Here is a 90,813-nt window from a genome sequence, read left to right as displayed (position 1 = left end):
AAGTGGTGTGAGCCATTAAGCTAACTTGTACTAATTACCCGTGAGGCTTAACCATACAACGCCAAACGCGTTTTATGTGATAGTGAAACACGCGAAGAAGTTAATATAACTAAAGTAGATATTACTTAGAAAGACTTAAAAAATATTATCAGATATTTTCCAAATTCAAGAGGTGACTCTTAGCGCATAGCGTTAAAGTTGAGGCACCTTGCGCAAAGAAAATGGTAGCACTACGTGCTTGTCATTGATTCTTTGCACCTAATTTGCTTGGTGACAATAGCGTTTTGGACCCACCTGATTCCATGCCGAACTCAGTAGTGAAACGAAACAGCGCCGATGATAGTGTAGCATTTGCTATGTGAAAGTAGGACATTACCAGGCTTCAAATTGTAGAAAGCCCGAATCTAACGATTCGGGCTTTTTTACGTCTGCAGAAAAGTGAAATATGCGCAATTAATGCACACACATCAAGACCTATCACGTAGGGCGGGCGAGCGCAGCGATTCCTGACGCTAAAATCACAACAAAATCCCTCAATATCTTAGTCGGCCAATACAGTAGCATTTGCTACGTGACTCTCCACCGCTGAAGGTATCATGACATCACACAAGCATTAAGTTGTAGAGCTCCCGAAACTAACGAGCTGGGCTTTTTACATTTTTAGAAAAGTGATTCAGGTAATCCGCTATGGCGAAGCGTCTCTCAATGAATAATCTACTTAATTTAACGAGTTAAAGTGGCATCGCCGATGCGAGTGTCGTCTTTCACTGTGACTTCCTAACGCTGAGGGTACTATTGCACTGTACAAAGCTTCAAATTAAAGAAAGTCCTAACCTAAATAGTCGTTTTTTTTGCATATATAGAATGTAAAAATATGAGTGAATAATATCAATTCAAATATATAAGCAGATTGGTATTATATAAAAAGTATGAGATCCTCATAAATCAAAGTTATTTTAAATTAATGGTATGAGTTAATGATTACTCGTTAACAAACCTCTGACTTAACTTGTTTATGGAGGCAATGAATACTAATATAATTTCATGACCTTATAACTAAAATTTATTGAGTTAGTTGTTTTAAAATTACTACCAATAATGATTGTGAGCTGTAACTAGATGCCCTATGAAACATTTTTAGATGACTCTACTTCGCTAGTTGAATTTACACGTATTTACTTAGCTATTTTTTATACTTTTGTTGCGGGGTTTTATACATTTAGAATTATTTATAAAAATAGAGACACACCATCAGGCGTTATTTATCCCGGAGATAAGTTTTGTACTAGTTGGTGGAACCATATGGTTTTTAAGTTTTTCAGGGCTGCTATTTGGTTTATATGTGTAATTAGAGTGTTTGTACCTGAGTTAGATAGCTACCTTGGGTTATTCCCAATTCTCAATGGCTGGCCAGGTGTATTATTTGGCGATATTTTATTGAGTGCAGGTTTTATTTTGACGATGTTTGTACATTTTCATATGGCAGCACTTTGGCGTTCAGGAATTGATCCTAAGGGGCCGCATGAGCTTAAAACATCAGGACTATATGAATACTCTAGGAATCCGATGTATTTAGGTGTTGTAGCTGCACAGGTGGGTTTCTTTTTAGCCTTACCTAGTATATTTAGTTTGACCTGTTTGGTTATTGGTTTTATAGCTATATATAGACAGACGTTAGTTGAAGAAGCTCATTTAGCTCATCGCTTTTCAACACAATATAAAGAGTATAAGCAACTAGTCCCTCGCTGGTTATAGCTTGGGATTAAGCTTTGAATATATGAATTTTAATTGAAGAGTTAGTGGGTGCTCTGTGTTGAATTGCTAAAATCCAGCAAGATGGACATAAATCAGATCACTTCTTTTTGTTTTATACCAATTCGCTTAATTAAGTGATCTATTTTGAGGATGGAAAAACGTGTTGATAGCTAGGCAAAAAATTTGCTATTTAGTTGTTCTAAATGAGAATTTTTTAACACAGGTAGCGACACATTTAGCCCCGCAAAATGATTAAGTATTATTGCGGATCGGTATTATATACTTTTCTATAAACTCTTGTTTAGTAATTGCCTTTGAAAAAATGTAGCCTTGAATATAATCGCAAGCAAGCAGCTTTAATAGGTCATACTGCTTTTGTGTTTCAACACCTTCCGCTACCACCATTACATCTAGGTTATGAGCCATAGTGATAATAGCCTTCACAAGAGCAATACTATTATCGTTTGATTCAATATCGCTTATAAATGAACGATCTATTTTTAAAATATCTATATCTAAGCGCTGTAAATACGCCAAAGAAGAATAACCAACACCAAAGTCGTCAATCGCTATGTCTATATTAATAGTGCTTAAGCGTTTTAATTGTCGCTGTATTGACGAATCTGGATCCATTAAGGTATTTTCAGTGACTTCAATTAAAATAGTGTTGGCGGGTAGTTGGTACTTTTTACTTGCAACAATCCATTCATCTACCCAGCAACCAGCGCGGTCAATTTCAAGAGGTGATGTATTTACACTGACTTGAATTGGCTTTTCACTTAAAACATTGAATTGGACGGTATCTTGAATTGCTTGAGATTTTACCCATTGGCCTATGTCGTTTATTAATCCGTTTTTTTCAGCGATAGGTATAAATTCGTTTGGCCCTATTAGGCCTCGTTCAGGGTGGTTCCAACGAATAAGGGCTTCAGCTTTTGGTACTGATTTCCCATCAATTGAAAATATAGGTTGGTAATATAATTCAAATTGTTTTTTTACAATTGCAGTGCGTATCTCTTCTATCAGGCGACGCTTTTCTGTGGCTTTTTCTTCGATAGCATAGGAGAAAAACTCATAGCGATTCCGCCCTTTATTTTTAGATAAATACATCGCTTGATCAGCACGTCTAACGAGCTCTTCTACTGTTAAACCATCAGTAGGGAAAAATGTTAAACCTATGCTTGCGGTAACATAGACTGTTTCTTTTTTTATTTTAATGCTCTGCATTAAACTACTTTTTACAGCTTTGGCAATTTTTGATGCTTCATCAGGGCTACTTACACCCTCTAAAATTAATGTAAATTCGTCTCCACCTAAGCGTGCTACTGTATCTTTTGTTGTTATACAGCTTTGCAGCCTCGTTGCTACCTGATGTAATAATAAATCACCGTAGTCATGCCCAAGGCTGTCGTTTACTTCTTTAAAACCATCTAAATCTATAAATATAAGTACGAATTTCATTCCTTCAACGCTTACTAAGCTTTGTAGTTTCTCGTAAAAATACCGTCTATTTGGTAAATCGGTTAACCCGTCTTGGTAAGCATATTGTTGCAACTGAATATTTGCATTTTCAAGTTCATTAGTACGAAGCCTAACTTGGTTTTCTAATGAACTTTCTCTTTGCTCAATGTTGTATAACATATCGTTAAAACAAGATGTTAACTGTCCTACTTCATCTTGTGATAGTTGTTCTGCGCGTAAACTATAGTCATGTGATGTGGTTATTTTACTGGCTGTTTGTGCTAAATATAAAATTGGGTTTAAAAATTTACGTCTTAATAAAAGCGACAAAATAAGACTAACCGCAAAGGTAAATACCATCAGGATCATTATAAACTTGGTATAAAAAGTGATTCTTTCTTTAATATAGCTGTCGTTAGCACGTATCTTTAATACACCATAATTATACATATCAAGTTGAAGTAAAGTATTAACTTCAATGCTTTGTTCTATTTCTTCATTTTCGGCTTGAGCAATAACAAGTTGTTCACCAGTCATACTCGTTACCATTATACTAATAACATCTGAGCGTATAAGTATTGGGTTTATAAGCTCTTGTACCGCATCTATATCATTAAACATAAGTGCAGTAGTTATATTGGGTGAAAGCATTTTAGACAGCGACCCTAAGCTTTCTATTTGTTCCTCTTTAGCGCTGCTGATCTCATAAGCACTAAATACAATTGTCACTATTGCGGTAGATACAAGTGCGACACTCATTAAGATAAATAATAATTTTTTGCTCATTGTATTTAATGCAAATAGTTTTTTCATTGCATTACCTATCTACAACGCGTGCAAGTCGTAGTACTTTTGAACTCATAGTAATGCCTGCATCTTTAAGCTGTTGTGGTGCAATTTCAAAGCGAATTTTACCACTGGAAAGAAAGAATCTGATATGGCCGCCATTTTCAATAAATGAGTCTGTTTCACCAATGACCATAATATTTTTTAGATCTAAAGGAGTTATGTTTTGCCACTGAGCAAATGTATCTGAGGTGATAAATAGCATATTACACGCAGATGTTGTGACTTCATCAAGAGTGACTAATTTATTATGCAAAGGTAATTTTTTTATAGTGCGATTTTTTAGAGCGGTGTTAGCCACATCAATAAAGTATTTATCAGGGCTACAAATAGTAAATTGATCAAGGGGTTCTAAATGAGAATCCCAGTGTCCAAAACGTGCAAAGTTATACAAGAAGCCTGCTTTTAGCATGTATTCTTTTTCAACAGCGTCAACGCTGGTACTTAAAAGTACCAAGGCTATTAAGCTTCTGTGAATTAGACTTCTTAATTTAATCATCTAATTAGCTTAGAAATTTGCTGAAATTGTAAACGTAATACATTCATCAATATAGTTTGGTAATGTATAGGTTTCGCGCGTATTACTGTACTCAATATGTGAACCTGAAAATAGGTTTTTACCCGAAACTGCAGTAGACCACACAGGAGTAGCCTGCCAATTCCAACTAATATCTAGCGTTGTGTAATTATCAGTATTATATGCATTTGAGTTTACTGCTCGTAATGTCGCAAACACATTATGGTTGGTTAAAAAAGAATAATCGGCTTTTGCAAATAACTGCCTGTTTTTAGAGTCATACCCGATAGCGGGCTCTACTCTAGGAGGTAAATCGTAGTTATAATCGGTGTAACTATAACCAAACTCAGTATTGAGATTATCAATTGGTTGCCATGATACTACTAAGTCGAACCCTTTAGTGGTTGTGTCTGCTACAGATGCAAAGTCTAAATCTATACGAGTCATTGTTAGTGCTTGAAATACTTCTGGAATTTTCCCTGCTAGAAATAAATTAAGTATAGGAGTGAATTGTTCAGCATGCGTATTCATATCAATAACCGCTACGTTTTTAGCATCGGTATAATAAGTAGAAAGATCTAATGACCAATCGTTAGCAGTAAAACGGTAGCCTAATTCATAAGATAGATAGTTTTCTGATTTAACTTTGTCATTACCATTTAGGTAGGTTGCAATCCGGTAGTCGTCTATTTGGTCAAAGCCTGAACTTAAACCGGTAAGATCTTTAATTTCTGTACCATTAACTTTAAAGTTGTCGTTAAACTCAATTAATGTTGGTGTACGGACACTTCGCGATATTGCGCCCCAAGTAAGGTGGTTATCTACTGGTTTGTATATAAGTCTTGCTGATGGTTGATTTTCCCAGCCAGTTAAATCGTTATGATCAAGCTTAGTACCAATAATAAAGTCGAGAGTGTCAGGAGTCACATTGTATTGAGCTTGAACAAGTGCACCATATTGTTTGAGGCTATCAAAGTTTTTATCGCTATCTAAAAATACACTTTCTGCGAAAGAGATAGAGTTATACCGGTAGTTCAACCCCCAATCTAACTGTAGAGATTGATATATAAAGTTCATTTGATAATCAATATCTATCGATTCAAAGTCTTCTTTAATATAATTTTGAGAGCCATTTTGTTTAAGCCAAGAAATTTGTAGCATTTGATTGGCATCTGGCGACATTCTGTTTTCAAGGCGCGCCATTATGCGCGAGTCTGTTCGCTTTAAATCATCTGAAAATGAAATGTTTTCGTTGGTTTCATCGACAACACCTCGGTAGTTTTGGCCAAGTGTGGAATGAGTTACATCACCCTGAAGTAGCGCAGACCACTCATCATTAGGGGTAAAGTCAGCTCTAAAACCTAAAGAGTTTTGTTTGGTTGTGTCATTAGGGGGAAGTGAGATCCCTTTTTTTGATTCATTAGCATCTTTTAAGTGCCCATACACACGGTAGCTGCCTATGTTACTTATATCACCACCGTAGCGAAGATTAGCATCAACATTTATTTGATTACCAGTTGTTACACTTGCGTATCCACCGCGAGTATCAATACTATTTTTAGTAATGATATTAATAACGCCATTATTTGCGTTACTTCCCCAAAGTAATCCGCCTTGTCCGCGTATAACTTCAATACGTTCAATATCGTACAAAGGAACGTTGAGTGTTTCCCAATAAACAGCGGCAAACTTTGGGGTATATAAGCTTTGTCCGTCAATCATAACCAATAATTTGCTTGAAAAGCGAGAGGCAATGCCTCTTGAGGAAATAGCCCATTGATTGTTATCGAGCTGACGAACAATTAAACCCGGCACCATTTTTAGTGCTTCAGGTACTGATGTAGCACCAGATTTAGTAATTTGTTCTTTACTTAATACATAAATAGATGAAGCGGTATCAAATGCTGATTGTGCTCTTTTCATCGCAGAAGTTGCTTGCACATCCATACCCATTAAAGCATCAAGATCGAGGTCTTCATCTTCAAACGGCTCAGCCATTACAAGAGGGCACACAAAAAGTAATGGCCAAAATAAACGTTGTGATATTTTCACCCAAAAATCTCCTGCGCAATCAAAAAATCAAAAACAATGACTGTTTTTGTAATACATGTGATATCACACAATATTAACATACATTAACAGCGTAAAAGTATAAATGCGATTAAATCAAAACAACTAATTTTGTAGTAGTTAAAAAATTTAACTTTGGCCAATAAAACAGTAAAATTTAAAAAAATAAAGTAGATAAATTTTATACAATTACATTTATTAAAGAGTCAAAAAATAGAAGTTACTGAGAGTTATATGATTATATACTATTTAAAATTTAGTCTATTTTTGAAGGACTTCAAAGTATTTTGCGCTTATTGATTATTTAACTTTGCATTTCATGCTTTTACAAGGGCACTATTAATTATACGTGCACGATTAATCTAACTTTGTATTAACTATTATTGTAGTTTCAATTACCTTTGCTTTTATTAAAGGTATATAGAATACTTAAATTCGCTTGGTTTTGCTTTGAAGGCACCAAAGTATGGAAAAAAATGAATTAATTAATGTAGAAGAAGTACTCAATTTAATGCTTGATGCCGTATGCGTGGTAGATAAACAAGGCACATTTGTTTTTGTAAGCGCAGCATTTGAGCAAATATTTGGTTATACGGCCGATGAAGTTGTTGGCACAAAAATGATTAATTACGTTTACGAAGGTGATCATTATAAAACGCATAATGCCGTAACTTCGCTGTTGTCTGGCGAAATGGTGAACCCTCGCTTTGAAAACCGTTGGATGAGAAAAGATGGTCAAGTAGTTCATATACTATGGTCTGTTCGTTGGTCAGAGCAACATCAAGTAAGAATTGCTGTCGCGCACGATATAACTGAACGTAAAGTAATGGAAGATCAACTCCATTATATGGCACGGCACGATGTGTTAACTGGCCTACCAAATCGATCTTTATTGATGAATCGATTAGAAAAAGTAATTATTAGTGCAACTACAAACAACACGTTTTTTTCTTTACTGTTTATAGACATAAATGGCTTTAAAGCAGTAAACGATACTCACGGACACGAAATTGGCGATAAGCTTTTATGCGCTATAGCTAAAAGGCTTTCAGCGTCAGTAAGGCATTACGACACAGTAGGGCGTTTAGGCGGAGACGAATTTTTAATTATTTTAGATAACTTAAGTTCTAGCCACGAAACCGTCAGAATAAAAAATAAAGTCCTCACTGAGTTTAAAGCCGTCTTTAAGTTAGATGACGTATTACTAAATATTTCACCCAGTATAGGGATTGCAAACTACCCCGAACATGGCCAAACAGATCACGAACTCATAAAGTATGCTGATCAAGCTATGTACAAAAATAAGCAACGAGGCTTAGATAACGTAACCTATTTACCTCAATAACTAAGCTGAACTATCACCTTAGGTTAAACAATTATCACAGCGCCCTTGACTACAATGCCTTACTTGCCGACATATTTTTAATATCGGTTTGCCAGTGCTGCGCTAAAAAATCTATAAATGCTCTTACAACAGTTTGTTGGTAGTTCCTTGATAAATAGGCTGCCCACAAATTATGTCCAGATGATAATGAAGGCGATTACCGTATCGGCAGTAATACATTTTTTGCTAATGATGCAGGCGAAAGCAAGGTATAGGTCACTGATTATGCAACCGCAATGGTTGATGAAGCGCAAAATGCAGCGCACGTAAATCAGCATATTGGTATTGCCTACTAATATGGTTACTAATCAAAAGCGTTTGATTATTTAGATATAACAATACTGGCTCACAAGGTTAAAATAATTTAATCTGAGCGTATTAATTCTTATTAAATTATTTGCCTTATGAGCCTTCTTTTTTCTCTTGCGTTAGCAAGCCTTCCCGCTTTACCAGAGCCAGTTGCTAATAATGCTGTGGCTAAAGTTACAGTACAAAACCAAACCTATTTTTTAAGCTTTATGGGGCTGGGGGGCGATAAACAATACTCGTCCGTACATAACAAAGTGTGGGCGCTTAAAGTTGGCGATTCACAGTGGCAATCTAAAACTGGTGTGCCTTCAAGCTTGCCATTAAAAGGGCGCTTAGCAAGCACCGCAGTCGGCTTAGGCGAGTACGCCTATGTGTTTGGCGGCTATACGGTAGCAGAGGATCATACTGAAGTTTCAAGCCCCGACGTATATAAGTACGACGTAATAAAAGATACCTACACTCATCTTGCGAGCATGCCAGTACCCGTAGACGATAGCGTCGCGCTGAGCTACAAAGCGCGTTACATTTATCTAATTAGCGGTTGGCATAACGACGGCAACGTAAACTTAGTGCAAGTATACGACACGCAAAATAATACATGGCAACAAGCCTCGCCATTTTTAGGTGAGCCTGTATTTGGCCAAGCCGCTGCTATTAGTGCTAACACCATTGTTATTTGTGATGGCGTTAAAACACAAGCTAATCCTTATTCGCGTCGCTCGTTTGCAGGTGTAGCACAGTGCTTAAAAGGCACAATAGATTCAACTAACCCACAAAAAATAGATTGGCGTACCTTGCCACATCCAACGGGCACTGCTCACTACCGAATGGCAGCCACCAGCTATAATGGTAATATTTATATGATGGCAGGCTCTAATAACCCATACAACTACAGCGCAATAGGTTACGACGGCAAACCTGCACCTGCAAGTGACCATGTTTGGCGCTTTAGTATCGAAAAAAACGAATGGCAGATTTTATCCCCTGTTGAAGTAAAGAGCATGGATCATCGTGGTTTACTTGAGCACAGTGGGGTTTTATATCGAATTGGCGGCATTGATAACAGTCAGCAAGTAAGCGCTAACGTACTCGGTTACGAGGCGCCAAAGTGAATACCCTTTACATTACCGGAGCGGGAGTCAGCGCTGCCAGTGGTATTCCCACCTTTAGAGGGGAGGATGGTTATTGGACCATTGGCAGTAAAAATTATACGCCTATGGAAATGGCAACACGCGCAATGTACCAAAACGCCCCAAAAGAGTTTTTAGCATGGTATTACCATCGCTTTGCAACGTATCGTAACCATGGCCCAAACGACGTACACCATTGGCTAAGTGACAAAAACCTAATTACTCAAAACATAGATGGGCTTGATGGCAAAGCGGGTAACAAAAATTACATAGCTATACACGGCAGGCTTGATCAAATGACCTTATTTCATGAGCAAGGGGAGCCAGTCACGCCACTTGCCACCCCGTGGGATAGCGTAGACGAAAGCCGCCTGCAAGAGTCTCTTTTTGAGCTATTTAATATTCAACACCAAACGCCTGAACTAAACCATTCATTTAAGCCCTTTGTTTTATTATTTGACGAATACTACACCGAGCTTTACAGAATAACAGAAGCACAACAGCGTATGATCAACGCCGATAAAATTGTATTTATGGGCACCTCGTTTAGCGTTAATATTACGCAAATGGCAATTGAAATAGCCCGAAATTACGACATTCCTGTTGAAGTGGTTGACCCTGAGCCTGCACATATTTTGCACGCTAACGTCACATATAAAAAAATGAATGCATTAGATTACATTCAATCTAATTAAGAAGTGCTATATTTTAAAGGGATTGATAATGTTTTCTTAAATATTACAATCTCTTTATATAATATTAACGAGTCAAAAATGTTATTATTATCCTGATTATAATAATACTAAAGAGATCTGAATGAGCGACTTAACTGCAATAGCAAACTTGTCCATTTTACTTGTAGAGCCTTCAGAGGTTCAGCAAAAAATAATAATAAAATCGCTTTTAGAAAGTGGTGTAAAACAAGTTGAAACTGCATCTACACAAACACAAGCGCTTAGCTTATTAGCAAGTTATCACCCTGATCTAGTTATAAGCTCTATGTATTTATCTGACGGGACAGCCGACTCACTATTGCAAGAAATAAGATCAAACCTTATCACCGAGCATCAACCTTTTATGCTTATATCGAGCGAGCGTAATAAAAAATACCTTGAGCAATTACGCCAATCAGGTGTGCTGGCTATTTTGCCTAAGCCTTTTAGCGCAAAAGCCATTACCCGGGCACTCAAAGCAACCCTCGATATTATAAGCGAAGAAGAAGTCGAACTTGATCATTTTGACGTAACGTTGCTGCGAGTTTTAGTGGTAGACGACAGCCGCTTTGCGCGTAAACACATAATACGCGTACTTGCGGGTATGGGAATACCTGCACCAATAGAAGCTGAAAACGGTAAAGAAGCTATTGAGCACTTAAATAACCAATCGTTTGACTTAATTGTAACCGACTACAATATGCCAGAAATGGACGGACGAGAACTAACAGAAGCCGTTAGAAGCTCAAATAGTTACTCACATATTCCTATTTTAATGGTGAGCTCAGAGGCAAACGAAACGCACCTAGCAAATATAGCTCAAGCGGGAGTTGATGCTATTTGTGATAAACCGTTTGAACCGGCCACAGTGCGAGAATTATTGTTTAAAATAATGTCTTAAAAGTAAGTACAAGCGTAGGACGGTGATTATTTGGCCTACGCTCATCTTTAAAATACATTTACTATTACAGTTTTCCTAATCTATAAATGAGTAATGCAGTTTTTTTAATGTTTTTATCAAGGCTGGTTAAATCGGCTGTTTCGTTTTTAGTATGCGCGCCGTTGCCCATCAAGCCTAAACCATCAAGTGCCATATCAACATGGTTTGCGGCAAACGAAATATCAGCAGCACCTGCATTGCGAGGGTTGGCGGCTACTACTTTGTTGAAGCCTAAATCGTGGCTTGCGTCGCTGTATAATTCTAATAGCTTTTTATTGCCATCAGTTAATGCCATTGGCGGGTAACCGTCTTCAAAAATAAGCTCTGCTTTACTGCCATTTAAACTGTTGCTAGCAATGAGTTGCATTGACCTTTTTGCGTTTTCGAATTGCTTTGGCGAAAGTGCGCGTAAATCACCTGCTACATGCACGGTTTGTGCTATTACATTACTTTTACCAAACGTCGTTGCTGACGAATTAGCACTGTCGTAGTCGGCATTTGTACCACCTACAATAAGCCCTGGGTTAAATGTTAAATTAGGTTGCGTGGCAAGTTGCTCTCTAAAATCATTTAAAATGCGTGATGCTTCGTAAATAGCGCCATAACCAACGCTTTCGCTAAATATTTGTGACGAATGCGCTGCATTTGCCGCTACGTTTAGCGTCCAGCCGGTATAGCCACGGCGCGCCGCCATAGCTGTTTTTATATTGTTATCGCCATTTTCATAACCAAGCGCTACGTCAGCCCAAATTGCTGCATCAACAATAGCTTGTTTAGATAAGCTAAGTGGGCGACCGCTGCTTTCTTCATCGCCAGTCAATAATACTTTTATGCTTACATTTTCGAGTAAATTAAGGGCTTGTAAGCTTTTAAGTGCGGTAATTATTATCGTGTTACCGCCTTTCATATCGGCAACGCCTGGGCCACTGGCTGTATCGGCATCAAGTTGTTTGTAGGTAGTAAAGTTATCGTTTTTGGCAAATACCGTATCTAGATGGCCGATCATCAGTATTTTTATTGCATCGGGGTTTTTACTTTCATGTGTTGCCAGTACATGCCCTGCGCGGTTAAACGCACTGCCATCCAGCCATTCTACTTTAAAACCAATGGCCTTAAGTTGCTCGCTTGTAAGCGCACCTACTTTTTTTACACCTTCAATATTGAGCGAACCGCTATTAATATTTACGGCTTGCTCTATTTCTTTAAGTGCTTGGGGAATGTTTTTATCGACCTGTTTTACTATTTCACGCTCATTTTTATCAAGCGCAGCATGGCTTGTAAGCGGTAAGGTACTCGCAAGGGTAAAAATAAGTGCATGGCTAAATTTTAAAAATGACATAACAGCATAATAAGTGAGAAATAAGAGTATTTAATATGAAGTAAAAATACAGAGGATTCAATAGGAGTAGATTGTGATTTTTAACTGATTTTATAAGTAATAACGAGTTACAAGTATAAGGGTTATAGGGTGAACGCGTTATTGGTTTAAACACAGGTATTTAAATATAACCACTTAACTATAACCACTTAACTAATAATCAAGCTGTGCAACTAAACAGCAATTTGCCTGATATTACTGACCTCCATCATTTGGGGTTTTTGCTGCATTTAGAAAAGTTGAGACTGAACTAACTGTTTACAAATACTTATTTTATAGCTAGGGTAAAACCATTGTAATATAAGGATATTTATCGTTTTTTAGGTGACAAATGTCGTAGACTAAATTGTAAGATTTATAGGTATAAACAATGAGTAACTTAGTTGTATTAATAACGGGTGCTAATAGGGGAATCGGTTTCGAATTAGCCAAACAATACCTTATAAATGGATGGACAGTAATTGCTACCTGTAGAAATCTAGAAACGGCGGTTGGTCTAGTTTCATTGAAAGATAAGTTTCCAAATAAATTGTCTATTGAACTAATGGATATCACTTGCCCTGAAAAAATTAAGACGTTGGCAAGTAAACTTAATGAGGAAAATATTAAATTAGATTTAATAGTAAATAATGCGGGATATTTGGATCGAGAAAACACAAGTATCCATACTATTAATTACGCTAATGCTGAAATGTGTTTTAAGGTGAATTCACTTGGACCACTATATTTAACTCATTGCTTTTTACCTTTAATAAATAAAAAACGCTTATGTAAGATAGCCGTTATTTCTTCTGCTATGGGATCTTTGTCGCTAGAACAAAGTGTGGATTGGTATGGTTATCGAATGTCTAAAGCCGCTGCCAATATGCTAGTAGTGAACTTATCACAAGAACTTGTTAATGATAATGTGGCTGTGGTAGCTGTTCACCCCGGTTGGGTTCAAACCGATATGGGTGGCTCTACAGCAAGTGAAAATGTTGTAGACTCGGCTCTTGGGATTATGAACGTTATTCTGAATTTATCTATTGATAATACGGGAAAGCTTTATAGTTTTAATGGTGATGAGTTACCGTTCTAATAAATATAACAACACGCTATGAGGTGGATAACTAGTAAAATCAGCTATTAATTGCAAATTTTAAAACTGCTGAGCCTCTTCGTTTTAAGGCTATTAAATACGTCAATTCATCGTAGGGTGTTAACGCGGTTTAAGATCCATAACCCATTCATGCAACACTCTAGGTATGTAAGTGAGAAATAAGAGTATTTAATATGGAGTAAAAATACACAGGATTCAATAAAAGTGGATTGTGATTTTTAACTACTTTTATAAGTAATAACGAGTTACAAGTTTAAGGGTTATGGGGTGTACGCGTTATTGGTTTAAACACAGATATTTAAAATATAACCTTTTAACTAATAATCAAGCTGTATAACTAAACAACGATTTGTCTGATATTACTGATCTCCACCATTTTGGGGTTTTGCTACATTTAGAAAAGGTAAGGCGAATCTAACTAACTGTTTACAGTTGTTTATTTTATAGCTAGGATAAAGTCATTGTAATATAAAGACATTTGTCGGTTTGTAAAACGACAAATGTCGTAGACTAAATTGTTATGTGACTTAATCGGAGTTCAGAGACTTGCTTGATATTCCTAAACGTATAGAAGTAATTCAATCTCTATTACGAGAAAATACAAAAGAAAGTTTAACTTACGCTGCTCTTGAAGGAAGGTTAACAATTGAGTATTTATGCTATGAACGCTTTAAGCTTTCGTATTCATACCTTTCTATTGAAGATCTTAAAAACTGGCAACCAAAACATGTTGTACAACAGGTGTCCGAAGAGATTAATGAAAGTATTAACAAAGGCTTTACGTTATCTATATCAACTGAACCGCTAAGTGGAAAATCACCTATTAATAAAGAAGAATACGAATCAATTAACTACACTCCAATTGGTAGCCAATCTGCAATAAATTTGAATAAGTTACACAGTTTTTGGCACGGGCTTTCAAATGTAGCCCTTCACATACCTGTCCCGACTATTGACTCAGGTGATATCAGTATTTACGGAGACAAGGATAAAATAAGAAAGAAAATAACAGATTTTCTTTCTTATTTGTCAGAATTAAAAGATGGAAATTTACTAATGGGTGGTTCATTAGGAAAAGAGTTTTCTTTCAACTGTTGCGCTTGCGAAACTTTAATTAAAAAACCAGTTAAGCTGCTAACGTCTCAAGTCGTTGCAAACTGCATTAACCCAAAGTGTAATGAAAGTTATCTTATTGAACCTGAAAAAAACAATGATCATGAAATCACACGACGCATTATTAAGTTTTCATGCCTAGATTGTAAAAAGGATCTAGACATACCTTTAAACGTATTTAAAGATCTTAAATTTGAGCAACAATTGAATATATGTTGTGGGGAATGTCAATCATCTCAAACAGTGATTATGAGACCTTTAGTTAAAGGTGGTTCAGGTTAACAGTCACATAACAAGAGTTTTCAAGTCGGACAAATTACAGTTGGCTTTTTGTTCGTGCCTCACTTATTTTAGCCAACAGCTATTTGCCGCTTAAAACGGCGTTGAGGCTGTAGAATTACTCTTTTTTAAGAAAAACAACTTGTTTTATGGGTTCCAAACGCACTACCTAATGCTATAAAAGCGCTTAGAGTTAATTACAGGAACTCGTTTTTTAATTGAATTTGGCTGTTGGAGTTATTCTACAGTCTCGTTATGTGTTTCAGGAGTATGGTGATTTCAATGGATAATGATGACGTAAAAATGGTAGAGGCGAAGATAGAATTAGAACGTATTTCTGACCTTCAAAAGTATAAAGAAGAATTTGATAAGCTTGGTTCAAATGATTGGAGACTTAAAGATTTTCTCTCTATTATTGCGCCATTTGGCTTACTACTGATTGCAAATAGTTTCTTCACAATTGAAGCTGAGTTATTTCAAATAATGTGTGTTATTTTCTTTGCTTCGTCTTTTGTACAAGGCATGGTTACGGCTGAAAGTAAAAAGACAAATCGCAGAATGGATTTGCTGCTGAAAATCCTCAAACAAGATCAGAGTAAAAACACATAACAAGTGACTATGGTGTCAATTCCTAATTTCAAACATTATAGCCAACTTTAATTTTCCGCTTATATAAGCGTTAGCTTTCGAGGCGACCATGGATGATGAATTAGATTTCGGCAGATGGGAATCAGCAGTTGGAAAGTTAGTAATGTCTTTATCTCGTATTGAGGGTGAATTACTTCTTAAGTACGAGCAAAAGCTTTCAAGAACTAAATATTTCAAAGCAGAGTTTAAAGAACGTCTAAACAAAGTCGAAGAGTTATACAACAGCGAATGTGGTGAAAACCAATATGCTTCGGGTTTGTTTGAGCAAATCAGATTAGATACTAAGTTTAGAAATTTAGTCGCTCACAATCCAATATTCGCCGATATGTCGGGTGAATATTTAGTTTTTAAAATTACCGCGGCTAACAATAAAAGTATTAATCTTAATCTGGCTGAGCTTGAAGAAAAGTCTCAACGTATATTTAATACTTGCATTGATTTTTCCTATTTAATAAGAGTCTGGGCTAAAAACGAAAGCTAACATGCAAATTAATCAGGACAAATAACAGTTGGTTTTTGCTCCTGCGTCGCTTATTTTAACCAACTTATATTTGCACATTATTTGGGCGTTAGCTTTACAACGAGGATGTAAGCGTGATTCAACAAGATAATTTAATTGAGTTTTATAAGTCGCATTCAGATTTTGCCGAGTATACATATGATTGTGATGCAACAGAATTTATCGATAATGAAACAGATATAGATTGGAAAACTGATAAGGCAACTCGCACTTATAAGTTTAAAAGTTTTTATCTAAATTATAATAATTTCTCGTATTATCCTTCCTACCCTTATCAGGTCTTATCAATCTCTGATAAATCATACTTAATGTATGAAGTTGAGGAAGAGGAAGGTATTTTTATTTGGGTTTGCTATACCGAGCCTAAATATAGAAATAATGGTTACATGTCCAAATTGTTAAAGCATTTGACAGATATATACCCTGATATGAAAATAACTATCCATACTTTTAATCAAAGTTTACGTAATTCTAGTAGTAAAGTAGGTATAGAGTTGTTTCCAGGGTAAAGCTAACAAGCCTTTAAACACCCATTGCCTTCGCCCTATTTTACTTGCGAACATCTACCTATATTTAACGCAAGCAACCATCAGGTTTGACACCATTAGCATTAAACCTGACAGTCAAACTCTACCAATTAACGTTTTAATTAGTCGGCATTAAATAAATTTCGCGTACGCTGTTGCGCTGGTTTGCTTCAATAGCAAACAGTACGGCGTCGGCTACATCTTGCGGGTCGAGTTTGTCGGGTTTAGCTTCATCAAAAAACGGGGTGTTTACCATCCCTGGTGCTATGGTTGTGCAGCGGCCGCTCCACTCGCTCATTTCCTCAGCTAAGTTTTGTCCAAAGCCATAAGCAAACCATTTAGTTGCACCGTAAATAGAGCCGCCAATTGGCTTACGGCCAGCGGCAGAGCTGGTTAATATAAAGTGACCTTTGTTTTGGCGTAAATGCGGCAGTGTTAGTTTAGCAGTCCACAGTAGGGCTTTAATGTTTATATCGATCATGGTTGACCACTCATCGGGGTCACCTTTTTCGGTGCCTGCGGTTGAAACACCCATACCCGCGTTAGCAAAGGCTACATCTAATCGGCCAAACTTTTCAATGCCTTTGGTAACTACGTTTTCAAGCGCGGTAAAGTCGGTTGCATCTGCGGCTACGCTCAGTGCGTTATCTGATCCTAGCTCGGCAACAAGTTGGTTAAGTTGCTCTTCTCTACGGGCGGTTAATATAACTTTATGACCGTTGTTTACTAAGGTTTTTGCCGTTGCTTCACCAATGCCACTAGAAGCGCCGGTTATGAGTACTATTTTTTCTTTTGCCATAGGTAACCTCTTTAATGAACGTTAAAAACTTAAAATCACCATAACAATAAACGATTAACCTACATTGAATAGCCGCTATAAATTAGCGATAAATAGCTGTGTTTTGTACTTTAATCATCATGTTTTTTAAGCCGTTATTAAAATTGAAATAAGTGATTAAAAAAGATAGGTTTAAATTTTTTATTCTATATACTCGCGCCACTTCTTTTGAAGTCGGTTTTATTAGATTTAACCATTATTTTGCTGAGTTTCAGCCACATTTATCGGAACAAACATGAAAGATAAACTCTTAGCGTTTTGGCAAAGCCATTCAGAAACAATCATCACTTTAGGTTACAAGGTGATTTTAGCGTTGGTGATTTTAGTTGCGAGTGCCTTAATTGCACGCTCGGTTAAAAAAGCGATTAAAAACTCTAAATCCCCGTTAAAAAGAGTGGATAGTACGCTGCTTCCTCTTTTATCGAGTATTGCTGGTTATTTAGTTTATATAATTGGGGGTCTATTTATTTTAGATATTTTTGGCGTAAACACGGCCAGTTTAATTGCGCTAATGGGTGCTGCTGGTTTAGCGATTGGTTTAGCCCTTAAAAATACGCTGAGCAATATTGCTGCGGGTATTATGCTGCTAATACTCAGACCTTTTAAAATAGGCGACTTTGTTGATGCCAGTGGCACGCTTGGTACTGTGAATGAAATAAACCTGTTTACCACTATTTTTAAAACCACCGACGGTCTTTATATAGCATCGCCTAACGGCAAAGTATGGGGTGGCAATATTAAAAACTTTACCCGTAATGGCAAAAGACGAATGGATATAGTGGTGGGTATTTCGTATGCCGACTCTATTGACGTTGGCTTAAATGTACTTAAAGAATTAGCCGCATCAGAGAGCCGATTACTCGCAGAGCCTGCACCTAAAGTAATGGTGACATCAATAGGCGAAAGCGCAGTAAACATTCAGTTACGTGCGTGGGCTGTTAATGGTGATTATTGGCAAACCGTGTGGGATTTAAATAAGCGTGTTAAAGAAGCTATTGAAGGCGCTGGGCTGAGTATTCCATTTCCGCAGCGTACGCTGCATATATCTGAGTCTATGGCGTCGGCAATAACTGTTAACAAAGATGCTTAAATATGTATTAACATAAACATAAGCACAAATAAAAATAGCGAGCCTTGGCTCGCTATTTTTATATTAGCCGTAGTATTAGCCTTTGTGTTAACTGAGGTATTAACCTTCTAGTTGAAAGTCGTACACTGAGCCTAAATTAAGTAGTTGTGTGAGCTCATCAAGTGCTTGGTAGCTTTCGGTGAGTAGGGCTGAGTCTGCAAAGTCACTTGCGCCTAATTTGTCGCGGTAGTTACGTTTTGCCCAGTCACACAGTTGTGTGTATTTAGTATCAGTTAAAATAACCTCTGGGTTTACTGCAGCAAGTTCTTGCTCGTTAAGGGCTACACGTAAACGCAAACAAGCAGGGCCGCCGCCATTTTGCATACTTTGGCGTAAATCAAAAAACTGTACTTGGTTTACGGGGTTATCAGCCATAATCATTTCTTCAATGTAGGCGTTAACCGCGACGTTGCGTTTACATTCTTGTGGTGCAACTAACAGCATTGAACCATCTTCAAGGCTCACAAGCTGGCTATTAAATAAGTAACTACTTACAGCGTCGGTAATGCTTACTTTATCGGTAGGTACTTCAATAATGTAAAATTCTTTATTGCCCACATACGCTTCGCGAATATCTTGAAGTGCCAAAGCTTGGTTTAAAAATGCTTGCTGGTGGCACAGTAATACGTTGGCGTTACCTACTGCAATTACATCGTTATGAAAAACGCCTTGGTCTATTACGTCTGGATTTTGCTGTAGTAAAATTTGGCTTGAATCTTTTAAGTTATGTAAACGGCAAATTGCTTCTGAGGCTTCGAGTGTTTGCCTTGCAGGAAATTTAGCTGGTTTTGGTAATTGGCTGTTAAACGCGCTGGCACCAAATACAAACATTTCAAGGCCTTGCTCGCCGTGGCTGTCACAAAAACGAGTATGGTTTGCTGCACCTTCGTCGCCAAAAAAGCCTTGGTCTGGTAAATGGGTATGGTGCGCAAAGTATTTGTCGTTGTTAAACATCGCTTTTAATAAGCGTGTAGTGGTTGCAGGCTCTAATGAACGATGAAACTTATTATTTAAATTAGCTGAAGTAAAATGTACTTTGCCATCGGTTGTATCTGGAGATGGCGATACCGTAGCGGCATTGGCTGTCCACATTGCTGATGCTGAATAACACGCGCGTAATAAAATAGGATCTGCTTTAAATGCTTTATGAATTACTTGTGCATCGTTACCGGTAAAGCCTAAGCGGCGCAGTACGTTTAAGTCGGGGCGCGCATGAGGGGCAAATACACCTTGAGTTAGGCCTTTGTCGTGCATGGCTTTCATTTTTTCAAGGCCTTGAAGCACTGCCTCTTGAGGATTTGAAAAGCTTGCTGCGTTATTTAACGAGGCAACATTACCATACGATAAACCAGCGTAGTTGTGAGTAGGGCCAACTAAGCCATCAAAATTAACTTCCAAAGCGTGCATACACGTTCCAACTAAAAATTTTCAATAGGGTGCAACAATACAACGCAATAGGGTTGCTTGCAAAGTTATAAACGCAGTGTTTTTACTAATTTTTTGATGTTTTTATATGTGTGATTTTTTGCAGGGAGCTTCGTTTTTATATTAGGTGGCTAATAAGTAATTAAATAAGGTTTATTCATAAATTTCATAGTGTGCAAAAGCTTAGCCTAAAGTAGGTTTATACATTTAAGCTTTATGCCAAGCCTTTACACAATACGATGCTACTTAACATAGGCGCGTTCTTTATCAGCGGTAGTGTGGGTATTTGTTGGATCATTAACTTGCCAAACGCTAATGTCTAAACGCCATAAAAGGTAAAGGGTATGGTATAAATTGAACATAGTTTTTCCTTGGTATTTTCACTGAACACATCAGTTTATAGGAAGAAGTATGCCAACATTAACTTGAATATTTTATGAATAGAAATCAGGTGTTTAGTATTTAAGTGTAAATACATACTTAAGGATTAGCACCAAAGAGGTGAAGTATTACTAAAAGATGCACCAGTATGGTGTGTTTTTAACAAAAAGCCCTGCAACTATTAGGTCACTTAAATGTGCAAGGCTTTTTTAAAAATGTACTCACTTAAAAAGTAAATTAACGGCCTACTTTTCCTTTGACTAAAGGCTCGAACGACATTACTTTAAACTTACCGTGGCTTTGATTTTTGCCATTATTAAGTACAGGCGAATTATGTAAATCGTCAACGGTAAAGTATATTTTATGATCGGCTCCGTAGCTAAAACCATCAGGCCAGCTAAGACGTTCGTCTTTAAATAATACTTCGTAGTCGCCAGTGGGTTTAACTACGCCAATTGCGCCATTGGTTATGTCGGTTACATATACGTTACCGCCGCCATCAACAATAATACCGTCTGAAATTGGTTTAGTGCCGTAACGCGTAACTTTGTCTTCAAGTGCTTTAGCCCAAAGGCTCTCGTTATTTATATCGCTGGTGGCAATGCGGTAAACCGACGTGCCCGACATAGATCCAAAGTAAAGCCAGTCTTCGTTAGGGTCAAGCGTAATAGGGTTTACACCTAAACGGGCAGGTTGTCCGCCAAGGCTCATTGTGCGCCCATCAATAACCATATCTATATTTTCGGCTGTGGTGTAATGGCTATCTTGTAATACTCTGCGTGCGACACCTGTTTTAAGGTTAACCGTAATAATAGCGGCTTGGCTGCCTTGGGCTGTGTCGGCAATGTATACAACGCCATGCTTATTATCGATGACTAAATCGTTTAAAAACGAGGTGTCGGTAATAGTAGGTTTAGCCAGATAAATAATTTTATGCAGTTGCTCTTTGTTTGTATCCCAGCCTACTAAGCGCCCAGCGTGATCGGGCCCTGAAGTGTCGAGCATCCATAACACACCATCACTTGATACGTTTATGCCAAGTACATCGTAAAAACCTTTACCGTTATTGTACGCGTATGCCCATTCTTCATTAGGGTAGGGCTTAGTTGTACCATCGCTTAAAAGCTCCATAATTTTTTGCTTTTGGCCAAAAAAGCCATGCACAGATAAAAACTTTCTGCCCGATGGGGTAATAGCAATGTTGCCCGGTGGGTGCTGCGCATCAAAAGTGGCTACTGTTTTTAAATCAGCATTTTGGTTAGCAGTATTAGCAGATACGGCGTTGCTACCTAAAAGTGCCGTGCTACACGCCGCAGCTAATAGTAATTTTTTAATATGAGTCATTTTTAAAACCTTTTAAAACACGTTTATTGTTTAAAAATTAAGAGCCTAATCGGCTAAGTCGTTTACTACTAAATCGAGCAGTTGCATCAACTGCTTCGCTTGTGTTGCATCTACACTATCAAATTTACATAAAATATTTTTAGGAATATCGGCTGCTTTTAACTTAATTGATTGACCATGTTGGGTGAGTTGGACCAAGCGTTTGCGTTTGTCGTGCTCATCTTTAATAACAGCAAGTAATGATTTCTCGGTCATTTTTTTGAGTATTTGGGTCATTGCACCGCCATCTATTGCGGTTTTATCTATTAGCTCTGCAATTGTTATTTCGTCTTGCTCCCACAGGGCCATCATTACGACGTATTGTGGGTAAGTTAAATTTAGCGCGTTTAAAGGCTTGCGATACGCACGCGCAATGCTGTTAGATGCCATGTATAAACGATGGCATAACTGATTTTTTAACTTTAATTGCTCAAACGACATAACGTTACCCTTTATTTCGATACATGCTATTTTAATTTGCATGCAAAGTATTTGCAATCTCTAATTACTTGTTCTATTATTTTGCATGCAAACTAAATTAATTACTAAACTTAGGAGTTCATTATGAATGTATTACAAAACGTAGCTTACACAGCAAAAGCAACTGCAACTGGCGGCCGCGAAGGCGTAGCTAAATCTGATGATGGTCGTTTAGATGTAAAACTATCAACACCTAAAGGTTTGGGCGGCGATGACGGACAAGGCACTAACCCAGAGCAATTATTTGCAGCAGGTTATGCAGCGTGTTTTATTGGCGCACTTAAGTTTGTTGCAGGTAGTGAAAAAATAGATTTACCAAGCGACACGCATATCAACTCACAAGTGTCTATTGGCGCGATTGAAGGCGGTTTTGGTATTTCTGTAAAACTAGCTGTATCACTAGGTGATATGGATAAAGCTGCAGCGCAGGAGCTTGTAGATAAAGCGCACCAAGTATGTCCGTATTCAAACGCAACACGTGGCAACATTGAAGTAGAGCTTTCAGTTATTTAATAACTAAATAAAAAAGTTATAAAAGCACACACCGACAATTAGTCGTTGTGTGCTTTTTTGCGTTTTAAAGTAAAATTGCTTTAATATGTAAAAATTCATATATTCACTATTTCATATATTGCATTTTTGTTTTATTGTATGTGCACTAACACAGCGAGGACAATATGGAACAATTCAACCCACTTCAATTTTATAAATGCCTAGCGGACGATACGCGTTTAAAAGCAATGCTGCTAATTAGCCATCAAGAAGAGCTATGTGTATGCGAACTGGTTTCTGCACTTGAGTTAAGCCAACCTAAAGTGTCTCGCCATTTAGCGCAGTTAAGACAATGCGGATTGCTGAGCGACCGTAAACAAAACCAATGGGTTTATTACAGTATTAATAAAGCCCTGCCAGAGTGGGCTAAAAATGTATTAACGCAAACGCTTACTGCTAATCCTTCATTTTATGAAAACGATTTAACGCGCTTAAATGTTATGGGTAACCGCCCTGAACGTATTACTAACTGCTGTAACTAACTTATTAAAGGTATTTAATTATGACTATTAAAATAGGTATTAACGGTTTTGGTCGTATGGGGCGTTTAACACTGCGTGCAGCAGTTGATTGGCCAGAAATAGAGTTTATTAAAGTAAATGATGTAGCGGGCGATGCCAAAACCCACGCCCATTTAATTGAGTTTGACTCGGTACACGGGCGCTTAGCGCAACAGGTTTCTAGTGACGATAATAGTTTTTGTGTAGGTAGGCACACGATTGCGGTAACCAATAATAAAACCATAAATGAAACGGATTGGTCAGATTGCGATGTCGTAATAGAGGCCAGCGGTAAAATGAAAACCACCGAGCTGTTAAATCAATACTTAGCGCAAGGTGTTAAGCGCGTTGTAGTAACGGCTCCTGTAAAAGAAGACGGTATTTTAAATATAGTAATGGGTGTAAACGATGATCTATATAACCCAAGTGAGCATAAAATTGTTACTGCCGCTTCTTGCACAACTAACTGTTTAGCGCCAATAGTAAAAGTACTGCAAGAAAAAGTAGGTATTAAGCACGGCTCAATGACCACTATTCACGACATTACTAATACCCAAACTATTATTGATGCCCCTCATAAAGATTTACGCCGTGCGCGTTCGTGTGGTACTAGTTTAATTCCTACTACAACCGGTAGTGCAACGGCTATTACGCATATTTTCCCTGAGCTCAAAGGTAAATTGAACGGCCATGCTGTGCGTGTACCTCTTACTAATGCATCTATTACTGATTGTGTTTTTGAGCTAGAGCGAGGTGTTACACAAGATGAGGTAAACGCTTGGTTTAAAAACGCTGCAAATAACGAGCTAAAAGACATTTTAGGTTACGAAGAAAGGCCGCTTGTATCCATAGATTACAAAACAGATCCACGCAGCTGCACCATAGATGCGCTTTCAACAATGGTAATTAACAACACTCAACTTAAATTATACGCTTGGTACGATAACGAGTGGGGTTATGCAAACCGTACCGCTGAACTAATGCTTAAAGTTGCACAAAGTGATGTGGTTTAATCTCGTTTAAAAAGGTTTAACGTTATGTTTGCGCAATTGGCTAAATTACCGAGTTCTATAAAACAATATTTAATAATTACCGGTAATTACTGGGCATTTACTTTAACTGATGGTGCACTGCGCATGCTGGTGGTGCTGTATTTTCATCAGTTGGGTTATGGCGCATTTGCAATAGCCATGTTGTTTTTGTTTTATGAAATATTTGGGGTGATCACTAATTTAGTAGGTGGTTGGCTTGGAGCGCATTTAGGGTTGAACAAAACCATGAATGTAGGGCTTGGGCTACAACTTGTAGCTTTAGCCATGCTTTGCGTGCCTGGAGATTGGTTAACCGTTGCTTATGTTATGGCAGCGCAAGCATTGAGTGGCATAGCTAAAGACTTAAATAAAATGAGCGCAAAAAGCGCCATTAAGTATTTAGTGCCACAAGGCGATGCTGGGCAAAGCCAATTATATAAATGGGTTGCCATACTTACAGGCTCTAAAAATGCGTTAAAAGGAGTAGGCTTTTTTTTAGGCGGCTTATTACTTACCGTATTTGGTTTTGTGGGGGCATTAATAAGCCTAATTGCTTTACTCAGTGTTGCATGGGCTATTAGCTTAGTGTTTCTAGAAGGCGATATTGGTAAAGCTAAAAATAAACCTAAGTTTAAAGAATTATTTTCTAAATCGCGGGCAATCAACTTACTTAGTGCAGCGCGTTTATGCTTATTTGCGGCGCGCGATGTATGGTTTGTGGTTGCATTGCCGGTTTACTTAGCCGCTCAGTTTAACTGGGATCACTGGTGGGTAAGCGGCTTTATGGCTTTGTGGGTAATTGCTTATGGATTGGTGCAGTCGCAAGCACCGCGTATAACAGGGCAAAGTGATTCAAACTCACATTCAGTCAAAAAAGCATATTGGTGGGTTGCTCTATTAAGTGGCGTAACTGGCATTTTAGCGTTGTTGATGCAATTTGATGTAGCGGTACATTTTACGCTTGTAATCGGCTTACTTATTTTTGGTGGTGTATTTGCTGTAAATTCATCGCTGCATAGTTACTTAATAGTAAGTTTTGCTAAAAACGATGGGGTATCACTCGACGTTGGCTTTTACTACATGGCTAACGCGATAGGGCGTTTGCTTGGTACGGTGCTTTCTGGCTGGGTTTTTCAAGTATATGGGCTTAGTGCGTGTTTATGGGTAAGTGTATGTTTATTAATTGCAGCCTCAATTACAACGGCACGTTTAGCTAAACTTTAAAAAACTCAACGTATTGTATTAAATTCAATTTGTTTAACGATATTCATAGCTTCATTGATTAGATCTACTAAACTGTATCAGTAGTTTTAATTTAAAGGGTGTGATGAATGCGAGAAATATCGCTAGCAAAAAAATTACTGTGGCTTACTGTCGGAAGTATATTTATTACCGTATTGGTGCTTTCGAGCATTTTATGGTGGCAGTTATCTGCAAGTAATGAAGAGCTTGCAAGCAAGTCAGAAAATTATATTGTTGCTGAAGTAGAAGAGAAGTTAAATGCGAATGCCGCAATATATGGTGAAAAAATAGCGGGCTTTATTAACGAAGCTTATCGAGTACCATACTCTTTAGCCGCTTTATTAGGTGATACCGCAAAAAGCGAAACCCTTAGCCGCGATACGGTAGTAAGTATAAATCGCTCTATTTTAGAACAAAACACATTACTCTCATCTATCTACTCTCAGTTTGAACCAAACGCGTTTGACGGGCAAGATTCGAGCTTTAACAAGGGCTATAAACACTCTGTTGATGGCGATGGTACCTTAGAAGTTTATATAACACGTGATCCAAGTGGGGCTATTGAGCAGCAAAAAGTAGCTAATGCTGCCGATAAATATATAACCTCTTTAAACGAATTTGGTATTCGCGAAGCGCATTGGTACTTATGTGCAAAAGACACGCTTAAGCCTTGTATTATGGAACCGTACTTATACGAAATTCCATCAGGCGATTCAGTAATGCTAACTTCGTTAACCGTGCCTATTTTAAAATCGGGTCAGTTTATTGGTTTAGCGGGTGTTGATTTAACGCTACCTACTTTTCAAATAATGACTGAGGAGCTTTCTAAGCAGCTTTATAATGGCCAAGCCAAAGTAACCGTGCTTAGCGATATTGGGTTAGTTGTAGGGAGCAGCCATTATAAATCTAAATTAGGACGCCCATTTAAAGAAGCCGTGAGTTCTGACTTGTTTAAAGAGCTTGAAAAATTTAAGGGCCAAAAAGGCATATTTAAAACATCGTCTGAGTACTTAGTTAATTACCCTATAAATATAAAGCTAGCTAACACAGACTGGTCTTTAATTATTGAAGTACCAAGTAACTTAGCTTTAGCTGGCCCTAATGCTTTATCGCAAGATATGACTGACACAGCAAACGACTTAGGCGCAATGATTTTAATTACAGGTGCTGTAATTGCAGTAATCGCGTTTATCATTATGAAAATTGTTATTGGTAGCGTGGTTGCACCGCTTCAGCAAATTCAACAACGTGTAGATAACCTTGCAAGCTCAGAAGGCGATTTAACGCATACACTCCATGTTGAAACCCACGCAGAGCTCATTGCTTTAGCGGGAGGCTTTAATGCCTTTTTATCAAAGTTACGTATTTTAATTACAGAACTTAAAGATGTGTCTGATCAAACTAAGCAACAAGGTGAAATAGCGCAGCATATAGCTATTGATACAAAGCATAATGTGCAATCGCAATTTCACGAAATTGAAAGTGTGGTAACGGCTATGAACGAAATGAGCGCAACAGCACTCGAAGTCGCCAGAGCATCAGAGCAATCAGCCCAGCAAGCCGATGAAATAAATAGTTTGGTAGTAAGCAGTGAGTCGAGCTTATCGTCAGCGATGACACAAGTTAAAACGATGTCTGAAGAAATTAAAGAAGCTAACCAAGCAGTTGAAAAAGTTGCTTCGCGTAGTAAAGACATTACGCAAATATTAGATGTAATTCGTACTATTTCAGAACAAACAAACTTACTTGCACTTAACGCAGCCATTGAAGCTGCGCGCGCTGGTGAGCATGGGCGAGGCTTTGCCGTTGTTGCTGATGAAGTACGTGCACTTGCTTCTAAAACGCGTTCATCAACAGATGACATAAGCCAGTTAATTGATAGTTTATTATCTGAAGTAGGTAACGCATCTACCGTTATTGAAAAAGGCGTAGTACGTGCACAAAATGCCGTTGATGAAACATCTGTAGCTTTTGATGCTCTGCACAGTGTTGTAGTTAAAGTTGATGAAATAACCAATCAAATTACACATATTGCCACCGCTGCCGAAGAGCAAAGCTTAGTGACTGAAGAAATAAACCGTAATTTAACGCTTATATCTGATGCCGCATCGCAACTTGCTGACTTATCTACACAAGCAGGGGATAGCAGCGAAGCGCTTAATGCACTTGTTGCCCAGCAAGATAATGAGCTAAATAAACTTAAAACGTAACTTATAAATTAAGTTTTAAGCACAAAAAAATGGCCAGTTAATACTGGCCATTTTTATTTAGTAAAATAAGTATAACTTGTTGAGAATGCGCGATAACTGCTATTTATAACTTTTTAATCAACATAAACATTTGGTTGATCATTGGCTCAGCAAATTGCTCTACATTAGGACGATTAAAATAACCGCGTAAACCTGTAAATTGCACCTGAAAAAAGCGCGCATATTCAACAGCGGTCAACGTATTACTTAACTCACCTTTGTTTATTGCTTGTGTAAACAACTGCGTTAAATAAGCTTCAAATTGAGCTGTTAAATCTAAGCTTAACTCGTATAGGTTTGAGTCTTTTTCTGCAAACTCGCTGTTTGCTTTAACCAGCATACAAATAGCGCTTGGGCTGCAATCTTTTGTTTTAATTACCACGTTTTCAACAAACGCACGTAATCCACCAAGTACTGTATCGGCACTTGATAAAAACCCCTCTATTTGGGTTTTCATTTGTACTGTGTAATCTTTCAGCGATTCGCAGTATAGACCTTCTTTAGAGCCAAACGCAGAGTAAATACTACCGGGGCGCATATTAACGGCTTCTTGTAAGTCACGCGTTGAGGTTGCATGAAAACCTTTTTGCCAAAATAGCTGGCTAGCAACGCGAACTACATTATCGCGTTCAAATTTAACCTTATTAGCCATATCATTCTCAATCAATTTGAACATTTGCTCAATTTTAACTTGAACAGTCGCTCAAAATCAAATACTATGTGTCTCGAAGTTACTTAAAACTATTAATTATTAGGAGCTAACCATGGCCGAATTTACTTTATACACTCAAGAAAACGCACCAGAAGAAGCAAAACCGTTACTAGCTGATTCAGTAGCAGCATTTGGTATGCTTCCTAACTTACATGCAGTAATGGCTGAAGCACCAACATTACTTAAAGGTTACCAAGTACTGCATGAGCTTTTTCAAAAAACATCATTCAATGCAGAAGAACTAACAGTAGTATGGCAATCAATTAACGTTGAGCACGCATGTCATTACTGTGTTCCTGCACACAGTGGTATTGCAGCGGCAATGAAAGTTGACCAAGGTGTTGTTGATGCACTTGTAAACAAAACACCACTTGAAAACCCTAAGCTAGAAACTCTTCGTGAAACTACACTTGCAATGACACGTGAACGTGGCGTGATCAGCGATGAGCAAATCGAAAAATTCTTTGCAGCAGGTTACGGCAAGCAACAATTACTTGAAATTATTGTAGGCTTGTCTCAAAAAGTAATGAGCAACTACACTAATCACCTTGCTGATACACCAGTAGACGCTGCATTTAAAAAATACGTAAAATAAATACGGTTTTATAAATGACAAAAGGCAGCCTAGGCTGCCTTTTTTGTGTTTATAAATCGCGGCTATTTAAATTTTACCGTTTTTGTACTGCGTGTATAAATACGTTGTTCGGGCTTTGTCCACTCACCTTTTTTTAAATAAGAGGTCGATACAAGAAACTTATCGTCTTTTAGTTCACTCATCGATTTAACCTTTGTAATACCATCTTGGCTACCAGTTACATTTTCATAGGCTACAAATTGAGTAGGGCTGAGTACTTTCATAGTGCCTTTTGTGTAAAATCCAGCGGTAGTGAAATAGTAAAATACCAAAGACTCTTTTGTACTGTCGTAAAAAATCATCGACTCGCCGCCATACTCACCTTCATTAATAGAGTGCTTGGTATGTATCGCTTTACCGTTTAAAGCACGCTCCCAACGGCCAACATCTTGTGTTTTTTTAGCACCTTCAGGTACTTCAAAGTCAGCCTGCCAAGTACCTAAATAGGGCTTAAATACGGCAAGTTCTTTATCAAGGTTGGTGGATGTATCGGATGCATAGCTACTAAATGTTAATAAGCATAAGACTAAGAATATCGCTTTAAAATATGTCATAATTTGGCTCTTGTTTTTGTAATACCAATGCCAAGTATAGGTGATAATTAATTGATAAAGAAAATATTAATCACGTTCTCATTGCTTTATTTAGCTGCCATTTGGTTAGCTTACCCGCTGCAATACTTACCTGTTTATATACCAATATATGTACCTGGTTATATAAGTGTATTAAGTGCTATAACTTTTTTAATGTACGCATGGGATAAGCGACAAGCTAAGCGTTCTTCACATACAAAAGTAAACCGCACGCCAGAGCGTACATTGCAACTACTTGCATTATTTGGAGGATGGCCGGGAGCATTACTTGCTCAACAATTACTTCGTCATAAATCGCAAAAGCGACGTTTTATTATTGTGTTGTGGTTATGTATTTTAATTAATGTAGGATGCAGTATTGTCGCTATTTATTTTCCAGATTTATTGTTAGGTTAAAGTATAAATAGGAAAAGGACTTTTTATGACCAATACAAGATCGGCTGGCGTGACTTTAACGCTTATTTTATTTTTATTAATACCAATGCAAGGATGTGCAGACATGTTTGGGTTCTTTAATAAACAAGACGTTACGTTGTCGTTGCCTGTAAAAGGCAGACTATTAAATAATGGTGAACCCCAACAGGGCGTTAAAGTAACAAGAGAGCTGATTTACGGTGATACTTATATTGATGAAGCCATAAGTGATAACAATGGTTACTTTTATTTCGATAATAAAACAATACGCAGTTCAAAACCTTCAAGCATGTTTTTTAATAGCTCTTTGCTACAGAGTATTTATATTGAAAACAAAAAAGATGAAGATTCAATCTTGTGGTATACCACAATACAGTTCACCGAAGAGCAAGCACTGCTGTCTGATATATTAAATAACTTTGAATGCGAACTTAGTGAAGAGGCTAGAACGTACGATATACCGATAAAAAATACGGGTCAATTTTATACAGTTTATACGCGTTGTAATACCAATTCGCTTAATTAAGTGGTCTATTTTAAGGGCGGAAAAACGTGTTGATAGCTAGGCAAAAAATTCGCTATTTAGTTGTTCTAAATGAGAGTTTTTTAACGCAGGTAGCGACACGTTTAGCCCCGCAAAATGATTAAGTATTATTGCGGATTGGTATAAGTTATAGAAATTAGTGAGAAGTTTGATAAAGCCACTAATGTTCATCTATTAGTGGCTTTAATATGACGATTAACGTTTTAACTGTGCTTCTTTTTGGTTTAGTAAACGAATTATAGGGTTTTGCTCTAATATTTTACTTTTCAAAATATAACCAATAATTAGTCCAGCTATAAAGCCACCAATATGCGCACCATAATCAATGCCATCAGGGCCTGTTACTGCACCAAAAATGTTAAATCCTAACCAAATAGCAAAAAACCATACCGCAGAAAGTTTCTTCTGATAAATTACAAACATAAAAGTAAGGCTTGCGTGTCTAAACCATATTAAGTACATGCCAAATAAACCGGCTATGGCGCCACTTGCACCCACGCCTGGTATATTCGACATTGGACTTACAATGTAGCTTGCAAACGAAGCGAGTAGTCCACAGGCTAAATACCATAACAAAAAGCGTTTATGGCCTAAAACATCTTCTAGGTTATCGCCAACTATATATAAAAAGTACATATTGCCGAATAAATGCATTATAGAGCCATGTAAAAATACGCAAGTTAATACAGTCCATAGCTCATTACCTTTGCTTAAATCTGCAGGTGTCATAGCAAAGTTATCAATAACATAGCTAAATGAGCTTGGATTTAAAAAATAAAGTGCAAAAATCAATGTATTTAAAACAATAAGGCCGCGAGTAACCCAAGGGGTTTTTTGTGGTTTAATATTATATTCAACAGGCATTTGCGTTAAAAATTGGAACAGGTAGGTTTTCCAGCTTACTTTTTGATTTAGCTCGCCTAAACTCGCTTTTATTTCAGGGCTTTTTTCTACACTTTCAAGCTCATCTTTATCAATCCATGTGCCATCGCAGTGTCTACAAACATCAATTTCGGTATGAAAAGCTTCAAGTAAATGAAAACGTTCTAAACTTTTTTTACAATCAGGACAGTCAAGCTCAGAAATTCCTAATGGTTCACCAAAGTGAGTTTCAAATTTATCTCCTTCAGGACCGTCATTTATCTCTGAAATCATCCTGTTTACTTCATTTTTTTCGAACCATAAACCGCCACACTCACGGCAAATATCTATTTCTTCACCTTGATAATTGGTTGCTTCTAATGGATGGTCTTTACAATGAGGGCAGTTCTTAGTTAGCATTTTCAAGTTCCTTTAACGAACCAACAGAAATGTCATTCTGCTGTAATTCCATTTTTAATTGTTTAGCGCTATTTTTTAATGCTGGTAGTGTTTGAGTTTTAATTAAGTCTGTTATTTTTGTTAATTCGATAGAGGCTTGCTTAGCAGACATTTTGCGATTTATTGCGGCATTAATGATAAAATCGGCTCGAGAATAAAACCGACGTATTCTAGTTAAAAACTCACTCGGTGTTTCAAGCGTAGTAGGAGAAAATTGCATGGTTTTCCATATGTACTGCTCAAGTGTTGGTTTAAAAAACTCCATCTCTGATGTTGGAGGGCTCTTCGCTAAGCGTTCTGCATACTCAGCTACCGTGTTTGCATTATCATTAACTTCGTCATAAAGTGATGTACGTAAATAGTAATTATCTTCCATTTTACTAAATGAATCAAACTTAAGCGCTTGTTCTAAACCGCTTTGAGCCGCCAGAAAAACACCAAATACAGTAGAAATAACCATAAAAAATTGATTTAACCAAAAACCAGTGCTTTTTAGTTCTTTATGATCGACCGTTTTAAGGACTTGAGTGAATTTTTGAGTAACTATAGGTGGCTTTGTATTGTTTTCTGGGGTGTGATTAGTTGGTTCCAATAGCTTATTCCTTAAATTTTTGCTTCCTTTTTAGGCACGCAAGAATACTTAAAAATTAGCCAGTTAGCAATACCGCTTCTTATATTGAAGATGTTTTCACATATATACCAGCATATACAAATAGCCATCCGGTAGGTTTTTACTTAGCTTAAATACCTAATAAAGCGAGTATTTAAGCTAAGGCCGAACTATTTTAAACTTTAAATTGTTTGATTAAGTCATCTAGCGAGTCGGCTAAACGAGAAAGTTCATGGCTCGACATATTAGTTTGTGTAGCGCCAGAGGCTACTTCGGCAGCAACGTCGCGTATTACTAGCAAGTTTTTATCAATTTCACGAGATACATTTGCTTGTTCGTGAGCAGAAGATGCAATTGTCGCATTTTGACTGTTTATATGTGCAACAGCAGTTGTTATCTCTATTAAAGCTTTGCCTGCTAACTGTGATATATCTAAGCTTTTTTGTGCTTTGTCATGGCTGCTTTGTACTGAAATTACTGTGTTTTTAGTTCCACTTTGAACTGACTGAATCATTAGCTCTATTTCTTTTGTTGATTCACTTGTTCTATGGGCTAATGCACGAACACCATCCGCTACAACAGCAAAGCCTCGGCCATAACTACCTGCTCTTGCTGCTTCAATAGCGGCATTGACTGCCAGTAGATTCGTTTGATCGGTTACATCTCTGATCACATCAAGCACAGATCCTATTTTATTGACCTCTGTGGCTAAGTTTTTGATACCGTCTTGAGTTTTATCTATTTCACTAAGAAGAGCGGTAATAGTAGTTACTGTATCTTCTACTTGTTTTAAGCCAGCTAGCGCTTGTTCATTTGCTGAGTCTGACTCACGAGAGGTGTCGGCTGAGCTTTGCGCAACATGTTCAGCTGAAACTGTTAACTCGGTAACTGCGGAAATAGCTTGCTCTAACTGCTCATTTTGCGAAATGATACCTTGCGTTGATTGCTCAGTAACAACACTTAGCTCTTCTGATGTAGAGACTAAGTTATGAGATGAGTCTTGAATTTTATTAATGGTATTTCTGAGCGTTTGTTGCATCTGACTCAGTGCTATAATCATGCTTGTGGTTTCATCATTCCCTTCATCGCTAATTGGTTGGGTTAAATCGCCTCGAGCTATGGACTGCGCTAAATGTAAAACGTTGCGCATAGGCTTTATAATACTTCTGGTAAACGACCAAGCAAAAAACCAAACTAAAATAATGGCGACAATTAATGTGATCCAAGCAAAAAAAACGGATTGGTCAAAAACGTGCTGTGCTTTAATTTTACCATCACGAATATTTGCTTGCTGACTTTCTACAATACTATTAATGGCTTGCGTTACGCCATCACGAACCTCCTTCATCTCATTCTCTTGAAGGCTTTGAACGCCTTGTAAGTTATTTTCAGTTAATAATTTAATTTGCTGATTTTGTAGAGATAAAAATTTATAAATATCAGATTCAATCACTTCTAATTGGTGTTTTTCATTTTTAGTATTAAGCAGTGGTGTCATTTTTTTTATATTATCGAGTAACGTGCGTTTTGTATTATCGAAAATTTGTTTGTATGAAAATTGATTCGCTTCAGTTGCATTAATTACATTGCTATTTTGCAACCTTAAATTATAAAAGTCAGAAAGGATAATAAGAGAGGTTTCAAGTGCTGGCACGTTAGTTTCTGCAATAGTATTAATCTCGGAATTTAATAGGTTAAGTCTAAATATTGAAACTAAGCCAACAATAATAACTAATAACCCTATAAAGCTAAAGGCGAGCGCCGAGCGCAGTCGGATTGATATTTTTCTAAGCATGTATAAAACCCAAATAAAAGTGAATAATTTCGAAATATAGAATTATAGATAGGGATATATTAAATATTCATTAATATAAAAGGCGTTTCTATTATTTAAGTTTTATTATAAATTGTTTTCTATTTATAGAAATAGAGTTTTTTCTTAAAACTCTAAGTATCTGTTATTTAAATTTATTTATCATAATTTTTGGAGGTAAGTTGTTTTTTTACTATTTTTTATTATCTTTTTTAAAAATTAACTCCTGCACAAAAGAGGATTAAATGTATTAGTTAAAGTAATAGTTACATATGTAGTTTTGGGAGCTACAAAAAACCATTAAATAGATACACTTTTAGTCTAGAGCGTGTTGAACTTTGCGGGCTGAAATTCGTTCAATCTAGAGGGATTTAATTGCGGCGCAAGATTTTTAACCTAGTGGGCTCGGTTACTTTACTGGCTTACATTCCTGTAAGAATAAGTAAACCGGGGCAAAGCTTCCGCGACCTGCACTCGTTTAAATCCATGTAGGCAACAAAGAGTCAATAGTCCCTAGCAAGAACCCAAAGGGCAGCGCATTTTTGTCATTTATCCTGCGTTATCGCCTATTTATTGTGAGCACCAAACTCTATAGGCTCTGTCTTGCCTAAATATCAAATAGTCTGCTGTAAATTTAACCACCAAAGGTTAACGCGCCTTAGTTAAAGTTATTTCATGATCTAAGTATTTGGCTGGGGTGGTAAACTGTGATGTTATAAAAAGATATTTTAATTAGCTTTTTTCACTTAGGTTTTGCTACAAAATACTGTTGTAGCTCAATTCTTTTACTAGCAGAGCCTTAAGCTTTTAAACATAGCATAGGTCATAGTTTGTAGTATTAAAAATTTACCTGCGGCGAATACTATAAGAGCGGCTATAGCTTGGTTTAACTAACATTTTGCAATTCATCGAAGCTTCTTATTAGTGACATTTTATTAGTGACATTTGATATCCTATATGCGACTCATCAATAATTCATAAAAGAGTAATAAATATTTAGTAGTTATATTTTGTAAATGTAACTACTAAAATACTGCTATTAGCTTAGATACTATTCATATCAAACTCGTCACATAAAACTGCAGTGCCATCAGTAGACTCGTGACGTAGATGTACTACTTTTTGATACGCGTCGCAATTGTACCAGCCTAATGCTTGCTCACGGTTTTTAAATTTAAGTACCACAGTTCGGTCATTTTTCGTATCACCTTCAATAATTTCAATATTTTGGTCAACAACTAGAATTTCTATATCAAAACCTTTAAAGGTATCAATTGATTGGGGTAAGTATTGGTTATTAAGCTTGTTTGTGTCGGTAACTTTGTGGCTAAAAATAAAATAAGCGGCCATGATATTTCCTAGATTAAATGTAATTGATATATAACTAATATGTTCAAGCAAAGCTTTGCTTGTCACATTAGGAAGTATATTGGTTTGTATAAAATTGATAATACCGGGTAATGGCTATTCAGTTTTTACTTTATCTATAAAGTTAAGCCCTATTTGTACACAGGTAAAAGCTCAGAATTTAAAAGTACAGCTCCGCTCTCTTTATTTCCTAAATGATCATCTTTATTATAAATTGGGCAGCTTTTTAGCGATAAACAGCCACAACCTATGCAACCATCAACGCGGTCACGTAAATGCTGCATATGCGCAATGCGCTCATCGAGCTGAGCTCGCCAACGCTTTGAAAGTGATGACCAATCTTGTTTTGTTGGTGTGCGGTTGTCGGGTAGAGTAGCTAAGGTATTTTTAATTTCATCGAGCGTAATTCCCATCGCTTGAGCTGCTTTTATTACAGCTACACGACGTAATACATCAGGTTTATAGCGTCGCTGATTACCATTATTTCGCCAGCTCTTAATTAAAAACTTAGTTTCGTAAAAGTGAAGAGTAGATACTTTTACACCACTTCTTTTTGCTACATAGCCAACGGTTAGGTTAGCTTCGGTTAACTTTTTTTGTCCTACTGGCATTATTTTAATCCTTCAGTTGACCTCAATATAACTTGAGGTTTTAAGCTTCTACCACATTAAAAAAGGAGCTAACTAAATGCAACAAAAACTTGAGCGTAATACTGTTATTATTTATTCAAGCGCACGAAAAAACGGCAATACCACAGCCCATGTTAATAGCTTTGCCGAGCAAAATGATGTGCGCGTAATTTGTCTGGATGATTATAAAATTGCGCCGTATTGTTATGACAAAAACTATAAAAATGATGACTTTTACGCGCTATTTGAAGCAGTTTTAAAGTACGACCATTGGGTGTTCGCGTCTCCTGTTTATTGGTATAACACTACGGTACAAATGAAGTCATTTATAGATAGGATCACAGATTACATGGATGATGAAACCTTGAAGCCGAAGTTACGGGCTTTACGTAATAAAGATTTTTCGTTGTTATCAAACGCATCATCGCTTGAAGCGCCTGATATTTTTGTAGAAATGTTTAAACGAACATTTAGCTATTTAGGTATGCAGTTTATTAACCACCATCATAAAAACACTCAATCGGCAGCATGATAAGCTGCCCTTTTTTCTTTGCTTCTGTTAGTTTTATAAATAGGTTTACTTATTTAAAACACAGGATTGTTTATGAAATACCTATTATTGCTTTTACTTATAAGCCCATTTTCGCAAGCGGGTGAAAACCTTATTAAAGACTTTGGTTACTTTTATAGTGTACCGGAGCATGTTCAGATTAATGACTCTACGGTATTCAAAATAGCCTTTGATGTTGGTGATGGCGCTAAAAAAGGTGAGCAGAACAATTCAATGAACTCACTTGCACGTTTTATTAATATGCATGTAGCACACGGTGTAAAGCCAGATAACATTCAATTAGCGTTAGTGGTACATGGTAGTGCTAGCGTTGATGTATTGGCTAATAGTGAATATAAAGAACGTTTTAAAGCAGATAACAAAAATCAAAGTTTAATAAAGCAATTGTTGGCCAATAACACCGTGGTTTATGTATGTGGGCAATCGGCTACGCATTATAAAGTAGCACCAGAACAACTAATTGAAGGTGTGCAAATGTCACTTTCGGCGATGACAGCACATGCCCAGCTGCAACAGCAGGGTTATACACTCAATCCATTTTAATAATTAACATGACAAAAAATATTCTCTGCTTTGGTGATTCTAATACGTGGGGTTTAAACCCTGTAACGGGAAAACGCTTTGATGAAAATACCCGTTGGACATCGTTATTAAATAAAAACTTAGGGTGTGGCTTTAACATAATAGAGGCAGGGCAACCTAACCGCACTTTAGTGCATAATCCGCCATTTGATGGCGTGCTTAGCGGTGTTAGCTATTTAAAGCCTTATTTGGATAAGCATGAGCTCGATTTTATTATTATTGCCCTTGGTACAAACGATCTTAAAAAACGTTTTAATTTAACATCTAGTTTAATAGCAGATGGCTTAAATGATTTAATTAACTCAATACATATTTATTATCAGCAAGGTAGTACTTTAAAATCTCCTAAAATTATTATTGCTAGCCCACCTAAAATAAGAATCACCGAGCAGTATTCGCGTATTTACGAAGGTGCAGATATAGAAGCAACAGAGCTCTCTAGTGCATTCAAAAGCGTTGCGGCTACTAATAAATGTACTTTTATTGATTTTAATACATTTATTAATGTAACAGCCGGTGATGGGATTCACTTTGAAAGTAACCAGCATTTGGTAATCAGCTTTAAAATAGCGCAGTTAGTTCGAGATTTATTAAATAATTATTAAAGCTATCTATTTGAATTTAGTGCGTCTTATGCAATCATCTAAACAAAGTAGTTATATAAATTAACAATCTCAGGATGCTATGGAAAAGTACCAAAAAAAATCGATTATAGCCGTTCTAACAGGAGTGTTAGTTTTTATAACTGGCTGTCTTATTTTGCTCTATTTTGCAGCGCAAGAACTCACTACTCAAATAAATGCCGATACTAAACACATTATTAAACATGTGGACGCTGCTGTATTAGAGCGTCGCAGTGTGCTTACACCTCTTAATAAGTTTGGTTTCAAGCAGTGCGATGAAACTACATTGCTTGAAATGCGGCGTGCTTTATTTGATTCACAATATGTGATTGATATCGGTTTTTTTATTGGTAACCAGTTAATGTGTACAACGGGAGCTGGTTTGCTAAGCAGTGTTATAAACGACCTTGAGCCTGACTATATCCGTAAAGATGAGGATGTACGTGTACGTTTTGAGCCGCAGTTGTATTTATTATTATTTACCGGACGTCCTATGGAAGTGGTAATCGTTCGCCAAGGTAATTTTAACCTAATCATGGAGTCAAAGGTATTCAACTCTGCGAGTATTGGGTCCAAAAATTGGGAAGTTGTATATAAAGACTCCGAGGAACTGCATCATTTAGCAGGTACAAAAGACACTTATAGTAAAATAAGTGGCGACAGCTATTTACCGTATGAAACGGGTGTTGCTTGTAGTACTGAAAATGAGGACTACTGCGCAGCAGTGCACTTGCCTTGGAGTCAGTTCTTCTCTAATAATCACTTTTTATTAATCATCTCCTTAATTTTAACCTGCTTAGCTGGTGTGTCGAGTGCATTAATGGTAGATGCAAGAATTGCTGCACGACGCTCTACTAATCAGCGTATTCGTAAAGGGCTTAAAAAGGGATCATTTTATTGGACTTACCAGCCCATTATTTGTTTGCAAAGTGGCAAGCTGATTGGTTGCGAGGTACTTGCACGTTTTGAAGATAAGTACGGTGCTTTATTCCCTGATGAGTTTATTCCGGTTATTAGAAAAAATAATTTAACCTGGACTTTCACTAAGGCAATGATAACGACCACAATAAAAGAGTTAACTTCTATAGATGCACTACCGAAAGGATTCAAAGTGTCGCTTAATATATTTCCGTGCGATGTAGAGCTGGGTAATGTGTCGTTACTGCCGCAAATTACAGAGCTTACCAACTCACGCTTTATTATTTGTTTAGAGATAACCGAAGACGAATACCTTGATACAAGCATTGCGCATACTCATTTTAGAACATTGGTTGAATCGGGGTTTAATTTATCATTAGATGATTTTGGTACGGGTTATTCGAATTTAAGAAACTTACAAAATTTGAGTTTTCACCAACTTAAAATTGACCGTACGTTTGTGCAAGATATAGCAACTGAGGGCTTAAAAGCCTCTATGATCCCAAATATTATGGAACTTGTGCACAAATTTAATTATACCTGTGTGGCAGAAGGAATTGAAACCACTGAGCAAGAAGCAATTTTAAAAACAGCGGGTGTGCATTACGGACAGGGTTGGAAGTATGGTAAGCCTATGACTGCGTCTAAATTTAAAAATTATATAACTAATCAGCATTTTTAGATCTCAGCTGCCATACTAAACGTATCGGTATGAAATTTATAAATATTAGGTTTATTATGATCAAATTAATATTAAGTGTTTTTGCACTTTTACTACTTAGTGCATGTACAACTCAGTACCCAAACCAGCAATTAACAGGTAAGCAGTTCCCAAGCATTAGCGGGGAAAGCTTAGAGCAAAGCATGGTGACTATACCCAGTGATTTTAAAGCAGATAAAACACTACTGCTCATTGGGTACAAGCAAGATAGTCAATTTGACATAGACCGTTGGCTAATTGGTTTAGATATGGCGGGCGTAACGCTCCCTACATACGAACTACCAACCATTGCCGGTATGGCACCACGCATGTTTAGTACATTTATAGACAGCGGTATGCGCAAAGGCATCCCTAAAGAATTATGGGGTGGAGTAATCACTATTTATAAAGATGGTGAAGCGGTACAAAAGTTTACAGGTAATGAAAGTCCAAATAACTCTCGTGTAGTACTTATAAATAGCAGTGGCGAAATTTTATATTTTTATGACCGAGGTTTTTCGGTAGATGCGTTAAATAAATTAAAAGAAGCTATAAAATACATTACTCTAAATATTTGAGTTAATGTAGGTTCTAAGCTTTATAAGTCAATAACCGGATCTGTTATTTATCTTATAAAAGCAATTTAATTGACTCGGTTTTTAATTTTATGTATTGATTTTATTGTGTTTTATTTATTTAAGGGTGAGAAGCGATAACTGTATTTTAATACCAAAAGCTCATTGTAAGTTGTATTTGATTTAGGTAATGTAATATAAATGTTTCAAGGATGAAATTTATGCCTCATATAAAATCAGTATTTGTAAAAACAACATTTCAATCATCTTTTCATTCACATAATTACGCAATTATTTTAAGAACACTGCAAGCTCTGTTCGGTGATATTAAAATGGATGATGTTGTGCCTAAAGTAGAGCTGCGAGCTAATTATGATTTGTTTTTAATAGATGGCGCTAAAAGTAAATGGCAAGACCTTATTCCAGCAGATCTTATCTGTTTAGCTAAACACTATAGCGTCGTCATTTTTAATGTTGATAAAGACGATGTATGCGAGCAAAACTTATTGCTTAACCATTTTAATGGTGTTTTTTATAAATCTGATGCACCAGAGGATATTTTTAAAGGGGTAGTCCGGGTTAATAGCGGCGAGCTTTGGTTTACGCGTAAAGTAATTTCAAAAGCATTTAGTGATATTTTAGCTGTGGCATCGTCGTTTAATGGTCTCCACGATGATATTGAATTAAAGCAGGACGATTACGAGCATTTAACAAAACGAGAAAAGTCTGTTATTCATTTAATTGCACAGGGTGCGAGTAACAATACAATCGCTGATAAACTTAACATTAGCGACCACACTGTAAAAACACATTTATACAGTGCGTTTAAAAAAACTAACTCACGCAACAGGGTGGAGCTTGCTAATTGGGCGCAGCGCTATATATCTGTTTTGCTGCCAATGGGGAAATAGTTTTTTGAATAAATTTCACTACTCCTAAAGTAATTTAAGCCCAGCTTTGCTGGGCTTTTTTATGTTTTAAAAAATATAAACTATGCTTTTTTATACGGGTGGGTTTTAAGCCAGTGCTCGGCTATTTGTTCACGCGTGGCAAACCAAACCTGCTCATGCGATCGGGCATATTCTAAAAACCGTGCTAATGCTTTTATTCTTCCTGGTCTGCCAATTAAGCGGCAATGTAAACCTATCGACATCATTTTAGGGGCGTTTTCACCTTCAGGGTCACCTTCTTCATAAAGCGTATCAAATGCATCTTTTAAGTAATTATAAAACTGATCGCCGGCATTAAAACCCTGTACGGCAGCAAAGCGCATGTCGTTTACATCGAGCGTGTAGGGCACTATTAACTGTGGTTTACCTTCTTTAATACTGTAAAAAGGTAGGTCGTCGCTGTAATCGTCGGCATCATATAAAAATGTGCCATTCTCAACTACAAGGGCTGCGGTATTTGGGCTAGTTCGGCCGGTATACCAGCCTTTGGGCTTTTTACCTGTAAGCTTTTTAATGACGTCAATGGCTTGTTGCATATGTTCGCGCTCGGTTTGTTTATCTATATTTTGATAATTAATCCAGCGCAGGCCATGGCTTGCAATCTCGTGCCTTGCTTCAACAAAGGCTTTAGCTACATCGGGGTGGCGCTCAAGGGCCATCGCCACTGCAAAAATGGTGACCGGTATATCGTATTTTTTAAATAAACGCAGTAGCCTCCACACGCCCGCGCGCGAGCCATATTCGTAAATAGACTCCATGCTTATATGGCGGTCTTCTACATGGGGAGCACTGACTATTTCTGATAAAAACGTTTCGGCCGCTGCATCACCATGTAATACACAGTTTTCGCCGCCTTCTTCGTAATTTAATACCACTTGCACGGCAATACGGGCTTTATTAGGCCAGTTTGCATGGGGTACATCTGGACCATAACCAATTAAATCGCGCGGGTAGTTTTTAAATTGCTCGCTCATTTTATTGCTCCTTTTTAAGTGCTGTGAGCCAAGCGCCGAGCGTTTCGCGCTCTTTGTCAGTCATTTTGGTCATATTAGCCAGTGGCATGTCTTTAGTTATTACGGCGCGAGTATGCACAAGTACTTGCGACTTTTTTACCTGTTCAATTGAATCAAGTTTAAAGCCAAGTGGCGCTGTTTGAAAAAGCTCAGAGGTAGGTGTCTCGCTGTGGCACTGCGTACAGTGTTTGCTGATTATATCCCACGCTTGTGCGTCGGTAATACTTGCTTGTAAAGGCGCGTTTTCGTCTGCATTTGTTGGTGTATTAGGCCACGGAGCTATTGCCAACATAAGAGCAAAAAATGCTGCAATACCACTTATAAGTACTGAAGGTTTATTAACGCCTTGATGTTTTAAGTTAAAGTAATGGCGTATCCACATACCAATACCAAACAGCGCAATTAAAATAAGCCAGCCAAAATTGTGGCTATACGTGTAAGGAAAGTGATTGCTAAGCATAATAAATACCACAGGTAACGTGGCGTAGTTATTATGTATCGAGCATTGCTTGGCTTTTAGTCCTGGGAGCGATTCGGGAATACGGCCGGCTTCTACTTCACTTACCATATAGCGTTGCCCTGGCATAATAATGTGATACACATTGCCAACCATACAAGTACCAATAAGCGCACCTACATGAATATACACAGCGCGGTCGCTAAATAATTGATCAACCCCAAAAGTCCACAGAGCTAATAAACCAATAACTACAGCAATAAACACTTTGCCGTTTTCAACCAGCGGGGTTTTACACAATAAACGATAAACACCATAACCTAAGCCAATAAAACCAAGGGATGCGCCAATAGCTGCAAATTTACTTAGCTCACTTTTACTGTTATCAATTAAGTACACATCGGCGCCAACATAATAAAGTAAGCTAAATAGTAATATACCGGTGATCCAGGTTGTGTACGCTTCCCACTTAAACCAATGCAGGGTATGAGGCATTTGTTCAGGGCCATTTTGATACTTAGCCACTTCGTAAAAGCCACCGCCATGCACGGCCCATAAATCGCCTTTTATGCCTTTATCTATTTTCCATTGCGGTGGTGTTTGTAGGTTGTTATCAAGCCATGCAAAATAAAATGAAGCGCCAATCCAGGCTATACCAGCAATAACATGAAAGTAACGCAGTACTAAATGAGCAAGCTCAAATAAATAGTTTTCCATAACGGTTAAGCCTCTTCTAATACCGGTGAGCGGGTGTCTGAAAATTGATTGTTATCATCGCGCTTATACACACTTTTACCCATAATGTAGGTTTGCTCAACGCAGCGGTCGTCGCCTAACATCATCATTGCAAATAGTTTTTCATGTAGGGTTTTGGCATGTTGTATTCTAAATTTTAAAAACGAAGTTGCCGAACAATCCATTACAATAAAATCGGCTTCACAGCCGGCTTCAAAATTACCAATTGTCCCTTCTAAATCGAGCGCTCTAGCACCGCCGAGTGTTGCTAAATACAGCCCTTTAAATGCTGAAAACTTTTGACCTTGTAACTGTTGGATTTTGTAAGCTTCGTTACCTGTTTGTAGCATAGAAAAGCTTGTTCCTGCGCCTACATCGGTACCCATGCCTACGTTTATGCCGTGCTCTTCACAGGCTTTTAAATTTAAAAGTCCTGAGCCTAAAAACAGGTTTGAGGTAGGACAGTGCGATATAGCCGCATTGTTATCTGCAAGACAGCAAAGCTCGCGCTCAGATAAATGAATGCTATGGGCAAATACCGAGCGTTTACGTACCATTTTAGCTTGCTCGTACACGCCTAAGTAATCCTCGGCTTCTGGAAATAACCCTTTAACCCATTCGCACTCGTCTTTGTTTTCAGATAGGTGTGTGTGCAGGTAGGTGTCTGGGTATTCTTCAAGTAACTGAGTGCATTTTTGTAATTGCTCAGGGGTTGATGTGGGGGCAAAACGTGGTGTAACTGCGTAGCTTAGCCTGTCAACATTGTGCCATTTTTTTATTAGGGCTTTGGATTCGTCATAGCTTGTTTGCGCGCAATCAGATAAGTCGTCAGGGCAGTTACGATCCATCATTACTTTACCGGCAATCATCCGTAAATTGCGTTTTTGTGATTCTTTAAAAAACGCATCAACCGATTGCGGGTGCACAGTGCCAAATACAAGGGCAGTGGTTGTGCCATTACGCAGTAGCTCGTCTAAAAAGCGATTAGAGATCTCTTTTGAATAATGCTTACAAGTGAATTTTTTCTCTGTCGGAAACGCATACTCGGTTAGCCAACTTAGCAGTTGCTCGCCGTACGCCCCCACCATTTCGGTTTGTGGTAAGTGTATGTGGGTGTCAATCATACCAGGCATAACCAGTTTGCCATCGTGGCGGATAACACGCGCTGATTTATCAATTGTTGGCAGTATGTCTTGCTCGTAACCAAGTTTAACTACTTTGCCGTGCTTGATAACTAATGCGCCTTTTTCAAAAAAACGATGGGCGCTTTCGCCAGCAATGGCAGGGTCGTCAATAAAGTCGAGTATATCGGCACAAACTACTGTTAAGTTATTATTGTTTTGCGTGCTCATTATTAGCTACCTCTGTATGTAGAGTAGCCAAACGGGCTAAGCAACAATGGGATATGATGATGTTTAGTATCTTGTAATCTAAACGTTATTTGTGCCTCTGGGTAAAACGCAGGGGTAGGTTGGTTTTGGTAATAACTATCTAAATCAAAGACTAGCTTATAGGTTGCAAATTCTACTTCTGTATTTAGCCAGTCGGTAATACGCCCGTCGCTATCGGTTGTGCCTTGGGTTAGTTGCACCCATCCGTTATTTGTAAGTTTAAATAGCTTAACAGCAACGTTTGCTGCTGGTTCTCCGGTGCTGGTATCGAGTATATGGGTGGTTATAGGGCTTTTGTTCATACTTTTATTCATAGCAATGACTCCAATCTTATTTTTGTTATTTTGGCTTGTTCGCCCGCGGCTATAGCAAGCTCTGTGCTGCGGGTGTTGTGTATGCGCTGCTCTATGAGTTTGAGCATTTGTTCGGCCGTTTTACCGGTGGCGCACACAATAAAAATAAAGCCAAACTTGCTCAGGTACTCTTTATTAAGAACGATCATTTTGGTAAGTACGGCTTCGTTTGCTTTGCTCATACCCGATTGCTCATGCCCCGCTTTTTGTGCGGTAGCAGCGTATTTTTTGCTAAGGGTTGATAAGTCACCTATTTGCGGGTGGCCTTCAAAGGCAGCTAAATAGTCGCTCTCGTCAAGGCTATCCCATATGCTTTTTGCGCATTCAAACAGCTGCTGAGCACTTTTAAATGGCATTGCTTTTACCATGGCTGCCACCCAGTTAGGGGCCGCGCAGCAATGCTCAAGTGCTTGTTTTGCTTGTGCATCATTTAGCGTATTTATTTGTAAGCTACTCATGCGCCTACTTCCTCCTGCGTGGTGCTAATTAAGGCATTTTTTAGTGTGCGCCACTGCAAGCCTTGGCGTTTTGGCGCTTGGGTTTGCATAGCCTGATAAAGGGCAATTAGCTGTCCACTAATCGAAATAGCCACTTCCATTGGTAATTTGCCCGTAATATTTTTTAGCCCAACAGGGCAGGTCATTTGCTGTATTTGATCGGCTGTAAAATCGCGATGTGCTAGGCGTTGTTTAAAACGTTTTGCTTTAGTGTCAGAGCCAATAACGCCCAGCCAATTGGCATCAGCGCGTTTAATAATGGCTTGGGTGAGTGCAAAGTCGAGCTGGTGGTTATGGGTAAGTATTAAGTAGTTATTAGCTTTAGGCGCACGCTTTACTTGTTCTGTTGGCTCTTCATCAACCACTTTTACTACATTAGTTGGCATAGCCTGTGGGAATACATCTGCGCGGCTATCTATCCAGCGTATGCGAATAGGCAGTTGTGCCAATATACCAATAAGCGCTTGTGCTACGTGGCCTGCGCCGTAAATATCTAAAGTAAAGCGCTCGCATTGCATGCATTCAAGCATAACGGTGGCAGCCCCGCCGCAGCACTGGCCTAAATTTGCACCTAGGTTAAATTGCTCTATTACTTGGGCGGCTTCGCCTTTGGCAAGTAGTTCGCGAGCTTTTTCTATTACTACGTATTCAAGGTGGCCACCGCCAAGGGTGTCGTAAATATGCTCGCCGCCTATTACCATTTTTGAGCCTGTGCCGCGAGGGGTTGAGCCATTTGTGCCAAGTACCGTGGCAATTACATAATTAGTGCCGCTTTGTTCGTGCTCGTTTATAGCCTGCGCCCAGTTTTGAGTATGAAAACCCTGAAACGACTCATTTAAATTAGTCATGTTGATGCTCCTTAAACCAACTAGCGGTTTGCTCAATTGCACTCAATACTCGCTCTGGGGTTGCGGGTGTATCCAATGGGGCGGTGTATTTGTAATCAGCCACACTGCTTATGGCATTACGAATCGCGCTCCATACACTAAAGGCCAGCATAAATGGCGGCTCGCCTACGGCTTTTGATCTAAACACGGTGGTTTCTGGATTTGCTGAGTTATAAAGATTGACGTTAAATTCGGCAGGTGTATCGCCAATGGCTGGTATTTTGTAGTTGGCTGGGCCAAAGCTTGCAAGCTGGCCTTTATCATTCCATTGTAAGTCTTCGGTTGTTAGCCAGCCCATACCCTGCACAAAGGCGCCTTCAATTTGGCCTATATCAAGAGCTGGATTAATTGAACTGCCTACATCGTGCAGTATATCAACGCGAGTTACCGTGTTTTCGCCAGTTAGGGTATCTACTTCTACTTCGCTGAGTGCTACGCCGTGAGCGTAGTAAAAAAACGGACGGCCTTCGCCTTTGGCTCTATCGTAATGAATTTTTGGTGTGGCGTAATAACCGGTAGATGAAAGCGATATACGATTCATGTAAGCAAGATTTGCAAGTTCGCTAAAGCTAATTTCCCCTTTACTAAAAGTAATGAGGTTATCTTTAAATACAACAGTGTTGCTGTCTACTTCAAAGTGCTCGGTAATAAAATCAATTAAGCGCTCTTTTATTGTGTTTACTGCATTTAGCGCCGCCATACCGTTTAAGTCGGTACCGCTTGAGGCCGCTGTTGGTGAAGTGTTTGGTACCTTGTCGGTACGCGTAGCACTAATACTTACCGCGTTAAAATCGACCCCAAAGCCATGGGCTACAATTTGCGCAATTTTGGTGTTTAGCCCCTGGCCCATTTCGGTGCCGCCATGGTTTAAATGTATTGAGCCATCGCTGTATACATGCATTAATGCACCAGCTTGATTCAAGTGTTGTACCGTAAACGAAATACCGTATTTAACCGGCGTCATCGCAAGGCCTTTTTTGATAACAGGTGACGATACGTTAAATGCTTTAATAGCCTCTTTACGTGCCCAGTAGTCACCCGACTCCTCAAGCTGGCTTATCATATCTTTTAAAATATGTTGCTCTACGGTTTGATGATACGGCGTGGTGTCGCGGCCTTTCTTGTATAAATTAAGTTTTCGGATCTCAAGCGGATCTTTACCTAATTTGGCGGCTATATCGTCCATTATTAGCTCGCCCATAATCATTCCTTGCGGGCCACCAAATCCTCTAAATGCGGTATGGCTTACGGTATTTACTTTACAGCGATTACCCTTGATTGTGGCGGCTGGGTAGTAGTAGGCGTTATCGGCATGAAACATGGCACGGTCTACAATTGCATCAGATAAATCTGGCGAGTAGCCACAAAACCCATTTACGGTAATGTCGGCACCTTCTATTAAACCATTTTCGTCAAAACCAACATGGTATTGATTATAAAAAGGGTGGCGCTTACCGGTTAATTTAAAATCGTCGCTACGGGCTAGGCGCATTTTTACTGCGCAACCAAGGTGGTAAACCGCAAGGGCTGCAAGGCATGCCCATGGTGCGCCTTGGGTTTCTTTGCCGCCAAAAGCACCGCCCATACGGCGGGTTTCTACGTTTACAAAGCTAAATGGCTTTTTTAAAATTTTAGCAACTAAGTGTTGAACCTCAGTAGGGTGTTGCGTAGAACACTGAACATGGATGCCCCCGTCGTTATCAGGTTGCGCCAGCGCTATTTGCCCCTCAAGGTAAAAGTGTTCTTGCCCGCCTATGTTTATTTCGCCTTTAAGCTGGTGGGCTGCGTTATTAATGGCGTTTTCGCTGTTACCACGGTTAAGTGAATGGGGCGGCCTTACCCAATGCTCTTTGCTAATAGCTTCTTTAATATCGAGTATGGGTGTGGTTTGCTCGCACTCTATAACCACTAAACGTGCCGCGCGACGCGCTATTTCATAGGTGTCGGCAACCACTACTAATACAGGTTGTCCGTGATATTGAATTTCATGGCTAGTGAGTAATACGTCACCTGGAAATACCGGGCCAATATCAAGCTTACCGGGTACATCTTCGGCCGATAAAATACGTATAACGCCTTCGACTGCCAGTGCGAGACTTGTATCAATTGATTTAATAAAGCCACTTGTAACAGGGGCGAGCACTGGGTAGGCATGCAGGCAGCCGTAAGGCTCAGGGTTATCGTCGGCAAAATTTGCACTGCCACAAACTTGTTTAATAGCGCTTTCGTGATATTTAGATTGCCCAACGCTACCACCTTGCGCTTTTAGTTTATCCATTTCAAAGTGACGCATGTGAGATCCTCGTAATGGCAATGTTGTTATTGTTGCGTGCTTGCGGCTCACAAAACTCAATACCAATGCGTTGTAATAAGTTTTTGCTTACCGTAGTGCGGTAATGCGCACTGCTTCTTACATCGCTCATGGGCGTAAAGTCATCGTTAATAGCCGTTGCTGCGTCTATAAAACTACTTACTTGTAATGATTGAGATATCAGCTTTTGCTCAATATGATGTGCGCGTTTAGGAATAGCAGCCATACCGCCCATAGCGCAGCGGGCTTGAGTAATCATGTTTTGTGAATGCTCTATAGCAAGCACCAAACACACGGTAGATATATCGTCTTCAAAGCGTTTTGATATTTTATGACAGGCCAGTTTTAGCGACTCTGGGCGCTTTGGGATGGTGAACTTACTAATTACTTCATCGCTTTTAAGAACTGTTTTTTTGTAATCAATAAAGTAGTCGGCAACTTTAATAGTGCGCGAACCAGCGCTGCTTAATAAATCCATTGATGCATTAAGAGCGATTAAAAGTGGAGCGGGATCGCCAATCGGAGAGGCATTCCCTATGCTGCCACCTAGTGTGCCGCTGTTACGTACTTGGCTTGATCCTAAGCGTTCAAATAGCTCTTTTGACTCTGGGTAATGGTTATAAAATGCCTCAACAAATTGGCTATAAGGTAGCGCTGCACCTATGTGTAACTCACCGTTATTATCTGCCAAGGTGCAAAGATCCTTTACTTGGCTAAGGGAGATAATTACATCCGGTAAGAGCATGTTTTGGCTAAGCTCAATGGCAAAGTCGGTGCCACCAGCAACTAAATGTGCATAAAGATAAAGCGCTTTTAGCTCAACAAGTTGCTGGGCCGTTTGTGGTAAGTAAAATTTGCGAGGACCATTTTTTAAAAATGGAATATCGCCATCATATTGCGTATTAAGTGATGCTTTAAATTGAGCGGCCATTGCTGAGTAAGGTTCAGCTTTACGCTCATAGCTATAGGCTTTTTCGGCTGCAAGTAATATTGGGCTATAACCTGTACAACGGCATAAGTTACCGCCAAGTGCATGAATAACCGCTTTTTTACCAGGGTACGTTGGTTCATTAATATAAAGAGCCAACAAACTCATTATTATACCGGGCGTGCAAAAACCACATTGCGAACCATGGCACTCAACGAGTGCACGTTGTACGGGGTGTAAATCGGTTAAGTTTGGGTATAAACCAGTAGTCACAGCCTCTACCGTTACTATATGTTTTGCATGCGCATTACCTAATAACAATAAACAGCTGTTCATTGTTTTGTATTGCCAACTAGCTTGCCCGTTTGCATTTATACGCTCTTCACCCACTAAAATTGTGCACGCGCCACAGTCGCCAGTTGCACACCCTTCTTTGGTGCCCACTTTCCCTTTTTTGGTGCGAAGCCAGTCCAAAATGGTGAGACTTGGCGAGCATTCTTGTACTTCAATTGGCGTGTTATTTAATAAAAATTGAATCACACAGACCCCCTTAATTTTTATAAAGCCCTGATACATAAAGGCTTGGCGTATGTTTTTTCTTGTTGTTTGCGCACGGGTAACAAAAATACTTTTTAATCTTTAATTAGCTTATTGCAGTTACCATGCCATTGTTGACCGTTTGGTCAGTTAAGGGCGATTGGGTTAAATTATCGAGGTATAGGTAATAACGGAGTCGCTTTAAAAATAAGGCACGGTGAAGCGAATGCTTTTACTATTTAAATCTAAAGGGGGAAATAGGGCTGGTAAAAGCACATTAATGAAAATGCTTTATGGTGTGGTTAAACCTGACCAAGGGGACATGTTTTTTTATGGCCGTATAATACCAATCAACAATGAAAAATTAGGGTAGGTGTCAGCGTTATTTTTTTATGTAATTCTGTAAGTTGGATAGGTATTAGCCTATTAATCTTTGAGTCAATTTTTGTAGGCTATCTCGCTTATTTTGAGTGGAAAAATAGGGCTAATTTAATTTTAGGGGCTACTTATAAACAACGTGTAAAAAATACCTACTTTTAAAATAATTACCTTCTCAAATATTACCTTTCATAAAACCTAACCTCAAACTGCATTCACTGTAAATTACAGCGTTGTTTTTAAATGTATTTTTTAAAGTTAATTCAACTTTTAAGGGATGTTTTTTGGCACGTAAGTTGAAACAACTTCTTATAAATTTTAAAAAGGAATTACGATGACTGCTGAATACTTTATGGTACTAGGGTTACTCGGTGTTGCATTTTTTGCTGTTGCAGGGGCATTGCTTGGGTATGAAAAAAACATTAGTGGCTTTGGCGTCGTAGTGGTTGCAACCGTTACAGCACTAGGGGGCGGTACCCTCAGAGATATACTTTTAAACAAACCGGTATTTTGGATTGCTACCCCAGAGTATTTATATTCAACCTATGGGGCCGTTATAGCAACAATTGCATTTATTCGATATTTACCGCGCGTTAATAATTACTACTTTTTATTGGTAGACGCTGTAGGTATGGCGTTATTTAATATTATGGGGATAGAAAAAGCACTCATTAATGGCTCTGGCATGGTGGTCGCAATTACCATGGGCATTACTACAGGTATATTCGGTGGTTTAATACGCGACGTAATTTGCCGTGAGGTGCCAACTGTTATGCGCAGCGAACCTTACGCCTCTGCGTGTTTAGCGGGTGGTGCAGTTTATGCTGCTTTATTTAGCCTTAATGTAGATTACATTTGGTGTATTTTAGGCTCATTTTTCACGACTATCTTTTTAAGATTAGGCTCTTTGCATTGGGGTTGGCATTTAACTATTTTCAGAAAAAAAGACTTCAGAGATCAAAGCGACTAATTTTAGCTACGAATAGCCCGCGTTTGCATGTGGTACTCGTAATTATCTCACCCGTTATAGTAAAACCCAGCCGCTTGTAAAGTCCTAATGCTGGGTTGTTTTTAAGCACTGTGAGTTTAATGGGTTTTGACTGCGCATTTGTAATAACTTGTTCAATAACCGCTTTCCCATACCCTTTATTTTGGTGCAATGGATGTATTTGTAATTGCATTATTTCAACGTGTTGAGCGTGCGTTTGGTATTTTAAAGTACCAATTGGTACCTCATTTATAACTATAAGATGGGAGCAGTCATATTGATCATCAAGCCTTAAAACATGCTGTTGATCAGTTAAAAATAACCCGGCATTTTCTAAGTGTTCAATCATAGTTAGTTTTCTGAGGCTTAATAAGTAGTCTCGGTCTGAATATATGCCTTTATGAATTTAAAAATAATGATACTCCCTTATAACAGCGCTAATGTTTATATTTTTAGAGCTGAAGTACTTGAGTTTGTACTAAACTCAAGTACGCAGCAATAAATGTGCAAGCCAAGCTAACAAAGGCAATACTACCAATACCCAAGTGCTTTCCACCAAAGCCCGCCAATAATTCCCCATACACTTAAATTAATAACGCTCATTATAAGGCCCATTACCCACCAGTCTTTTAATGATACATAGCCTGAGCCAAACACTATGGGTGATGTGCCTGTTGCGTAATGCGTTAACGACATCATGAGTGATGAAGCGCCAGCTAACAGTAAACCTAAAAATAAAGGCGGAGCGCCAAGCGCCAAACCTGCGGCGTAAAATGCGGCAAACATAGCAGTAATATGTGCTGTGGTACTGGCAAAAAAGTAATGAGCATAAAAATACACAGCTACCAATATAATGGCCGATACAATCCAGTCAAAGCCCAGTTGCGCAATGTTGCTCTCAACAAGTGTTGAAAACCACGTTACCAAACCTAGTTTATTTAAAAAAGTGGCCATCATTACTAATGCTGAAAACCAAACAACGGTATCCCACGCAGACTTTTCTTTAAGTACATCGTCCCAGCTTAATACACCAGTCACTAATAAAACCGACAAACCTAAAAAAGCCACTGCTGTGGTATTAACCGCGTAGTCAGCCCCTAAAATCATTGCAGGTACGCCGGCCCATAAAACAAGCAGCATAGCAAAAACACCCACCATTATTTTTTCGCCGTAACTCATTGGGCCCATTTCAGTTAATTTAGATTCTGCGTAGGTTTTAGCGTCGGGCGTACTTTTAACTTCAGGTGGGTAAATGGCATAAACAACCAAAGGCACGAGGGCAATACATAGCAAACCAGGAACAAGCGCTGCGAGCGCCCACGTACCCCATGTAATACTAATATTTGCACCGGTAGCATCAGCAATAAGCTTTACAATTAGCGGGTTTGGCGCAGTTGCCGTAATAAACATAGCTGATGTAATAGGGTTTATATGGTAGCTCACTAAAGCAAGGTAGTGCCCAATTTTACGAGAGGTGCCTTCCTCAGGGGACGAGCCAAAACTTGTTGCTATCGACTTCATTATTGGGTGAATAATAGCGCCGCCTCGCGCGGTATTACTTGGCGTTACAGGCGCTATAACAAGTTCAGAAAGTGCGAGTGCGTAACCAATACCAACTGTTTTTTTACCAAAAAGAGAAATAAAATTATAGCCAATACGATTTCCCAAACCAGTTTTAGCTAAACCCCGAGAAATAATAATAGCAATACCAATCAACCAAATTAATGAATTAGAAAAGCCACTTAATGCATCTTTAATAGCGCCAGATGGGCTGTCATTAGTTACGCCAGTTAACGCAACAGAGGTAATAGCTAAAATAGCAATGGCGCCGATTGGCATTGCTTTACCAATAATGGCAACAACAGTACCAATAAATAAAGCTAACAAATGCCATGCGTTTTCGGTAACACCTTGCGGGGGCGGTACAGCAAACCAAAGTAGTAAAACAATGGCTATAGAAATCAGTCCAGAGGTAACTCGAATATCAGTACCCTTCATTAAAAATGTCCCTAAGTTTTAGAAATGCATGCATTCTGTGTATTGAAAAGGCGACGTTATTTTACTTCATTTTATAATAAAAAAAATGACGCATATCATATGAATATTAGACTTATTTAATTTTATTAATAAAGAGGTAATAAACCATAAACTAAAGTGATTGATTACATTACCCTATGAGAGCTTACGTTGTGCTTAATCAACTCTTATATTTTTAAGAGTTAGCTTGAATTGTTTTATCGACTAGCAAGGTCTTTGTAAGTCTTAACGAATACTTGGAAATACAATGAACTTAAAATTAACCAACAACGTGATTACTTTTTTATTAGCGAGTAGCTTTTTGTTACTTGGCTTATCGTTTGCGTTAGGAGCAAACCCTAATACGTTAACGGCTACGTTTAGTTTTTATGGCGTTGATTCGCTAATGTCTGTATCTGCATTAGGTTTGATTAGTGGCTCATTTATGGTTGCTTTAGCGTTTGCCACCGTGCTCGCTCACCTTAAGCTAATGAAACCTACGCCAGCACTTTTACTTGCAGTAATTATAAGTTTAGTAGCATTACTTACCTTGTTTGCCAGTAACCGTTGGATGGCTCAACTTGGCGGCTTTCCAATCATTGGTAGTGGGCAGGGCATAATTAAATACTTTGCTGTAGTGCCTTTGTATTTGTTTTTATTTTATAAAGACAAACTTACCGACAAACAACACGTACTTTTAAACTTTATACCGGTTGCTATGGTTTTATTGTGGATTGGCGGCATGAAGTTTTATGAGTTTGAAGCAAAAGGCATTGTAAGTTTAGTAGAAACCTCACCGTTTATGTCGTGGTTATACACGGTATTTAGCGTACAAGGCGCGTCTAACGTGATTGGCGGGTTTGATGTATTATTTGCTGTGTTATTGGGCTTAGGGCTATTTTTAAATAATAAAAAGCTAATTATTGTAAGTGGCTTAGCGTGTTTAAGCGTATTTATGATGACCCAAACATTCTTAATTACCGCCACCGGTGCATTTAGTTCTTCCGCTTTATTGGAGCGCTTAGGGCAGTTTGTAATTAAAGATCTTTGGTATATAGCCAACCTTGTTGTTATTGCTTTTTTAATGGTTTTTAAACCGGCTAAATAAAGAGGACATCATGATCAGTTGCAACCAATACGACTACATCGAAATTGCCTGTATGCACCATTTAAGCATTGAGCTTATATTAAAAAATGGCGATGGTGTATGCGGGATAGCAACTGACACAAAGCGCAATGCTAATAGAGACGAATGCATAGTTGTTAGCGTAAATAGCGAGTTGCAACTCATTGTGCTCACTACAATTAGTATACTTAAAGCGCATGAGAAAAATCCATACTTTGACCACGTGAACTTTGATGTAAAGTAAACACCTCACTCATTCGTTTTTATCATAAGCACCTCAGCGAGCCTGTATCATTAATATGTTAAGGCTCGCTTATCTCATCAATGCTTTAGCTAATTACGCGCTAAATACATAAAGCCAAAATTTTCCTATTACTTTCTTTTGTTCTTTACTCGAGTTTTTCCACCGAATAAGGCTAAACGCCAGCTATTAAAGCGCATAAAAATGCTAATTCTGTAATAAGTAAGCCTTTATATGCCCGTATATGGCGTTTGGTTTTTGTGCGTTTGTTAATTATGATCGTAAAAGGTAGCTACATAAATAAAGCTAACTGACAGAACCAACTGTTTATATAAGCAGCTATTTTAATTTTGTCCAATAACATTATCAAAAGTCGTTTTGGTGCAAAATAACAAAGGCCTTTTTATAACATGCCTAATCACTTGTTTACATTAAAGTTAGTTAGTGAAATTATTGAAAAAAGTAATATGCGCCATTTTGGGGGGTTATAACTCTCAAAGTGTTGTTCAATAAGTTGTTATACGTTTAGGAGGTTTGGTGAACGGAATCTGTGCATTGTGTACGAAATCAGCGAAGCTTAAAGATAGTCACTTTATGCCTAAAGCTGTTTACCGATCAATTAGTAAAGGTTTCCCTGAACACGGACAAAACATTGTTGTGATTAATGGTTCTAATAAATCAGCAGCCTATACTGACAAGCAAGCTAAAAAGTATTTACTTTGTGAGCGTTGTGAATTGAAATTCTCCAAAAATGGGGAAGATAAAGTAATATCTTTTATGGCTCGTCCTAACGGTTTTAAACTAGCTACAAAGATAAAAAAGTTTAAAACGTTGTCTCATGTAAAAGATGAAGTATGGTATTTTCCACCAAGCGACGAAATAGCGTTTAATTTCATGTACTTTGCTGTAAGCATTGCCTGGAGGTTGTCTGCAACAGATTGGAGTGGGTTCGGTATTCCTGATACAAAGAATTCAATTCGTGAAGAAAGCATGATTGCTTTTTCAGATTACCTATTAGGAAATACTGAACTTCCTGCAAATACTTATCTAGCTGTATATGTTGATAATCAAATAGTAGATACACCATCAATGGGCTTTCCAACTATTAAAAATCATGGTGGCTATCAACATATAGTGTTTAACATTCCTGGTCTAAAACTAAGCCTGTTAGCAGGCAAAAATCCAGGAGCGGGTATTAGAGAAACATTCTCTATTAATACAACTAACGTGTATTTTGTTAGTCGTAGTTTAAAAACACACCCTGATTATCATTTTATGGTTAACTTTTTAAAAAATGAATCAGTTGCAAAGGGTCGGTTACTGAAAGAGCGTATCAAACACGTAACAACACGCCCTGAGGTGGACGGCTAGTAAAATTAGCTATTAATTGCAAATTTTAAAAGTGGTGAGCCTCTTTGTTTTTCAACACTTAAATGCAATCGTTATCCATTTAAATACCAGCGTTCTAATAGTGTGGTTATATGGCTTATCCTTCACTTTTACTGCTTATAATACGCTTTAGCCTAAAATCAACTATGCACCTATAACGATTAGAAAAACCAGCCACTCTACAAATCTTTGCCTTAGAAAAGTGGGCAACTAAAACCTAAATATATCCATACCTCCTGAGGGCTTCGTTCAATAAATTGCGCTATCCCCGCTTATTTTTACTTCAGCGGTATCATTAAACGCGCGCAATTTCCCTGAAAATCAATAGCCTAAAAAAATAATTATAGGAGGTCCTGTAGTCAAATAACAATACTTTAGTAAACGCTAGTTCATATTACGTCACGTAATATTCATGCAGAACTTTAAGTTAAACATACGCTCGTGCAGCGTCCCCATTTTTATTTGACTCAATTTATTGGACATTCTTTTTATGAAATTAAAGTTATTTATCGCAATTATTTTTAGCACTTCGATGTCGTCTTACGCGACAGAAGCAGTAGATCAAACGGAGTTTTCATTCGAAGACTTAAAAGCGCTGGCAAAAGCCTCAGCCGAAAAGCCCTATACGGCAACCAAGGTGCCAGCGCCGGAGTTAATCGATAAAATTACGTATGACGAACATTGGAAAATACGCTTTAAAGAAGATGAAACCTTATACCCAAGTGGAAAAAAGGCGCCTGTACAATTATTTTATCCTGGGCGATATTTTCCTGAGCCAGTAAGTATTTACATCAGAGACGATAAGAATCAGGTTCAAAATGTACCTTTTAGTAATGATGTTTTTGATATGCCTGATGACAGCCCAGCTCACGATCTCCCAGAAGGGTTTGGATTTGCAGGCTTTAGAATAATGCGCCCAGGTATGAAACCAGATTGGATATCTTTTTTAGGCGCGTCTTATTTTCGTACTGATGGGCCAGAGGGGCAATATGGACTGTCGGCTCGAGGTATTGCAATTAATACGGGTATGAATCAGCCAGAAGAATTTCCGCGCTTTTCTGCATTTTGGATTGGCCCCGCAGAGAAAAAAGGTGAAAGTGTGTCTGTTTGGGCATTGCTTGAAGGGCCTTCTATCACTGGGGCTTATCGGTTTGGTTTAAGTAAAGATAACAAAGAAGCTAAAGGCCATATCACCTCAGTGAGCGCTAATTTGTATATGCGCGCCGATGTTGAACGCTTAGGTGTAGCACCGCTAACTAGTATGTATTGGTACTCACAAAAAGATAAGACAGAAGCTAAAGACTGGCGCCCAGAAATTCACGACAGTGATGGACTGGCTATTCACACAGGATCGGGTCAATACGTTTGGCGCCCATTAAATAATCCTCAGTCGGTGTCGACCAATAGTTTTATTGATGAGAACCCAAAAGGGTTTGGCTTAATCCAAAGAGATCGTGACTTTAATAACTACCAGGACGACGGCGTATTTTACAATAAGCGTTCATCAGCGTGGATAAAACCTACTGACGATTGGGGCAAAGGCGCAGTTCAGTTAATAGAGATTCCAACAAAAGATGAAACGTTTGACAACATTGTGGCCTATTGGGTGCCCGAAAAAGAGGCGCGCAAAGGTGATGAGTTTACCTTTTCTTATGATATTGAATGGCGTCCACTCGATCCAAAATCAAAAACGCTTGCAAGCGTTGTAAATACTCGCCAAGGCTTAGGCGGAATTCCCGGCCAGCCTATTCCTGAAGGCGTTAACAAGATGGTGATTGATTTTGAAGGTCCAGTATTTAAAGGCTTAGATAACAAAAGTGGTATAAAGCCGATTGTTGAAGCCAGCAACGGTGAAATACTAGAACCTATTGGAGTTTATCCGGTAGTTGGTACAAACCAATGGCGATTAGCGTTTGACTACAAACAAGCTAACAACAATCCGGTGAACATACGCGCGTATTTAGTTGATAAAAATGATGAAGCTATAACTGAGACATGGGTAAGTGATGCAAAGGTAACGATTAAATAAGATCTTAAAGTAACTGTTTAGCATATTGTTCTTAAATGAACTCAGGCGCTTTTTATCCTTGTTCTTTTTAATGCTTGGCTTTATGTATGCTTTAATTAAATTTATAATTCAAGCATACAAATTACGTGCATAAAAAGTAATGGATACAAATTTTAGTGGAACTTAATATGACATTTTTAAAAAATGTAAAGCAACAAGCGGCGACTAAAACGCCTTCTGAATTAGAGCGTTTATGGCAGCGAATTGAAAAACATACTAAGCGTAACGCAAACTTTGATATTAAAAAGCAGATCCTGTTTTCTCAATTTCAAGAACAAGTAGAGCACCATGAGCAAATTCAAGCTCAAATGATTGCAGAACAAATTATTCATTTTAGTAAGTTTATCCAACGTAAAAGCTTAACTATTGAACAGCGTAATGAACTTGTGGATTGGATAAATGAAGATTTAGATTATTTGTCAGAACATCCATTCATTGGCGAGTTGAATGTTGAGGAAGTGTCTCAAGTTTTTCAATCTTACCTAAATAAGTATAACCAAGATACGGTTAGTACAATCCCTTCTTCAGAGTTAAACATATTACGTAATATGTTACAGCAAGATTTCCCCGGTTTAGAATTAACAGATGACGAACTGAGAGAAATAACAGCTGATCCTTCATTGCTTTATAAGCACCTTGACGAGCAAGGTTTTGGTGAGGAGAAAGATGATGAAGCGTTTAGTGCAGATAATATGCACTATGAACAAGATGAAGATTGGGATGACTTTTTTGACCAACACGAGCGATTTGATCGCGATGAAATTAAACAACAAAAAAACAACTCAAAATTAGAAAAGTTATTTAAAGGCTCGCAGCTAAACAAAATGTATAAACGTTTAGCATCTAAGTTGCATCCAGATAAAGAATCTGATCTTGCAAAAAAAGCAGAAAAACACGAACTAATGCAACAGTTAGTACAAGCTCGAAAAGAGAAAGACGGTTTTACTTTATTACAACTTTACATAAGCCATTTTGACGACGATGTCGATTTTGACGAAGAAACCAAAGCAAACTTAATTCCGTTACTGCAAAATAAAATAATCGAGCTAAATGAACAGCATCGGCAACAAAAAGAAAGTAATGACCAATATACAATTGTGTGGCGTAAGTTTAATGGTCGTAGTAAAGCGCAAATTAAAGATAATTTTGTAAACCATTTAGCGGCGCTAAATAATGAATGTGATGAAATTGCTAAACGTTTAGAGTATTGCACTACGGTTAAATCACTTAAAGAAGAGCTTAACAACCGAATTATGAATAAACGTCATATGCCCATGTCTTTAGAGGCGGCTCTGGAAAACATGTTCAATTTTTGATGAATTAACAGTGACGCCAGCCTAAGTTTTTTCATTAAGTTAGAATGGCTGTCCTGTTTAGCTGTTTCTTTACGCTGCGGCAACTGTATTGCCTTGTTCATAATGTAGAAAAGCTGCAAAACGCGATGTATTAAGAAAGATAAGCCCTTAGTACCTCAATAAAGTCACTCAAACACCAGTGTTCCCTTCTAAAATACTAATTTAAACAACACCGAACACTTTTTGTATTTTACGTAAAATACAGTAAACGATTGAACCAAAATATGAACTCGGCTATGGTTTGTTTATCAATAAAAATAAAAAAACGAGTTAACCTGCAGCTTGTTAGCTGTTTCGAGGGATTGTATGTTTTTTTAGTAAATTATTTTGTTGGGAGCGAGGCCGACAAAAATCAGGCTACGATAAAATGTTGATTTGTGGTGCTACGTGGCCAATTAAATTTGATACATATTTGCTTAAATTCCCACAAGGAAGTGAAATAGCACCACACACAGACAAAGTTGAATCTGGTAAACACTATCGATTGAATATAGTGCTTAAAAAAGCAGATTTGGGTGGTGAGTTTATTTGCAGTGATCCGATATTTGAAACAAAGCGGGTTAAGCTATCCCGCCCTGATGTAAGTGAGCATCAGGTATCAAAAGTTATAAAAGGTAATAGATATTTACTCAGCATAGGGTGGATAAAAGGGAGCTCTAAATGCTAGATTTAAGACCTAATTGTGAATGTTGTGATAAGAATCTACCTGCACAGTCCAGTGAGGCTTTTATTTGTTCATTTGAATGCACATTTTGTTCTGGCTGTGCTCAAACGGTGTTAAATAACGTGTGCCCAAACTGCTCAGGTAATTTGGTTCAGCGGCCAATTCGCCCTTTGGCTGCACTAAAAAATTACCCAGCATCGACTAAGCGGGTATTAAACGAAAGTGGTTGTGCGCCAAACACATAAAAACATAAAGTATAATAATTACATTTTCTGGGTATGGAGATCTGATGAGAAAATCCTTTGAATTTACTGTTAAGTCAATCAAAGTTAAAATAATTAACGCTTGGTTTAGTGGTGCTAAATTATATGTGAATGGTGACTTACGAGATACTGACAAAACTTTGTTCGCTTTTAGGAATAATACTTTACTATCTGCAAATTTAGGTGAGTTGGGTGTTCTAGAAATCAAGCCATTATCGGGTTTAATTACCGTTGAAATGGATGCATATTTGGTCAATGGTACAAACATTCAACATGTATATAGCTCACATAAACGCCTTAGCCTAAAAGAGCAAAGGGCAGCTCGATAAAGCTACTTTAAATAACGAATATTCCTGCATTTACCTGCCTTCAGTAATAACCTCCAAATGACTTTGAGGAGGTTTAAGCCCCTAAGCATACCAAGTTAATATACTTGGTTTACTCGATTACCTTAAAATCACTCACACTCTTTCACATAAAGTAAAAGCGCGCTGTACATTACACTGAGTGCCTTTGTTACATCGCTGTCGATAACCGCTTCTGCTGGGTGATGGCTTATACCGCCAGGGCTGCGTATAAACAACATGCCAACGGGGCAAATTGGAGCGATTGCCATTGCATCGTGCCCTGCGCCTGAGGCAAGTGAAGGCGATGCTTGGTTGTTGAGTTTACATGCGCTTGAAAACAAATGCTGAATAGTGGTGTCGCATGCTACGGCACCGGCGGCATGCGTCCATTGCCAATCAAGCGTTAAATTGCGTTTGCTTGCTATAGACTGTGCGCTGCTTTGTATGGCGCTTAGTAAATTAGCGAGATCGGTGTCGCTTTGTGCGCGTGCGTCTAGGCTTATGGTTGTTTTACCTGCGATCACGTTTGTAGCCCCAGGGCTAGATTGTATTTGCCCTACGGTGGCAACTTCGCCATTTTTAGCATTGCTTGCTAGTTTTTCAATTTCGGTTACTAATTCGGCGCAGCCTGCTAACGAATCCTGACGTAAGTTCATAGGCGTAGTGCCTGCATGACCGCTTTGGCCTGTTAGGGTAAGCATGGCGCGTTTTGCCCCTGCAATAGCCGTTACAACGCCTAACGCCTGATTAACCGATTCGAGTACAGGGCCTTGTTCAATATGAGTTTCCCAGTAACCTAGTAATTCGTTTTTGTTTAGTGCGGCCTTTGCGTAGTCGTTAGGGTTTAAGCCAAAGTCGAGCATGGCTTGGCGCATAGTTATGCCATTTGTGTCTTCAATGTTTAGCCACTGTGGGTCAAATTCGTTAGCGAGTGCTTTTGAGCCAATTAAAGTAGTGGCAAAGCGGGTGCCTTCTTCATCGCAAAAGCCGACTACATCTAAATGAAAGGGCAAGTCGAGCTTTAACTTATGTGTAAGCGCTGCAATTTCTATCCCCAGCAGTACACCTAAAATACCATCAAACGCACCTGCGTTTGGTACGGTGTCGAGGTGCGATCCTATAATTAAACGTTTAGCATGTGGGTTTGATGATTTAAGCCGCCCCCAAAGGTTGCCCACTTCGTCTTGCCACGATTGCATGCCTGCCTCAACCATCCACGATGCAGTAACGGCGTTACACTCTTTGTGCTCTTTTGATAAGTACACGCGGTGAATGCCGCCTTGCATTTGCGATAGTGCGCTGAGAGTTTTACAGCGAGATAAAGCGCGTGTTGCGTATTCATCAGCAAGTTCTTTATCTAATAAAGGGCTGTGTTGTGGGCTTACAATCGTCATGCTAAATCCTTTTTTATTTATAGTGAGCAAGGGCGGCAATGGCGGCTTCGCCCTTAGGGCCTTTGTAACCGTTGGCATGTAAGCAAGCGTCTAAGCTTGCAAGTGTTTGTAATACAGCATCTTTGCGGGCGTTGTAGCCCATAGTGCCAATACGCCAAATTTTGCCATGCAGTGGCCCAAACGAGGTGCCAATTTCTATTCCAAAATCGGTTAGCATTTGTCCGCGGACGTGATCGGCATTAATGCCCTCGGGTATATAAACACCCAGTACGTTGTTCATTTTATGCGTTAAATCGCCAAATACATTTAAGCCGAGCGCTTGAATGCCTGTTAGCATGGCATCGCCATGTAATTTGTGGCGCGCTACGCAGTTATCTACGCCTTCTTCAATTACTATGCGGGCGCATTCTGAGGCGCAGTACAGCATGCTGGTGGCTTCGGTATGATGATTTAGGCGCTCTTCCCCCCAGTAATTCATGATCATACCTAAATCAAAATAGTTAGAGCGCACAAAGGGTTCTGTGCCATCGGTATGATCGGCAGTGCGAATGCCTGCTTCTACCTTTTTACGTTTTTGGATCCACTCGGCGCATTTGTCGCTTAGTGTTAATGGCGCTGACCCAGAAGGACCGCCTAAACACTTTTGCAGACCAACAGAAAGTGCATCGAGTTTCCATTCATCGGCAGGAAGTTCGTTACCCACAATAGATGCGGTAGCATCACAATAAAATAGTACATCGTGCTTTTGGCAAATATCGCCAATATGCTCAAGAGGTTGGTTCATGGTGGTGGATGTATCGCCCTGTACCATAGCAAGTACGTGGGGTTTTACATCAACAATGGCTTTTTCGATTTGTTCTGGCGTAAACACTTCGCCCCACGGTACTTCTATTGTGTGCACTTTTGCGCCAACGCGTTCTGCTATTTCAGCAAGTAGGTGGCCAAAGCGCCCCATAATTGGCACTAGTACTTTATCGCCTGGGCGTAAAATTGAGCATAATACGGCTTCAATCCCTGCGCGTGATGTGCCATCTATTAGCATGGTCCATTCGTTTTTAGTTTTAAAAATTTCGCGGTAACGTGCCATGGTTTCGTTCATAAAACCGGTCATTACTGGGTCGTATTGACCTATAAGTTGCGCCGACATAGCACGTAAAACACGAGGATCTGCATTAATTGGACCTGGTCCCATTAATAAACGCTGTGGTGGGTTTAAGGTTTGAACTTGCGTGTTATTAAACATATTTTAGGCTCCCAGAGTCTGAATGAGCATGCGAATGCCGGTTATCATTAAGACAACGGCAAAAGCGCGTTTTAGTTGTTTTTGATCCAGCTTGCTACCAATTTTTACGCCAATAGGCGCAAATAAAATAGTTAGCGGAATAATAAGAAAAAAGGCAGGGAGGTTAACTAACCCCCACGTACCTAGGGGAGCATCGGTTGGCGTTGTGCCAATACTTAATAAGGTAATAACACCTGGTAGCGCAATCAATAAACCAAAAACGGCCGCAGTACCTACTGCAACATGGGCGCGTACATTAAATGCGTTTAGCATAGGTACGCCAATAGTGCCGCCACCTATGCCAATCATTACCGACAAACCACCTACAATACTTGCCATAACGCCTTGACCAAATTTACCTGGTAGTTGTTTTACAAGCGCGGGTGCGCCGGCTCTAAATAACATGTTTAAACTGACTAAAATAGCAATACAGGCAAACATGAGCACTAATGCGTTACCGCGAACGGTATGAGCAATAATGCTACCGACTACCGCCATAACTAATATAAACGGTGCCCAGTATTTTATTAGCGCAAGGTCAATATTCCCTTTGCTATGATGCGAGCGAATAGATGAAAGCGAAGTAGGTACTATGGTTGCAAGTGATGTAGCGGTGGCTATCATCATTGCCGACTCTGGGCTTACGCCAAAACCTTGCAGTAAAAAATACAGCACAGGTACGATAACAATACCGCCGCCTACACCAAAAAGTCCTGCTAAAATTCCGGCAAAAATACCGGTTGCTATTAAGGCCGCTACTATTGGCCATTGGTTTATTATTTCTGACATTGTGTTCCTGCTGTAGTTACTGTTGCACGTCCATCTGAACGAGGATCTGTTGCAGCTTCAAGGCTTGTAGGTGTATCTAAAATCGCCCCAGCGTGCCCCATCATTTCGTTATTATTATCAACGCTTACCCAATCGTGGTCACGTTGATTTAATTCATGTTCTATATGAAAAACTAACCCTTTTTCAATTTTTAAATTTGTACTTGTATCGCCCCATGTACGTCCAAGTAACCAACGAGGGTCGCTAATTGCTTGTTTTATTGATTTATTTCGCCATGCGTAGCCTGCAAAAACAGCGGCTTGGGTTTGTGGCTGCCCTTCACCGCCCATTGTTCCGTAAGCAAGTCGACGACCATCGCTAAACTTTGCCATTGCAGGGTTAAGTGTATGAGCCGGCTTTTTATTTGGCGCAAGGGCGTTAATATTGTTACTCGCATCAATATCTTCATTGTTTAAACTAAAGCTTAAACCTCGGTTATTCCACACAAAGCCGCCTTCGCTCATTAATATTCCGCTGCCAAATTCCCAATAAATACTTTGAATAAAGCTGACTAATTGCCCGTTTTTATCTCTGGCAGCCATCCACACAGTATCGCCAGGCTCTGCGTTAAATGGCCATTTTTTGGCTTTACTCATATCAATATTGTTAGCAAGTTCGCTTAAGCGATCATCGGTTAGTGCGTTTTTATAATCGTCCCCTAATACTTCAGGATCAGCCCAAAGGGTAGGGCGATGCGTAAAGCTTTGTTTAGTTGCCTCAACAATTAAGTGCGTCCAGTCGGCATCGGTTTTAGCTAAATGCTTTAACTTATTTACGGCACCAATTATTTGTAGTGAATGCACGCCTTGTGTTGGCGCGGGTAAGTTGTAGCAATTAATACCACTGAGGTTTGCATTTAGCGCAGTAACTACCTCAGCTTTTGTATTTGCAATGTCACCTGCGGTAATTGAGCTGCCTGCTTTTGCTAAGTCGGCGGCAAATGAGTTGGCAAGTGCGCCTTCATAAAATGCGTTTAAGCCATGTTTTGCTAGGTATTCAAACGTTGCTGCAAGTTTAGGGTTTTTAAAATGTTGACCTGCTTGCAAGGGGTTACCATTGGGTATGTAGAGGCTTTCAAACGCCTCATTGGTATTGTTAGCAGCGGCTAGTTTTTCGCAGCCTGCTTGCAAGCTTTTTGTTACGGTAAAGCCCTCGCGCGCAAGCTCAATAGCGGGTGCTAAAATTTTTGGCAGTGGTAGTGCTGCGTGGTCATCTAGTTCAAGCGCTTTTTGCCAACCGCGAATTGTACCCGCTTGAGTTAGTGCGCTTAATCCGCCGCGCTCTGGTATTTGCGTGAGCGGGTTATACGCCGTTGTATTAGTTGCTGCGCGGCCGCAGGCGTCAATAGCTGTGGGCGTTTTTTGATTTGGGTTATCGATAAGCCAAAAGCTGTCGCCACCAATTGAGTTCATATGTGGATACACAACGCTAATCGCAGCGGCAGCCGCTACCATAGCCTCGGTAGCTGTACCGCCTTGTTTTAGTATATTTATACCCGCCTCAGTGGCCGAAAAATGAGACGCGGTAAATGCAATGTTGTGTGTGGTCATGCCGGTATGTCCTGTTTAAAGTGTGCAGCTAGGTGCTTAACGCAAGCAAGTAAGCTTTTATCGTTACCGTGGCTCATCATTAATGAAAAACCATACGGATGATCATTTGTTAAATCAGCCAGCGGTAAATGCACTTGCGCTGAGCCACTAAGGCCCGCAATTGCCGAAAGCGTAATAATTTGCATGCGTAAGGCGCTTGTGTCGGCGCCTAATTTAGGTGCGGTTGTGGGGGTGGTGGGTAAAAATAAGCAGCTGTGTTCGTTTAAGTTTTTAGCGACGATTGCTTGCCACTCGTGCTGTATTTTTAACGCCTCTTGTTCTTCTTGCTCGGTTAAAGCCAGTGCCATTTTAAAACGAGCCGCAATTGCTGGCGCAAAATGAGAAAGCTGATCTGGGAGTTCAAGCCAGTCTCGGTGCGTTTTAGCAATCGCACGACCTTGTAATATTCTAAAGGTATCGGCAAGCTCACTTAGCAGGCTGTTTTTGGAGAGCTTAAAATCGATATGATGATTAAAATTAGGCTTGGTTTTTTCAAGCAATTGTTTAAGTGGGGCTTGTAAAGTAGGGTCAACGAGTTCAAATAACGGCTCGCAAATAACTAAGGTATCAACGTTATTAATAGCTTGATTTGGTAACAGTACATTACCTACATCGCTTAATAGCTCGGCGCTTTGGGTAAGCCAACCTATGGTATCGAAAGGCGGGGCGAGAGGAATTAATCCTTCTTTTTCAATTACATTATGGCTAGGTCTTATGCCATATAAACCACAATAGCTGGCGGGTATTCTAATTGAGCCGCCAGTGTCGGTGCCTAAGCCAATATCAGCTAAGTTTGCAGCAACGGATGCAGCAGACCCCATACTCGAACCACCGCAAGCATGTCCTTTTAATTTAGGATTTTGCGCAGCGCCATAATGTATATTATTACCCTCTAAGCTATAAGCCAGTTCGTCAGTATGGGTAAAGCCTATAAAGTTACAACCAGCGGTCATGAGCTTATTAACCGAGCTTGCCGTATTTTGAGCCGGTTTAGCTGTTTTAAACCAGTGTGGGTTGCCTGCGCTGTTACGCTCACCCTTTACTGCAAATACATCTTTTACAGCTAAGCGATTGTTTGCAAGCACTCCAGAGTGGTTTGTTTGCCACAGGGTAGGACCGTGATTGCAAAATATACCTTTGTTGTTTTTTTTATCACTCATTTGCAGCTCATTATTATAAAACTGACCAAGTACTTACTTATTAAGTTAAGAGTGATTAAAAAGCGGGCTGGTTATTATTATTTTAATACCAATTTTATTAAAAACATGATCATTCTATTGGATTAAATAGCGCACTCACTGCGTCATTTTCTTCGCGTTATAATAGATCACTAATTTAATGCAATTGCTAAAGCTCCGCTTTTTAATCGGTAGTTTTGATTTTATAGTGCTTAGACTAAGCAAGAGGAATGCCATAAATTAAAATCCTGTCCAATTGGTCAGGTTTTGGTGGGTTGTATGAGATTTATAAATGTGGGCTATAAAAATAGTGACACTAAAATGAGTTAAAACAAACCAACTTGGTGCGAAGTTGCACCAAGTTGATCTTTATTTGTATGGTTTTGAGTGCTAAATAAGGACCGTTTTACTGATGATTAAACCGTTAATATCGGCGTAAACCCAATCGTTAGGTTCTATGGTGGTGCTAAGCATGGTAATAACTTGGTTTTTATCACCAAAGCCGCGCTTTAAGGTACTACGCGGTGTAGAGCCTAGCGCCATTACAGGTAAGTTCATCGTGGCAAGTATTTCTATATCTCGGCAACAGCCATTTATTATTACGCCTTCCCAGCCATTACTTAAGGCACGCTCAGCCATAATATCGCCTATAAACGCAAAGCGTTTGCTCGCAAACCCGTTTATAACTAATACTTTACCTTCACCATTTTCATGCAATATATCGGCAGCAAAAGAGTTGTCTTCTGGGCAGGTAACGGTAGCTACTTTGCCATAAAACGTGGTTTTTTTACCAAAGTGATAAAGGCCGCTGTCTGCTACTTGTACGTTATCGCGATGATCGTCAAATAAATCGGGTGTAGTAAAGGGTGTCATGGGTTAAGTCTCACTTTGCTCAGGTATTTTAAGACCAATACCTTTTAAAATTATGTGGGCAATTGATTGCGTAATCTGTGCCACATCGGTTTCGTCGTACTCTAATTTGTTCATTACGAGTAAAACCTCAGCCTGAAAGTCGGCGTAATATTGCGTGGTAGACCAAATAGTAAAGAGCAAATGGTAGGGATCAACCTTATCCATTTTATTTGCGTCCATCCATGCTTGAAGTACATCAACCTTTTGTTTAACCCAAGGGCGGGTATTGGTTCTAAAGTAGTTTTGTAAATAAGGTGCACCGCGCAGTATTTCACTGGCAAATAAGCGAGATTGCATTGGCTGATTTACGGCGAGTATTACTTTGCTTTTAATATAGTTATAAAGCACGGTAGCTGGATCGTCGTTAATTGTGACGTTATCGAGACCCAGGTTCCAATTAGCTATTATGCGGTCGATCACAGACTCGTACAGACCATCTTTACTTTTAAAGTAATACAAAATATTGGCTTTTGGCACCTGCGCTTCTTTAGCAACCATGCTCATACTTGCTCCGTCGTAACCTAATTGCGAAAACAATTGCTCGGCGGCATCTAAAATTAGTTTTTGGTTTTTCTCGCGTGTAACTTCTTTTTTATTTGGTTTTATTTGTGTGGTCATTATAGAGTTTGCATGTTTAACGTATTGATTGATTGTAGCTTTACTGACCAAAAGGTCAAATACTAAAAAGGGTGAATGTTAAAAACAGGCGAGAGGTTTAAGCTATTAACTTTAGGGTCTGTTGATCTTTGCGGATTAACATTTGTTCAAACTAGGAGCTATTTAATCGCGGCGCGAGATTTGTAACCTAGTGAGCTAAGTAAAAACCGAGCAACAAAGAGTAAGTAGCCCCTAGGAAGAACCCTTTGGGCAGCGCCTGTTTGGCATTAATGCTACGTTATCGCCCATTTATGGGGAATAACCACACTATATAGGATCTGCCTTGCCTAAATACCAAACAGACTGCTGCAAATTTAACCTTGAAAGATCAACAGACCCTTATTGTTTAATTAAATAATTACTGTTAGTTTAGTTTCAAATTTACGAGTAGTACTTTTGGGTTGGCAAATGGATTTTATAAGCAAAAATAAATATACACTATATGGAGTCGCTGCAATATTACTGTGGAGTTGCTTAGTTGCATTACTACGGGATATTTCTGAGTTGTTTAGCCCCATTGGTGGTGCTGCGGCCATGTATTCTGTCAGTGCGATATTTTTAATTTTGGTTATGGGAGTGCCCAAGTTTAGTGGTTTTTCGAAACGCTACTTGGTAGTAGGTACTTTATTATTTGTATCGTACGAAATTTGCTTGGCGCTTTCTATTGGTATGGCAAATAGTCGTCATCAGGCAATGGAAATGGCGGTTATTAATTATTTGTGGCCCACGCTAACAATACTGCTCTCTATTATTATTGGTCGTAAAAAAGTAAGTTACTGGGTTTACCCAAGCATGATTATTGCTTTTTTAGGCGTTGCTTGGTGTATTACGGGCGATCAAGAAATGTCGGTCGATACGCTTGTTACTAACTTTGCTGATAATCCTGCTACTTATCTAATGGCATTAGCTGCAGCGTTTATATGGGCTATTTATTGCGTAGTGACGCAAAAACTGAGTAATGGTAAAAATGCCATTACGTTATTTTTTACTGTTACGGCAATGAGTTTGTGGGCGCAATATGGTTTTAGTAATGAAGCGCCATTAACGTTTTCACTCAGCTCAAGCATGACGTTATTATTAGCCGGCGTAGTAGTGGGGAGCGGTTATGCGCTGTGGAATCAAGCTATTATTGGCGGTAACTTAATGCTTTTGGGGACGCTTTCGTACTTTACACCGGTGTTTTCTACTATTATTTCGGCGTTGTATTTATCTATTACGCTGAGCGCTTCGTTTTGGCAAGGGGTTGTACTGGTAACAGTGGGCTCGCTAATTTGCTACTTTGTAACGCGAGAAAAGCCTAAACAACCTCAAATAGCGTCTGCAACATAAGACTAATTTTATTAAAAATAAGCCCTATTATTTTAGGGCTTTTTGTTGCGTGCAGATTATTTTGCATTATTTACCTGCGCTAGTAACTCTATAACTTTTTGTTGACCAAATGTTTGTGCAAATTGCTCGGCTGTTTGACCGGCTTTGTTTTGATGCGCGTTATCGCAATCAAGTGATACGAGTGTTTTAGCTATACTAAATTCACCTCTAAAAATAGCGGCCATTAGCGCTGTGTTGCCACGGTTATCTTCTAGACAGGCATTAGCGCCTAAGTGTAAAAGTGTATTAACCGTGTTTTTATTACCATGGTAAGTAGCAATCATTAACGCGGTGTAGCCTTTATTGTTGTAGCTGTCGATAGGAATACCGGCATCTACAAATTGCTCTATTACAGCTGTGTCGTTTGTGCGTGCTGCGGCAAAGTAATAAGCAAATAAGCTATCGTATTGAGTTTTTACAGAATGTTGGCTTTCAACTTGCGAACTGGGTGTTTGTGTATCTGATGTATTTTGAGCGTAAACGCTACTGGTAAAGCTCAGAAATAGAGCGACTATAATTAATAAATTACGCATAACAATTGTCTCTTATAAAAGAGGAAGGGGTTTATTCCTTCCTCATGGTTGTGGTTTAAATAGCTATTTAGTTGGGACTAATTGCTTTTAACTAGTTGCTTATAAGTTAGCGGCTAGTTGTTTAACCATTTTAAGGTCGCCGTTTACAGCTTTAGTTAAGCGTGTACCGTACTCGCTATCAGCTTTGTAAAAGTGACTAAGCATTTTGTGTTTAACACTGCTGTTTTGCACTTTGCCTAAATCACCTGCTAGGTTATTAATTAGGTTTGTACGTTCTTGCTTGCTAAAACCACGGTATATAACACCTGCTTGCGCGAAGTTTTGCTGCTTTTTAATCGCGGCTTGTTGTACAAAGCCTTTTAGCTCTGTGTTACTTCTACGTGCAATTGGGTTTTCAGCTACGTTTTCTTGGCTTGGCTGGTAGTTCACATTGCTTGTAGTGTTACCAATATTCATTGCGCCGTCTTGGTTGTAGTTAACCACTTCAACTTTTGCACGGTTAATTGGCAATTGCTGGTGGTTTGCACCTAGGCGGTACATTTGTGTATCAGCGTAAGAAAACATACGACCTTGTAATAGTCTGTCTTCTGATGGCTCAATACCTGGAATAATGTTTGCCGGTGCCATTGCTACTTGTTCCGTAGATTGGAAGAAGTTAGTTGGCATACGGTTTAAGGTCATTGTTCCTACTTTAGTTTCTTTAATGTCTAACCACATTTTTGTTGCATCTAACGGGTTGTAATCAAAGTCATCAAGTTGCGATGGATCAAGCGTTTTAATGTACAGATCCCATTTAGGGAAATTGCCTCTGTTTATTTCAGTGTATAAATCTTGTGTTAAATGCTGAAAGTTTTGGCTTTGTACTTTTGCCACTTCTTTTGCGTCAAGGTTATCAATACCTTGCTGGCTTACCCAATGAAACTTAACGTATTTAACATCGCCCGATTTATTAATCATTTTGTATGCATGTACACCCCAACCGTCCATTTTACGAAGACTTGCTGGTGTACCGTAGTCGCTGTAAACCCACGTTAGCATTTGTGTAGAACCTGGTTCGTGCGAGAAAAAATCGAATACGCGGTTAGGATCTTGAATGTTATCAACCGGTGATGGCTTTAACGAGTGAACCATGTCTGGAAATTTAATCGCATCGCGAATAAAGAACACCGGTAAGTTGTTACCTACTAAATCCCAGTTACCTTGGTCTGTGTAAAACTTAGTTGCAAAGCCACGTGGGTCACGCAGTGTTTCTGGGCTGCCTTTTGAGTGAATTACTGATGAAAAACGAACAAATACGTCTGTTTCTTTACCAGCTTGTGCAAACGGTGCTGCAATTGTTAAATCGTCTAGCTCTTTTGATGCTACAAACACACCGTGTGCGCCGGTACCACGAGCATGCACAACACGCTCAGGAATACGCTCACGTGCAAAGCGTTGCAGTTTTTGAATTAGTTGCACGTCTTCTAGTAATACACTGCCACGTTCGCCTGCAGTAATTGAATTTTGGTTGTCGCCAACAGCTGCGCCGTTATCTTTAGTAAGTGTTGTCGCTGCGCTTGCAGGTAATGCCATAGCAAGTGCTAGTGCAGTTAGTGTTAATTTTGTTTTGTTTATTTGAGTATTCATTGTCGACCTCATCTATTTAAAAGTGCCGGCAGTGGTGCAGGCTGTTAATCTGTTAACGATAGTATTGATTTTATTAACTTCGGTAAAACTGATTAATTAGATTGATGTGATTTGTAAAACAGATGAAATAAATTAACAGGAGCACTTTTTACGTTAACTGAATTTTTTTACTACGACCTTGGTCGCAATATGCTTTTATAAAGTTGATTAAATACAAAGGTTTTTAGTTTTATCTGAGTGTATTTTCACCAAGCTGGTGCGTTTTATACTTACAGTGTGTTGACATATTCGTGCAATAAAGGGAATATGCTCAATCGGTGGGCTTATGCTCATTATTGAGTTGCACTAAAAAGCTGCACAATATTAATCGCGCTTAACTCGTTATACTTAAATTAGCTAAACCAAACAGTTTTAATAAGGTGACAAGATGAATACTAACATTGAGCTAGTGATATTTGATTGTGATGGCGTTGTTATTGATAGCGAAATCTTAAGCGCACAAGTACTCATTAATATGCTTGTTGAAAAAGGCGTTGATATTGACCGTGCTTATGTACAGCAACACTTTTTAGGCTGCAATTTTAAAACAGTAAGCCAAAAAATAGCGGATGCATTTAATGTCACTCTTCCTGAAAGCTTTGAAGGTGACTACCGCGAAGCACTGTTAAACGAATTTGAAACAGGGCTAACCACGACTGACGGTATAAAAGACGTACTTAACAATTTAGCTGTGCCTATTTGTATAGCTACTAGCAGCAGCCCAGCACGCACCGCAAAAGCGTTGAGCGTAGTGAGTTTAAGTAAGTACTTTAGCGATACGGTTTTTACCAGCAGCGAAGTTAAGCGTGGCAAACCAGCACCCGATTTATTTTTACATGCAGCTAAACAAATGGGTGTAAAGCCAGAGCATTGTTTAGTGATTGAAGACAGTAAAGCCGGCGTAAATGCAGGAATTGACGCTAACATGCAAGTACTGCATTACAGCGGTGGGCAACATATGCAAGGCTCTGTTAATCATGTACACAGTGCTTACCCAAATGTTGATCATTTAACGCATTGGCAAGATTTTTTTAGTGCATACCCTGCACTTAAAAAGCAGTAAACACGCAGCTTTTTAAATAAACAAAGTTTTAAACGCGATTTGCTCGCCTTACACACTGACAGGCAAGCAAACGCAAAATATAAATGTAGATGGTTTTGCTTTACTAAAAATAAAACAAAACATGGCAAAACATCATGCGTTTATAAGCCAAATTATAAAAGGCGAAGTATTTAGGTATTAAGTACTTTGCTGTTAACAATAGGAAATACCATGGCAACGAGTCCACACACACAAACATTTAAAGATGTAAACGAAGAGCAACTTCCTGTTGCTAATAATAAGCTTCATGGCTGGAAACATTTTGCAGGGCTATATGCTGGCGAACATGTTGCGGCTACTGAATTTGTTATTGGTGCAACGTTTGTTGCATTAGGCGCTTCAACCATCGACATTCTACTGGGTTTATTAATAGGTAACCTGTTAGCAATGTGTTCTTGGTGGCTGATTACTGCACCCATTGCAGTAGAAACCCGCTTAAGTTTATATAACTACTTAAACAAAATCGCTGGTAACTCAATGACCAAGCTCTATAACTGGGCTAACGTGGTTATTTTTAGTGTTATATCGGCCGCCATGATCACGGTATCCTCCACCGCCGTGCGGTTTTTGTTTGATATACCTGCGCAACTTGATTGGTATCCAAATAGCTTTTGGTTTGTAGCCATTGTTTTAGCTGTTGGCTCTATTGTTGTGTTTGTTGCGATGTATGGCTTTTCTACGGTTGCTGACTTTTCGAAACTGTGCGCGCCGTGGCTATTTGTTATATTTATTGCAGGTTCGTTCGCGTTATTCCCTGAGCTTTCAAATCACGTATTAGGTTCTACCTCTTTAACTAGCTTTAGCGACTTTATGACCATAGGCGACTCCTCCATATGGACGGGCACCAATGCCGATGGTGAAAAAGGCATTGGCCTATTAGAAGTGATTGGCTTTGCATGGGCTGCTAACTCAATTACTCACTTTGGTTTAATCGACATGGCTATTTTTAGATTTGCTAAACGCAAAAGCTATGGCTTGTTTTCTGGCGTGGGCATGTTTTTTGGTCATTACTTAGCGTGGATCTCTGCCGGTATTATGGGCGCAGGTGTTGCGGTATTACTTAAAACAACTATTTCATCACTTGATCCGGGCGATGTTGCATACCATGCATTAGGTTGGACTGGTTTTGTTATTGTAATTATTGCCGGTTGGACTACAGCTAACGCAAACCTTTACCGTGCAGGCCTTGCAGCACAATCTATATTTGTTAATCAATCACGTGAACGCACAACCGCTATTGTAGGTGTTGTAACCGTGATTATTGCGTGTTTCCCGTTTGTATTTTCACAAATGCTTCCGCTACTTACCTACGCAGGCTTATTAGTTGTGCCAGTAGGCGGCATTGTGTTTGCTGAACATGTGTTATTTCCTAAAATTGGCCTAACACGTTACTGGGCTAAATATAAAAACATTACTCGCAGCGTACCGGCTATAGCATCTTGGGCGTTAGCGCTTGTGTTTGGCTTTGGTTTAAATGCTATTGATGTAATGTCGTTTTACTACTTGTTTATTCCTACGTGGATTTTCACAATCGTTATTTATACGCTTTTAGCTAAAAAATACGGCGCCGGTGAAGATTACACACAAGAGATTGAAGCAGAAGAGCAAGAGCAACGTGATATTAAAGAATATCAAGCTGCACAAGCTAAAGACATTCCAAAGCCAGTAATTGACAGCTCTGTATTTACCAAAGTACTTAATGCGGTTTCTACGGTTTCACTGGTTATTATTTTTATATTTGCCAGCCAGGTGATGTTTTTCAGTGAAACTATGAGTATGTACAGCGCTAATAAATCGCAATTCGAAATAGCCTGTTTTATTTGTACTGTTATTTATTTTGTTACTGCGTACTGGTCGTTAAAACGCCATAAAGTACTCAATACAGCATCGTAATTACTTATCGTAATACAGTATCGTAATTTATATTTTATTTTTGTTTAGTAAGGTCGCACCATGACGCAACATCAACACACTGACGCTCTAGTTACAGGGCTAAACCAACAAAGCTTGGCTCAATTACCAAGCCATGTTGATACACCAACCTACGACCGTAGCGCAGTTAAAGCCGGTATTGTTCATATTGGCGTGGGCGGTTTTCATCGTGCTCATCAAGCGGTATATGTTAACGAGCTTTTAAAAACCCCAGGTTCTGAGCAATGGGGCATATGTGGTGTTGGCCTTTTAGAGGGTAACCGTGGTCTGCGTGATATTTTAAAGCAGCAAGATTACCTTTATACGCTTACTGTTAGACACCCGGACGGTAAAATAGATAACAAAGTAATTGGCTCAATGATCGACTTTTTGTTTGCTCCAGAGGACAAACAAGCGGTAATTAATAAGTTAGCGCACAGCGATACTAAAATTGTGTCGCTTACTATTACCGAAGGCGGCTACAACTTTAACCCTGCAACGGGCGAGTTTGATTACAGCAATCCAGATATTATTAACGACATTAATAACCCGAACGACCCAATTACAGCGTTTGGTTACATTACGGCTGCGTTAAAACTGCGTAAAGAGCAAGGCTTAGGCGCATTTACAGTGCAGTCGTGCGATAACATTCAGCACAACGGTAACGTAACACGCAAAATGCTTTTAGCCTTTGCTACAGAGCAAGACAAAGACCTAAGTGAGTGGATTGAGCAAAACGTATCGTTTCCAAATGCGATGGTTGACCGTATTACACCGGTATCTAAAAAGAGTGATATTGATTACGTGGTTGATGCATATGGTGTTAGCGACGAGTGGCCAATTACCTGTGAGTCGTTTACACAATGGGTAATAGAGGACACATTTAGTGACTCTCGTCCAAATTGGGATGTTGTTGGTGCTCAGTTTGTTACTGATGTAACGCCTTATGAAACCATGAAAATACGTTTACTTAATGCAGGGCATTCTGTACTTGGTTTATTAGGTTCAATCCATGGCTATGGCACTATTGATGAAACGGTATCGGATGAATTATTTGCCACATACCTACGTGCTTTTATGGATAAAGAAGTAACCCCAAATCTTGAACCACTTGAAGGCATTGACCTTGAAAGCTACAAAGATACGTTAATAGAGCGTTTTGCTAATCCTAATATTAAAGACAGCCTAGCGCGTATCTGTAGTGAAAGCTCAGCTAAACTGCCTAAGTTTTTAATTGCCACAATTAACGAAAACCTAGTACAAGGTCGCGATGTATCACTGGCAACGCTTGTTATTGCTACTTGGTGCTTATACAGCGATAAGGGTTTAAGTGAAAACGGCGAGCAACTTGAAATTCAAGATGCGATGCACAAAGAGCTTAATTCTTACGCGCAAGAGACTCAAACTAGCCCGATTGCATTTTTAAAGTTAACGAGCTTGTTTGGTAAGCTTGAGCATAACGAAACGTTTACTGCTGAATATAAAAAGTCGATTGCTGCGTTGTATGCACCTAATAGTAAAATTAAAGCCATTATGCAGGCTGTACTTGATCAAAAGAGTAACTAATTATGAGCATTTTAATTAATCATAAATCAGGCGAAAACGTAAGTGTTAGCTGCTTTGGCGAAGTGCTGTGGGATTGTTTTGATTCAGGTAAACGCCTAGGTGGCGCGCCACTTAATATGTGTGTGCGTATTAACTCACTAGGCATTAAAGCCGACATGATAAGTGCAGTAGGTAACGACGAGTTAGGTGCTGAGTTACTTGGCGAAATTACTAGCAAAGGCGTAAGCTGCGAATACATTGCTATTAATAGTGACAAAAAAACTAGCACGGTTGAGGTAACACTCGACAGTGGTGGCTCAGCAAGTTATGAAATAGTGGCAGACACTGCGTGGGATAATATAGCGCTTACTGATGAGTTACTTAGTAAAGTTAAAAGTAGCGATGTATTTGTATTTGGCAGCCTAATTGGCCGAAGCGAAGCGTCTTTAGCAACGTTAAATCAACTAGTTGATGTAGCAAACTTTAAAGTATTTGACGTAAATCTACGTGCACCGCATTACAAGCTAGAAACACTTGTAGATTTAATGAATAAAGCAGACTTTATTAAGTTAAACGATGAAGAGCTATACGAAATAGCAAAAGCGATGGGTTGTAAGTTTCATTCGCTTGAACAAAATTTAGCGTTTATAGCACAGCAAACAAATACCGATTACTTATGTGTAACTAAAGGCAGCCACGGTGCTTTATTAACAATCAAAGGCGAGAATTTTTATAATTCAGGTTATTTAATTAGCGTAATTGACACTGTTGGCGCAGGGGATTCGTTTTTAGGTTCGTTAATTTATCAGCTTTGTAGCAACGACGATGCGCAATATGCCGTTGACTTTGCATGTGCCGTTGGAGCAATGGTCGCCGAAAGTTCTGGCGCAACACCTACTTTAACGCATCAACAAATTAGTGAGTTTATGAACCCACTTTAAAAAACATTGTGTGTGAAAGCGGTTATAACGTAAAAGTTTAACCGCTTTTTTTGTGCCCAAAATAAGACGTGTGTAATAAATATTCAATGTGGAGCGTTAAGTGTGCAGGTTGCGTAAATAGTGGCTTATATCGATTATTGTATTAGCTAAACGTCTTATTGTTTGAGGGTTGAAGCTTTGTTATTGTTCGTCGATTATTCACGGATTGAAAAGGCGGGGCGACACACAATGCGCTCTATAACTAAAATACAAAAAGAGAAACGTGCTTTATGATCATCTTTTTTATCTGCCTCACTATTTTAATACTGGGCTATAAGTTTTACAGCCCATTTGTTGAAAAACAAGCCGGTTTGGATTCAACTGCTGACACACCACAAAAACGCTTTAGCGAGGGTGTTGATTACGTAGCTATTCACCCTGTACGAGCATTTTTAATTCAGTTTTTAAACATTGCTGGCGTAGGTCCAATATTTGGTCCAATTTTAGGTGCTTTATACGGACCAGTTGCACTAGTATGGATTGTACTTGGTAATGTTTTAGGTGGCGCTGTACACGACTTCTTCTCAGGTGTAATGAGTATAAAAGAAGACGGTAAAAGCCTACCAGAAATCGCAGGCCATTATTACAACGTCGTATTTAAAGGCTTTATGCTTGTATTTACTGCCATGCTACTGTTTTTTGTAGGTGTAGTATTTATTATGAGCCCTGCAGGTTTGCTAAGTAACCTTGATTTCTTTGAAGGTACAATACTGGCAAATAATACCTTTTGGGTACTCGCTATTTTAGCGTATTATTTTTTAGCGACCTTGCTACCAATTGATAAAATTATCACTAAGTTTTACCCAATTTTTGGTGCGCTAATGATTGTAATGACAGTGGCAATTGCTATTTCATTACTTATTAATGCGCCGCACTTACCGGTACCAAGTGACTTTTTAGCTTACTTTGAAGCTGACCACGCACATGACTTTTTAGAGCCAAACCCAGATGGATTACCAACATGGCCATTGTTATTTATAACAATTACCTGTGGTGCTATTAGTGGTTTTCACTCTACTCAAGCGCCAATTATTGCGCGTTGTTTAACTAACGAAAAATACGTACGTCCAGTTTACTACGGCGCTATGATGTGTGAAGGTATTGTAGGTTGTGTATGGGCACTTGCTGGTATTGCAGCGTTCCCAGATGGTTACGCGGGCTTAAAGGCATTGCTTGACCAAGGTGGTCCAGGTTTAGTTGTTAATCATGTAGCTAACAGTTACTTAGGTGTATTTGGCGGTATAATGGCAATTATTGCAGTAGCCGTTTTCCCAATTACTTCTGGTGATACAGCGTTCCGCTCATTACGTTTAACAGTTGTTGATGCGTTTAATATTCCACAAAGTTTACGTAATCGCTTATTAGTGGCTGTACCTATACTTACTATTGCTTACTTTATGACGAAACTCGATTTTTCATTAATTTGGCGCTACTTTGCATTTTCAAACATGCTGCTTTCTACAAGCGTATTATGGCTTGCCACTAAGTACCTGTTTGACCGTGGTACATTCCATTGGATTGCCAGTGTTCCTGCTGTTATAGCAACTGCGGTAACGGTTTCTTATATTGGTACTGCTGCAATTGGTCTTAACTTATCAAGTGATTTAGGTAAACCTATTGGCGCTGTAGTAACAGTGATTGGCTTAATTGTTTTAGCTATTGTGCACTCTAAGCATAAAGTTAAACCAACAGCGGTTTAATAATCACATAAGTTATTTCAAGCATTAAAAAAGCGAGCTATTCATTATGAATAGCTCGCTTTTTTTGTGTACTAAATTTAGGTATTACTGAGTTGCAAGTTCAAAGTAACTATTATCGTCGAGCGTTTTGCTTATCATCATAGCGCCCTCAAGCAAGCTCACTGTTTGAATAGCCGCTTTAGTAGGGTTGAGTTCACCATTAGCTAAGTGCGCAGCGCTAAGCCATGTTAGATTTTGATTAAAAAAACGTTTTACTTCAAGGCGTACTTTATCTGGAAGGCTATCGCTTTCGGCTCCTAGCAAACCACATAAACACATTTTACGATCGGTTACTAATGCACTTCTAAAAAGCTGAGTGTACACATCAATAGGATTTTTACCGCTTGCTTTAAGCTCGCTTGGCTCGCCTAACGCAGCTAAAAAAGAATTAGTATATTGATGAGCAAGCTCAGCACCTAAATCGGCCTTAGTCGGAAAGTGATAGTGCACACTGGCGCTCTTAATTCCAACTTCGCTTGCGAGCTCTCTAAAACTAAAATTACTGTACCCGCCAAGGCGCACCTTGTTTTCAGCTGCTTTTAATAACGCTTCTTTTTTACTCACTTTTAATATTTTCCTATCTGCAGTAATACCAATTTTATTAAAACATGATCATTGTATCGCATTAAACAACTCACTAACTGCGTTAAAAATTATTCATATAGAACAACTATATCTCATAATTCTCGCCTTGCTATTGCGCTATTTTCTTAGCGCAATAATAGATCACTTATTTAATGCAATTGGTATAGTAAAATTATCGACCAGTAGGTAGTTATTTACAAGCGTTTTTATTTTTAAGCAACCCCCTAATTTTATTATGAATTAAGTTAAATCCTATAAATCAGAAAAATTTAAACGTTGACTTAAATTTAGTTTAATATTATAAATTACCTATCGGTAGGTAGGTTGCTGCCATTAATTCACTTTTAAACAATAAAGATAGAGATTGCTATGAAAATTTATGATGTAGAAAACTTTCCAAACCCACTTCGTGTTCGTATCGCTTTAGCTGAAAAAAATGCCACTGCAAATGTTGAGTTTGTACCTGTTGATTTATTAAATGGTGAGCATAGAACAGAAGCCTTCTTAGCTAAAAATCCATTAGCAGGTGTGCCCATATTAGAGCTAGATGACGGCACGTTTATATCAGAAAGTACCGCTATTACTGAGTATATTGATACCGCATTTGAAGGCCCATCTTTAATGGGTGAAACCGCAAAAGAGCGTGCAGTAATTAACATGATGCAAAAACGCGCAGAATCTATGGTGCTTGACGCTGTGGCAACTTACTTTCATCATGCAACTGACGGCTTAGGTCCAGAGCTTGAAACGTATCAAAATGTGGCTTGGGGTGAAAAACAAGGCGAAAAAGCACGCCAAGGGTTTAGCTATTTTAATGATGTACTAGCGCAATCGGCGTTTGTTGCTGGTGAACAATTTAGTATTGCTGATATAACATTGTATGCTGGGCTGGTATTTGCTGGATTTGCACAAATAGCAATCCCGAATGAGTTAACCCATTTAGTTGCATGGCAAGAAAAAGTAGCAAAACGCCCAAGTGTTGCGGCTTAGTTAGGTTATTAGTTTAAAATTTAAGTGGAGTTACGGTTAGGAGCCAAATATGAAAATTGCTGCCGATTTTAGTAAACGAGTTGTGGTACATAGCGAAACGCTACCGTGGGTTGCATCGCCAATGGCGGGTGTTGATAGACGAGCACTGGACCGTGTGGGCGACGAAGTTGCTCGCGCAACGACTATTGTTCGTTATGCACCTGGCAGTGAATTTTCGCCGCATGTTCATACAGGCGGTGAAGAGTTTGTTGTGCTTGAAGGGGTATTTCAAGATGAACATGGTGACTTTGTGGCAGGTTCTTATATCCGTAACCCGCCGCAATCAAAGCACAAACCGGGGTCTGAAAATGGCTGCGTTATATTTGTAAAGTTATGGCAGTTTCAGCCAGATGATCGAACCCACGTGCGTTTACAAACGGACTTGATGCAAAGTACGGCGCACCCTAGTTTTAAAAATGTAGCCGTAACCCCTTTATACAAAGACGATTTTGAAGAGGTAAGCTTGTTGGACTTTAAGCCCAACGCCTGCATGGTTATAAGCGCAAAAGGCGGAGCAGAGCTGCTAGTACTTGAAGGCTCATTTGATGAGCAAGCCGATACCCTTGTAAAAAACAGTTGGTTAAGAGTGCCTATTAATAGCTCTGTTAACGTTAAAGCGGGAAGTAATGGTGCAAAAGTATGGCTTAAAACGGGCCATTTAACTGATGTAGAAAACCAGATATCTCGCGTACAAAATGCGTAATTGAGTCGTTTATTTGAGATTATTTATTGATTTAGTTCAGGACTAATTAATTTTAGAAGGTGTACTTTTACCACTCAGCCTATTTAAGGAGAGCAGTAATGGTACACACAACACATGGTTTATCTATTGGTCTTGAACGTGCAGGAAGAGAGTTTTTTTTAAAACTTAAAGCCGTTGGTACGCTTACTCACGACGACTACAAAATAATTACCCCAATGATAAACTCAGCTCTTGGCGAAGTTAAGCATCCAGTGGTGAATGCATTAATAGACGGTAGTGAACTTGAAGGTTGGGAATTACGCGCAGCGTGGGATGACTTAAAGTTAGGTGTTAAACACTCTAAAGAATTTAAAAAAGTAGCTATTTACGGTAATAAAGAGTGGCAAGCTCGAATGGCAAAAATAGGTAACTGGTTTATCTCGGGTGAGGTTCAATACTTTGAAAATGCTACCGCAGCCATAGATTGGCTAGATGAATAGCTTGATCGAAAAAATTAAATTAAAGCACTCTTATCGAGTGCTTTTTTGCTCTATGGGTAACATTGTTAGGTAGTTACATTCGGTTTATTTCAATTGTTAATACTGCTCTATTAAAATACACTCATTATTATTGAGCAAATTACACATTATAAAAACAATGAAACAAGTACTTACCTTTATTACATTCCTGATATTTTCGGCATCGATACATGCAAAAGATAACAATATATTCACGCCGGTGAGCGATCTTTTTTTGGCTGTTTCTAACGTTGACCACACGCAAATGCGTGCAGCCGTAGATGATTCATTTTTACTTTTAGAGCACGGTGAAGTGTGGACTATTAATGACTTTATAAATGTTGTTAAGCCTTCTGACTTTATAAGAACTAATTATTTTAGTGTTATAAATTCGCGTGTAGTGGGTGATGTTGCTTTTATTAATTACTGGAATAAAGCCAATATTAGAAACACCGAAAGAAGTATTGATATTTATTGGTTAGAAAGTGCCGTTGTATCAAAAGTGGGCGATAAATGGTTGTTATCGCAAATGCACTCTACTCGGTTACCCCAAGATGAAATACCTAAAGGTGTCACCTTTATAAAGCAATAGATATGACTCTAATTTAAAGCCCCGTAATATGGGGTTTTAATCGTTTAAATTATATCAGCCAACTCAGGTAATGCCCCTTTAGAGCTAATGTCGACACTCTTTAGGCGCAATGCCAAACGTTTGTTTAAATAAACGACTAAAGTGGCTCGCGCTATTAAATCCAACATCAAAGCAAACTTTACTAATTGCATGGCCTTGTAGCAATTGAGCACGCGCTTTTTTAAGTCTTAATTGTTGCTGCCAAAGGGCTGGGCTAGTGCCAAATGCAAGTTTAAACTGCTGATAAAACTTACTGCGGCTCATGCAGGCTATTTTGCATAAGGTATTTATGTCGAGCGTTTCACTTAAGTGTTCTTCAATATAAAGCAGGGCATCGCTGACTTTTGTTTTAAGGCGTGGCTTATCGCAGCTAGCCAGCAATAGCTCGCGGCTTTGTTGTTGTAGTAAACGGGTGATTAATTCGTTTAACGACAAATCAATCAAGTAATGTCGCTGTGCGCCTTGCTCGCTAAATAAATGCACCATGCGCTCTAATAATTGCTGCGTTTGAATATTATGTTGGGTATGCACTAACTGCGGTACATATTCAAATAAGCCATCGTGTGCAAAGTTTTGCTGCATGTTAAGTGCATTCGCCACGCTAGTTATTTTGTCGGTGCTAATTTCAATCGCTAAACAAGTAGTTGGGGCGTGCATTGATGCTTGTGGAAAATCAATTAAAACACCTTGCTCTGGCGCTAATACAAACGACTCGTGTGGTAAAAATGCTTTATGGTATTGGCTGCTTTCTACGTGCATTACCTTTTTGCCGCTAAGCATGGCACAAAACAGCAGCTCGTTTGAGTGCAGTGCCACCTTTTGCGCGCTTTGATACGTGTCGTAAATGCTCAACTCACTGCTATCTGCAGCGAATGTGACTTTATTTTCTATTAATACATCAAGTTGTTGGCGTTTTTTGTTTAACTGAGATGTGTGCATATCAATCCTTTAGGTTTTTATTAGTTTGGACTCACAGACAACTTTTGTGGACAGCTAATCAAGTTTTTAGGCGCTTGTTAGTTTAATGTCGATTAAATATAAAGCATTTTGTTTTATATAAATGTTCGACCTTTAGCTAACAACAATAAAGAGAGCACACACATGATATATGCAAATCCAGGTAGCGACGGCGCACTCGTAAACTTTAAACAACAATACGGAAACTACATTGGCGGAGAGTGGGTAAAGCCTGTAAATGGCCAATACTTTGATAATATAAGCCCAGTAAACGGTAAGGTATTTTGCCAAATACCGCGTTCAGACAAAGACGACATAGAGCTGGCTCTCGACAAGGCGCATGCAGTGCGAGAGCAGTGGGGCACAACGTCGGTGACCGACCGAAGTAACATACTGCTAAAAATAGCCGACCGAATTGAGCAAAACCTAGAGTTACTAGCTGTTGCCGAAACATGGGATAACGGTAAAGCAATTCGTGAAACACTCGCTGCTGATATTCCGCTAGCGGCAGATCACTTTCGCTACTTTGCAGGGTGCCTACGATCGCAAGACGGCACTATAGGTGAAATAGACGCAACCACCGTTGCGTATCATTTTCATGAGCCACTAGGGGTTGTTGGGCAAATTATTCCGTGGAACTTCCCTATTTTAATGGCCGCCTGGAAACTAGCGCCAGCACTTGCTGCAGGTAACTGTGTAATTTTAAAACCGGCTGAGCAAACACCAGCTTCTATTTTAGTTTTAATGGAGATAATTGGCGATTTACTCCCTGCAGGCGTATTAAATATAGTAAACGGCTTTGGTAAAGAAGCAGGCGAAGCACTGGCAACAAGCAAGCGTATCGCTAAAATTGCATTTACGGGTTCAACGCCTGTGGGCTCACATATTTTGAAATGCGCTGCTGAAAATATTATTCCTTCAACGGTCGAGCTCGGTGGTAAATCACCTAATATATTTTTTAATGATGTAATGGAAAAAGACGATGCGTTTTTATCCAAAGCTATTGAAGGCGCCGTGCTTGCTTACTTCAACCAAGGCGAGGTGTGTACGTGTCCATCAAGGCTGTTTATTCAAGAAGACATTTACGAGCAGTTTATTGAGCGAATACTCGAACGTACCTTAAAAATTAAACGCGGAAACCCGCTAGATAGCGAAACTATGGTTGGCGCACAAGCTTCAAAAGCGCAATTTGATAAAATACTGAGCTACATTGAAATAGGCAAAAAAGAAGGCGCTGAAGTACTCACTGGCGGTAATGTAGAGCAGCTAAGTGATGACTTAAACGGTGGTTACTACATACAACCTACGTTATTAAAGGGCACAAACGATATGCGTGTGTTCCAAGAAGAAATTTTTGGCCCTGTTATTTCAATGTCGACCTTTAAAGATGAAGCCGAAGCACTCGAGCTTGCCAACAGCTCTGAGTTTGGTTTAGGTGCAGGTGTGTGGAGTAGAAACATGAATCGTGCTTATCGTATGGGTCGCAAAATAGAAGCAGGGCGAGTGTGGACTAACTGTTATCACATGTACCCAGCACACGCTGCGTTTGGTGGTTATAAAAAATCAGGAATAGGGCGCGAAACGCACAAACTGGCACTGGAGCACTACCAACAAACTAAAAACCTATTAGTGAGCTACAGCGAGGATCCGCTCGGCTTCTTTTAAATAAAGAGCCTAAGCTTTAAATAAACAACCATTAAGTAATAATGCCAGCGCTACCTATTTGTAGCGCTTTTTTTATAGGCAATCAACCGTTGATAATGGCCATGTAGTCCAACATTTTAGCGTTGCAGAAAATAACATTATAATGACGGTGTTTACGAGTCCTACTTAAAAAGCGCTAATTTAGCGAGTATAGAGTGGTGTAAATATAAGGAGCCTTTAAATAATATTTTTATCCTTCCTCAGTTAAGTAAATTTCTATTTGTAGATCATTACCAAAACAAAGTGCCTCAATGCGTCTAATCCACTAAATATGAACTTTTCCAAGCTTATTCATTATCAAAATAATTAGGTTAGCTTTTCTAATGTTTGTATTAACTGCTTAGTCCACTATATTTACTTCTTGTTTACAGTTGTTTTTTCGTTGTAAGCAAATAACCTGAAAGTTTTTATAAGAACGATAGGTCTATTAAATTGATAAAACGGCGATATTGCTTATCTCCATTGTGCTTGTTTATCAAAGTATGAATGTTTTTATACCAATTCGCTTAATTAAGTGATTTATTTTGAGGATGGAAAAACGTGTTGATAGCTAGGCAAAAAATTCGCTATTTAGTTGTTCTAAATGAGAATTTTTTAACGCAGGTAGCGACACGTTTAGCCCCGCAAAATGATTAAGTATTATTGCGGATTGGTGTTATTAACAATCATTGATAAAACAAGAAAAAATATTTTAATCCGGAGCATAAAAATGAAAAAAGTAAATTTAACTAAGGCTTTATTAATCGGCGCATCAGCAGCAGTTTTAAGCGCGGGTGCTGTAGCTGGTCCTAATAGTCAATTAACCGTTGCAGAAGGTGCTTCAGCAAAAGTACAAGAGCAATTTAAAGGCTGGGTAGCTGGTGATAAAGTTCGCGGTCGTAAAGATAAATGTTTTGGTATTGCTTTAGCTGGTGAAAATGATTGTAAAGCAGGTGCAGGAACAAGTTGTGAAGGCACTTCAACTACAGACTTCCAAGCTAATGCATGGACCTACGCACCTAAAGGTGTATGCGAATCAGTTGTAACTCCTAATGGTAAAGGCTCGCTTGAAGGTTAATAAAGCAGGTTTTCCCCAGTGCATTGTTGCTGGGGAGCTATTAGGTGCAGGCCTTAGTTTAAAACCAGAACATCTTGACGACATTTTAGCTTTACAGGTAGAGCTGCCATCTACAAATAATAATCTTTGGTTTGAAGTGCACACAGAAAATTATTTTGTAGCAGGTGGACCTCGGTTAAATTATTTGAGAGCTGTACGTGAAAATTTTGATATTAGTTTTCATGGTGTTGGTGGTTCGTTAGGCTCTGATCATAAAGCTATGCTTGCTCATACTAAACGAGTAAAAGCGTTGATTGATGAGTTTCAACCAGCACTGGTATCTGAACATGCAGTGTGGTCTAAGTCTGACGGAAAATATTTTGCAGACTTAATGCCTTTACCTCGCACCCAAGATGCACTTGAGTCTTTAATTAATGGGATTGATTGTTACCAGACGGGCATAGGTCGGTCAATTTTAGTAGAAAACCCAAGTAACTATTTAGATTTTATAAGTGATATGGATGAACCTCAGTTTTTAGTTGAGGCAGCTAAGCGTTCTGGTTGTGGCTTACTAATCGATATTAATAACTTATATATCAGTAGTAAAAACACGGGTATTGATGCGCTTGATTATTTAAAGCAGATCCCCGCTGAGCTTGTTGGAGAAATTCATATTGCAGGGCACGATCCTGATCCAGCTCTTGGTCAGTCACTATTGATAGACAGCCATGCAGCACCGGTGGCAACCCCTGTATGGGATTTGCTAGAACAAGCAATTGAGATATTTGGTCAGCGGCCAGTACTTGTTGAGCGAGATGCTAATATTCCATCGTTTGAAGAGCTTATGAGCGAGCGAGAAACTGCGCAAAACTATTTGAATCAAAGCGAGTTACAAAGTCGCTTAAATATATCTCATAAAGAAGTGGTTCGCTGATGAGTACCAATCAATATATTGATGCTTTTACTCGCTATTTGCGAACGGGCGATCCAGATGCAATGGAGCATTTTTGCGAAAATCCATCGCACATTAAAAGATTAGCTGTGTATAGAAACGGGTTTTACAAAGGCTGCGTTGATGCATTGATAGCTAACTTTCCTATGTGTGAAAAAAAAGTAGGCAGTGAGAACTTTCGTAAAATGGCACGACTTTATGTTGACCGCTTTCCGCCAGAGCAGGGCACTTTGGTGGGATATGGATTAAGCTTTCCAGACTTTGTTGCAGGCTTGATTAAAGATAGTGAAATTGAAAATCAGCATATTTTTGAAGTCACTGTAAATCAGCTAAGTACATTAAGTTTATATACGAACTTAGTTGATATTGCGCATTTAGATTACGCGTGGCTAATGAGTTTGATGAGCGCTGATTCAACTGAAACTTTAACTATAGAATATGTTACTCAACTAATGGAACAAGGTACTGAGCTTACTGAACTTAATGTAAAGCTTAACCCCAGTGTACTGCTACTTAGTGTGAGTGAAGGCGCATTTTTTGAATGGATTTCGCTAAAAACAAATAATAATGATGTCGCTGTAACTAAATCCTCTACTGAGGATTTTATTATGTTATGGCGCTTGCAAGGTGCGGTGCAAGCCCGTTCCCTTTGCGCTGCTGAAGTTAAACTTATGCAGGCCCTACAAGGTACAGGTAGGTCGTTGGGTGAAGCTTTTGATGCAGCAATAACAGTAGATGAAAACTTTGAAGTGAGCGAGGCTTTTACAGCATGCTTACAAAATGAATTATTAGAAATCCAAATCAATTAGTACATCACAAGAGTAGGAATAAATATGGGCATGATAAAAAAAATACAACAACTGTACGTGCAGATGGGAGAGCAGTTATCGCGGTTCTTAGAGCCCATAGCGCTGTTTTTTCTTCGCTTTATGGTCGCTAAAGTATTCCTAGACTCTGGTTTGAGCAAATGGGATGGCTTTTTACAATTTAATGTTGATAAATACGACCTATTTAAATACGAATTTTTCTGTCCTGATCCTGTTAGAGAAGGTGCCTTGCAGCTTTGTGATCCAAAAACATTAGATTATGTTGATGGCTCATTCCTTGTAAAAGCAATTGAAACACTTGCTGTGGTTGCTGGTGTTGTTGAAGTGTTACTCCCAATATTACTGATTATCGGTTTGTTTTCTCGCTTTGCAGCGTTAGGCCTTATTGGTATGACAATGTTTATTCAGCTTGCTGTTTTTCCTACACTGGATCATTGGATTAATCCGGCATCGTGGTGGGCTGTTTCATTATTAGTGATTTTTGCTCGTGGACCTGGCTTTTTATCTATTGATAAGTTGCTTGGATTAGACGCAAAACGTGCAGCTGCTAAGTAAGTTTTTGTATATTAAAGGTTAAAAGTTAAAGGTTAAACGTAACCGGCAGGCTAATGCTATTTAGGTGCCGGTTATTATTTTAGATTAAGTAAACGAATACAAATTAACTCAATAAATTGTGCTGATTTAATATAACTAACCCCAGCCCTGATATTTTCTAATAAAAATACTAAGCCACGCCTAATAGGATCTCCCAATGGAAATAGGATTACTCATTCTTCTTTTCTCAGTTAGTGCTTACTCTATGCTAGCAAAAAAACTCTCTACCACTATTATCACGGCGCCAATGGTATTTTTAGGTATTGGTTTTGCCGTATCTCAGGCTGGACTTATTAATATAGGCGATGCACATGAAACCGTGTATTTAATAGCAGAAATATCGCTAGTTGTATTATTGTTTTTAGATGCTTCACAAATAAACCTACGCAGATTAAAAAGGCAAAATACATGGCCTTTAAGAATGCTATTGATAGGCTTGCCGTTGAGTATTTTGATTGGTACAGGCTTTGCTTATTTGTTTTTCCCACAGTGGCCTTGGGCTATGCTAGCCCTAGTTGCGGCAATTTTAGCACCGACTGATGCGGCTTTAGGGCAAGCTGTTGTTAGCAATGAGAGCGTACCTTTAAACGAGCGACAAAGTTTATCAGTTGAGAGCGGTTTAAATGACGGACTGGCATTACCTGTCATTTTATTTTTTGCCAGTATAGTTGCTATGGAAACCGGTTCTCAAGAAAATGAAATGTCATGGTTAGTGTTTGGATTTAGCCAAATATTTATAGGTATTTTGGTTGGCGCATTTATGGGGTTCTCGAGCGGACGTTTATTTTTATACTCTGAGTCAAAAAAAATATCATCGACTATATATGAAGGCATTGGTGTTTTAGCACTTACCGGCACATCATACCTAATGGCAAGTTTACTGGGCGGAAATGGATTTATATCAGCGTTTGTTGCAGGTTTAGCCTTTGGTAATATTGTAAAAGGCCATTGTCGATTTATATACCAATTTACTGAAAGCGAAGGGCAAATATTAATATGGACTTCGTTTGTTATTATTGGACTTGGCTTACTTCCTTCAGCTGTTGAGAATTTAACCCTCCCTGTTGTTGGTTATATTTTAGTGAGTATATTTATTGTACGGCCTCTTGCTATTTACCTATCGTTAATTGGCACTAAAGCTAAAGTATTAACAAAAGTGTTTATGGGGTTCTTTGGACCACGAGGTCTTGCCACAGCGCTTTTTGCACTTATTATT

The 90,813-nt window shown here is 38.9% G+C and carries 87 protein-coding genes and 1 rRNA gene (1 of these 88 cut by a window edge); 52 read left to right on the top strand and 36 right to left on the bottom strand.

Features of this window, described 5'->3' with window-relative positions:
* Positions 1-266: 266 nt before the first annotated feature.
* Both rrf and I6F42_RS11675 read left to right on the top strand, forming a co-directional pair.
* Positions 267-381, top strand: a 5S ribosomal RNA gene (rrf, locus tag I6F42_RS11680).
* A gap of 738 nt (positions 382-1,119) precedes the next feature.
* Positions 1,120-1,755 (top strand): isoprenylcysteine carboxylmethyltransferase family protein, encoded by a 636-nt coding sequence (locus I6F42_RS11675; RefSeq protein WP_010553522.1) that lies wholly within the window; start codon positions 1,120-1,122, stop codon positions 1,753-1,755.
* A gap of 252 nt (positions 1,756-2,007) precedes the next feature.
* Here I6F42_RS11675 and I6F42_RS11670 read toward each other — a convergent pair whose 3' ends face one another.
* From I6F42_RS11670 to I6F42_RS11660, 3 genes are read right to left on the bottom strand one after another with little or no spacing between them, the layout of a single operon-like run.
* Positions 2,008-4,029 carry an EAL domain-containing protein gene (locus tag I6F42_RS11670; protein ID WP_197152234.1) on the bottom strand — a complete coding sequence of 674 codons (2,022 nt, stop codon included), beginning with the start codon at positions 4,027-4,029 and terminating at the stop codon, positions 2,008-2,010.
* 4 nt (positions 4,030-4,033) lie between these two features.
* Positions 4,034-4,561, bottom strand: coding sequence for a YfiR family protein (locus I6F42_RS11665; protein ID WP_010553524.1), 528 nt, complete (start codon positions 4,559-4,561; stop codon positions 4,034-4,036).
* Between the two features lie 9 nt (positions 4,562-4,570).
* Positions 4,571-6,631 (bottom strand): TonB-dependent receptor domain-containing protein, encoded by a 2,061-nt coding sequence (locus I6F42_RS11660; protein WP_197152232.1) that lies wholly within the window; start codon positions 6,629-6,631, stop codon positions 4,571-4,573.
* A 484-nt stretch (positions 6,632-7,115) separates the two neighbouring features.
* On the opposite strand from I6F42_RS11660, the gene I6F42_RS11655 reads away from it, so the two are divergent.
* From I6F42_RS11655 to I6F42_RS11640, 4 genes are all read left to right on the top strand, one after another.
* Positions 7,116-7,994, top strand: coding sequence for a sensor domain-containing diguanylate cyclase (locus I6F42_RS11655; RefSeq protein ID WP_010553526.1), 879 nt, complete (start codon positions 7,116-7,118; stop codon positions 7,992-7,994).
* A 443-nt stretch (positions 7,995-8,437) separates the two neighbouring features.
* Positions 8,438-9,454, top strand: coding sequence for a kelch repeat-containing protein (locus I6F42_RS11650; protein ID WP_197152231.1), 1,017 nt, complete (start codon positions 8,438-8,440; stop codon positions 9,452-9,454).
* On the top strand, positions 9,451-10,167 hold the full coding sequence (locus I6F42_RS11645; protein WP_010553529.1) for a Sir2 family NAD-dependent protein deacetylase: 717 nt from the start codon (positions 9,451-9,453) through the stop codon (positions 10,165-10,167). Before I6F42_RS11650 ends, I6F42_RS11645 begins: the two co-directional genes overlap by 4 nt.
* 121 nt (positions 10,168-10,288) lie before the next feature.
* A complete protein-coding gene (locus tag I6F42_RS11640; protein ID WP_010553530.1) occupies positions 10,289-11,086 on the top strand; it encodes a response regulator in 798 nt (265 codons plus the stop codon).
* A 64-nt stretch (positions 11,087-11,150) separates the two neighbouring features.
* Here the strand turns inward: I6F42_RS11640 and I6F42_RS11635 are convergent, their stop codons facing one another.
* Entirely contained in the window at positions 11,151-12,464 is a 1,314-nt protein-coding gene (locus tag I6F42_RS11635; protein WP_010553531.1) for a M20/M25/M40 family metallo-hydrolase, read from the bottom strand.
* 409 nt (positions 12,465-12,873) lie between these two features.
* Between I6F42_RS11635 and I6F42_RS11630 the strand changes: the two genes are divergently transcribed.
* The 5 genes from I6F42_RS11630 to I6F42_RS20370 all read left to right on the top strand — a co-directional run bounded on the left by I6F42_RS11630 (position 12,874) and on the right by I6F42_RS20370 (position 16,671).
* Positions 12,874-13,581, top strand: coding sequence for an SDR family oxidoreductase (locus I6F42_RS11630; protein WP_010553532.1), 708 nt, complete (start codon positions 12,874-12,876; stop codon positions 13,579-13,581).
* Positions 13,582-14,148: 567 nt separating this feature from the next.
* Positions 14,149-14,997 (top strand): hypothetical protein, encoded by an 849-nt coding sequence (locus tag I6F42_RS11625; protein WP_197152230.1) that lies wholly within the window; start codon positions 14,149-14,151, stop codon positions 14,995-14,997.
* A 279-nt stretch (positions 14,998-15,276) separates the two neighbouring features.
* Entirely contained in the window at positions 15,277-15,603 is a 327-nt protein-coding gene (locus I6F42_RS11620; RefSeq protein ID WP_010553534.1) for a hypothetical protein, read from the top strand.
* 88 nt (positions 15,604-15,691) lie between these two features.
* Positions 15,692-16,123 carry a hypothetical protein gene (locus tag I6F42_RS11615; RefSeq protein WP_010553535.1) on the top strand — a complete coding sequence of 144 codons (432 nt, stop codon included), beginning with the start codon at positions 15,692-15,694 and terminating at the stop codon, positions 16,121-16,123.
* Positions 16,124-16,236: 113 nt separating this feature from the next.
* Positions 16,237-16,671, top strand: a complete 435-nt coding sequence (locus I6F42_RS20370) for a GNAT family N-acetyltransferase (protein ID WP_188160954.1) — start codon at positions 16,237-16,239, stop codon at positions 16,669-16,671.
* Positions 16,672-16,807: 136 nt separating this feature from the next.
* Here I6F42_RS20370 and I6F42_RS11605 read toward each other — a convergent pair whose 3' ends face one another.
* Entirely contained in the window at positions 16,808-17,488 is a 681-nt protein-coding gene (locus tag I6F42_RS11605) for an SDR family oxidoreductase (protein ID WP_197152229.1), read from the bottom strand.
* Between the two features lie 274 nt (positions 17,489-17,762).
* On the opposite strand from I6F42_RS11605, the gene I6F42_RS11600 reads away from it, so the two are divergent.
* Positions 17,763-18,617, top strand: a complete 855-nt coding sequence (locus I6F42_RS11600) for a mechanosensitive ion channel family protein (protein WP_010553540.1) — start codon at positions 17,763-17,765, stop codon at positions 18,615-18,617.
* A gap of 99 nt (positions 18,618-18,716) precedes the next feature.
* Here the strand turns inward: I6F42_RS11600 and astB are convergent, their stop codons facing one another.
* From astB to I6F42_RS11585, 3 genes are all read right to left on the bottom strand, one after another.
* Positions 18,717-20,063: an N-succinylarginine dihydrolase gene (gene astB, locus I6F42_RS11595; RefSeq protein ID WP_039486553.1), complete on the bottom strand. Its 1,347-nt coding sequence runs from the start codon at positions 20,061-20,063 to the stop codon at positions 18,717-18,719.
* A gap of 636 nt (positions 20,064-20,699) precedes the next feature.
* Complete coding sequence (locus I6F42_RS11590) at positions 20,700-21,806, bottom strand: L-dopachrome tautomerase-related protein (RefSeq protein WP_197152228.1); 1,107 nt, start codon at positions 21,804-21,806, stop codon at positions 20,700-20,702.
* A gap of 45 nt (positions 21,807-21,851) precedes the next feature.
* Complete coding sequence (locus I6F42_RS11585) at positions 21,852-22,286, bottom strand: MarR family winged helix-turn-helix transcriptional regulator (protein WP_197152227.1); 435 nt, start codon at positions 22,284-22,286, stop codon at positions 21,852-21,854.
* Between the two features lie 123 nt (positions 22,287-22,409).
* Here I6F42_RS11585 and I6F42_RS11580 point away from each other — a divergent pair, with 123 nt between their 5' ends.
* The 5 genes from I6F42_RS11580 to I6F42_RS11560 all read left to right on the top strand — a co-directional run bounded on the left by I6F42_RS11580 (position 22,410) and on the right by I6F42_RS11560 (position 27,860).
* On the top strand, positions 22,410-22,838 hold the full coding sequence (locus I6F42_RS11580; protein ID WP_197152226.1) for an organic hydroperoxide resistance protein: 429 nt from the start codon (positions 22,410-22,412) through the stop codon (positions 22,836-22,838).
* A gap of 164 nt (positions 22,839-23,002) precedes the next feature.
* Positions 23,003-23,359 (top strand): metalloregulator ArsR/SmtB family transcription factor, encoded by a 357-nt coding sequence (locus I6F42_RS11575; protein ID WP_197152225.1) that lies wholly within the window; start codon positions 23,003-23,005, stop codon positions 23,357-23,359.
* 20 nt (positions 23,360-23,379) lie between these two features.
* Positions 23,380-24,390: an ArsJ-associated glyceraldehyde-3-phosphate dehydrogenase gene (locus I6F42_RS11570; RefSeq protein ID WP_197152224.1), complete on the top strand. Its 1,011-nt coding sequence runs from the start codon at positions 23,380-23,382 to the stop codon at positions 24,388-24,390.
* A 24-nt stretch (positions 24,391-24,414) separates the two neighbouring features.
* A complete protein-coding gene (gene arsJ / locus I6F42_RS11565; protein ID WP_197152223.1) occupies positions 24,415-25,632 on the top strand; it encodes an organoarsenical effux MFS transporter ArsJ in 1,218 nt (405 codons plus the stop codon).
* A gap of 107 nt (positions 25,633-25,739) precedes the next feature.
* Positions 25,740-27,860, top strand: a complete 2,121-nt coding sequence (locus I6F42_RS11560) for a methyl-accepting chemotaxis protein (protein WP_197152222.1) — start codon at positions 25,740-25,742, stop codon at positions 27,858-27,860.
* A gap of 103 nt (positions 27,861-27,963) precedes the next feature.
* Here the strand turns inward: I6F42_RS11560 and I6F42_RS11555 are convergent, their stop codons facing one another.
* The gene (locus I6F42_RS11555; RefSeq protein WP_010553549.1) at positions 27,964-28,551 is read right to left on the bottom strand and encodes a TetR/AcrR family transcriptional regulator; all 588 of its coding nucleotides are present in this window, start codon (positions 28,549-28,551) and stop codon (positions 27,964-27,966) included.
* 112 nt (positions 28,552-28,663) lie between these two features.
* Here I6F42_RS11555 and I6F42_RS11550 point away from each other — a divergent pair, with 112 nt between their 5' ends.
* Positions 28,664-29,206, top strand: a complete 543-nt coding sequence (locus tag I6F42_RS11550) for a carboxymuconolactone decarboxylase family protein (protein WP_007586212.1) — start codon at positions 28,664-28,666, stop codon at positions 29,204-29,206.
* 62 nt (positions 29,207-29,268) lie between these two features.
* On the opposite strand, the gene I6F42_RS11545 is transcribed toward I6F42_RS11550, so the two are convergent.
* Entirely contained in the window at positions 29,269-29,799 is a 531-nt protein-coding gene (locus I6F42_RS11545; RefSeq protein ID WP_197152221.1) for a hypothetical protein, read from the bottom strand.
* 51 nt (positions 29,800-29,850) lie between these two features.
* Between I6F42_RS11545 and I6F42_RS11540 the strand changes: the two genes are divergently transcribed.
* Both I6F42_RS11540 and I6F42_RS11535 read left to right on the top strand, forming a co-directional pair.
* The gene (locus I6F42_RS11540) at positions 29,851-30,234 is read left to right on the top strand and encodes a DUF1294 domain-containing protein (protein ID WP_165735547.1); all 384 of its coding nucleotides are present in this window, start codon (positions 29,851-29,853) and stop codon (positions 30,232-30,234) included.
* A 25-nt stretch (positions 30,235-30,259) separates the two neighbouring features.
* Positions 30,260-30,778, top strand: coding sequence for a transthyretin-like family protein (locus I6F42_RS11535; protein ID WP_231616350.1), 519 nt, complete (start codon positions 30,260-30,262; stop codon positions 30,776-30,778).
* Positions 30,779-30,991: 213 nt separating this feature from the next.
* Here the strand turns inward: I6F42_RS11535 and I6F42_RS11530 are convergent, their stop codons facing one another.
* The 5 genes from I6F42_RS11530 to soxR form a co-directional block, all read right to left on the bottom strand.
* Positions 30,992-32,077, bottom strand: coding sequence for a rhomboid family intramembrane serine protease (locus tag I6F42_RS11530; RefSeq protein ID WP_197152219.1), 1,086 nt, complete (start codon positions 32,075-32,077; stop codon positions 30,992-30,994).
* Positions 32,067-32,708 carry a hypothetical protein gene (locus tag I6F42_RS11525; protein ID WP_010553555.1) on the bottom strand — a complete coding sequence of 214 codons (642 nt, stop codon included), beginning with the start codon at positions 32,706-32,708 and terminating at the stop codon, positions 32,067-32,069. Before I6F42_RS11525 ends, I6F42_RS11530 begins: the two co-directional genes overlap by 11 nt.
* Before the next feature lie 193 nt (positions 32,709-32,901).
* Positions 32,902-34,521 (bottom strand): methyl-accepting chemotaxis protein, encoded by a 1,620-nt coding sequence (locus I6F42_RS11520; RefSeq protein ID WP_010553556.1) that lies wholly within the window; start codon positions 34,519-34,521, stop codon positions 32,902-32,904.
* 1,062 nt (positions 34,522-35,583) lie between these two features.
* Positions 35,584-35,889 (bottom strand): DUF1330 domain-containing protein, encoded by a 306-nt coding sequence (locus I6F42_RS11515; RefSeq protein ID WP_010553557.1) that lies wholly within the window; start codon positions 35,887-35,889, stop codon positions 35,584-35,586.
* A gap of 149 nt (positions 35,890-36,038) precedes the next feature.
* On the bottom strand, positions 36,039-36,518 hold the full coding sequence (gene soxR, locus I6F42_RS11510) for a redox-sensitive transcriptional activator SoxR (RefSeq protein WP_010553558.1): 480 nt from the start codon (positions 36,516-36,518) through the stop codon (positions 36,039-36,041).
* A 76-nt stretch (positions 36,519-36,594) separates the two neighbouring features.
* Between soxR and I6F42_RS11505 the strand changes: the two genes are divergently transcribed.
* From I6F42_RS11505 to I6F42_RS11480, 6 genes are all read left to right on the top strand, one after another.
* On the top strand, positions 36,595-37,068 hold the full coding sequence (locus I6F42_RS11505; RefSeq protein WP_165726780.1) for a flavodoxin family protein: 474 nt from the start codon (positions 36,595-36,597) through the stop codon (positions 37,066-37,068).
* Positions 37,069-37,140: 72 nt separating this feature from the next.
* Positions 37,141-37,650 carry a DsrE family protein gene (locus I6F42_RS11500; protein ID WP_010553560.1) on the top strand — a complete coding sequence of 170 codons (510 nt, stop codon included), beginning with the start codon at positions 37,141-37,143 and terminating at the stop codon, positions 37,648-37,650.
* Positions 37,651-37,658: 8 nt separating this feature from the next.
* Positions 37,659-38,294, top strand: coding sequence for an SGNH/GDSL hydrolase family protein (locus tag I6F42_RS11495; RefSeq protein ID WP_197152210.1), 636 nt, complete (start codon positions 37,659-37,661; stop codon positions 38,292-38,294).
* A 79-nt stretch (positions 38,295-38,373) separates the two neighbouring features.
* On the top strand, positions 38,374-39,912 hold the full coding sequence (locus tag I6F42_RS11490) for an EAL domain-containing protein (protein WP_197152209.1): 1,539 nt from the start codon (positions 38,374-38,376) through the stop codon (positions 39,910-39,912).
* Positions 39,913-39,968: 56 nt separating this feature from the next.
* The gene (locus tag I6F42_RS11485) at positions 39,969-40,508 is read left to right on the top strand and encodes a hypothetical protein (RefSeq protein ID WP_197152208.1); all 540 of its coding nucleotides are present in this window, start codon (positions 39,969-39,971) and stop codon (positions 40,506-40,508) included.
* A gap of 218 nt (positions 40,509-40,726) precedes the next feature.
* Complete coding sequence (locus tag I6F42_RS11480) at positions 40,727-41,416, top strand: response regulator transcription factor (protein WP_197152207.1); 690 nt, start codon at positions 40,727-40,729, stop codon at positions 41,414-41,416.
* 80 nt (positions 41,417-41,496) lie between these two features.
* Here the strand turns inward: I6F42_RS11480 and puuE are convergent, their stop codons facing one another.
* The 8 genes from puuE to xdhA are packed head-to-tail and all read right to left on the bottom strand — an operon-like array spanning position 41,497 to position 50,567.
* Positions 41,497-42,429, bottom strand: coding sequence for an allantoinase PuuE (gene puuE / locus I6F42_RS11475; RefSeq protein ID WP_197152206.1), 933 nt, complete (start codon positions 42,427-42,429; stop codon positions 41,497-41,499).
* A gap of 1 nt (position 42,430) precedes the next feature.
* A complete protein-coding gene (locus I6F42_RS11470; RefSeq protein WP_197152205.1) occupies positions 42,431-43,642 on the bottom strand; it encodes a urate hydroxylase PuuD in 1,212 nt (403 codons plus the stop codon).
* Positions 43,643-43,647: 5 nt separating this feature from the next.
* On the bottom strand, positions 43,648-45,012 hold the full coding sequence (guaD, locus tag I6F42_RS11465; protein WP_101216334.1) for a guanine deaminase: 1,365 nt from the start codon (positions 45,010-45,012) through the stop codon (positions 43,648-43,650).
* 2 nt (positions 45,013-45,014) lie between these two features.
* On the bottom strand, positions 45,015-45,365 hold the full coding sequence (gene uraH / locus I6F42_RS11460; protein WP_231616349.1) for a hydroxyisourate hydrolase: 351 nt from the start codon (positions 45,363-45,365) through the stop codon (positions 45,015-45,017).
* Complete coding sequence (gene uraD, locus I6F42_RS11455; protein WP_197152204.1) at positions 45,362-45,862, bottom strand: 2-oxo-4-hydroxy-4-carboxy-5-ureidoimidazoline decarboxylase; 501 nt, start codon at positions 45,860-45,862, stop codon at positions 45,362-45,364. Before uraD ends, uraH begins: the two co-directional genes overlap by 4 nt.
* Positions 45,859-46,749, bottom strand: a complete 891-nt coding sequence (xdhC, locus tag I6F42_RS11450; RefSeq protein WP_197117248.1) for a xanthine dehydrogenase accessory protein XdhC — start codon at positions 46,747-46,749, stop codon at positions 45,859-45,861. Before xdhC ends, uraD begins: the two co-directional genes overlap by 4 nt.
* On the bottom strand, positions 46,742-49,081 hold the full coding sequence (gene xdhB / locus I6F42_RS11445; RefSeq protein WP_197152203.1) for a xanthine dehydrogenase molybdopterin binding subunit: 2,340 nt from the start codon (positions 49,079-49,081) through the stop codon (positions 46,742-46,744). The genes xdhC and xdhB overlap by 8 nt, the downstream gene beginning before the upstream one ends.
* Positions 49,068-50,567, bottom strand: a complete 1,500-nt coding sequence (gene xdhA / locus I6F42_RS11440; protein ID WP_197152201.1) for a xanthine dehydrogenase small subunit — start codon at positions 50,565-50,567, stop codon at positions 49,068-49,070. The genes xdhB and xdhA overlap by 14 nt, the downstream gene beginning before the upstream one ends.
* Before the next feature lie 223 nt (positions 50,568-50,790).
* On the opposite strand from xdhA, the gene I6F42_RS20415 reads away from it, so the two are divergent.
* Both I6F42_RS20415 and I6F42_RS11435 read left to right on the top strand, forming a co-directional pair.
* Positions 50,791-50,937 carry an ATP-binding cassette domain-containing protein gene (locus I6F42_RS20415; RefSeq protein WP_374939248.1) on the top strand — a complete coding sequence of 49 codons (147 nt, stop codon included), beginning with the start codon at positions 50,791-50,793 and terminating at the stop codon, positions 50,935-50,937.
* Between the two features lie 339 nt (positions 50,938-51,276).
* Positions 51,277-51,912 carry a trimeric intracellular cation channel family protein gene (locus tag I6F42_RS11435; protein ID WP_004334621.1) on the top strand — a complete coding sequence of 212 codons (636 nt, stop codon included), beginning with the start codon at positions 51,277-51,279 and terminating at the stop codon, positions 51,910-51,912.
* Here the strand turns inward: I6F42_RS11435 and I6F42_RS11430 are convergent.
* Both I6F42_RS11430 and I6F42_RS11425 read right to left on the bottom strand, forming a co-directional pair.
* Positions 51,893-52,279 (bottom strand): N-acetyltransferase, encoded by a 387-nt coding sequence (locus I6F42_RS11430; RefSeq protein WP_231616347.1) that lies wholly within the window; start codon positions 52,277-52,279, stop codon positions 51,893-51,895. The two genes, I6F42_RS11435 and I6F42_RS11430, sit on opposite strands and share 20 nt — an antisense overlap.
* Positions 52,280-52,461: 182 nt before the next feature.
* Complete coding sequence (locus tag I6F42_RS11425; protein WP_197100845.1) at positions 52,462-53,928, bottom strand: DASS family sodium-coupled anion symporter; 1,467 nt, start codon at positions 53,926-53,928, stop codon at positions 52,462-52,464.
* Between the two features lie 286 nt (positions 53,929-54,214).
* Between I6F42_RS11425 and I6F42_RS11420 the strand changes: the two genes are divergently transcribed.
* The 8 genes from I6F42_RS11420 (at position 54,215) to I6F42_RS11390 (ending at position 61,381) form a co-directional block, all read left to right on the top strand.
* Positions 54,215-55,054 (top strand): DUF417 family protein, encoded by an 840-nt coding sequence (locus I6F42_RS11420; RefSeq protein ID WP_197152199.1) that lies wholly within the window; start codon positions 54,215-54,217, stop codon positions 55,052-55,054.
* Positions 55,055-55,064: 10 nt separating this feature from the next.
* Positions 55,065-55,316: a Rho-binding antiterminator gene (locus I6F42_RS11415; RefSeq protein ID WP_197152198.1), complete on the top strand. Its 252-nt coding sequence runs from the start codon at positions 55,065-55,067 to the stop codon at positions 55,314-55,316.
* 534 nt (positions 55,317-55,850) lie between these two features.
* Positions 55,851-56,684, top strand: a complete 834-nt coding sequence (locus I6F42_RS11410) for a hypothetical protein (protein WP_024604526.1) — start codon at positions 55,851-55,853, stop codon at positions 56,682-56,684.
* Between the two features lie 508 nt (positions 56,685-57,192).
* The gene (locus I6F42_RS11405) at positions 57,193-58,731 is read left to right on the top strand and encodes a glucan biosynthesis protein (RefSeq protein ID WP_197152197.1); all 1,539 of its coding nucleotides are present in this window, start codon (positions 57,193-57,195) and stop codon (positions 58,729-58,731) included.
* Between the two features lie 167 nt (positions 58,732-58,898).
* On the top strand, positions 58,899-60,086 hold the full coding sequence (locus I6F42_RS11400; RefSeq protein WP_010553585.1) for a hypothetical protein: 1,188 nt from the start codon (positions 58,899-58,901) through the stop codon (positions 60,084-60,086).
* 406 nt (positions 60,087-60,492) lie between these two features.
* Positions 60,493-60,792, top strand: coding sequence for a 2OG-Fe(II) oxygenase (locus tag I6F42_RS20185; RefSeq protein ID WP_231616346.1), 300 nt, complete (start codon positions 60,493-60,495; stop codon positions 60,790-60,792).
* Positions 60,786-61,034, top strand: coding sequence for a DUF1272 domain-containing protein (locus tag I6F42_RS11395; RefSeq protein WP_197152196.1), 249 nt, complete (start codon positions 60,786-60,788; stop codon positions 61,032-61,034). Before I6F42_RS20185 ends, I6F42_RS11395 begins: the two co-directional genes overlap by 7 nt.
* A 44-nt stretch (positions 61,035-61,078) precedes the next feature.
* Positions 61,079-61,381 (top strand): hypothetical protein, encoded by a 303-nt coding sequence (locus I6F42_RS11390; protein ID WP_096794347.1) that lies wholly within the window; start codon positions 61,079-61,081, stop codon positions 61,379-61,381.
* A 128-nt stretch (positions 61,382-61,509) separates the two neighbouring features.
* Here I6F42_RS11390 and I6F42_RS11385 read toward each other — a convergent pair whose 3' ends face one another.
* The 7 genes from I6F42_RS11385 to I6F42_RS11355 all read right to left on the bottom strand — a co-directional run bounded on the left by I6F42_RS11385 (position 61,510) and on the right by I6F42_RS11355 (position 69,200).
* Positions 61,510-62,793 carry an allantoate amidohydrolase gene (locus tag I6F42_RS11385; protein ID WP_197152195.1) on the bottom strand — a complete coding sequence of 428 codons (1,284 nt, stop codon included), beginning with the start codon at positions 62,791-62,793 and terminating at the stop codon, positions 61,510-61,512.
* 13 nt (positions 62,794-62,806) lie between these two features.
* Entirely contained in the window at positions 62,807-64,036 is a 1,230-nt protein-coding gene (locus I6F42_RS11380; protein WP_004334657.1) for an alanine--glyoxylate aminotransferase family protein, read from the bottom strand.
* A gap of 3 nt (positions 64,037-64,039) precedes the next feature.
* On the bottom strand, positions 64,040-64,864 hold the full coding sequence (locus tag I6F42_RS11375; protein ID WP_024593246.1) for a sulfite exporter TauE/SafE family protein: 825 nt from the start codon (positions 64,862-64,864) through the stop codon (positions 64,040-64,042).
* Positions 64,852-66,453, bottom strand: coding sequence for a gamma-glutamyltransferase family protein (locus tag I6F42_RS11370; RefSeq protein WP_197152193.1), 1,602 nt, complete (start codon positions 66,451-66,453; stop codon positions 64,852-64,854). The genes I6F42_RS11375 and I6F42_RS11370 overlap by 13 nt, the downstream gene beginning before the upstream one ends.
* Complete coding sequence (locus I6F42_RS11365) at positions 66,450-67,652, bottom strand: amidase family protein (RefSeq protein ID WP_197152192.1); 1,203 nt, start codon at positions 67,650-67,652, stop codon at positions 66,450-66,452. The genes I6F42_RS11370 and I6F42_RS11365 overlap by 4 nt, the downstream gene beginning before the upstream one ends.
* 408 nt (positions 67,653-68,060) lie before the next feature.
* Positions 68,061-68,543 (bottom strand): putative 4-hydroxy-4-methyl-2-oxoglutarate aldolase, encoded by a 483-nt coding sequence (locus I6F42_RS11360; RefSeq protein WP_197152191.1) that lies wholly within the window; start codon positions 68,541-68,543, stop codon positions 68,061-68,063.
* A gap of 3 nt (positions 68,544-68,546) precedes the next feature.
* On the bottom strand, positions 68,547-69,200 hold the full coding sequence (locus tag I6F42_RS11355) for a TetR/AcrR family transcriptional regulator (RefSeq protein WP_197152190.1): 654 nt from the start codon (positions 69,198-69,200) through the stop codon (positions 68,547-68,549).
* A gap of 447 nt (positions 69,201-69,647) precedes the next feature.
* Between I6F42_RS11355 and yddG the strand changes: the two genes are divergently transcribed.
* Positions 69,648-70,568: an aromatic amino acid DMT transporter YddG gene (gene yddG / locus I6F42_RS11350; RefSeq protein WP_197152189.1), complete on the top strand. Its 921-nt coding sequence runs from the start codon at positions 69,648-69,650 to the stop codon at positions 70,566-70,568.
* A gap of 56 nt (positions 70,569-70,624) precedes the next feature.
* Here the strand turns inward: yddG and I6F42_RS11345 are convergent, their stop codons facing one another.
* Together I6F42_RS11345 and I6F42_RS11340 are read right to left on the bottom strand one after the other, a co-directional pair.
* Positions 70,625-71,140, bottom strand: coding sequence for an ankyrin repeat domain-containing protein (locus I6F42_RS11345; protein ID WP_121954405.1), 516 nt, complete (start codon positions 71,138-71,140; stop codon positions 70,625-70,627).
* A 99-nt stretch (positions 71,141-71,239) separates the two neighbouring features.
* Positions 71,240-72,766 carry a catalase gene (locus I6F42_RS11340; RefSeq protein WP_024593258.1) on the bottom strand — a complete coding sequence of 509 codons (1,527 nt, stop codon included), beginning with the start codon at positions 72,764-72,766 and terminating at the stop codon, positions 71,240-71,242.
* A gap of 427 nt (positions 72,767-73,193) precedes the next feature.
* Here I6F42_RS11340 and I6F42_RS11335 point away from each other — a divergent pair, with 427 nt between their 5' ends.
* From I6F42_RS11335 to I6F42_RS11315, 5 genes are all read left to right on the top strand, one after another.
* On the top strand, positions 73,194-73,868 hold the full coding sequence (locus I6F42_RS11335) for an HAD family phosphatase (RefSeq protein ID WP_024591940.1): 675 nt from the start codon (positions 73,194-73,196) through the stop codon (positions 73,866-73,868).
* A gap of 210 nt (positions 73,869-74,078) precedes the next feature.
* Positions 74,079-75,800 carry a cytosine permease gene (locus I6F42_RS11330; protein WP_007584312.1) on the top strand — a complete coding sequence of 574 codons (1,722 nt, stop codon included), beginning with the start codon at positions 74,079-74,081 and terminating at the stop codon, positions 75,798-75,800.
* A 60-nt stretch (positions 75,801-75,860) separates the two neighbouring features.
* On the top strand, positions 75,861-77,384 hold the full coding sequence (locus tag I6F42_RS11325) for a mannitol dehydrogenase family protein (protein ID WP_024607706.1): 1,524 nt from the start codon (positions 75,861-75,863) through the stop codon (positions 77,382-77,384).
* Between the two features lie 2 nt (positions 77,385-77,386).
* Positions 77,387-78,304 (top strand): carbohydrate kinase, encoded by a 918-nt coding sequence (locus I6F42_RS11320; protein ID WP_007584308.1) that lies wholly within the window; start codon positions 77,387-77,389, stop codon positions 78,302-78,304.
* Positions 78,305-78,573: 269 nt separating this feature from the next.
* A complete protein-coding gene (locus I6F42_RS11315) occupies positions 78,574-80,043 on the top strand; it encodes a carbon starvation protein A (RefSeq protein ID WP_010553606.1) in 1,470 nt (489 codons plus the stop codon).
* An 84-nt stretch (positions 80,044-80,127) separates the two neighbouring features.
* On the opposite strand, the gene I6F42_RS11310 is transcribed toward I6F42_RS11315, so the two are convergent.
* On the bottom strand, positions 80,128-80,646 hold the full coding sequence (locus tag I6F42_RS11310) for a TetR/AcrR family transcriptional regulator (RefSeq protein ID WP_024597781.1): 519 nt from the start codon (positions 80,644-80,646) through the stop codon (positions 80,128-80,130).
* Between the two features lie 390 nt (positions 80,647-81,036).
* Between I6F42_RS11310 and I6F42_RS11305 the strand changes: the two genes are divergently transcribed.
* The 4 genes from I6F42_RS11305 to I6F42_RS11290 all read left to right on the top strand — a co-directional run bounded on the left by I6F42_RS11305 (position 81,037) and on the right by I6F42_RS11290 (position 83,488).
* Complete coding sequence (locus I6F42_RS11305) at positions 81,037-81,657, top strand: glutathione S-transferase family protein (protein ID WP_197117218.1); 621 nt, start codon at positions 81,037-81,039, stop codon at positions 81,655-81,657.
* Between the two features lie 49 nt (positions 81,658-81,706).
* Complete coding sequence (locus I6F42_RS11300) at positions 81,707-82,399, top strand: cupin domain-containing protein (RefSeq protein ID WP_197152186.1); 693 nt, start codon at positions 81,707-81,709, stop codon at positions 82,397-82,399.
* Positions 82,400-82,497: 98 nt separating this feature from the next.
* Positions 82,498-82,878: an STAS/SEC14 domain-containing protein gene (locus I6F42_RS11295; protein ID WP_002960091.1), complete on the top strand. Its 381-nt coding sequence runs from the start codon at positions 82,498-82,500 to the stop codon at positions 82,876-82,878.
* A gap of 157 nt (positions 82,879-83,035) precedes the next feature.
* Positions 83,036-83,488: a nuclear transport factor 2 family protein gene (locus I6F42_RS11290; RefSeq protein WP_197152185.1), complete on the top strand. Its 453-nt coding sequence runs from the start codon at positions 83,036-83,038 to the stop codon at positions 83,486-83,488.
* An 84-nt stretch (positions 83,489-83,572) separates the two neighbouring features.
* Here I6F42_RS11290 and I6F42_RS11285 read toward each other — a convergent pair whose 3' ends face one another.
* Positions 83,573-84,466 carry an AraC family transcriptional regulator gene (locus I6F42_RS11285; RefSeq protein WP_024593261.1) on the bottom strand — a complete coding sequence of 298 codons (894 nt, stop codon included), beginning with the start codon at positions 84,464-84,466 and terminating at the stop codon, positions 83,573-83,575.
* 162 nt (positions 84,467-84,628) lie between these two features.
* On the opposite strand from I6F42_RS11285, the gene I6F42_RS11280 reads away from it, so the two are divergent.
* From I6F42_RS11280 to I6F42_RS11255, 6 genes are all read left to right on the top strand, one after another.
* Positions 84,629-86,149: an aldehyde dehydrogenase family protein gene (locus I6F42_RS11280; protein ID WP_007584266.1), complete on the top strand. Its 1,521-nt coding sequence runs from the start codon at positions 84,629-84,631 to the stop codon at positions 86,147-86,149.
* 748 nt (positions 86,150-86,897) lie between these two features.
* Complete coding sequence (locus I6F42_RS11275) at positions 86,898-87,245, top strand: DUF2282 domain-containing protein (protein ID WP_024591926.1); 348 nt, start codon at positions 86,898-86,900, stop codon at positions 87,243-87,245.
* Positions 87,235-88,158, top strand: a complete 924-nt coding sequence (locus I6F42_RS11270) for a DUF692 domain-containing protein (RefSeq protein WP_197152184.1) — start codon at positions 87,235-87,237, stop codon at positions 88,156-88,158. The genes I6F42_RS11275 and I6F42_RS11270 overlap by 11 nt, the downstream gene beginning before the upstream one ends.
* Positions 88,158-88,985: a DNA-binding domain-containing protein gene (locus I6F42_RS11265; RefSeq protein WP_197152183.1), complete on the top strand. Its 828-nt coding sequence runs from the start codon at positions 88,158-88,160 to the stop codon at positions 88,983-88,985. Before I6F42_RS11270 ends, I6F42_RS11265 begins: the two co-directional genes overlap by 1 nt.
* Positions 88,986-89,009: 24 nt before the next feature.
* Positions 89,010-89,558: a DoxX family protein gene (locus I6F42_RS11260; RefSeq protein WP_024610876.1), complete on the top strand. Its 549-nt coding sequence runs from the start codon at positions 89,010-89,012 to the stop codon at positions 89,556-89,558.
* 196 nt (positions 89,559-89,754) lie between these two features.
* Positions 89,755-90,813 carry the 5' portion of a sodium:proton antiporter gene (locus I6F42_RS11255; protein ID WP_197152181.1) on the top strand. Its footprint extends 183 nt past the window's final position, so 1,059 of the gene's 1,242 nt are visible here — the first part of the coding sequence; it begins with the start codon at positions 89,755-89,757; the stop codon falls past the right edge of the window.

Source organism: Pseudoalteromonas sp. SWYJZ12 (assembly GCF_015864395.1).
Taxonomy (GTDB): Bacteria; Pseudomonadota; Gammaproteobacteria; order Enterobacterales; family Alteromonadaceae; genus Pseudoalteromonas; species Pseudoalteromonas arctica.
This window is presented reverse-complemented; position numbering and strand designations above follow the sequence as displayed.

Coding starts and splice junctions, on each gene's coding strand:
- I6F42_RS11675 (WP_010553522.1), top strand. CDS start 1,120: ATGCCCTATGAAACATTTTTAGATGACTCTACTTCGCTAGTTGAATTT.
- I6F42_RS11670 (WP_197152234.1), bottom strand. CDS start 4,029: ATGAAAAAACTATTTGCATTAAATACAATGAGCAAAAAATTATTATTT.
- I6F42_RS11665 (WP_010553524.1), bottom strand. CDS start 4,561: ATGATTAAATTAAGAAGTCTAATTCACAGAAGCTTAATAGCCTTGGTA.
- I6F42_RS11655 (WP_010553526.1), top strand. CDS start 7,116: ATGGAAAAAAATGAATTAATTAATGTAGAAGAAGTACTCAATTTAATG.
- I6F42_RS11650 (WP_197152231.1), top strand. CDS start 8,438: ATGAGCCTTCTTTTTTCTCTTGCGTTAGCAAGCCTTCCCGCTTTACCA.
- I6F42_RS11640 (WP_010553530.1), top strand. CDS start 10,289: ATGAGCGACTTAACTGCAATAGCAAACTTGTCCATTTTACTTGTAGAG.
- I6F42_RS11635 (WP_010553531.1), bottom strand. CDS start 12,464: ATGTCATTTTTAAAATTTAGCCATGCACTTATTTTTACCCTTGCGAGT.
- I6F42_RS11630 (WP_010553532.1), top strand. CDS start 12,874: ATGAGTAACTTAGTTGTATTAATAACGGGTGCTAATAGGGGAATCGGT.
- I6F42_RS11620 (WP_010553534.1), top strand. CDS start 15,277: ATGGATAATGATGACGTAAAAATGGTAGAGGCGAAGATAGAATTAGAA.
- I6F42_RS11615 (WP_010553535.1), top strand. CDS start 15,692: ATGGATGATGAATTAGATTTCGGCAGATGGGAATCAGCAGTTGGAAAG.
- I6F42_RS11605 (WP_197152229.1), bottom strand. CDS start 17,488: ATGGCAAAAGAAAAAATAGTACTCATAACCGGCGCTTCTAGTGGCATT.
- I6F42_RS11600 (WP_010553540.1), top strand. CDS start 17,763: ATGAAAGATAAACTCTTAGCGTTTTGGCAAAGCCATTCAGAAACAATC.
- astB (WP_039486553.1), bottom strand. CDS start 20,063: ATGCACGCTTTGGAAGTTAATTTTGATGGCTTAGTTGGCCCTACTCAC.
- I6F42_RS11590 (WP_197152228.1), bottom strand. CDS start 21,806: ATGACTCATATTAAAAAATTACTATTAGCTGCGGCGTGTAGCACGGCA.
- I6F42_RS11585 (WP_197152227.1), bottom strand. CDS start 22,286: ATGTCGTTTGAGCAATTAAAGTTAAAAAATCAGTTATGCCATCGTTTA.
- I6F42_RS11580 (WP_197152226.1), top strand. CDS start 22,410: ATGAATGTATTACAAAACGTAGCTTACACAGCAAAAGCAACTGCAACT.
- I6F42_RS11575 (WP_197152225.1), top strand. CDS start 23,003: ATGGAACAATTCAACCCACTTCAATTTTATAAATGCCTAGCGGACGAT.
- I6F42_RS11570 (WP_197152224.1), top strand. CDS start 23,380: ATGACTATTAAAATAGGTATTAACGGTTTTGGTCGTATGGGGCGTTTA.
- arsJ (WP_197152223.1), top strand. CDS start 24,415: ATGTTTGCGCAATTGGCTAAATTACCGAGTTCTATAAAACAATATTTA.
- I6F42_RS11560 (WP_197152222.1), top strand. CDS start 25,740: ATGCGAGAAATATCGCTAGCAAAAAAATTACTGTGGCTTACTGTCGGA.
- I6F42_RS11555 (WP_010553549.1), bottom strand. CDS start 28,551: ATGGCTAATAAGGTTAAATTTGAACGCGATAATGTAGTTCGCGTTGCT.
- I6F42_RS11550 (WP_007586212.1), top strand. CDS start 28,664: ATGGCCGAATTTACTTTATACACTCAAGAAAACGCACCAGAAGAAGCA.
- I6F42_RS11545 (WP_197152221.1), bottom strand. CDS start 29,799: ATGACATATTTTAAAGCGATATTCTTAGTCTTATGCTTATTAACATTT.
- I6F42_RS11535 (WP_231616350.1), top strand. CDS start 30,260: ATGACCAATACAAGATCGGCTGGCGTGACTTTAACGCTTATTTTATTT.
- I6F42_RS11530 (WP_197152219.1), bottom strand. CDS start 32,077: ATGCTAACTAAGAACTGCCCTCATTGTAAAGACCATCCATTAGAAGCA.
- I6F42_RS11520 (WP_010553556.1), bottom strand. CDS start 34,521: ATGCTTAGAAAAATATCAATCCGACTGCGCTCGGCGCTCGCCTTTAGC.
- I6F42_RS11515 (WP_010553557.1), bottom strand. CDS start 35,889: ATGGCCGCTTATTTTATTTTTAGCCACAAAGTTACCGACACAAACAAG.
- soxR (WP_010553558.1), bottom strand. CDS start 36,518: ATGCCAGTAGGACAAAAAAAGTTAACCGAAGCTAACCTAACCGTTGGC.
- I6F42_RS11505 (WP_165726780.1), top strand. CDS start 36,595: ATGCAACAAAAACTTGAGCGTAATACTGTTATTATTTATTCAAGCGCA.
- I6F42_RS11500 (WP_010553560.1), top strand. CDS start 37,141: ATGAAATACCTATTATTGCTTTTACTTATAAGCCCATTTTCGCAAGCG.
- I6F42_RS11495 (WP_197152210.1), top strand. CDS start 37,659: ATGACAAAAAATATTCTCTGCTTTGGTGATTCTAATACGTGGGGTTTA.
- I6F42_RS11490 (WP_197152209.1), top strand. CDS start 38,374: ATGGAAAAGTACCAAAAAAAATCGATTATAGCCGTTCTAACAGGAGTG.
- I6F42_RS11485 (WP_197152208.1), top strand. CDS start 39,969: ATGATCAAATTAATATTAAGTGTTTTTGCACTTTTACTACTTAGTGCA.
- I6F42_RS11480 (WP_197152207.1), top strand. CDS start 40,727: ATGCCTCATATAAAATCAGTATTTGTAAAAACAACATTTCAATCATCT.
- puuE (WP_197152206.1), bottom strand. CDS start 42,429: ATGAGCGAGCAATTTAAAAACTACCCGCGCGATTTAATTGGTTATGGT.
- I6F42_RS11470 (WP_197152205.1), bottom strand. CDS start 43,642: ATGGAAAACTATTTATTTGAGCTTGCTCATTTAGTACTGCGTTACTTT.
- guaD (WP_101216334.1), bottom strand. CDS start 45,012: ATGAGCACGCAAAACAATAATAACTTAACAGTAGTTTGTGCCGATATA.
- uraH (WP_231616349.1), bottom strand. CDS start 45,365: ATGAATAAAAGTATGAACAAAAGCCCTATAACCACCCATATACTCGAT.
- uraD (WP_197152204.1), bottom strand. CDS start 45,862: ATGAGTAGCTTACAAATAAATACGCTAAATGATGCACAAGCAAAACAA.
- xdhC (WP_197117248.1), bottom strand. CDS start 46,749: ATGACTAATTTAAATGAGTCGTTTCAGGGTTTTCATACTCAAAACTGG.
- xdhB (WP_197152203.1), bottom strand. CDS start 49,081: ATGCGTCACTTTGAAATGGATAAACTAAAAGCGCAAGGTGGTAGCGTT.
- I6F42_RS20415 (WP_374939248.1), top strand. CDS start 50,791: ATGCTTTTACTATTTAAATCTAAAGGGGGAAATAGGGCTGGTAAAAGC.
- I6F42_RS11435 (WP_004334621.1), top strand. CDS start 51,277: ATGACTGCTGAATACTTTATGGTACTAGGGTTACTCGGTGTTGCATTT.
- I6F42_RS11430 (WP_231616347.1), bottom strand. CDS start 52,279: ATGATTGAACACTTAGAAAATGCCGGGTTATTTTTAACTGATCAACAG.
- I6F42_RS11425 (WP_197100845.1), bottom strand. CDS start 53,928: ATGAAGGGTACTGATATTCGAGTTACCTCTGGACTGATTTCTATAGCC.
- I6F42_RS11420 (WP_197152199.1), top strand. CDS start 54,215: ATGAACTTAAAATTAACCAACAACGTGATTACTTTTTTATTAGCGAGT.
- I6F42_RS11415 (WP_197152198.1), top strand. CDS start 55,065: ATGATCAGTTGCAACCAATACGACTACATCGAAATTGCCTGTATGCAC.
- I6F42_RS11405 (WP_197152197.1), top strand. CDS start 57,193: ATGAAATTAAAGTTATTTATCGCAATTATTTTTAGCACTTCGATGTCG.
- I6F42_RS11400 (WP_010553585.1), top strand. CDS start 58,899: ATGACATTTTTAAAAAATGTAAAGCAACAAGCGGCGACTAAAACGCCT.
- I6F42_RS20185 (WP_231616346.1), top strand. CDS start 60,493: ATGTTGATTTGTGGTGCTACGTGGCCAATTAAATTTGATACATATTTG.
- I6F42_RS11395 (WP_197152196.1), top strand. CDS start 60,786: ATGCTAGATTTAAGACCTAATTGTGAATGTTGTGATAAGAATCTACCT.
- I6F42_RS11390 (WP_096794347.1), top strand. CDS start 61,079: ATGAGAAAATCCTTTGAATTTACTGTTAAGTCAATCAAAGTTAAAATA.
- I6F42_RS11385 (WP_197152195.1), bottom strand. CDS start 62,793: ATGACGATTGTAAGCCCACAACACAGCCCTTTATTAGATAAAGAACTT.
- I6F42_RS11380 (WP_004334657.1), bottom strand. CDS start 64,036: ATGTTTAATAACACGCAAGTTCAAACCTTAAACCCACCACAGCGTTTA.
- I6F42_RS11375 (WP_024593246.1), bottom strand. CDS start 64,864: ATGTCAGAAATAATAAACCAATGGCCAATAGTAGCGGCCTTAATAGCA.
- I6F42_RS11370 (WP_197152193.1), bottom strand. CDS start 66,453: ATGACCACACACAACATTGCATTTACCGCGTCTCATTTTTCGGCCACT.
- I6F42_RS11365 (WP_197152192.1), bottom strand. CDS start 67,652: ATGAGTGATAAAAAAAACAACAAAGGTATATTTTGCAATCACGGTCCT.
- I6F42_RS11360 (WP_197152191.1), bottom strand. CDS start 68,543: ATGACACCCTTTACTACACCCGATTTATTTGACGATCATCGCGATAAC.
- I6F42_RS11355 (WP_197152190.1), bottom strand. CDS start 69,200: ATGACCACACAAATAAAACCAAATAAAAAAGAAGTTACACGCGAGAAA.
- yddG (WP_197152189.1), top strand. CDS start 69,648: ATGGATTTTATAAGCAAAAATAAATATACACTATATGGAGTCGCTGCA.
- I6F42_RS11345 (WP_121954405.1), bottom strand. CDS start 71,140: ATGCGTAATTTATTAATTATAGTCGCTCTATTTCTGAGCTTTACCAGT.
- I6F42_RS11340 (WP_024593258.1), bottom strand. CDS start 72,766: ATGAATACTCAAATAAACAAAACAAAATTAACACTAACTGCACTAGCA.
- I6F42_RS11335 (WP_024591940.1), top strand. CDS start 73,194: ATGAATACTAACATTGAGCTAGTGATATTTGATTGTGATGGCGTTGTT.
- I6F42_RS11330 (WP_007584312.1), top strand. CDS start 74,079: ATGGCAACGAGTCCACACACACAAACATTTAAAGATGTAAACGAAGAG.
- I6F42_RS11325 (WP_024607706.1), top strand. CDS start 75,861: ATGACGCAACATCAACACACTGACGCTCTAGTTACAGGGCTAAACCAA.
- I6F42_RS11320 (WP_007584308.1), top strand. CDS start 77,387: ATGAGCATTTTAATTAATCATAAATCAGGCGAAAACGTAAGTGTTAGC.
- I6F42_RS11315 (WP_010553606.1), top strand. CDS start 78,574: ATGATCATCTTTTTTATCTGCCTCACTATTTTAATACTGGGCTATAAG.
- I6F42_RS11305 (WP_197117218.1), top strand. CDS start 81,037: ATGAAAATTTATGATGTAGAAAACTTTCCAAACCCACTTCGTGTTCGT.
- I6F42_RS11300 (WP_197152186.1), top strand. CDS start 81,707: ATGAAAATTGCTGCCGATTTTAGTAAACGAGTTGTGGTACATAGCGAA.
- I6F42_RS11295 (WP_002960091.1), top strand. CDS start 82,498: ATGGTACACACAACACATGGTTTATCTATTGGTCTTGAACGTGCAGGA.
- I6F42_RS11290 (WP_197152185.1), top strand. CDS start 83,036: ATGAAACAAGTACTTACCTTTATTACATTCCTGATATTTTCGGCATCG.
- I6F42_RS11285 (WP_024593261.1), bottom strand. CDS start 84,466: ATGCACACATCTCAGTTAAACAAAAAACGCCAACAACTTGATGTATTA.
- I6F42_RS11280 (WP_007584266.1), top strand. CDS start 84,629: ATGATATATGCAAATCCAGGTAGCGACGGCGCACTCGTAAACTTTAAA.
- I6F42_RS11275 (WP_024591926.1), top strand. CDS start 86,898: ATGAAAAAAGTAAATTTAACTAAGGCTTTATTAATCGGCGCATCAGCA.
- I6F42_RS11265 (WP_197152183.1), top strand. CDS start 88,158: ATGAGTACCAATCAATATATTGATGCTTTTACTCGCTATTTGCGAACG.
- I6F42_RS11260 (WP_024610876.1), top strand. CDS start 89,010: ATGGGCATGATAAAAAAAATACAACAACTGTACGTGCAGATGGGAGAG.